The organism is Variovorax sp. 05T418, assembly GCF_056396385.1.
Genome location: NZ_JBFTLJ010000013.1, coordinates 1 through 111625 on the forward strand (window position 1 = coordinate 1; position 111625 = coordinate 111625).

Sequence of the window (111625 nt, forward strand, 5' to 3'; positions counted from 1 at the left end):
GCAGGATGGATCCGTCCGAGCCCTCGCAACGCACGGTGACGGCAGTGCCGACGCTGCGCGCCACCGCAGCCATGGCCTTGATCCGCCCATGCAGGAAGCCGCGATCATGAAAGTGGCCGATGGTGGCCGGCTCGACCTCCTTCAGCAAGGCCAGCAGTTGCAGCATGCAAGGCGGCGGCAACTCTCCTCGTTCGATTGCAGTCATTTCGGATATCGTCGTTGTGAATGACGGCAATCGTAGGCAGCCACTCCCGGCACCGATACTGATCAATTCTCACGATGGTTGATTCGAGTTCCTTATCAACGCGGTTCACCCTCCACCAGCTGGAAGCTTTCGTGTGGACCGCGCGTCTCGGCACGGTGCATGCAGCAGCGCGCCACCTGCATCTGACCCAGCCGGCGATCTCGCACCGCATTCGCGACCTGGAGGAGGAACTGGGTATCCAGCTGTTCGAACGCCAGAGCCAGCGCCTGCTGGTGACAGAGCTGGGCCGCAACGTGCTGGTCTATGCGGAGCGCGTGCTGGCGTCGGCGCAGGACATGGCGAGGCTCGATCTGCGGCGCACCATCACCGGCCTGGTGCGCCTGGGAGTGGACGAGTCCTGCGCGATCATCGGGATGCCGCAGATCCTCAAGGAGATCAAGGACAGCTATCCGGCGCTCCGCGTGGACCTGACGGTGGGCGGAGGCGCCCAACTGCTTCAGAAGATCAACAGCCACGAGTTGGACATAGCGCTGCACACGGGGCAAAGCAGCCAGCCCGACGTGACAAGCCAGTTCATCGGACTGACCGAACACCAGTGGGTGGCGGCCCACGACCTGATGATGCCCGACGGAGACTTTCTGCCGGCCCACGCCCTGAACCACCGCATCGTCTGCAATGCGCCGCCGTCGACCCTGCATGAATCGGCATCGCGCTGGCTGGCCTCGGATGGCTATTCGTTCGAGGAGTACAGCAGTTGCAATTCGCTCTCGCTCATGGTGGCGCTGGTCGCCTCCGGCCATGCGATTGCCATGCTGCCCGCATCGATCACGCGCCGGCAGGTCGCCGAAAAGTCCCTGCAGGTGTTGCGCGCCAAGCCGGCGGTGCCGAACGTGCCCTACTACTTCTCGTACCTGGCGCATCACCGCAGCGACATGACGGCACGCATCCTGGACATCGTGCTGCGCAACTTGCACTACGCCGGGTTCTTCCAAGCTGAAGGATCGTCCTAGACGGACGCAACTGCGGCATCGCTTTTCACCCATCGCGGTCGCGATTGGGTACAGCGATCTGCGAAATTCTGGCCAAAGGCGGCTGCACGCATCAGTTACCGCACTGGTTCGAAAGTGGCAAGTTCTCGCAGCATTCGCGGCCACGCCCTGAGCCCCTTCCCGATCGAGGCGATCCGGGAAAACTCGCCGGGCGCGTGCACCGGTTCGTCCGGCAGGTTGTAGCCGAACATCAGCGTGTCGACGCCCATGGTCTCCTTGAGCACGGCGGTGATCGGCACGGTGGCGCCGAGGCGCACGTGCAGCGGCCTGCGCCCGTGCTCGGCCAGCAGCACCCGTTCGGCCGCCTTGACGAGCGGGCTGCGCGGGCTGAGACCCGAGGCGGGCGAGTCGCCGCCCTGGAACTCGATCTGGAGCCTGACACCGGGCGGCCAGCGCTCGACAAGGTGGCGCTTGACCGCATCGAGCGCCCGCTCGGGCGACTGTCCGGGAACGATGCGCATTGACATCCTCGCGTGCGGAAGTTCTTCGTCTATGGATATGGGGTTTTCCTCGTTGGCTGCGCGGGCGTCCGAAGGCCCTGGCCGGAAGAAGCTCTCACAGGCACACCACAGCGAGCAACACGCCCGCAAGCCCAAACGGCGTCGACAGGTCGAACGAAACCGGCGCCCCCGCCGCCAGCTGCGCCCGCAAACCCGACACCAGCGCACCGAAGAGAGCGCGATGCCAAGGGCGTTGCCAACCTGGATACGACACCGAGGACGGCCGAGGCGGTCGCCGAGCGCGCAGGGTCCACACTCGAAAGCGCCTGCCCGGTTTTGCCGTGAAGAGCTGGCAGGGCTACTTCGCGCCCGCCGGCACGCCCCCGACCAACTCCTCTGCCAGGGATGCTCCGACAGGGAGGTGAAGTTCGAGCGGCAGTGCATTCGCGACAGCGAACGCTCTCGAACTGCATGGAAAAAAGCTCTCGCAGCTTCGCGGAGAGAGAGTCGCGATCGAAAACTGTTTTTATGCAACCGGCGACATAACAATGCATATTTATGCGCCGCTAAGCATTTTCTGGATAGGATTGCGCCATGGAAGCGAAAAATCTCAGGCCTCATGCCTCTGGCAACCCCGGAGATCCCATCGGAGCTGCATGGCTCGTTCGCGCGTTCGGCCTTGAACTCGTCCAGCCCATCTTTGTCCGCAGCGAGATCGGTCCCCGCAGACAGACCGTACACCATCCGGGGTACCGTCGGGAGGTCCACCAAGAGCACATGCGACCTGCTGCCACGCTGCAGGCCCACCTGACTTTCATGCTCAAGCACGAGGGCGTGCACCTCGAACTCCTGGCCCGCCTCTTTGAACGCCTGGACCCGCTCGTCGTTGCCGACTGGGTGCGTGCAGAGCCGAACGGTCAATACGCCCGCCGGGCCGGTTTCTTCTACGAGTGGCTCACTCGGCGAGAGCTGCCGATCGAGAACGGCTTGGTCGGGGGCAACTACGTCGAAGCCCTGGATCCTGAAGAACAGGTGGTCGCGACCACCAGCGTGCCGGTGGGCCGGTGGCGTGTGCGGGACAACATGCCGGGGACCAGCGACTTCTGTCCCACGGTTCGCCTGACGCCCGCGAATCACGAGGGGCTTCAGTTCGACCTGGCCGGCGCGTTGGCTCGAGAGGAAGCTGAGTTTGGAGCGGAGGTCCTGCGCAGAAGCGCAGTGTGGATGACGCTGCGGGAAAGCCGCTCGAGCTTTCAGATCGAAGGCGAGCAGGACCAGATCACACGTGTCCAACGATTCGCCGCCGTGATGGAAACGCGCACCGGCGCGGGCGACGCTCCGCTGACACCCGATGCGCTGGCCACGCTGCAGAAGGACATCCTGGGCGAGGTGACCACGCTCGCCTCGTTCGGCCTTCGGCGATCCCCCGTCTTCGTGGGGCAAATGGTGCACTTAGAGAACGTTGTTCACTACGTCGCGCCCGACTGGCCTGACGTGGCGCCCATGCTGGATGGTCTGAGGACCTTTGTCGAACGAACGAATGGTGCGTCGCCGACTGCGCGAGCCGCGGTCGCCTCGTTCGGGTTCGTGTATATCCATCCATTGGCGGACGGCAATGGCCGCGTGCATCGGTTCCTCGTCAACGATCTCCTCCGCCGAGACGGTGCAATCCATGCGCCATTCATCCTCCCAATCTCGGCCTTGATCACGGAGCACTCCGTGGAGCGCGCACGCTATGACGCCGCGCTCGAGGCGTTTTCGCGCCCGTTGATGAGCAGGTATGCCGACCGGTACCGGTTCACGAGGGAGTCAGAGGTTCAACCTGACGGCGTGATGTCGAACTTTCATTTCGAAGCGTACGCAGATGCGCGGCCGGCCTGGCGATTCCTGGACCTGACAAGCCATGTCGAATACACAGCCGGGCTGCTTCAGCGCACGATCCAGCAGGAGATGCATGCGCAAGCCTCCTTCTTTCGAAGCCTCGGCCAGGCACGTGCCGCAGTGAAGGAACTCGTCGAGGGACCGGACGCCGACGTGGACGCGATCATTCGCTCGGCCCGCGAGAACGATGGGGTGCGATCGGGAAAGCTGGCAAAGCGCTTTCCGGCTCTGCAGAACGATGCGCTGTGGGAGAAGGTCGCTGCCGCGGTTGCGCAATCCTTTGGCCCAGAGCCCCACGAAGCAGAGGGCACGGAGGACGATCCGGCCTCACGGTCGCCGATTGGATGACCCCGCCAGGGTTGCTCCGAGGGGCATCTGTCGATTTCCGCTGGCGACCTGTCGCGGCAGCCTGGTACCTAGGCGTAGGTGACGAGATCGCACCTGGCACCTCGGCCTTCATTCGCAAGCTGGCCGTCCGCCGGGCGTGGGCGAAGAAGGGGGTTTCGACTGAGCTGCTGTCGTTTGCCCGAGCCCATGCACGGGCTTTGGCCCGGCCCTACCTTCGCCTGGACTGCGTCGCGGATCGGCTTGGGCTGCGAGATCTCTATGAGCACTTCGGCTTCGCGGTGCACAGCGTCATTCGGAAGGGCACCGTCTCGTTCGCGCGAGACGAACTCCAGACGACACAATAGCCGCGACACCATCCTTTCGGAGTTTTCGTGTACGTCTCCAAGCACCACGCGCTGCCCGAGCCCGCCGAAGCCCAGGCACTGATCGAGGCCCACCCGCTGGGCGCATGGGTCGTGCCCGGCCGCGAAGGCCTGGTCGCCAACCATGTGCCCTTCCTGCTGGACAGGTCGCGCGGCCCGTTCGGAACACTGATGGGCCATGTGTCGCGTGCCAATCCGGTGTGGAAGCTGCTGCCTGCCGCAGCGCATTCGGCGGTCATGTTCCAGGGCCCGCAGTCCTACATCACGCCCGGCTGGTATCCGGGCAAACAGGCGCACGGAAAGGTCGTGCCGACCTGGAACTACGCGGTCGCCCATGCGCACGGCGCGGCGCGGGCCATCGACGACGAACACTGGCTGCGCGGCATGCTGACGCGCCTCACGGCCGCCCATGAGTCCTCGAAGCAATTGCCCTGGCAGATGACGGACGCGCCGGCGGATTTCATCGACAGGATGCTGCGTGCCGTGGTGGGCATCGAGATTCCGATCGAGCGCTTGGTCGGCAAGCTCAAGGCGAGCCAGGACGAGGACCTGCAGGACCGGTGGGGCACCGTGAGCGGGCTGGCCGCCGAAGGCACCGAGAACGCGGCGGCGATGGCGCGCCTCGTCGAACGTGCCGCCCGGCAACAGCGCTGACGGGATCGCCATGCTGCTGTATGTGCTCGATCTCGCAGGCATCGCGGTCTTCGCAATCAGCGGCGTGCTGGCGGCGGGCCGTGCGGACCTCGACTGGCTGGGCGTGGTGGTGATCGCCTCCGTCACGGCCGTGGGCGGCGGCACATTACGCGACCTGCTGCTGGACCGCCATCCGGTGTTCTGGATCCGCGAAGTGCGCTATGTGTACGCGATCCTGGCGGCGACAGCGGCCGCCATCGCATGGGTTCATTTCTTCCCGCTGCCCGAGCACGCGCTGGCCTTGGCCGATGCGCTGGGCCTCGCGCTCTTTGCGATGACCGGGGCGCAGGTGGCCGAGGAGCGGCGCCTGCCGGCGCTCGTCGTGATCCTGATCGGCACCATGACCGGCGCCGCCGGCGGCCTGTTGCGCGATGTGCTCACCGACCGCATTCCGCTGCTGCTGAGCAGCGGCATCTATGGTTCCGCTGCCATCGCGGGCATTGCGGCCTACCTGCTGCTGCAGGCCGCCGGAATGCCGCGCCACTGGGCCTTTCACGCGGGGCTGCTGCTGGTGGTGGCGCTCCGGCTCGGCGGGATCTACGGCGGCTGGCACCTGCCGGTGCTGCGGCTTTCGGCTTGAGCGCGGGCCGCGCGGCGCGGCCACCCGCCGCGGCGCTCAGCGCTTCGCGTTCTGGCTCTGCTCGCGGAACGCCGCCTCGCCGGCGGTGGAGATCTCGACCCACTTCTTGTCGGGCACGGCCTCCTCGGCGTAGTTGTCGTGCCAGTTCCACCACTTGTAGGTGGGCGTCTGCGGGTAGCCCTCGGGCGAGTCTTCCCACACTTCCTGCCGGCCGAGCGGCGTGATGTCGAGGTAGTTCCAGGTGTTGCCCATCTGCTCGTCGCCGCGGTTGTTGAGGAAGTAGGTGCGGAACACGCGGCCGCCTGCGTCGCGGTAGAACACGTTGGTGCCGTGCCATTCGTGCACGCCGAAGTCGGCGTCGAAGCTGTCAGTGAGCGTGAACCACGGAATCTCCCAGCCCATGCGCGCCTTCAGCCGCGCGATGTCCGCCTGCGGCGCGCGCGAGACGAAGACCAGGGTGGTGTCGCGGGCGTTCAGGTGGGCGACATGGGCGACCTGGTCGGCCACCATGGAGCAGCCGCGGCAGGCGTGGTCGGGCCAGCCGAACACGCCGGGCTCGAAGAAGGCGCGGTAGACGATCAGCTGGCGCCGGCCGTCGAACAGCTCGGGCAGGCCGACCTTGCCCGCGGGTCCTTCGAAGGCATAGGTTTTTTCCACGGCCATCCACGGCATGCGCCGGCGCTCGGCGGCCAGCGCGTCGCGCGCTCGGGTCTGGGCCTTTTCCTTCACGAGCAGCTGCTCGCGGGCCGCTTCCCACGCCTCGGGCGAAACGACCGGTGGGGTGTGCATGGCGGGCGCGGTGCCCTTCTTTCCGTTCTCGGTGGAAGTCGTCATGGCTTGAATCTCCTGGTTGGGCGAGAAGAAAAGTTTGGCACCGCCCACCCCGCCGCGGGAGTAACAAGTTTGGCGGGATTGCGGCTTTCCGCGCCGGGCCCGGTTCCTGCTATCCGGTGGTTTCCCCCCACCGCCCGCAGAGAACAACGCCATGACCACCACCAGCTTTCGCTCCACCCGCCGCACTGCGCTGCACATGCTCGCGGCAGGCGCCGCCTCGCTCGCCCTGCCCGCCTTCGCGCAATGGCCCGACAAGCCGATCAAGATCATCGTGACCTTTCCGCCGGGCGGCTCCAGCGACGTGCTCGCGCGCCTGCTCGCGGAACAGCTGTCGAAGAAGCTGGGGCAGCCGGTGGTCGTGGACAACAAGCCCGGCGCGGGCGGCACCATCGGCGGCGCACAGGTGGCCGCGGCCGCGCCCGACGGCTACACGCTGATGCTCTCGAACACCACGCCGATCGCGCTCGGCCCCTTCACGCTCGACAAGCAGCCCTACGATCCGGTGGCGGGCTTCAGCCACATCGCCTACCTGGGCGCCGCGCCGCTGGTCATCATGGCCAGCAAGCCCTCGGGCTTCAGGAGCTATGCGGACTTCGAGGCGGCCGGACGCAAGGATGGCCGCATGGACTTCGGCTCGGGCGGCCCCGGTTCGATCGGCCACATCCACGGCGAGCTGCTCAAGAAGATCACCGGGATCAACATGGTGCACGTGCCCTACCGCGGCGGCGCGCCGATGACCACCGACCTGATCGCCAACACCATTCCGGTGGGGATCGACGTCATCACCGCCTACGTCCCCTTCTTCAAGAGCGGACAGCTGGTGCCCCTGGCCGTGACCGGCACCCAGCGCTCGCCGCTGATGCCGGACGTGCCGAGCATCGCCGAGCTCAAGCAGCCGAAGCTGGTGCTGGAGAACTTCTTCGGCCTGTCCGGCCCGGCCAGGCTGCCGGAGGACGTGGTGGCGCGGCTCAACGCGGCCTGCAACGAGGTGCTGGTGATGCCCGAGATCCAGAAGAAGCTCACCGATCTGGGCATCGTGGCCAAGCCCGAGACCGTCGCCATGTTCAACGGCTTCGTGAAGGAGCAGGTGAACGTGCTGGGCCCGACAGTCAAGGGCGCGGGCATCAAGCTCTGACGAGACCGCCTCGGCGCCTGCACGGCGGCGCCCAGGAACGCTCTGCCGCAACAGCCCTGCTGGCGCCGTGGCCGCATAAGATGTATGATACGCATCATGCGAAACACAAAGCACAGCGTCAGGGCAGCGGCCAAGGAGGCCTCGCACGAGCGCATCCTGTCCGTGGCTGCCCGTGCGATCCGCCGCAGCGGCTACGACGGCACCGGCGTGGCCGACATCATGAAGGAAGCCGGCCTGACCCATGGCGCCTTCTACGCCCATTTCCCCTCGCGCGAAGCCATGCTGGCCGAAGCCGCGGGCCGGGCCTGTACCGAATCGGCCGCGGCCGCCGCCAAGGCCGCTTCCGACGAGCCCTCCGGGCAGGCCCTGCCCGCCATGCTGCGTGCCTACCTTTCGCCGGAACATGTGGCGCATGCGGAGATGGGGTGCCCGCTGGCCGCGCTGGGCTCGGAAACGCCGCGCCAGGCCGCCGAAGTGCGGCGCGTGACCACCCGCCACCTCAAGGAAATGATCGACCTCGTCGCGCGCCAGTCGCCCGACTGGGGCCAGCCCGCTGCGCATGAACGCGCAGTCGTGACCGTTGCCACCATGGTCGGCACCTTGCTGCTCGCGCGCGCGGTCGACGAGCCGGCGCTGTCGGCCAGCCTGTGCGAGGCTGCGCTGAAGCATTTGACGCCGGCCTGAATCCGCCGCGGCACGAATCCCTTTTTGCTCGCCCATAAATATGATGAACATCATGCGACACAAGCAAAACCCTGCCGGCAAGGCGCGCGCGCTTCCGCTCCTTTTCGCACTCGCGTTCCAGGGCCTCGCCGCGGCCGCTGCGCTCACGGCGCTGCCGGCCCGGGCGGACGAGACATCGCCCGTTGGCCTGTGGAAGAACGTCGACGACGTCAGCGGCAAGCCGCGGGCGCTGATCCGCCTCACCGAATCGAACGGCGTCCTCCAGGGAAAGATCGAGAAGGTGTTCCCGGCGCCGAACGAAGACCCGAACCCGACCTGTGAAAAGTGCGAAGGCGCCAACAGGAACGCACCGGTCGTCGGGCTGGTGATCCTCAGCGGCCTCGCCAAGGAAGGCGGCGAATACGCCGGCGGCCAGATCCTCGACCCCGACAACGGCAAGGTCTACCGCAGCACCGTGCGCCTGACCGACAACGGCAAGAAGCTCAGCGTGCGCGGCTACATCGGTGTGCCGATGCTGGGCCGTTCACAGACCTGGATACGCCAGTAACAAGGAAGACCATGAAAGCATTTGTTCTCGATCGATACGGCAAGAAAGCCGCACTGCGGCCGGCCGACATGCCGACGCCGGAGCTGCGCGACGACGAGGTCCTGGTCGAGGTGCATGCCGCGGGCCTGAACCTGCTGGACGCCAAGATCAGGAACGGCGAGTTCAAGCTCATCCTGCCGTACCGCCTGCCCCTCGTGCTGGGGCATGACGTGGCCGGCGTCGTGGCCAAGGTCGGCGCGCGCGTGCGGCAGTTCAAGCCGGGCGACGAGGTCTATGCGCGGGCCGACGATTTCCGGATCGGCACCTTCGCCGAGTTTGTTGCGGTCAAGGAGGCATCGCTCGCGCCCAAGCCGCAGGGCCTCACGATGGAAGAAGCCGCGTCCATTCCGCTGGTGGCCCTGACGGTGTGGCAGGCACTGGTCGAGAAGGCGGGGCTCAAGAAGGGCCAGAAGGTCTTCATCCAGGCGGGCTCCGGCGGCGTGGGCACCTTGGCCATCCAGCTGGCCAAGCACCTGGGCGCCACCGTCGCCACCACGACGAGCGCGGCCAATGCCGCGCTGGTGAAGAGCCTGGGCGCGGACGTCGTCATCGACTACCGCACGCAGGACTTCGAGGATGTGCTGCGCGACTACGACGTGGTCCTGAACAGCCAGGACGGCAAGACGCTCGAGAAGTCCCTGCGCGTGCTCAAGCGCGGCGGCAAGCTCATCTCCATCTCCGGACCGCCCGACCCGGCATTCGCCAAGCAGAGCGGCGCGCCTGGTTTCGTGAAGCTGGCCATGCGGCTTTTGAGTTCGGGCATCAGGCGCCGGGCCGGAAACCGCGGCGTCGATTACTCGTTCCTCTTCATGAGGGCGAACGGTACCCAGCTGCGCGAGATCACGCGCTTGATCGAGGCCGGTGCCATCCGGCCCGTGATGGACCGCGTGTTCCCGTTCGAATCCACCAACGAAGCCCTGGCCTATGTCGAAGCGGGCCGCGCCAAGGGCAAGGTCGTCGTCAAGCTCAAGTGAGCCTTGTTCATTTCCCGTTCCCTTCTTTTCCCGGAGATTCCTCATGAAGATCGAAAATTCCGTCGCTCTCGTCACGGGCGCCAATCGCGGCATCGGCCTGGCATTCGCGCGTGAGCTGCTGGCCCGCGGCGCCCGCAAGGTTTACGTGGGCGCCCGCAACCCTGAAACCGTGACCCAGGCCGGCGTCCAGGCGCTGCGCCTGGACGTCAACAATCCGCAAGACGTGGCGGCTGCCGCGGCGCTGGCGTCCGATGTGACGCTGGTGGTCAACAACGCCGGCATTGCCCAGGCGGGCGGCTTTCTCGCGGCCGACAGCGAAGAGGTCGCACGGCAAATCTTCGAAACCAATTTCTTTGCCGTGCTGCGCATGAGCAAGGCCTTCGCGCCCATTCTCAAGGCCAATGGCGGCGGCGCGCTGCTCAACGTCCTGTCGATTGCCTCGTGGGTGAACGGCGGCGAGCTGGCGGCCTATTCGGCCAGCAAGTCGGCCGCGTGGTCGCTTACCAATGCCCTGCGCAGCGAACTGTTGGCGCAGAAGACGCAGGTGCTGGCGCTGCACATGGGCTATGTCGATACCGATCTCACGCGCGGCTTCGATGTGCCGAAGACGAGCCCTGAAGACATCGTGAAGCGTGCGCTCGACGGGCTCGAGTCGGGCCTCGACGAGGTGCTGGCCGACGAGCTCACGCAGCAGGTCAAGCAAGGGATGACGGCGCCCAGGCCCAGCTACCTTCCGCAGGTGGCCTGAGTGCACCGCTGGGCGGACGTTCCAACGAAATCCATCTCCGCCGGGGGCGTGGATTTTGCGTACCGGGAGCTGGGCGCGCACCATGGCGGGACACCGGTGGTGTTTCTCGTGCACCTGGCCGCCGTCCTGGACAACTGGGACCCGCGCATCATGGACGGCATCGCGGCAAGGCACCACGTGGTCGCCTTCGACAACCGCGGCGTCGGCGCATCCAGCGGTTCGCCGTCCGATTCGGTGGAGCAGATGGCCAGCGACGCCATCGCCTTCATCGAGGCGATGGGCTTCGCGCAGGTCGATCTCTTCGGCCTTTCGATGGGCGGAATGATCGCCCAGGACATCGTGCTGAAGGCGCCGCAGCTCGTGCGCAAGATGATCCTCGCAGCCACCGGCCCCGCGGGCGGCGAGGGCATCAGCACGGTGGCGAGGGTCGCGCACTGGGACCTGCTGCGCGGCCTCTTCACCGGCCAGGACCCCAAGCAGTTCCTGTTCTTCACGCGCACGCCGGGCGGCATCGAAGCCGGCAAGGCCTTTCTCGCGCGATTGAAGGAACGCACCGAGAACCGCGACAAGGAGATCACGATCGCCGCGTACCTGGCGCAATTGCGGGCGGTGAAGGCCTGGGGCCGCAAACGCCCGGCCGACCTTTCGGTGGTCAAGCAGCCCGTGCTCGTCGTCAACGGCGACGACGACCGGATGGTCCCGACCGCGAACTCGCACGAACTGGCGCGGCGGCTTCCGAACAGCACGCTGATCATCTACCCCGATGCCGGCCACGGCGGCCTGTTCCAGTTCCATGCGGACTTCGTGCCCAAGGCGATCGAGTTCCTGGGCCGGTAGGATTTCGAGGGCGGCCGCGCTCCGGCCGGATACCCATCGCATGGGTATTTGCGAGATTACCCATGTGATGGGTTTTTGACAAATACCCATGACATAGGTAATCTCAGGATACCAACCTCATTGGTATTCACATGCAGCAGGTCCTTTCGGTTCCCTCCCAGCTCGGCGCGCTGCTCAAGGCCGCGCGCAAGGAAGCGGGCATTTCGCAGGTCAAGCTGGCCGAGCGGCTCGGCATCAGCCAGAGCCGGATGTCCCACATGGAACTCAACCCTGGCTCGCTGAGCCTGGAGCAGCTGCTGGCCATCTTCGGCGTGCTGGGCCTCGAGATGGTGGTGGGCTCCAGGAAGCCCGCGCCCACCGGCAGCCAGGCAGCTTCCCAGGAGTGGTGAGCATGGCGCGCACACGGGGCCTGCAGGCCCTTTCCATCTGGGCCAACGGTGAACGGGTCGGCAGCTGGCGCATTCCCGCGCACGGGGCGGACGAACTGCGCTATGACGATGCCTGGGCCGATTCGCCCGCCGGGCGCCCGCTCTCGCTTTCGTTGCCGCTGGTGCGCGGCTTCACCCACAAGGGCGCGGTCGTCAGCAACTACTTCGACAACCTGCTGCCGGACAGCCTGCCCATACGCCAGCGCATCGCGAGCCGCTTCGGCACGCAGACGACGCAGGCCTTCGACCTGCTGCAGGCGATCGGCAGGGATTGCGTGGGCGCCATCCAGCTGCTGGGAGAGAACGCCAGCCCGGCCGATGTGGAACGCATCGAGGGCGAACCGATGAGCGAAGCCGGCGTCGAGCGGCTGCTGCTGCAGACGGTCGATCCGGGCAGGTTCGCCGCGCAGGCCGTGCCTGGCGACGAACTGCGCATCTCGCTGGCCGGCGCCCAGGAGAAAACCGCGCTTCTGTGGCACGAGGGCCAGTGGCTGCGCCCGCAGGGCTCGACCCCCACCACGCATATCCTGAAGCTGCCCTTGGGCCTGGTCGGCCATCGCAAGGCCGACTTCAGCACCTCGGTGGAGAACGAGTGGCTCTGCCTGAACATCCTCCAGGCGTACGGCCTTCCCGTGCCCCGCACCGCGATGCTCCGGTTCGGTTCGCAGAAGGTGCTGGCCGTCGAGCGCTTCGACCGCCGGCTGCACTCCTCCGGAAACTGGTGGCTGCGCCTGCCGCAGGAAGACTTCTGCCAGGCCCTCGGCAAGCCGTCGCACCTGAAATACGAAGCGGACGGCGGACCGGGAATGACCGACCTCGCCGACGTGCTGCGCAACTCAGTCAACGCCCAGGAAGACCTGGCAACGCTCCTCACCGCGCAGCTGCTCTTCTGGATGCTGGGCGCGCCCGACGGGCATGCCAAGAACTTCAGCATCGCCTGGCTCCCGATGGGCCGCTACAGGCTGACGCCCCTCTACGACGTGATGTCCATCTGGCCCCTGGAAGGCAACGGCCCGAACCAGTTTTCCAGGCACGAGGCCAAGCTCGCGATGGCCTTGTCCGGCAAGAGCAGGCACTACCACTTCAAGACCATCCAGCGGCGCCACTTCAACGCCATGGCACAGAAGTGCCACTACGACCCGGATGCCGAGAACATCATCCAGCGCGTGCTGGCGGCAACGCCCGGCGTGATCGATCGGATCGCCGCGCGCCTGCCCGCGCAGTTTCCGGTAGCGGTGTCGGGCCGGATCCTCGAAGGGCTCGCCCGCTCCGCGAGGGCGCTGAAGGGAATGCCGCCCGTCTAGGGAGGCGACGCCTGCGCATGCCGCAATGCCCCGCAAAAAAGTTCATCGGAAATTCGCCGCAGCCTTACCGGCCCTTCACATGGCGCCCTCAGCATGGGAACTCCTGAATACAACGACTCGAAGGAGTTGCAATGAAGAAGTTGTCCCTCGCATTGGCTGCGGCCACCCTGCTCTCTCTGGCCGCCCTGAGTGCTCCTGCGCAAGCGCAGCCGCACCTTGGTGACCACGGCTATCGCCCGCACGTGGTCGTTGTTCCGCCGCCCCCGCCGCGGCACGTGATACGGCACGGCCACGACCGCCATGCCGACTATCGTCATGGCCACCGCGCCGACTACCGCCATGCGCGCCGCGACAGCGACCGCGACGGCGTGCCCGATCGCTACGACCGCCGCCCCCACAATCCGTATCGGCGCTGAGCGCGAGCGCTGGCCTGCGCTTTCGCCGACGACGATGGCTCGGGAGTCGGCGCTCCGGAATGAGCCTTCCGGACTGGCCCGTCAACCAAGCGGCAACTCGATGCACCCGGCGAGCGGAACCTGCGGAACGTGGTCGAGCCGCGCACTGCTCGCAATGACGATCGCGTGACCCGCGCGCCCGGCCCGCGATGCGATGGCCTTCCACAGGCACCCGATCGACCGCGCGTCGAGCGCACCTTCGGGTTCGTCGAGCAGCACCAGCGCGCGGCCCGAAGCCAGCGCGGCCGCCAGACCCACCTTGCGCTTCGATCCGGTGGAGAGCATGTACATCGGCTTGTCGATGTGCGGCGCCAGCGAGAAACCCTCGACCAGCACCTGCCACAGCGCCGCATCGAAGCCCGCATCACCTTCGCTCAGCGTGGCGGTGCATGCACGCGCGGTGAGCTGGTCGAAAGCTTCGGCGGCCGGGTCGCAGAAGAACACGTTGCGCCTGTAGGCCTCGGGCTCTGCATCGAGCCGCGCGCCCGCGAGCGTCAGCCTTCCGGAAGCCGGAGGCAGCGCGCCCGCGATCACGCGCAGCAGGGTCGACTTTCCGCTGCCGGTGTCGCCATGCAGCAGCGTGACGCCCTCGCCCACCGAAGCGCACCAGCCGGATGCAAGTGCGGGCTGGCCCGGGTAGGCAAAGCCCAGGTCGTGGACCTGGAGGATGGCGGGTGATGTCGGGGTGTTCATGTGCGTGCGGAAGTCCTCGCCGGATTCTGCCTCGGCCCCGGCGCCTCCACCCGCCTTCAGCTCAGCTCAGATCAGGAACTTGCGGATGCGCGCCGACGCCAGGTCGATGGCGCTCACGCTCACCACGATGATCAGCATCACCGCGCAGGTCTCGGCGTACTGGAAGCCGCGGATGATTTCCCACAGCACCACGCCGATGCCGCCCGCGCCCACCATGCCCACCACCGAGGCCGAGCGCACGTTCGACTCGAAGCGGTACAGCGCATACGAAATCCACAGCGGCATCACCTGCGGCAGCACGCCGTAGACGATCTCGTGCAGCGCGCTGGCGCCCGTGGAGCGGATGCCTTCCACTGGCTGCGGGTCGATGGCTTCCACGGCTTCGGCGAACAGCTTGGCCAGCACGCCGGTGGTATGCACCCACAGCGCCAGCACGCCGGCGAAGGGGCCCAGGCCCACGGCCACCACGAACAGCATCGCGAACACCATCTCGTTGATGGCGCGGCAGCTGTCCATGAGGCGGCGCATCGGCTGGTAGATCCACCAGGGCACGATATTGGCGGAAGCCAGCAACGCGAGCGGCACGGCGGTGACCACGGCCAGCGCCGTGCCCCACAGCGCGATCTGCAAGGTGACGACCATCTCCTGCAGGTACATGCGCCACTGCGTGAAATTCGGCGGAAAGAACTCGGCCGCGTAGGTGGCAATGTTGCCGGAATCGCGCCAGAGTTCGAACGGACGCATGTCGGCGCCCTTCCAGGACGCGGCCAGCAAGATGAGCAGGCCCGCCCATGAGAGCTGCCAGGCGAGGCTGCGCTTGGGAGCGGCGGACGCCGCAGGCGCCAGGCTCGGGCGGACGATATGGACCGTGGGTTGCATGGCGGACACAGCAGTGCAGCGGCAAAGAAAAGTGGCGGGCGCTCAGTTCAGCGCGGCCAGCTTCTTGTCGATGTCGGCCAGCTTGGCCTTCTTGTCGGCGTCGCCGAGCACGGCGTCGGCCTCGATCTTGGTGCGCTGGCCGAACAGGTCGAGCTGGCGGATCGGCAGCAGCTGCTTGTCGCTCGATTCCTTGAAGCCCGAGAGCTTCGAGATCTTCATGACGATCTCCTTCTCGCGCGGATCGGACTTGGCGTAGTTGTAGAAGAAGTTGCGCAGCTTGGCCTTGGTCGCCTCGGGCAGGTCCTTGCGCATGACGAGCGGGTCGAGCGGAATCAGTGGCGAGGTCCAGACGATCTTGATGTCCTTGAACTTCTCGGGGAAGCGCTCCTTCACCTTCTCGAGGTTCTCGCTGTTGTTGGTGGCCACGTCGACCTGCTTGTTGGCCACGGCCAGCGCGTTGGTCTCGTGGTTGGCGCTGCGCGTGACCTTGAAGATCGACTTGGCATCGAGCTTGTTCTGCGCGAAGACGTAGAAGCCCGGCACCAGGTAGCCCGAGGTCGAGTTGGGATCGCCGTTGCCGAAGCTCAGGTTCTTCGCGTTCTTGAGCACGTCGTCGAGCGTGTTGAGCGGGCTCTCGCGGTTGACGATCAGGTGCGAGTAGTAGCCCTGCGTGCCGTCGGCGTTGACCATTTGCGCGAACACTTCGCCGCCCGCGCGGTCGACCGCTTCCATGGCCGACTTGTTGCCGAACCAGCCGATGTGCACCTTGTTGAAGCGCATGCCTTCGATGATGCCGGCGTAGTCGGGCGCAAAGAAGGCCGTGACCTTGAGGCCCGTCTGGCGGCTCATGTCGTCGATCAGCGGCTGCCAGTCGCCCTTCAAGTTCTGCGTCGCCTCGGTCGAGATGATGCCGAAGTTGATGTCCTGCGCGACGGATGCGCCGGCCAGGCTGAGGCCCAGCACGGTGGCGGCAATGAGTTTCTTGATCATGGATGGCTCCAGGAGAATTGAAAGGGTGGAAAGATGTGTTCGTCGCGGGCTACGCGGCTTGCGCCGCCCACGACACGGGAGCAGCAGGGTTCAGCACGTGCACGTTGGCGCCTTCGGGCACTGCGGCCGGCGCGGCGGGCCGCAGCAGCTCGTCGGCCTGCACGCCATACAGGTCGCGCAGCAGCGCGGGCGTCAGTGCCGAGGAAGGCCCGTCGAACACCACCTGGCCCTGGTTCAGCGCCACCACGCGCGGGCAGTACTTCATCGCGATGTCGACCTGGTGCAGCGACACGATGACGGTGCAGCCGTCCTCGCGGTTGATGCGCGCGAGGATCTCCATCACCTTGCGCGAGGACTCGGGGTCGAGCGATGCAATGGGTTCGTCGGCCAGCACCACCTTGGCGCCCTGCACCAGCGTGCGCGCAATGGCCGCACGCTGCTGCTGGCCGCCCGACAGCGTGGAGGCGCGCTGCGCATGGCAGTCGGCAATGCCCACGCGCCCCAACGCTTCCAGCGCCAGCGCGCGCTCCTGCGCCGTGAACATGCGCAGCCAGCTGCGCCACCACGGCATGCGGTGCAGCGAGCCGACGAGCACGTTCACCAGCACCGGCAGCCGCGCCACCAGGTTGAACTGCTGGAACACGAAGCCGACCTGCGAGCGCACCTTGCGGATGTCGCGGTGGATGCGGCCGCCCTTCTGCACGCAGCAGCCGTCGATCTCGATCAGCGAATCGGTGCCGCCATCGGCGGCCACGAGGCCCGCCACGTGCCGCAGCAAGGTGGACTTGCCGGAGCCCGAGGCGCCGATCAACGCCACCATCTCGCCGCGGTTCACGGCCAGGTTGACGTCGCGCAGCGCATGCCGGCCGTTGGCGAAGTGCTTGTTCAGTTGGTGGATGCGCAGGACACCGGTCATCTTGGATTCCAAAGTCGTCTAGACAAGTGAAGTCTCGCGAGGCGCCGTGACATGCGCGCGACAGCTGCGCGACATTGCGGCGACAGCCACGGCAACGCCCCCCGAAGACGCCCTCAGATCACGCGCCGACCCTGGCGCCACACGCCGCGCACCACCGGGTGCCTGGCACCGTCGGCCATCTGGGTGATGCGCACCTGCACCAGGTCGGCGCGCAGCCCCGGCGCCAGGCTGCCGCGGTCGTCCAGGCCGGCCGCGCGCGCGGGGGCGCGGCTCACCATCGCCACCGCTTCGGGCAGCGTGCAGATGCCCTCGTCCACCAGCCGCATGACTGCGCTCATGAGGCTGCCGGGCACATAGTCGGAAGAAAGGATGTCGAGCAGCCCCTGGCGCGCCAGCTCGGCCGCGGCCACGTTGCCCGAGTGCGAGCCGCCCCGCACCACGTTCGGCCCGCCCATGATGTTGGCGAGGCCGCGTTCGCGGGCCGCTCGCGCGGCCGCCAGCGTGGTCGGGAATTCCGACATGCTGGCGCCCTCCGCATGCGCCTGCTCGACGTGCGCCACGGTGGTGTCGTCGTGGCTCGCCAGGGCAATGCCATGCGCGCGGCAATGTTCGACGAAGTGCCGGCGGTGCGGCTCGGCATAGCGTGTCTGCAGCAGCACGGCCTCGGAGACGCGGCGGTCGAACTTGTCGTCGCTCCAGCCCTTCTTGCCGGTGTAGTAGATGCGCGCAACCTCGATGTTCTCCCACTGGCGCTGGCCCGGCGTGTGGTCCATGAGCGAGATCATCGACAGGCGCGGATGCTTGCGGAACGGCTCGAACAGCTCGATGGTGTTGGGCGCCGGCAGTTCGCAGCGCACGTGCAGGTGGTGGTCGGCGCGCAGCAGGTCGCTCTCGATGCAGCCGTCGAGCACGTCGAGCAGCGTGTCCCAGGTGCTGCCGCGCAGGCTCTCGGGGTCAGCCTCGCCCACGCCCAGCGCATCGAACACCGTGGTGATGCCGGCGGCAGCCACCTCGGCGTCGTGCGCGAGCAGCGCGGGCATCTCGGCCCACTGCACCTTGGGGCGCGGCATCAGGTGCCGCTCCAGGTTGTCGGTGTGCACCTCGACCAGGCCCGGAAACAGGTAGTCGCCCTCGAGGTCGAAGGTGCCCGCAGCGGTGGCGCCGCCGTCCAGCGCCTCGATGCGCCCGCCGGCCACCGAGAGCGCGCCGTGCACCACCTCGCCGGGCAGCACCATGCGCGCATTGGAAAAGACGATGGGTGCTGCGCTCATGGCCGGGTGCTCCTGAAGTCGCCCACGTTGACGCGGCGCGTGGCCACGGCCGCGCCCACCTCGGCGTCGTGGAAGATGCCGACGATGGCCGCGCCGCGTGCCGTGGCCTCGCGGATCAACTCGATCACCGTGGCCGTGTTGGCGGCGTCGAGCGAGGCGGTGGGCTCGTCCAGCAGCAAGAGCGGCTTGGGCTTGATCATGTTGCGCGCGATGTTGATGCGCTGCTGCTCGCCGCCCGAGAAGGTGGCGGGCGGCAGGTGCCACAGGCGCTCCGGAATGCGCAGCCGCGCGAGCCAGAGGCGGGCCTCGGCGCGCGCGGCCTCGATGCCCGCGGGGTCGTCGCCGGCGTCCTCGGCCAGCGGCTCGGCCACCACGTCGAGCGCGGGCACGCGCGGGATCACGCGCAGGAACTGGCTCACGTAGCCGATGGTGTCGCGCCGCAGGCGCACCAGCTCGCGCGGCGCCACCTCGGTCAGGTCCACCGGGCCGGCCGGCGCCTGCACCGTGATGCGGCCCGCGCTCGCGCGGTAGTTGGCATAGATGAGCTTGAGCAGCGTGCTCTTGCCCAGGCCCGAGGCGCCGTCGAGCACCACGCATTCGCCCGCGCTCACGCGGAGGTCGACCGCGTCGAACACCGGCAGCTCCAGCTGGTTCTGGTGGTGCAGCGTGAAGCGCTTGGCCACGCCCTGGAGAAGAAGCAAGGGGGTCGTCATGGTTGGAGCACCGAGGAAACGAGAAGCTGGGTGTAGGCGTGCTGCGGGTCGTCCAGCACCTGGTCGGTGAGGCCGGTCTCGACCACGCGGCCCTGCTGCATCACGACCATGCGGTGCGCGAGCAGCCGCGCCACCGCCAGGTCGTGCGTGACGACGATGGCCGCGAGCTGCATCTGCCGCGTGAGCTGGCGCAGCAGGTCGAGCAGGCGGGCCTGCACCGACACATCGAGGCCCGAGGTCGGCTCGTCCATGAACACCAGCCGCGGCTGCGTGACCAGGTTGCGCGCGATCTGCAGGCGCTGGCGCATGCCGCCCGAGAAGGTGCGCGGCGTGTCGTCGATGCGCGCCGGATCGATCTCCACGCGCTGCAGCCAGTGGGCCGCGGTGGCGCGCACGTGGCCGTAGTGCCGCTCGCCCAGGCCCATGAGCCGCTCGCCCACGTTGGCGCCGGCCGAGACATCCATGCGCAGGCCGTCGGCCGCGTTCTGGTGCACGAAGCCCCAGTCGGTGCGCGAGAGCAGCCGCTGCTGGGCCTCGGTCATCGCGAACACGTCCTGCAGGCCGCCGCCGCGCACGTGGAACTGCACGCTGCCGGCGTCGGGGCGGCTGCGCGCGGCAATGGCGTCGAGCAGAGTCGACTTGCCCGAGCCCGATTCGCCGACCACCGCCAGCACCTCGCCGGGCCAGAGGTCGAAGGAGGCGTCGTGCAGCGCCACGCGCTCGCCGTAGCGCTTGCCGACGCCGCGCACGCGCAGCAGCGGGAGCGAGGAGACTTGCGTCGTGCTCATGCGAGGGCTCCGTCCACGCTGGCCGCCGAATCGGTCACGGGGTCGGACGAAGTGGCAGCATCCGCCTGCTGCCGCGACTGGCAGTAGTCGGAGTCGGAGCACACGTGCATGCGCGCGCCCCGGTCGTCGGTGATCACTTCGTCGAGGAAGCTGTCGGTCGCGCCGCACAGCGCGCAGGGCGTGTCCCAGCGCTGGATCTCGAAGGGGTGGTCCTCGAAGCTCAGGCTTTCGACCGGCGTGTAGGGCGGCACGGCGTAGATGCGCTTCTCGCGGCCGGCGCCGAACAGCTGCAGCGCCGGATTCATGTGCATCTTGGGGTTGTCGAACTTGGGGATCGGCGACGGCGACATCACGTAGCGGCCGTTCACCAGCACCGGGTAGTCGTAGGTGGTGGCGATGTGGCCGTAGCGCGCGATGTCTTCGTAGAGCTTCACGTGCATCAGGCCGTACTCGGCCAGCGCGTGCAGCGTGCGCGTGGTGGTCTCGCGCGGCTCCAGCCGCTGCATCGGCTCGGGCACCGGCACCTGGTAGACCAGCACCTGCCCTTCGGCGAGCCCCGCTTCGGGGATGCGGTGGCGCGTCTGGATCAGCGTGGCGTCGGCCGTGCGCGTGGTGGTGTCCACGCCCGTGGTGCGCTCGAAGAAGCGGCGGATGTTGACGGCGTTGACGGTGTCGTCGGAGCCCTGGTCGATCACCTTGAGCACATCGCGCGGGCCGATCACCGCGGCCGTCACCTGAATGCCGCCGGTGCCCCAGCCGTAGGGCAGCGGCATCTCGCGCGAGCCGAAGGGCACCTGGTAGCCCGGAATGGCCACGGCCTTGAGGATGGCGCGGCGGATCATGCGCTTGGTGCGCTCGTCGAGGTAGGCGAAGTTGTATTCGGTGGTGGTCGTCATTCGTGGTCTCCCGCGCCGGCGGCGGCGCGCATCTTCCGCACGAGCTCGAGCTCGGACTGGAAGTCGACGTAGTGCGGCAGCTTCAGGTGCTGCACGAAACCCGAGGCTTCGAGGCTGTCGCTGTGCGAGAGCACGAACTCCTGCATCTGCGCGGGCGACTCCACGGGTTCGCCGAGCTCGTCGGCGCGCAGCGCGCGGTCGACCAGGCTCATCGCCATGGCCTTGCGCTCGCAGTGGCCGAAGGCCAGGCCGTAGCCGCGCGTGAACTGCGGCGGTTCGCTCTTGCTGCCCGCGAACTGGTTGACCATCTCGCATTCGGTGATCTCCAGGTCGCCGATGGAGATGGTGAAGTCGAGCTCTTCGGGCGCGAGCTCGAGCTCCACGCTGCCGAAGCGGATCTCGCCCACGAACGGGTGGCTGTGCGAGTAGCCGCGCTGCGTGGAATAGGCCATGGCCAGCAGAAAGCCCTCGTCGCCGCGCGCGAGGTTCTGCAGCCGCGTGGCCCGGTCGGCCGGAAAGCGCAGCGGCGCGCGCGTGAGGTCCACCGGTGCCGGGTCGCCGGGCGGCACAGGGCGGGTTTCGATCAGCCCTTCCTGGTTCAGCAGATCGACCACGCGCGGCGTGACTGCGGCGGGCGGCGTGGCCGCATCGGCCGCGGGCGCCGGCGCGGCCTGCTGCCGCCCCTCGGCCAGCAGCGTGAAGTCGATCAGGCGCTGCGTGTAGTCGTGCGTCGCGCCCAGCACCTGGCCACCGGGCAGGTCCTTGAAGGTGGCGGAGATGCGGCGGTCCAGCGCCATGCGCGAGGTGTCGAGCGCCACGCTGTGGCCGAGGCGCGGCAGCGTCGCGCGGTAGGCGCGCAGCAAAAAGATGGCCTCCACCATGTCGCCCGAGGCCTGCTTGATCGCAAGCGCGGCCAGTTCGGGGTCGTAGACCGAGCCCTCGGTCATCACGCGGTCGACTGCGAGCTTCAGCTGCTCGCGGATCTGGCGCACCGACAGCTCCGGCGTGCCGGTGTCGCCGCGGCGCTGGTCGGCCAGCAGCCGGTAGCTCGCGAGAATGGCGGCTTCTCCGCCCTTGACGGCAACGTACATCTCAAGCCTCCTGTTCGATGCGGGTGGTGCGCGGCAGACCGACGATGCGTTGCGGCGCGGCCAGGAACACGTCCACGCCGCGCGGAAACAGCGCGTGGTTCGCGGACCATTGGGCGGTGAAGGCCGGTGCCAGGCCTTCCACGGCGATGGCGCTGCGGTCCTGGATGCCGGGGCCGCGCAGCGTCCAGCGCGCTGCGCTTCCTTCGGCCGGTGCGGACACGTCCATCACGCCGGCCACGTCGATCACGCAGGTGGCCGACTGGTCCGGATAGGCGTCGCTGCCCTGCGCGAAGGCATCGAGCGGCGGGCAGGCATCGCCTTCGCCGATCCACGCGAACTGCGCCTGCGCGGGCGCGTCGACCAGCACGCAGCCGGTGTGGAAGCGCAGCCATGCGGCCGCGTCGCTGCCCGCGAGCGACGGCGACAGCCAGAGGCGGCAGTCGGGGTCGAGCAGCGCCAGCAGCAGCGCGGCCGAGGCGCCGTGCCCCTGCGACGGCACCTGCGCATCGTGCGGCAGCTCGACGATGCGGCCCGGATGCGCGAGCGCCTGCAGCGCCGAGCGGAACACCGCCTGGCTGCCGAGCGCGGCATCGGTGAATCCCGCGCCCAGGGTGGAAAGCATGTTGGCGTTCATTCGGAATCGTCCTCGTCCATGTCGGCGCCGCCGGCTTCGCGCGCCACCGTGAAGAACTCGACCTTGCTGGCCTGGGCGCGTGCATGGCGCTGTGCGCGCAGCGCCGCGAGATGCGCACGCACGGGTGCCAGCAGCCGGGCATCGAGCACGGCCTGCTGCGCCGGGTCCTGCAGCAGCGCGTCGGCCACGGCCGCGAGCTGTGCATGGCGGTGCGAACGGCCGAGCACATAGGCCACGCCCACCGCGGCGCCCGGCTGCGGCGCGGTGCCGCCCAGGCGCAGCGCGCAGCGCGTGACCGTCACCTCGCCCAGGTTGAAGCGCTCGCCGGTGCCGCCGGCGCGGCCCTGCACCATCACCAGGCCGGTCTCGGGCGCACGCAGCCACTGGGGCGGGGTCTCGGCGTGGGGCGCGAGCGCCGGTTCGAGCAGCGAGACGGGCGCGCGCGCCAGCATCGCGAGCCACTGCGCGCGGCGCAGCGGGCGGGCCGCGGGTTCTGTGTCAAAGGCATGAAACATGAGAGTGATACGCTTGAAGTTGTATAGACAAATTCGGCAACTGACGCGAGCTTAGAGAGCGCGCAAGTAGGTTTAATGACAAGCACGACGACGACCCCTGCCTCCGCGCTGGCTCCGCGCTCCTCCTCCACCACCACCGAACGCACCGCACGCGACAGCTTCTGGATCCGCATTGCGGCCGACCTGGCCGAGGCCATTGCGCGCGGCGTGTATTCGCCGGGGCAGCGCCTGCCCTCCGAGCACGCGCTGGCCGAGCAGTTCGGCGTGAACCGCCACACCATCCGCCGCTCGCTCGCCAACCTCTGCAGCCAGGGGCTGCTGCGCGTGACGCAGGGCAGCGGCACCTATGTGGAAGAGTTCGCGGTCGACCTCGCGCTGGCCAAGCGCCCGCGCTTCCAGCGCAGCATGGCGCTGGCGGGGCTGCGCGGCGCGTTGCGCGTGACCGGCGCGAGCACCGTGCGCGCCACCGCGGCGCAGGCGCGTTCGCTCGCGGTGCCGGCGCGCAGTTCGCTGCTGTGCCTGCAGGTGATCGGCGAAGCCGAGGGCCAGCCGCTGCATTGCAGCGAACGCTTCTTTCCGCTGCCGCGCTTCGCGGGACTCGAAGCCGTGGTGCGCGAGACCGGCTCCATCACCGCCGGCTTCGAGGCCCACGGCGTGGCCGACTACACGCGCCACCACAGCCGCATCACGGCGCAGATGCCCGAGGCCGCGATTGCCGCGCAGCTGCGCCAGCCGGTCAGCCGGCCGGTGCTGTTCGTGGAGAGCGTGAACGTCGACACCGCGGGCGTGCCGATCGAATACGCGAGGGCCTGGTTCGCAGGCGACCGCACCTCGCTGACGGTGGCGCACGATGACTGAGGCCGTATTCCGCAGGCACCGCGCGGCGCATCGCTACGCCGCCTATTTCGCGCCGGCCATCGACGGTGCGTGGTGGGAAGCCGGCAGCCACTGGCTCGGACGTTGCGCGGCAAGCGGGCAACTGCTGCCGCAACCCGCCATCGACGGCCTGCCGCCCGCGCGGCAGCAGGAACTGACGGCCGCGCCGCGGCGCTACGGCTGGCATGCCACGCTGAAGGCGCCGTTTGCCCTGCCCTCGCACCTGGACGCGGCGTCGCTGCGCACCGGCATCCGCCACATCTGCAAGGCCTGGGAACCCTTCGACATGCCGGCGCTGCAGGTGGTGCGGCTCGACGACTTCCTGGCGCTCGTGCCCGCGGCGCCCAGCCGCGCGCTGAACGCCATGGCGAGTGCCTGCGTGACCGGCCTGCACGCCTTCGCTGCGCCGCTGCCGCCGGCCGAATTGCAGCGCCGCCGCGCGAGCGGGCTCACGCCCGAGGAAGATGCGCTGCTGCAGCGCTGGGGCTATCCGTTCGTGCTCGACCGTTTCCGCTTCCACCTCTCGCTGACCGGATCGCTGCGCGAGGCCGACGAGGCCGAAGTGCATGCCTTGCACGAGGCGGCGCAACGGCACTTCGGCGCGCTGCCCGCGCAACGCTTCGACGCGATCAGCCTGTTCGCGGAGCCCGAGCCGCGCGCGGACTTCGTGTGCATCGAACAGATGGCGCTGGGTGCATGAGCGCAGCGCCAAGCCATGCACCAGTGAACGCCGCGCGGGCCGGCCGCCTGGTCTACGTGGTCGGCCCCTCGGGCGCAGGCAAGGACAGCGTCATCGACTGGCTGAGGCAGCAGCTGCCGCAGGACGCCCGCGTGCACTTCGCGCGCCGCACCATCACGCGCGCGGTACAGCCGGGCGGCGAGCAGCACGACAGTGTCGACGTGGCCGCCTTCATGCGCCTGCGCGAGGCCGGCGCATTTGCGATGCACTGGGAAGCCAATGCCCTGCACTACGGCGTCGTGCGCGAAGAACTCGCCGCGCGCTGCGACGGCAGGACCGTGATCGTGAACGGCTCGCGCGCCTACCTGACCCAGGCCGCGCGGCTCTTTCCCGAACTGGTGGTCGCCCACATCACGGCCGACGCCCAGACGCTGCGCCGCCGGCTGCTCGCACGCGAGCGGGAAACGCCGCAGATGGTCGATGCGCGCGTGCGGCGGGCGCTCGACTTCCAGCTGCCGCCGGGCATCGCGGCCATCGAGGTCCGCAACGACGCGGCGCTCGCGGACGCGGGCGCGCAATTGCAGCAGGCACTGAAGGCATGGCAGTGCCTCTGAGCGGCTGCGGCAGAACGCGCAGGAAGTAATCCGATCGGCGTAGCTTGCACAGCCCCTTCCTCGTCTTAGAACTTTCCATCTAAGCAGTTCGCGAAAGTAGTGAAAGAACCCGTTCCGCGGCAGGGATGTCCCGCATGGAATCGGTCGACTGTGGCGATCCTTCGAGCGTCTAATGGGACTCACCATGCAAGGAGTCGCCACATGACGGATACGGACTGCATACGCAAAGCCCACTCCTGCGCGGCGGAGCCCCGCAAAGCCGCGCAGGAATTCCATGCGATGGTGGCGCAGCCCGGCATGGCGCTGGTGATCTTCTATTGCTCGAGCGACTACGACCTCGAGGCGCTGGCCGACGAGATGAAGCGCCTGTTCGGCGAGGTGCCGGTGGTGGGCTGCACCACGGCCGGTGAGATCGGCCCCGCGGGCTTGCGCGACCACAGCCTCGCGGGTGCGAGTTTTCCGGCCAGCCACTTCAGAGTGGCGGCAGGCCAGGTCGAGCAGTTGCAGCAGTTCAAGGTGGAGGCCGGCCAGGACTTCGCCCAGGCGCTGCTGCACAAGCTGCTGGCCGAGGGCCCGCCCGGCGATGCGGACCACAGTTTCGCGCTGCTGCTGATCGACGGCCTGTCGCTGCGCGAGGAACCCGTCACGCGCGCCTTCCAGGCTGCGCTGGGCAGGCTTCCGCTGCTCGGCGGTTCGGCCGGCGACGGCATGAAGTTCGACCGGACCCAGGTCTACTGGGACGGCCGGTTCGGCGTCGACTGCGCGGTGCTGGTGCTGGTGGCCTCGCGCATGCCGTTTCGCATCTTCAAGACGCAGCACGTCGTCGCCACCGACGAGCGGCTGGTCGTGACCGAGGCCGACGCCGCCTCGCGCACCGTCAAGGAAATCAACGGCCTGCCGGCCAGCCAGGAGTACGCGAGGATGCTCGGCATCGACGCCTCCGACCTGGACCCTTCGCGCTTCGCGGCCTGGCCGGTCGTGCTGACGATCGGCGGCACCACCTACGTGCGCTCGATCCAGAAGGCCAATGCGGACGGCAGCCTCACTTTCTTCTGCGCGATCGAGAACGGGCTGGTGCTGCGCGTGGCCCGGGGCGTGGACCTGCTGCAGAACCTCGAGCAGGCCTTTGCCGGCATACGCGCCGAGATCGGTCCGCCGCAGCTGGTGCTGGGCTACGACTGCATCCTGCGCAAGCTCGAAATCGCGCAGAGCAGCGCGAAGGACCGCATCGGCGAACTGCTGAAGGAGAACAACACGGTCGGCTTCCATACCTACGGGGAACAGTTCCGCGGCGTGCACGTCAACCAGACGCTGGTCGGCATTGCATTCGGCACTAACGGCGAGGGGGCCAGCCATGCGTGAGTCTGCAACACTGCCGCGCCCCGGCGCGCAAGCGCTTTCCTCGAAGGACGAGATCGCACGGCTCAACAAGATCGTCCAGGCCCTGATGGACCGGGCCGAGCGCAGCGCCAACGCACAGGGCTCGGACTTCAACCTCTTCCAGACCACCATCATGCTGGAGGAGCAGGTGCTCAGCCGCACCGCGGAACTGGAAGCGGCGCTGCGCGAGAACGAAGAGGTCAACCGCGTGCTGCGCAAGACGCAGGCCGACCTGGTGGCCGCAGCGCGCTCGGCCGGCATGGCCGAGATCGCCACCAACGTGCTGCACAACGTGGGCAACGTGCTCAACAGCGTCAACGTGTCCGCGGGGCTGATTCTTTCCAGGGTTCGCGCGTCCAAGGTGGAAGGACTCGCGCGCGCGGTGCAATTGATGAACGCGCATGCGGACGACCTGGGCACCTTCCTCGCGTCCGACGCCAAGGGCAAGCTGCTCCCGGGCTACCTGATGCAGCTGGCGCCGCTCCTGGTGGCGGAGCAGCGCACCGTCGTCGACGAGCTGGTGGCGCTGGGCAAGAGCGTCGACCACATCAAGGAAATCATCGCCGCGCAGCAGGCCCATGCCCGCGCCTCCAGCCTGATCGAGCCGATACGCGTCCACGAACTCGTCGAGGACGCGCTGCGCATGAACGCGTCGGGCGCGGCGCGCTACCAGGTGGTGATCGGGAGCGGCCTCGTCCGCCTTCCCGAACTGCCGCTGGACCGGGGCCGCCTGCTGCAGGTGCTGATGAACCTCGTGCGCAATGCCAGGCAGGCGATGGAAGCGGTGGCGGACGACCGCGCCAAGCTCATGCTCGATGCGGAGATCGTCGGGGACGAGGTGCTGCGCATCCGCGTGGCAGACACGGGCGTCGGCATCGCCCCCGACAACCTCACGCGCGTGTTCATGCACGGGTTCACCACCAGGAAGGACGGCCACGGCTTCGGCCTGCACAGCGCAGCCATCGCGGCGCGCGAGATGGGCGGCACGCTGGCAGTCCACAGCGACGGACCCGGCACCGGCGCCACCTTCACGCTCGAACTTCCGATCAGAAAGGCCGCAGAGACGCCATGAGCAAACCGCAGAACCGCCGCATCCTGCTGGCTGACGACACGCCGGCCATCCACGAGGACTTCCGCAAGATCCTTCTTCCGGCGGCCGCGGACGCGAACCTGGACGACCTGGAGTCCGCGCTGTTCGGAACCTCGGCCAGGAAAAGCGACGTGGACTTCGTGCTGGACAGCGCCTACCAGGGCGAGGAGGCGCTCGCCAAGCTGCGCGAGGCATTGGCGGCCGAGGCGCCCTACGCCATGGCGTTCATCGACATGCGCATGCCCCCCGGGTGGGACGGCGTCAAGACCATCGAGCAGCTGTGGCTCGAAGACCCGCGCCTGCAGATCGTGATCTGCACGGCCTATGCGGACCAGTCGTGGGTCGAGGTGTTCGATCGGCTGGACGCGCGCGACCGCCTGCTGGTGCTCAAGAAGCCCTTCGATCCAATCGAGGTGCGCCAGCTGGCCAGCGCGCTCACCATGAAGTGGCAGATGACGCAAGACGCCGCCTTCAAGATGAACCAGCTCGAGCAGGCCGTGGAGGAACGCACGCGCGAGCTGTCGGACGCCAACATCATCGTGCAGAACAGCCCGACCATTCTCTACCGGCTGCGCGGCGAGCCGGCGTTCCCGCTGATCTACATCTCGCACAACATCACCAAGTTCGGCCACGAACCGGCGGCCCTCCTGGCCAACCCGGACTGGGCGGACGTGCTGATCGACCCGGCCGACCAGCCCGGCGTGGCCGCCGCGATGGCGCGCGTGCTCGAAAAGGACGCCGAAGGCGCCTCCATCGAATACCGCCTGTGCACCGGCGACGGCGCGCGGCGCTGGGTCGAGAACCGTTATGTTCCGGTGCGCGACAAGGACGGCCGGCTCATCGAGGTCGAGGGCATCGTCATCGACGTCACCGAGCGCAAGGCGGCGGAGGAGCAACTGGCAAAGCTGGCGCGCACCGACGGGCTCACGGGCCTGGCCAACCGCGCCACCCTCGTCGAGCGCCTGCACCAGGCCCACGCGGCGGCACGGCGCGGCTCCGTGCCGTTTGCGCTCCATTGCCTCGACCTGGACCACTTCAAGCCGGTCAACGACATGTTCGGCCATCCGGGCGGCGACCTGCTGCTGCGCGAGGTGGCGCTGCGCCTGAAGAACTGCACGCGCGAGACCGACGTGGTGGCGCGCCTGGGCGGCGACGAGTTTGCCGTGCTGCAAAGCGAAATGGCCGACGCGGCCGCCGCGGGCGCCCTGGCCGCGAAGATCCAGCAGGAGCTGGCGCGCCCGTACATGATCGATGGCAACCAGGTGCATGCCTCGGCCAGCATCGGCATCTGCCCCTACACCCCGGGCAGCGAGAGCCCGGAGGAAATGCTCGCGCAGGCCGACCTGGCGCTCTACCGCTCGAAGGAGCAGGGGCGCAACCAGTACCACTTCCATTCCGAGGAACTCGACTTCGAAGTGCGCGACCGCGTGGCGCTCGGCGAAGACCTGAAGCAGGCCATCGAGCGCGAACAGCTGGAGCTTTATTACCAGCCGCAGGTCGAGCTGTCCTCCGGAAAGATCGTGGGCGTGGAGGCGCTGCTGCGCTGGAACCACCCCAGGCGCGGCCTGCTCGAGGCGAACGCGTTCGTGCCGATTGCCGAGCGCACCGGCGGCATCGTCGCGCTCGGCCGCTGGGTGCTGGACCAGGCCTGCAGGCAGATGAGCCTGTGGCGCGAACAGGGGGTGGCGCCGCCGGTGGTGGCCATCAACCTGTCGCTCGGGCAGCTCAGGCAGGGCAGCGAACTGATCCGCGACGTGACCGAGGGCCTCGCGAAATGGCGGCTCGAGCCGTCCGTGCTGGAGTTCGACGTGACGGAGTCGACGCTGGCCCAGATGACATGGACCCACAACGACGTGCTGCCCAGGCTGAGGGCGCTCGGCGTGCGCATTGCAATCGACGACTTCGGCACCGAATACTCGTCGTTCGAATACCTGCGCACCTACCGCGTGAACCATCTGAAGATCGCGCAGTCGATGCTCAAGCGGGCGATCGACGACCCGGACAGCGCGGCCACGGTTCGCGCCATCATGAATCTCGCGCGCGAAGCGCGCATCGGCATCATCGTCGAGGGACTGGAGACGCAGACACAGCTCGCCTTTCTCCAATCGACCGGCGCCACCACGCTGGCGCAGGGCTACTACTTCAGCGAGGCCGTGATGGCCACCGAGGCCGGCGACTTCCTGCGCTCGGGTACCATGGCGCAGAGCGAACGCAGCAAGGGCGGAGAGCACGGGGCCGCAGCATGAAAAAAACAATCCTGATGCTCGCCGCGACATGGGGCTTCGCTGCCCTGCCGCCGGCGGCGCATGCCGATCCCGTGGTGCTGTCGCTGGTGCACGCCGCCACCACCTCGCACCCGGCCCATCTGGCGGCGCTCCAGTTCGCCAAGCGGGTCGAGGAGCGCACCCACGGGCAGGTCCGCACGGAGATCTTTCCCGCGTCCCAGCTCGGCAGCGAGAACGAACTGCTGCAGAAGGTCCGGCTGGGCGCGGTCGACATGGACGTGACCTCGATGAACTACCTCATCAAGTACGAGAAGACGTTCTCCGTCGTCGTCATGCCCTATCTCTTCGACAGCTATGCGCATGCCCACCGCGTGCTCGATGGCCCGGCAATGAACTGGCTCGCGCCGCTGGCCGAGAAGCAGGGCTTCGTCATCCTGTCCAACTGGGAATGGGGATTCCGCAACATCACCAACAACCAGCGCCCGATCAACCTGCCCGAAGACGTGCGGGGCCTCAGGGTGCGCGTTCCGCCCGTCGCCGAACTCGAGGCCACCATGCAGGCGCTGGGCGCCGAGGTCAGCAAGGTCGGCTTCAAGGAGCTTCCCCAGGCGCTGTCGCAGGGCCTGGTCGACGGCCAGGAGAACCCGCTCAACGTCATCTACTACAACAAGCTGTACGAAGTGCAAAAGCACCTCGCCCTGACCCGCCATGTGTACTACAACACGCTCCACCTCATGAGCACCAGGACCTGGGCGAAGCTCACGCCGGCCGAGCAGGCGATCGTGCGCGAAGAGAGCAAGGCGGCAGGCGACGGCATGCGCAAGAAGATCATTGCCGAAGAGGAGGAGCTGATCGCAAAGATGGTTGCCGCCGGCGTGAAGGTCACGCGCCCCGACCCGGCGCCGTTCCGCGCGGCCACCCAGGGCGCCCGCGAGGAGATCAGGCGCTTCGCGGGCGACGAGAACGTGCGCACGTTCCTGAAGATGGTCGACGCAGAGCGAAAGCAGTGACGCATCTCTCCAACAGCGACCTGGGAGCGAGCCGCAATTGATCAAATTCCCGATCGACGTCTCGTGGGGGAGAAGAATGCGCAGCCTGCGGGTGGAGATCGCGCTTGGATTCGGCGTCGTCATTGTGCTGATGCTCGCGTTGGGCGCGTCCTTCTATCTGAGCGAACAGCGTTCCGCGGCCGCCATCGACAAGCTGCTCAGCAGCGACAACCGGATGGCGGACCTGAGCTTGCGCAGCTCGCTGGCGATGTACAAGGCCCGCGACGCCGAGAACGAACTCCTGCTGTCCGCGGACCGGCTCGGGGTGGCGCAGGCGAGCGAGCGCTCGCTGCCGGCCATGCAGAACCATTTGCTGGACATGCGGGAGTACCTTGCCAGCCTTCGAATCCTCTCGACCGATCCGAAATTCAGGGACCAGGTCGACCGGATCGAGACCCAGACCCGGCAGTACGAGGACGGCTTCCTCGCGTTCATTGCGCGGCATGGCAAGGAAGGCCTTCCGGAATCGGCCGATGCGCTGCGCCAAGGCTACCTGGCCACGGCCGTGGCCATCGAATCCTCGGTGGAGGCGCTGCACACCGAGGCGACCAAGCGCGCGCTCCAGACGCGCAGCGATGTCGAACGCGCAGCCAGGTTCTCGCGCTGGGCGGTCATCGCGCTGGTCGCCCTGGCCATCCTGCTGAGCGCGGCGGCCGCGACGGTCGTCTCGCGGCGCATCACGGGCTCCATCGCCCGGCTCGTCGCCTTTTCCGGGCGCGTCGCCGCGGGGGACTTCAGTGCCAGGACGCCGCAGGGCCACGCGGATGAATTCGGCATCCTCGCGAGCGCCATGAACCAGATGGCTGAGTCGATCGAGAATTCCAACGCGCTGCTGGAGAGCAGCGCCGACACCCTGAAGCACCAGGCCACCCACGACCCGCTGACCGGGCTGCCGAACCGCGCATTGCTGGAGGACCGCCTGCGGCAGGCCATCTCGTATGCCGATCGCTACGGCCGGCTGATGACGGTGGTGTTCATCAACCTGGACGGCTTCAAGCGGATCAACGACAGCCTGGGCCGCAAGGGCGGCGACGAATTGCTGAAGGTCATGGCCGAGCGCATGGCCCGGTGCCTGCGCAGCGTGGACACGGTGGTGCGAACGGGCGGCGATGAATTCGTGATCATCCTGTACGACCAGCCCGGCGACGGAACAGACATCGCACCAGCCCTGAGAAAGCTGCTCGAGACCATCGCGCAGCCAGCGCGCATCGGCAGCCAGGCGGTCCAGCTCACGGGCAGCATGGGCGTGGCCACCTATCCCGCGGACGGCGCCGATGCCGACGCCCTGCTCGTGAACGCCGACGCCGCGATGTCCCACGCCAAGGCCTCGGGGCGCAACAACTTCGAGTTCTATGCGGCCGAGATGAGCGGCGCGATCCGCGACGAACTCGCGCTGCGCGAAGGGCTGCGCCATGCCGTCGCGCGCAGCGAGTTCCACCTCGCGTACCAGCCGCAGCTGGACATGGAATCGGGCCGGGTGACGGGCGTGGAGGCATTGATCCGCTGGCAGCATCCGGAGCGCGGCCTGGTCTCGCCGGCGCAGTTCATCCCGCTGGCGGAAGAGACCGGCCTGATCGTTCCGATCGGCGAATGGGTGCTGCGCACCGCCTGCTTCCAGAACAAGGCTTGGCAGGACGCGGGCCTGCCGCCGTTCATCGTGTCGGTCAATGTGTCGGCGCGCCAGTTCCGGGAGCGGACCCTGATCGCGCAGGTGGCCCTGGCGCTTCGGGACAGCGGGCTCGAGCCCCGCCTCCTGGAGCTGGAACTGACCGAAAGCCTGGTCATGGAGGACCTGGACAAGGCGCTGCAGTCGATGAAGGCCCTGCGCGCCATGGGCGTGCAGCTCTCGATCGACGACTTCGGCACCGGCTATTCGAGCCTGAGCGCGCTCAAGCGCTTTCCCATCGCGAGGCTCAAGATCGACCAGTCCTTCGTGCGCGACATTCCGGGCGACGAAGAGGACAAGGCGATTGCCAAGACCATCATCGCGCTGGGGCACGAGCTCAATCTCAAGGTCATTGCCGAAGGGGTCGAGACCGAGCAGCAGCTGGAATTCCTGCGCGCCCATGGGTGCGACGAGATGCAGGGCTATCTCTTCAGCCGGCCCGTGCCGCCCGCCGAACTGGCGGCACTGGTCAGGATGCGCGCTGGCGAGGCAGCGGCGAGCGGCCAGCCCGAGGCGCGTGCGCGCCGCGTGGCGGGACGCTGAGGCCCAGCATCCAGGCAGCGTTCGAAGGTAGTAGCGCCCCTCAACGAAGAGTATGCACTCACCTTCTAGATGCCGGCCACGCCGCGCTGGAGCGCAAAGTCCAGCAGCACGCGGTCGGAGGGCTCCTCGGGCCAAGTGTCCTCCGCCAGCCAGCGGAAGAAGGTGGTCGCGGCCACGCGGCTCGCCGGGCCGTCGCGCCGCCAGGCACGCGCAATGGGGGCGGCCACCTGGTCGAGCCGCTCGGCCTCGAAGCGCGTGCGCACCTCGGCCTGCATGGGCTGCGGCATCTCGGCGAACACGGCGCGCGCCTGTCCCATGCGGTCGTTCTCCCAGAGCTCGCGGATGCGCCGCAGGCGGTCGGCCTCCGACAGCACCGCCACGGGTGGCGCCAGGGCCGGTGCCGGGCCGCTGCTGGGCGCCGGCTCCATCGCGGTCACGCCCGCGTAGCCCTTCTTTAGCGCATCCTTGAAATACGCAGCCGGCGACTTGAGCACCGGCATCGAGGCATTGCGCAGCCGCTGGTCCACATGGTCGAGCGTGGCGCGGATCTGCCCTTCGTCGGTGGTGGCGTAGAGATCCTGCGCCTCGTCCTGTTTCAGGCCCAGCGCGATCAGCCGGCCCACCAACGCCAGGTCGAAGACGTTGCGGTTCGACGCGCTGATGTCGCCCAGGCGCTGCTGCACCTTGGGAACGACCCGGAACTGGATCTCCTCGATCTTGCGGCCGCGCTTGTGCTCGATCAGCTCGAGCCCGAAGTCCTCGCACAGCGCGTCGATCTCGGCCAGCGCCTTGCTGATGACGTCGCGCTTGAGGAAGCGGTAGTCGACCTCCTTGATGTCGCTGCGGCCCGTGAGCACCGCGGCCCACCAGACCACGTCCTCGCGCATCGACAGCCGCCCCGGCGAGGTCAGATAGCGCGCGCCGATCTCATACAGCACCGCGGCGGAATAGCTGCGCATCTGGCTGCTCATCTCGAGCAGCACACGCGTGTACTGGTGCGGCTTGACCAGCCGCTCCTTGATCTCGTCCGGATAGCGCCAGGTCACCATGCAGGGGCGCCCCCTGCCCTGCTCCTCGATCGTGACCGTGCCCAGGAGCTGCGAGGACACCCAGCGCTTCAGGGAGCTGCTGCTGGTCGACCACTCGATGGTCGTGGCCTGCATGTCGCGCAGGTGCGACTTGAGCAGCTCGGTGTTGTTGGAGTTGAAGCGGGCGTCGCCGATCAGTTCGCTCAAGGTCAGCCGGTAGACCGGCTCGTCCACGCCCTGGCGCTGCGAATGGTAGAGCAGCGCGTTGTAGATGCGCCGCGACAGCAGGGTGAGCCGGCCGCGCTTGGGGCGGATGGCGATGGCTTCGTTGGCCTTGGCAACGCTCTGCTCCTCCGCCGTGGGCGGCTGCCGCGGCGGAGACCGGGATTGTGAATTGTCTTCTTCGACCATGGTCCGCTACGGCAATCAGATGGTTTCACATCATGCCTTTGCATTGTGATTCAGTCAATTCACATTACGCCGGCCATGGTGCCTTGGTATGTTTGCAGATAAACACTTGGGGAATTGAAGAATTGGGATTCCACTTTCCTCCGTCGTGACAGTCACTTAGCTCCTCTCATGTGAGATCGGTTGGGATTGAATGTGAGATCGGATGGGATTTGGCGTGAGCCTTGTTGGGAGACAAGCGCCACTTTTGTGAGTCCGGATGGGTTCCAATGTGAGTGGATATGGGTTCCGGCCGTGGGCTGCGCCCCTGTTTGGGGTCCGCGGCGGCAGCCAGGCGCGCAAAAGGCCCGCGCCAGGCGCCCTGCCCCCGGTTTTCGGGTCCTGCGGCGCTTGGCATGCGAGGGGCTGGGGTCTTGGTCCCCAATCTTCCTCACAATACTTCGCGGCGCTGTAGCTGAGTTCTCCGCGAAACTTGTTCATTCGACAGATTCTCATAGAATTGCCGTATTCTGTCGAATAAGGCCAAACAAAATGTCCGTTCCTGTTCCTCTGGTCGGTGGAAACCTGGTTTCCAACGACGTCCAGGTGCCTCCCCGCCAAACCATCAACATGCAGAAGATCGCCGCGCTGGCGACCCGGGCCGGGTCGATGGTGGAGCAGATCCGGGGCATGCTGCTGGCGCCGGAAGCCCGCAAGATCCCGCCCACCTACTCCACCGCCCAATTGGCCGCGCTGTGCGGCGTCGACAAGGCGCATGTGGCCTACCGCATCACCAAGGAAGACCTGCCGGCCGGGCGGCTGACCCCTTCGGGCGGCAAGCGCACCTTCGAGCTGGACGAGCTGCGCCGCTGGACCCGCACCTACCGTGCGGAAAAGATGCGGCCGGCCGGGCGCAAGGCCATCACCATCGCCGTGGGCAATTTCAAGGGCGGCGTGGCCAAGACCACCACGGCCATGGTGCTGGCGCAGGGGCTCAGCCTGCGCGGGCACCGCGTGCTCGCGATCGACACCGATCCACAGGGTTCGCTCACCACGCTGCATGGCCTGCTGCCCGAAGCCGAGGTCACCGAGGACATGACCATCGGTCCGCTGTGCGACGGCTCCGAGAACGACATCCGCTACGCCATCCGCTCGACCTACTGGGACGGCATCGACCTGGTCGCGGCCGCGCCCTTCCTCTTCTCGGCCGAGTTCGCCCTCCCCGCGCGCCAGATGCAGCAGCCCGGCGCCAAGTTCTGGGACGTACTGAACGAAGGCCTGGAGTCGGTTCGCGACCTGTACGACGTGATCGTGATCGACACGCCCCCTTCCCTTTCGTATGTCACGATCAATGCGCTGTGGGCGGCCAACGGCATCGTCGTTCCGGTGCCGCCCTCGGGCCTGGACTTTGCCTCGTCGGCGCAGTTCTGGTCGCTGCTCGCGGACCTGGGCGGCAACCTGGACGGCCAGAGCAAGGACCGCGAGGGCAAGGCCTTCGACTTCCTGCACGTGCTGCTGAGCCGCGTGGACGCGGCCGATCCGGCAATGCCCGCGGTGCGCCAGTGGATCCAGGCCACCTACGGCGAATACACGCTGCCGGTCGAGATCCCGAAGACCAGCGTGACCAGCAACAAGGCCGCGGAATTCGCCACAGTCTACGACGTGCAGAAATACGAAGGCGCCGCCAAGACCTACAAGCGCGCGGTAGACGCCTACGATTCCTTTGTCGAGCTTGTCGAGCAATCGGTGATCGGCGCATGGACGGCACAAGGGAGGGCGCAGCAATGAGAATGCCGGCCATGCTTTCGGGAGCCCCTTGGCGTGGAAACCAGGTTTCCACCGGGCGGTGCGCCCTTGATGTATCCGGCATGACGCACGCCGTGGAAACCTGGTTTCCACGGCCGCGGTTGCCACAAGCCGGATGCGGCGCGGCAATGCCACAGTACCTGCCGAAGGTCGCGGGGCGGATCGGCAGAAGGCTCCGTTTCACGGCATCGAGCGCGGCCCAAGCCGCGCCAAGGAGTGTCCATCATGGCTAGCACCCGCAAGCGGCTGGAGGCGTTGACCGCCGGCCTGATGCTTCCCGAAGCGGCAAAGGATCCGGTCGATGCGCCGGCCCCGGCGGCTGCTCCCGCAGTGCCCCCGTCGGCATCGAACGCCGTGGAAACCAGGTTTCCACCGGCCGTCGGCGGCTCGCTCGCGCCGCGCACCGGCCCTGGCCAGATGATGGCTTTCCGCGGCCAGATCCAGCAGGTCGAAGGCGAGATGGCGGCGCTGCGCGAAAAGCTCAGCCAGTACGAAGGCTCGCTGCCGACGCGCAAGATGGACCCCAAGACCATCCATCCGAGCCGCTGGGCGAACCGCCACGACGCCTCGTTCACGAGCAGCGCCTTCGCGGGCCTGAAGGCGGACATCGAGCATGCCGGCGGCAACGTCCAGCCGATCCTGGTGCGGCCGCTCAAGGACGAGCCCGGCCAGTTCGAGATCGTCTTCGGCCACCGCCGGCACCGGGCCGCGCTGGAGCTTGGCATTCCGGTACTGGCGTCCATCTGGGTCGACGAACTCGGCGACGCGGCGCTCTTCGCGGCCATGGACCGGGAGAATCGCGAGCGCGCGGACCTGTCCAACTACGAACAGGGGCTGATGTACCAGCGCGCGCTCGAAGAACAGCTGTTCCCGACGCAGCGCCAACTGGCCGAAGCGCTCGGCGTGAGCCATACCTGGGTGCGCAAGGCGCTCATGGTGGCGCAGTTGCCGACGGCCGTGGTGGAGTGCTTCCGCAGCCCGCTCGAAATCAGCTTCCGCCATGCCGAGCAGATCAATGCCGCCATGGAAAAGGACCGCCGCGGCGTGCTCAAGCGCGTGGAAAGGCTGCGGGGCCACAGCCTTGCGCCGGCCATGGTCGTCGCAAGGCTGCTCGACGCCAAGCCCGGTTTCGAACGCTCGGAAAAGCTCGACATCCTGTCCGCGGGGCAGAAGATCGGCACGCTGGTGCGCGCCAAGAGCGGGGAGATCACGATCACGATCGTGCCGGACGCAGCCACCGAGGCCAGCCAGGATGCGCTCGAGGCTGGCATCGCCGAGGCTTTGCGCAAGGCCCGCACGCTGTAGATTCGCCTGCCGGGGGGAGGGCGGCAGGGCCAATGTGAGAACCGTTGGGATCTGCTTGCGCCGCTCGTCCCAGGCATTTGGCAGGCGCAGCGGCACCCGGGCCGGCGTCCTGGCGCCGCCCCGGGGGCAGGGCAGGGAATCAAAAAAAACGGCCCGGCTCGCCTCGTGGGATCCGGGCTGGCCTGGTCTTGCGCGCCTAGGGCCGAACCACAATAGCCGGCGGCTGGATCACGATCGCAGGGGGCTGCACGACCATGCCCGGCGGCGGGCCTGCATAGACCGGCGCTTCGTACACGGGGGGGCGCGAGGCGTGGTCCTTGCACTTGCGCTTTTCCTTGTATTCGCCGTTCTTCTCCCACTTGCGCTCGACCTTGCACCGGCCGTCCCAGAACGCTTCCTTGTACTCGCGGCCGCCGTGCCGTCTTTTGCCGTGACCGCTCTCGTCCTTGTACGGGTCCGCGGCGGCGGGTGCCATGGCACCGGTGGCAAGCAAGGCGACCAGGGCCAGGGGGCGCAGAAGGGGATTCATGAAAGACCTCGAATGTGATTTGTTCCCATGGCCGCGCATCGTACTAGAGGCAACGCGGCCAGTGCCTCTATGGGTCGACGGGACAAGCCATCGGTCCTGCGGGACAGGGGGCCTGGAGGGACGGGTTTTCGAAGACCAGCGGCTGTTGCACGGTTCCCACGGGTTCCTGTGGCGCTCGGCAGACGCCGAGCAACCCGGATAAAATTCAATCAAATCAACAACTTAGGTGAAGGTGCTCGTGAAGATGCTTGGTTGCAACACAAAATGTGTATTGATGATTACTTCAGTTATCATCAAGCAATTCATGACAACGACCACCGCACCCCACGGCACGCAGGCCTTCGCCAGCACCCTGTTCGATCCCGCCCTACCGGCGAGATGGACCGCCGCATGAGTGCGACAGACATGCCTGCCGTTCCCACCCCCTCCCAACTGTCCAACATCGATGACGACGAGCTCGCGCGCCTGGCGTCGAACTGGCGGGCCCTTGCGGGCCGCGGCGACCGCGAGGCCTTCGGCATCGCGCATGCGCTCGAGGTCGAGCAGCGCCGGCGCACGCGGGTGAGCCAGCTGCAGCAGCTGCCGGAGCATCCCGGGCCGGCGCCGCGCCCGTGGTGGAAGTTCTGGCAGTCGACGACGGCCGGCGAGCGGAACCCGACATCGGCCTCATGAAGGCACTGATTCCGCGCAAGCTGCACCGCGGACATTTCGCGTTCATGCGGGCGCTGGCCCAGGGGCTCGACGAACGGGCCAGCTGGGACCGCTACCTGCGGCTCGAAGGCGAACACACCGACCTGCGGACCGTGCGCCGCACCATCGCCTGGATCCGCGACGAATTCGCGGCGGCCGCGCGGCGCGAGCACAAGCCAGGCACCGCCCGGCTGATCCTGCTCGACGCCGACCGCTTTTCCGCGGCGCCGGCGCTCCCGAGCCTGGCCGAGTTCGCCGTGGCGAACGGCCTGGAGGATTTCTCCGAGTCCGAACAGGTCGAGGCCTACGAGGCCGCCTACCCGGCCGCGGGCAAGGCAGGGCAGGGCGCGCGGCCCTCGCGGCGGGCGCGCGTGGTCGAGCGCCAGCTCGAAGCGCTGCGCTGGCTCGAGAACCTGGTCGCCCAGGACCCGCGGCCGCTCGACAGCGTGTCGGCATGGCTCAATCCCTCGGTGGCAAGCCGCCTGGAACGCGCCGGCCTGCGCACGCTCCATGCGCTGGTCGAGCACATCAACGGCATCGGCTCGCGCTGGTGGGTGCATGTGCCGGGCGTGGGCGAACTCAAGGCGGCGCGCATCCTCGACTGGCTGCGCGCCAACGAACAGGTGCTGGGGCTGCGCATCGGCGCCCACGCGATGACGCCCCGGGCGCAGCTCGGCCCGCTGGCGCTGGCCGCGGTGGTGCCGGGCGGCACCGCGCTCGTGCCTTATGAAAAGTTCGTGCTCCCCGCCGAGCTCGACGGCAGCGCAGGCAGCAACCGCGCGCCGCGCGGGCAGTGCCTGCTGATGGCCACCAACGACCACGAGGCCGTGGGCGCCTGGCTCAGCGCCAAGCGCGCGGGCGATGCCACCGCCGACCTGTCGGCCACCCAGCGCGCCTACCGCAAGGAGGCCGAGCGCCTGCTGCTCTGGGCCGTGCTGGAGCGCGGGAAGGCGCTGTCGTCGCTCACCGTCGAGGATGCGATCGAGTACCGCGACTTCCTGCTCGATCCGCCCGCCCACTGGTGCGGCGCGCGCCATCACCAGCGCTGGTCGCCGCTGTGGCGGCCGATGGAAGGGCCGCTCGCGCCCTCGGCGCTGCGCCAGGCCATCGCGATCCTGCGCAGCCTGCATGCGTTCCTGGTGAACCAGAACTATCTGGTGGGCAACCCCTTTGCCACGCTGGCGCCGCCCGCGAGCCTGCAGCAGCCGCTGGACTCCAGCCGCGCGCTGAGCTTCGCGCAGTGGGACCACGTCGACGCGCTGCTCCAGGCACATGCCGACACCGAAGCCAGGCGCCGGCTGCGGCGCGGCATGCGCTGGCTCTATGCGACCGGCCTGCGGCTGGCCGAGATCACCAGCGCCAAGTGCGAGGACCTCGAACAGATCGAGTACCGCGCGGCCGATGGCGCGCCGGCCACCGGCTGGCAGCTGGTGGTGGCCGGCAAGGGCGGGCGCTGCCGCCGGGTGCCGGTTCCGTCGGCGCTGGTGGCCGAGCTGGAAGACGAACTCGCCCGCCACGGCTTCGAGCGGCAGGTCGGTGCCGTGAGCAACCGCGGCATCCATGTGCTGGCGCGCTTCGATGCCGAACTGCGCCGTCCGGCCGCCTGGTCGGCCTCGGGCCTGTACCAGGCGATCAAGGCCTTTGTCGCCCAGGCCGCGGCCAGCCTGCGCGGCACCGAGGCGCAGCAGCTCAAAAAAGCGAGCACTCACTGGCTGCGACACTCGCATGGATCCCACGCGCTGCGCGGCAGGGAAGGGCAGGTGCCGGTGCCGATCCAGGTCGTGCAGAACAACCTCGGACACGCCTCAGTGGGGACCACGGCCATGTACCTGGCCACCGCGCAGGTGCAGAGCCATACCGAAATGCGCTAGCTGCTAGCGCGCCTGGGCGCTCGCTCGCGGGCTGCAATCTGCGCAAGATGCGAGCCATGCAAACACCGGTTTCCCGCCTTTCGATCCCTGCCGCCACGGAGGCACGCATGCCAGCTAGCACCGTGGACAAGGACTGGCTGTGCTTTCACCCGAACCCGTCGAAGCCGCGCTTCTCGCCGCCGCCCGGCGCGGTGGACGCCCACTGCCACGTCTTCGGCCCGGCGGCCACGTTTCCCTATGCGCCCGAGCGCAAGTACACGCCCTGCGATGCTTCGAAGGATCAGCTCTTTGCCCTGCGCGACCTGCTGGGCTTCGAGCGCAACGTGATCGTGCAGGCCACCTGCCACGGCAGCGACAACCGCGCGCTGCTCGATGCCATCGCGGATTCGAACGGACGCGCGCGCGGCGTGGCCTCGGTCGCGCCCAACGTGAGCGATGCCGAACTGCACCGGCTGCACGAGGCCGGCATCCGCGGCGTGCGCTTCAACTTCCTCAGGCGCCTGGCGGACTTCACGCCGCGCGAGGTGCTGATGGACATCGCCAAGCGCATCGCGCCGCTCGGCTGGCACGTGGTCGTGTACTTCGAGGCGCAGGACCTGCCCGAGCTCTGGGATTTCTTCACCCGCCTGCCGACGACCGTGGTGGTCGATCACATGGGCCGGCCCGACGTGAGCCAGCCGGTCGACGGGCCGCAGTTCGAGCGCTTCGTGCGGCTGATGCGCGAGCATCCGAACGTGTGGTCGAAGGTGAGCTGCCCCGAGCGCCTGTCGGTCTCCGGATCGCCGGCCTACGATGACGTCGTGCCGTTCGCGCAGCGCCTGGTCGAGACCTTCCCGGACCGTGTGCTGTGGGGCACCGACTGGCCGCATCCCAACCTCAAGACGCACATGCCCGACGACGGCACGCTGGTCGACATGATTCCGCGCATCGCGCGCACCGCGCAGCTGCAGCAGCAGCTGCTCGTGGACAACCCGATGCGGCTCTACTGGGCCTGAGAGGCGGCAAGCGCTTGCTTCGCGTGAGCGGACCCCTAGACTCCAGCTCATGGACCTCAAGCAGCTGGAGTACTTCGTTCGCGTGGCCGAGCTGGGGAGCTTCACGCGCGCGTCGATCGTGATCGACGTGGCGCAGCCCGCGCTCAGCCGGCAGGTGCGCCAGCTCGAAGTGGAGCTGCGGCAGAACCTGCTGACGCGCAACGGCCGCGGCGTCACGCTCACCGATGCGGGCACGCTGCTGCTGGCGCATGCCAGGGGCATCCTGCACCAGATCGAGCGCGCCAAGGAAGACCTCGGCCGCATGCGCGGCGCGCTGGCCGGCCGCGTCACGGTGGGCCTGCCGCCGAGCATCGCCAAGCGCATTGCCGTGCCGCTGACCCGTGCCTTTCGCCAGCAGTTGCCCGATGCGCGCCTTGCCATCACCGAGGCGCTGTCGAGCGCCCTGCAGGAATCGGTGACCGCGGGCCGCATCGACCTGGCGCTGCTCTACAACCCCGCGCCCTCGGCCGACATCGACAGCGTGGTCATCCTCGAAGAAGACCTGTACCTGGTCGGACCGGCCACGCAGCCCGGCGGGGAGATCGCGCTGCGCGAGGTGGCCTCGCAGCCGCTCGTGATTCCGACCCAGCCCAATTCCATCCGCATGCTGGTCGAGGCGGAAATGGCCAACATCGGATGCCGCCCGGCCATCGCGATGGAGATCGACGGCGTGGCCGCCATTCTCGACCTGGTCATCGATGGCGTTGGCTCCGCGGTGCTGTCCGCGAACGCGGTGCTCACCGCGCCTCGGCCGGAGGCTTTCGGCATCCGGCGGATCGTGGATCCTCCGCTGCGCAGCCGGCTGGCGCTGGCCGTCAGTTCGCAGCGTCCGGCCACGCTGACCCAGCAGGCCGTTCTCGCGCTGGTGCGCGAGGTCGTGGATCAGACGATGAATGCTTCGCCGGCACCGGCGCTCACTGCTTCGGAATGCCGGCCAGGCGGATGACTTCCGACCAGCGCTGAATCTCGTCCTTCAGGAGGTCCGCCTGCTGCTGCGGCGTGCTGCCCTGCGCCTCGACGCCAAGCTGGCGCAGCCGTTCCTTGACTTCCGGCGTGGCGAGCGCCGCGTTGGCTTCCTTGCTGAGCCTCGCGATGACCGCGGGCGGCGTCTTCGCGGGCACGGCAAGCGCGTTCCATGACGAGACCTTGAAACCGGGCGCGCCGCTCTCCGCGACCGTCGGCGTGTCGGGCAGCGCGAACGAGCGCTTCGCGCCCATGACCGCGAGGGCGCGCAGCGACTTGCCGCTGATCTGCCCGAGGATCGGCGCGAGGATCTCGACGCCGGCGTCGACCTGCCCGCCGCGCAGCGCCGTGATCAGTGCGGGCGAGCCGTTGAACGGAATCACCTGCGCGTCGATGCCGGTGCTGCGCTTGAAGAGCTCGGCCGCCAGATGCTGCGTGCTGCCCACGTTGATGGTGCCGATGTTGACGGTGCCGGGATGCGCCTTCGCATGTGCCAGCAGCTCCTGCATCGTCCTGAACCGGGCGTCAGCGGCTGTCACCACGGCCATGTCGAAATAGCCGAGCGTCGACACCGGCGCGAAGTCGCGGACCGTGTCGAAAGGCAGGCGCTTGAACAGCCCCGCGCTCACGGCATTGCCGTTGGACATCAGCAGCATGGTGAGCCCGTCCGGCGCCGCCTTGGCCACCGCATCGGAGGCGACCACGCCGCCGGCGCCCGGCTTGTTGTCCACGATGATGCTCTGGCCCATGGATTCCGACATCTTTTGCGCGACGGTGCGCGCCGTGAGGTCGGCCACGCCGCCGGGGCCGAAGGGCACGACCAGGCGAATGGGCTTGGTCGACGACGGTTGCTGTTGCTGCTGCTGCGCGTTCGCGCCTGTGCAGAGCAACGAGAGTGCGGCCAGCGCGAGCGCCGAACGCCGGGTGCGAGTGCGCATATCCATTCCTTTGTCTCCGTCTTCTCTTTTGAAGCGCCGGCGGTGCGTGGGGCCTTGTGCCGGCGTGATGGACTATCGCCATTCCGGCGGCGGTCCGCTATCCGGCCCGGCCACTTTGAGATATGTCGCGGCGGCATATCCGGCGCCTTCCTCGCTAAGATGCGCGCGGAACCGCGTCGCCAATGCCACCGAGGACATTTCTTTGACCATCAACCTGCAAACGCTCAAGTGCGGTGAATGCGGCAGCGGGATGCTCCAGCGCTCGGGGCTCAACCAGTACGCCTGTGCGCATTGCGGCTCGGTGTCGATCGTCGAGGACAACGTCTCCGACCGGCTGGAGCGCGTGCTCGAGCAGGTCAAGGACGAGGCCGGACGAAGGCTGGCGGCCGAGCAGTCGGCGCGCGGCCGCAGCGCGGCCCGGTCGATGGGCATCGCCATTGCGGCGGTCGCGGTGCTGGTCGCCGGGGTCTTCGGCGTCATGGCCTATGTCGTGGACCGCAACCAGCCGGAGCGGGCCTCGATGCCGCGCACGATTCCGGGCGAGGGCCTCCGGCTCGAGGCACGCCAGGTACTGGCGGGCAGCGGCCCTCTGGCGCAGCCCTGGCTGCTGGTGACGGCGCGCAACGAGAGCGGTAGCGCGATCGAGCGGCCGAAGGTCAATGCGATCTTCTACGACCGCGACAGCCGCATCGGCGAACAGAGCGAATCGGTGCCGATCGGTACGCTGATGCCCGGTGAGACAGCGCCGGTGCTGATCAAGCTGCCGAGCGACCAGGCCGTCACGCGCTACGAGCTGCAGGCCGATGCGCTGTCGACGCCCTTCTGGACGACCGAGGGTCCGCCGCTGCAGTTCACGCGCGTGCGCCTGGTGCAGCAGGGGGACGAGGTGTGGCTGTTCGGCCGTCTCGCCAATGCACGCAAGGACGCCCTGGCGCTGACCATCGTCGAAGTGCTGGTCACGCTGTACGACGAGGCCGGAACGGTCATCGGCGTCGGGCGGGGCTTCTCGCAGGCCACCGAACTCCGGCCCGGCGAACGCACCGCCGCGGAAGTGCGCATCGAGCGCCTGGGCAATCGAAAGGTGCCGATCGCGGCATGGGACTACCGCATCGACTACAGCCTGACCGAAGGCGCGCAGCAGGCCAAGAAGCGCGTGCTCGCGAGCAGCAGCCGCGTGATCCGCACGGCCGGCGCGCCCGAGATGCTGCGTGCGTCGCAGCGCCTGAGCAGCGCGGACCTGCTGGCCGATGGCGGCGCCGAGCAGGTCGACAAGGCGCGCTGAGGTCGCCGCGGGCCGGGCTACTTTCTCCTGCGGCCCGATGACGCCGGCGGCGCCGAGGTCTGCGAAGGCGCCGCGCCGCCATCCACGCCGAGCCGGCCGCCGCCGCCCAGGCCCTGGCCGCGCACGGTCTGCGCCTTGTAGCTGCGCAGCGAACGCACCATCTGGTTGAAGGCGTCCATGAAGGCCGCGGCAATCACCTTGCCTTGCGGCGTGCGGGTGTAGCCGCCGATGTTGCCGCCGCCGCGCAGGCCGGTCAGCTCGCCGAGGCCCGCGAAGTCGGTCTTGGAGGCGCTGCCCTCCGATGCCGCGACCTGCACGCCCGAGCGGTTGTCGATGAGCGTCAGCAGCGCCGCGGCTTCCTTGGTCTGGAGGCTGGCACCCAGGCTCGCGATGGCGCGGCCGCGGCCACCGCCGACCAGCCCGCCGATGGTGCCGCCGAGTCCGCCCGCGTCGTTGTTGCTGAACACGATCTCGGGCGACAGGCCGTAGTCGGACGCCACCATCTGGCCGCGGCCGAAGTTGCTGCCGCCGCGCATTTCACCCGACTGCATGAGCGCGCGCTCGCGCGTCATCGCGTTCATGCCGGCCGCGCCGCGCTCGACCACCACGAAGCAATTGGACTGCTGCACCAGAAGGCGCAGCAGGTTGGCCGTGGGCGGCAGGCGGTACTCGCCGGTGAGGATGGTGTACCAGCCGGCATTGACGTTCTCGATCAGCGAGACGGTGCCGAGCGGCGAATCGCAGCGCTCGAGCGCGCTGCTCTCACCGGACGTGGCCGAGCCCGCGGCGCTGCCCGTGGCAACGGTCTTGGCCGACTGGCTGCCCATCTGCATGTCGAGCGCGGGCATGTTCTGGCAGCCGGCAAGCGCCAGCAGCGTTGCCGCTGCTGCCATGGCCATGGCCGGTCTCGAGAGCGCGCGCTGCTGGCGTGGCTTGCCTGTGGACTTCTTCATGCGATCCTCCCCCCAATTGGTTGCGAAAGGGCCGGAATGCGGCCCTGCGCAAATTTAGTGGGAAGGCACGATTGCCCACAGTGTCTAAAGTCACTTCTTGCGCCGCTGCGGGTTGTCCGGCTCGCAGCAGCCGCAGGACTCACTTGATGTCGAAGACGCTGATCTTGGTGGTCTGTACCACTTGATGGATCGTGGGTGCATTCGGGTACTGGCCCACAGCCTCGGTGCGCAGCGCAAACCCCCGATACGGGCCCTCCGCGGCAACCCAGTAGACCAGGTCGAAGGTCTGTGTCATGGGCGTAGGAGTGGTGATAGTGGTCACTCCATGCGAGGTGAACTTGCAGGCCGCGAAGGTTCCCACAGCACTCTGGAGGGTCTCGCGGCCCACGTAGGTGTAGGACTTCGTCGTCGTGTTTTCTTCGACGTGGTCGGCGTATTCGTTCTTGGCGGTGTAGGTGAACTCGTAGGTTTGTCCGGGCTCCATGGCGATCGGCTGCCGACTCGGCGGGCTCATCGTCTGGCGGACGTTGCTGCTGGTCATGCCGTAGAACAGCAGGAAGCCGTCCTGAATGGCGTTGTAGTCCATGTTGGTCCCTGCATGGCTGCCGTCGTCCCCATAGAAATCGTACTTCGTCTCCACGGTCGCCGCGCCATTGAACTCCTTGGGTCCCGTGACGGTCCTCACCGTGCGCCGAGGCGGCGTCGCGCCATCCCCGCTGACGGTGTGTTCGAGATCCATGATCGTTCCCGTCCGGAAGAACCCCTCGTTGAAGCAGGGTGCCGAACTGGTGGCCGATGCCACCGCGACGGTGACCGTGATCGTCGCGGCCGCGGACGTGAGCCCGGTGGCATCGGACACGGTGTAGCTGACCACGGTCGGACTGCCGGTGAAGCCGCTCGCGGGAGTGAAGACCACTGCCCCCTCGTTGCCAGCCTGCCAGCTGCCCTCGTTGGGCACCTGCAGGCTGCGCCCGTCGGCGGACAAGGTGGCGCCGGCCGGCGGCTGCACGAAGCGCACCGAATTGCGGTCGAGATTGCCGTCGGCATCCTGGTCGTTGTCGAGCACGTTGATGGTGACGCTGGCGCCGGCCTGGCCGCTGGCGCTGTCATTGGTTGCCACCGGTGCGGTACCGGTGGGGCTGCTCGTGCCGCCAGCAGGGGTGCCAGCACCAGCACCTGGAGTACCCGCGCCGGGAGTACCCGCACCGACAGGAAGCCCACCTGCAAAGCCGCCGCCACCCGAGCCGCCCCCGCCGCATGCCACCACCACCGCTGCGACGGCCACGGCCACCGCACCCATTGCCCATGGATTCTTCTTCATTCGTTTCTCTCCCTGTTGAGTGTCAAAGGGCCGGGATCCCGGCCCTGTGTCAATCTAGGAGAAGCGAAGAAGACGCCATAGTGCCTAAAGTCACTTGTCGCGCCGATGCCATCGCCCGTGGCCCCGATCGCAGCAGTCCGCAAGATCTCACTTGATGTCGAAAACGCTGACCTTGGTGGGCTGCACCACCTGGCGGATCGTGGGTGCATTCGGGTACTGGGCCACAACCTCCGTGCGCAGTTCAAACCCACGATACGGGCCCTCGGCGGCGACCCAGCTGATCTTGTCGAAGGTCTGCGTCGTGGGCGAGGAGGTGATGGGCGTGTCCACCTGATGGGTGGTGAACTTGCAGGCCGAGAAGGTTCCCGCAGCGCTCTGGAGGGTCTCGCGGCCCACGTAGGTGTAGGACGTGGTCGTCGTACCTTCTTCGACGCGGTCGGCGTATTCGTTCCTGGTCGTGTAGGTGAAATCGAAGGTCTGTCCTGGCTCCATGGCGACCGGTTGCCGACGCGGCGGGCTCATCGTCTGCCGGACGTTGCTCCCGGTCATGCCGTAGCTCACCAGGAAGCCGTCCACGAAGGCGTTGTAGCCCATGTTGGTTCCTGCGTAGCTGCCGTCGTCCCCATAGAAATCCGACTTCGTCTCCATGGTCGCCGCGCCATTGAACTCCTTGGGTCCCGTGACGGTGCTCACGACGCGCCGGGGCGGCGTAGCGCCATCTCCGCTGACGGTGAATTCGAAATCCATGGTTGTTCCGGTGTGGAGGAACCCTTCGTTGAAGCAGGCTGCCGAACTGGTGGCCGACGCCACCGTGACGGTGACCGTGATCGTCGCGGCCGCGGATGTGAGCCCGGTGGCATCGGACACGGTGTAGCTGACCACCGTCGGGCTGCCGGTGAAGCCGCTCGCGGGAGTGAACACCACCGCCCCCTCGCTGCCCACCTGCCAGCTGCCCTCGTTGGGCACCTGCAGGCTGCGCCCGTCGCCGGACAAGGTGGCGTCGGCCGGTGGCTGCACGAAGCGCACCGAGTTGCGGTCGAGGTTGCCGTCGGCATCCTGGTCGTTGTCGAGCACGTTGAGGGTGACGCTGGCACCGGCTTGGCCGCTGGCGCTGTCATTGGCTGCTACCGGGGCGGTGCCGGTCGAGTTGCCTGTGCCGCCAGTGGGAGTGCCTGCGCCAGCGCCAGCACCGGGCGTGCCCGTGCCGGCAGGGAGCCCGCCTGCAAAGCCGCCGCCATTCGAGCCGCCCCCGCCGCATGCCACCACCACCGCTGCGACGGCCACGGCCACCGCACCCATTGCCCATGGATTCTTCTTCATTCGTTTCTCTCCCTGTTGAGTGTCAAAGGGCCGCGATCCGGCCCCGTGTCAATTTAGGAGAAGCGAAGAAGACGCCATAGTGCCTAAAGTCACTTGTCGCGCCGATGCGCGCGCCGGTGGCTTGCAGGCGCGAGCTCGGCCATGGCTTGCAGCAGCGTTGCGGCGCTCACGGGCTTGAACAGCACCGGCACGCCCGAGGCGCGTACGCGCTGCAAACGCTCGGGCGCTGTCTCGCCGGTAATCAGAAGCAGCGGTGCATGGAGTTGAAAGCGTTCGCGCAGGCGTTGCCCGACATCGAGTCCGTCCACGCCGTCGGCCAACCGGTAGTCGCACAGCAGCAGTGCGAAGGGCCTGGCTTGCGCATCGGGATGCGTCAATGCTTCGACCGCGGCGGCCTCGTTGGCCACGGCCACCACATCGAGCGAATAGCCTTGCAGCAGTGCCGTCATGGCTTCGCGGATCTCGGACTCGTCGTCGATCAGCAGGACCGGTCCGCGCAGATCGGGCATCGTGAAGCGATGCCGCACGGGCGATTCGAGGTCCTGCAGCAGAAGGTCCGCAGGCGAATCCAGCGATGCCTTGGCCGCCGGGACCACCAGGCGAAAGCAGGTGCCGCGGCCCGGGCGCGAGCGCACCTGCACCGGATGCGCGAGCAGACGCGACAAGCGCTGCACGATCGACAGCCCGATGCCCAGGCCGCGCGAGCGGTCGCGTCCTGGATTGCCGATCTGGTAGAACTCCTCGAAGATGCGTTCCAGCTGCGCGGGCGCAATGCCGATGCCGGTGTCGCGCACTTCGATCCGCACAAGATCGCCGCGCGCGAGTGCCGTCACGGTCACGCCGCCGTGCAGCGTGTACTTCAATGCGTTGTCGACCAGGTTGGAGAGCATGCGGTACAGGAGCTGCGGGTCGCTCTGTACCCACAGCCCGCTGGCGCGAATGCGCAGCTGCAGGTTCTTCTGGTCGGCCTGCGCCGAGAAGGTGTGGTTGAGCGGGCGGAACAGCGCGTCGAGTTCCAGGGCGCATGGATCGGGAACCACCACCCCCGCGTCGAGGCGCGAGATGTCGAGCATGGTGTTGAGCGAGGCACCCAGCGTGTCGACCGCGCGCATCAGGCGCTCGGCATTCTTCACTTCGGGCCGGCCCTCCAGCGCGTTCTCCAGCGCGGCGCCGAACAATGCGATGGCATGCATCGGCTGGCGCAGGTCGTGGCTGGCGGTAGCCAGGAAGCGGGTCTTCTCGGCGCTGGCGCGCTCGGTGGCGGCGATCTGCTCGCTCAGGCGAGCGGCCAGGGCCTCGTTCTCGAAGCGCAGGAGCAGCGATTCGGTCAGCCGCCGGTTCTCCTGCAAGCCGGCGCGGAAGGTGAGCACCAGGTTGACGGTTCCGAAGGCGGCAAGGAACCAGTTCAGCGCGTTGCCGTGCCAGACCAGCGCGGCAATGAGGCCGGTCATCATGGGAATGCCGTATCCGAACATGGCCGGCTTCAGCGGCCATCGCGCCTGCACCGCGCGTGTCCAGCTGCCGATGATGACCACCGTGAACACGGTGGTCATGACCAGGTCCGTCGTCGATACAAGGAACAAGGGCGCCGGCGCCGTGGCGACGCTGACCATCGTGACCAGGCGCGCGTACTTGCGCGCCCAGTAGGGGCTGTCGGCCATCGGCGTGGCGGGGGTCCAGCGCGGTGCGAGCAAGGCGTACAGGTCCACGGCCGCAAGGACGAGCAGCCAGCACAGCAGCAAAGGATGGTCGAGGCGCGAGTAGCTGAAGATGGCCAGCGCGATGGCAAAGCCGAAATGGGCCAGGATCGCCGTGCTGTGGCCGGCGTAGACCGACGCCACATGCTCGCGCAGTATGCGCAGGCCCAGCGCGGCGTCGACCGCCAGGTGCTTCGACACGAGGTCGCTCATCGAATTGCCTCCCTGCAGGGTGGTCCCCGCGTATGTATGTATGTATGTATTTCGCTCCGTACAGGCGGAGCTCAGCGAAAGCTGCTGATCAGCTGCGCACGGGAGCGCACGCCGAACAGCAGGAGGATGGTCGACACGTAGTTCTTGACGGTGCCTTCGCCAAGGCTCGCGGCCTCCGCAATCTCCTTGTTGGTCTTTCCTTCCAATATCCACTGGAGCACCTGCGCCTGCCGCGGGGCGAGCGCCTGCCAGGCTTGGTCACGAGACGACTTGATGGGGCGAACCGAGGGGCTCGCCGGACGGGGCGAGCCGTCGATGGCGTTGCTTCCGAGCAGCCCGCAGGCGCGGATGAAGCTCACCACCTCCTTGAGGTTGGCAGATTTGGGGAGGAAGGCGCTGGCGCCCAGCCCCAGCGCTCCCTGCGCGATCGTGCTCTGGGCAAGCGAGGTGGTGCCGGACCCGGAGAGCGCCACGATGCGCGCGGCCGGATAGCGGGCGCGAAATTCCATCAGGCCACTGAGGCCCTGGGTGTCGGGCAAGGCCAGGTCCAGCAGCACCAGGTCCACGGCATCGCGGACTCTTTCGTACAGGGTCAGGGCGTCGGCGAGATTGCCGGCCTCGAAGACCTCGAGGGTTTCGCCCGAGGGCGAGGACTGTGCTTCCAGCAGCGCGCGCACACCCAGGCGCACCAGGTCGTGATCGTCCACCACCAGGATGGCCCGCGGCGGCCGACCATCGGCAGGAGCGCCGTGTCTGGGCGGGCGGTTCGTTTCGTCGGTACTCACGCCACCGAATCTAGCGATTCCGGGCGCCGGGGTAAGTGAAGAAAGTCACGTTGTTCGTTCGTGCACCTGTTCAATGCTGCAAAACCGCCGGGCTTCGGCACCCCCGAGGCATTGCGTGTTGATTCGTTGACGCTGCTTGACCGCATTTACTTGTTTCCGGGTATTTCCGTACCGCAGGGCGCTGACTAAGCTCGCCCCTGATCCATGTGCGCTGCACCCGGCGCGATCGGACGGTAGAAATGAACGACCTTCCCAACATCATGTTCGCCGCCTTCCCGGCCTTTGCGCTGCTGATGGTGGTCGAGCTTGTGTACTCCCTCAAGGTGCGCGGCGAGCTCTACGACACCCGCGACACCGCCGCCAACGTGCTGCTGGCGATGGGCAACCTGGCCATCGCGCTGGCCAGCGCGGGCCTGATGCTGGTGTTCCTGAGCTGGCTCTATGCGCACCGCTTCTTCACGATGCCGCCCGCGGCGTGGTGGGCCTGGGTGCTGTGCTTTCTGGCGGACGACTTCAGCTACTACTGGTTCCACCGCTTCAGCCACGAGGTGCGCTGGTTCTGGGCTTCGCATTCGGTGCATCACTCTTCCGAGAAATACAACTTCTCGGTGGCCCTGCGCCAGACCTGGACCGGCACGATCAGCGGCTCTTTCTTGTTCTGGGCCTGGATGCCGCTCCTGGGCTTTCATCCCAAGATGATCCTGTTCATGCAGTCGGCGAGCCTGATCTACCAGTTCTGGATCCACACGCAGGCGATCCGGAAGATGCCCGCCGGCTTCGAGGCCGTGTTCAACACGCCGTCGCACCACCGGGTGCATCACGGCAGCGACTTCGACTACCTCGACAAGAACTACGCCGGCACCTTGATGATCTGGGACCGCCTGTTCGGCTCGTTTGCGCTGGAAACCTTCACGCCGCGGTTCGGCCTGACGAAGAACATCGAAACCTTCAACCCGCTGCGGATCGCCTTCCATGAGTGGGCCGGCATTGCCAGGGACCTGCGCAAGGCCCGCAGCCTGTCCGAGGTGGCCGGCTATCTCCTGCAGCCGCCGGGCTGGAGTCCCGACGGCAGTTCCCAGACCACGCGCCAGGCGCGCAGGGCGATGGAGTGACTGGGGAACTTCGATGACTGCAAGAAATGCGGCCCGCAAGGGATGGATGACCGCGGCGCTGGGGGCCGCCCTGGCACTGGGCGGCTGCGCCGGCGGCAGCGATGGCCCGGCGGTGTTCGTGCCGGTGGCCGCCAGCACCGTGCCGGTCGCGGCTGCGTCGCCCTCGGAAACCTATGCGGTGGCCATACCGCCGGCGCAGATCGATGCTGCCGTGGCCAGGCTCGACCAGCTGGCGGCCGACATCATGCGCCGCTCCAGTATTCCGGGCATGGCCGTGGCCGTGGTGAAGGACGGCCGGACGGTATATGCCAAGGGCTTCGGCGTGCGAACGGTGGGCGCGCCCGAACCGGTCGATGCGGACACCGTGTTCCAGCTCGCATCGCTGTCGAAGTCCGTCGGCGCGACCGTCGTGGCGGGGCTCGTGGGCAGGCAGGTGCTGTCCTGGGACACGCCCGTCGCCACGCACTTGCCCGGCTTCAGACTGTCGGACGAGTGGATCACGCAGCAGGTGACGATGGGCGATTTCTTCGCGCACCGCTCGGGGCTCTCGGCGCACGTCGGCGACCAGCTCGAAGACCTGGGCTACGGACGCCAGGACATGCTGGACCGCCTGCGCTACGTGCCGCTCGATGGCTTCAGAACGCGATACGCCTACACCAACTTCGGCCTCACGGCCGGGGCCGAAGCGGCAGCCAGGGCGGCCGGGCTCGACTGGGCGACGCTGTCCGAGCGCACGCTCTACCAGCCGCTGGGCATGGCGTCGACGAGCTCCCGCTTCGCCGATTTCATGCAACGCGGCAACCGCGCCTCGCCCCATGTGAAGACCGAGGCAGGCTACCAGGCACAGTACCAGCGCGACCCCGATGCGCAGTCGCCGGCCGGTGGCGTGAGCGCCAGCGCCAACGACATGGCGCGCTGGATGTCGATGGTCCTGCAGCAGGGCAGCTTCCAGGGCCGCCCGGTGGTCGAGGCCGAGGCCTTGCTGCCCGCGACCAGCGCGCAGATCGTCTCGTCGCCGTCCCGCAACCCGAACGAGCGCGCGGGCTTCTACGGCTATGGCTTCAATGTCGGGACCTCGCCTTCGGGGCGGGTCAAGCTCTCGCATTCGGGCGCCTTCCTGCTGGGGGCGGGCACGGCCTTCTCGATGATTCCATCGGCGGGTGTCGGCATCGTCACGCTCACCAACGCGGCGCCGGTGGGCGCTGCCGAGGCCATGAATGCCGCCTTCGACGACCTGGTCGAGTTCGGCGCGCTCACGCGGGATTGGTACGAGGCCTATGCACCGCTGATGCAGGGCCTGTACGCGCCCGAGGGCACGCTGGCCGGCCAGCCGCCGCCGGCGCAACCCGTGGCGCCGCTCGGCAGCAATGCCTACACCGGCATCTACGCCAACAGCTACTACGGCAATGCCGTGGTGGAAACCGCCGGCAGCGGCCTGGTCCTGAAGATGGGGCCGGGCGGCGCCAGGCGCTTTGCGCTGCGCCACTGGAGCGGCAACACCTTCGTCATCGACCTGTCGGGCGAGAGCGCCACGCCGGGGTCCATCTCGAGGATCGATTTCAGGCCCGGCGTCTCGGGCCTGTCGGACAGCGTGCAGATGGAGTTCTACGCCGAGGACACGACGCACGGCGTGTTCACGAGGATGCCTGTCCAGTGATGAGCCGGTGCGGCACCGGCGGCTCGAACGCGCGGATCGGCGCATCGCGCCCTACCACCCGATCACCTCATCGCAGCCCCCAAAGGCCGCCGGCATGTCCTTGAAGTGGGGCAGCCCGTCCTTCACTGGCGCCACGGCCCGCTGGCAGTGGATGTGAAAGGCCGGCTTGAAGAGTTCGGGCGGCAGGAGGAAGCCGCTCACACCCCGCACACCCATCCCCGGCGGCTCGCCGAACAACAGCGTGCCGCAATGGGCGCAGCGGGTGCGCGGCGTGGTCCTGTAGGTCCAGGTGGCTGTGTCGTCTCCCGACACGGTCGCGCCGCCCGCCGGGAACAGCGCCAACGGCGCGTACGCGCCACCGGTCACGGCGCGGCAGTCCTCGCAGTGGCAGTGGAACTGCGCCACTGGCGCCTCGCTCAGGTGGAGCCGCACCTTGCCGCAGCGGCAGTCGACGGTGGTGGGTTGCATGGCTGTCTCCTCAGGTTGCCAGGGTTTCGTGCCAGAAGCCGAAATCGGCCTGGCCGTCCAGGAAGGTCTGCGCCGTCTGCATGAAGGCTTGCATGTGCGGCTGCTGCATGTGCGGGCCGGTAAAGGCCGCTTCGCTGGCCCACTGTTCCACGATCAGCCAGCGGTTCGGGGCCCTGGCGTCCTCATGCACGCGGATGCCGAGGCAGGCCGGCTCGAGCGCCATCACCTGCCGGATCACTGCCCGCAGCTCCCGCCGGGCCAGCTCCAGCTTGTCGGGCTGGATGGTGCAGGTGATCACGACAGTGACGGGTTGGGTGCCGGTTTGGCTGCTGTGCATGTGCATTCCTTGATATCTGCTCACGAATGGAGGACATTCTGTGCCGCGCCAACCAATGGCGGCAAACGATGATTTGTCAATTACTTGTGAGCCAAAATCAACCATGCCGGATACACCCGCGAAGCTCCCGCCGCTGACCGCCTTGCCCTGTTTCGACGCTGCGGCCCGGCACCTGAGCTTCACCAAGGCCGCCGAAGAGCTGCATCTCACGCCGGGCGCCATCAGCCGCGCCGTGAAGCACCTCGAGCAGCAACTCGACGTGCAGCTCTTCGAGCGCGGCACGCGCTCCGTGCGCCTCACCGAAGTGGGCGAGCCCTACGCCAAGGCCGTGCGCGATGTGCTGGACCAGCTCGCTGCGGCAACCGCCGCCGCCACGGCCCGCCTGTCCGGCAGCACGCTCAACGTCAGCACCTCGGACGGTTTCGCCGGCCGCTGGCTGGTGCCTCGCCTGTACCGCTTTCGCCAGGCTCACGGCGACATCGACGTGCGCGTTTCCACCACCGGCCGCCTCGCCAGCTTTCACGGTGACGGCATCGACGTCGCCATCCGCTATGGCGCCGGCAACTACCCCGGCCTCACGGCCGAGTGGCTGGCCGACGAAGAGGTCTTCCCCGTGTGCAGCCCCCGGCTGCTGAAAGGCCCGCACGCCCTGCGCAAGCCCGCCGACCTGCGCCACCACACCCTCATCCGCGACGGCTATCCCATCGCTTGGGCGGACTGGCTCGAGCGCGCCGGCGTCAAAGGCATCGATGCCCGAAGCGGCCTCGCCTTCGACTCCTACACCTTCGCCGTGCAAGCGGCGGTGCAAGGCGAAGGGGTGGTCCTGGGGCGCACCATGCTTGTCGCCGACGACCTGGCCGCCGGCCGCCTGGTGCGGCCGTTCAAGCAGGCGCTGAAGGCCTTTTCAAGCTTCTACCTTGTCTATCCGCCGGAGGCCATGCGGCAGCGGAAGGTGAAGGCGTTCAAGGAGTGGCTGTTGGAGGAGATGCGCAACAGCGTCTAGCGGTGCTGGCCTCGCAGATCCGCCCGAAGGCGCCCCGCCGCAGAAGCGCTACATTGCATGCGCCATGGACCGCCTCGAAAACATTGAGACCTTTGTAAGGGTCGCGCAGACCCAGAGCTTCGCCGAGGCCGCGCGCCAGCTGCGGGTCTCCAAGTCGGTCGTGACCAGCCGCGTGAAGCAGCTGGAAGACCATGTCGGCGCGCCGCTGTTCCACCGCAGCACGCGCGTGGTGCGGCTCAGCGATGTCGGGCAGGCCTTCCTGCGCGACTGCGTCGAGCTGGTCGGCCGGGCCAACGACATCATGGACCAGATGCGCGACGCCAAGGACGGACCCACCGGCACCTTGCGCGTGCATGCGCTCACCGGCTTCGTGCTCGGGCATTTCGCGACGCTGCTGCGGGCCTTCCAGTCGAGCTTTCCGGACATCCACCTCGAACTCATCGTGAGCGATGCGGTGGTCGATCCGGTGAAGGCGGGGGTGGACTGCGCGCTTCAGATCTTTCCGGCAGCCTCGACCGAGCTGGTGTCGCGCTCGCTGTTCCCGGTGCGCCGCGTGTTCTGCGCCACGCCCGAGTACCTGCGCGCGCACGGCAGGCCCGCGAGCCCGCGCGAGCTGCACAAGCACACGCTCGGCCTGTACTCGGGCTACCCGACGCGCGACCGCTGGACCTTCCACCACGGCGGCGAGCAGGTGACGATGTACATGAGCGCCGCACTGCTCACCAACAGCGTCCACCTGCTGCGCGAATACGCCATGGAGCATGCCGGCATCGTCTGCCTGCCGACGCTGGTGGCGGGCGAGGCGATCCTGTGCGGCGAGCTGGAGGTGGTGCTGCCGGCGCACCAGCTCTCGTCGTTCTCGCTGAGCGCGGTGTATGCGGGCACCTCGCGCAATGCGTTCAAGCTGCGGCTCTTCATCGAGCACCTGACCCATGCCTTCTCCAAGGTGCCGCCGTGGGACGCGGCCATGATCGAACGGGGCCTGCTGCCGCCCAGCCTGATCTGGGACGCCTGAGGCGGGCGCGGCCCGTTCCGGGGGTAAACCCTGCGCATTGAACGGATTCGCCGAACAATGCGGACCGCGTTTCGGGCCTACCGCCCGTGCCGCGCGTTTCCTACAGTGCGTACATCGCAGCGCCAGGCTGCATCGTCCAGCACTTCAGGAGACATCCATGACCGTTGCCTACCAGACCCGCTTCGGGTCGCTCAAGCACTTCGAGAAGGGGCACGTCGAGCCGATCGACGACGACGTGCGCCACTACGCGTTCTCCAACTGCTTCGAGATCGCCAGCATCAGCCGGCCGTACGAGAAGGTCGTGTTCGGCCAGAACCAGATCTACGTGCTGGAAACGCTGCGCGCCGAAGGCACCTCGCCCTGGTACACCAGCGCGCACGACGAATTCGCGCTGGTGATGGACGGCGAGGTCGAAGTGCACCTCGTGCAGCTCGATGCCGGCCAGGCCGTGGCCGACAAGGACAAGAACGGCGCGGTGCTCGTGCAGGGCGAGCCCAGGGGCAGGAAGATGGGCTGGATGAAGCTCTCGCGCGGCCACCAGGGCCTGCTGCCGAAGAACACGGCCTACCAGTTCCGCGCAGCCGGCGACCCCGGCGTGATCGTGCTGCAGACCTGCAAGGGCGATCTGTCTGTCGAGAAGTGGGCCGACATCTGCCAGACGCAATGAACGCATCCAGGAGCCACACCATGAACGCACCCGCAGAACTCGCCAAGGTCATTGCGTCGCAGCCCGACGCCACGCTCGGCTACAAGGATTTTTCTCTCGGCAGCTTCGGCTTTCGCCGCGACGAGTATTTCGTCCACATCACCTGGAAGACCCGCGACGGCCGTCCCATGAGCCACACCATGGACGCCGGCAGCTACCTGCGCGCGCTGATGCGCGACGTGGCCTGGGGCTTCTTCTACGGCTGGGTCAACTTCGACAACGTGTTCGGCACCATCAACCACTACGACTCGGTCGACCTGTACGCCGGGAGCTTCAACGGCACCATGAAGGACGCGGGCATCGACCTGCTCGAGAACTTTCCCACGGCGCAGATCCGCGCCACCTTCGAGGCCATGCTCGACGACTGGACCAACGAGAGCTTCGACCCGTTTGCCGCGCCGCAGGAAACCGGCTCGCCCTATGGCCGCAAGAGCGGCAACAACACCGCCAAGATCACCCGGGCGCGCGAGCTGGCCAAGCGCTGCGTGGGCCTGAAGGGCGACCTCGACCTGCGCAGCGATGCGCGAGGCGCGCCGGTCAACCGCGCCTTTGCCGACGTGCCGCAGGCCCAGCCCGAGCTGCACCCCGAGCCCGGCTTCGAGAACGAGGTGCACGCCTTCAACCTGTTCGGCTTCCTGAGCCGTTCGCAGGTTACCTGGAACCCGAGCTTCACCTCGGTGGTGAAGCACAGCTACATGTGCCCGACGACCGAGGAGCACATCCTGCCGATCATCCACGGCAACGACCGCGTCGAGTGGTTCTTCCAGATGACCGACGAGATCCACTGGGATTGCGGCGACAAGAACACCGGCCGTCCCATGGCCCGCGTGATCATGAAGGCCGGCGACATGGCCGCCATGCCCGCCTACTGCCGCCACCAGGGCTTCAGCCCCAAGCGCTCGATGCTGCTGGTGTGGGAGAACGGCTCGCCGAGCCTGGTGTACGAGATCCAGAAGGGCGAGAGCCCGGAGATTCCGGTCGAGTTCTGAATGGCCCCCTCTCCCGCGAGCGGGAGAGGGCTGGGGTGAGGGTGGCGTCCGTGCCGCCGCCGCCCCCTCACCCCCACCCTCTCCCCAAGGGGCGAGGGAGAAATGCAAAGACATGAAGCCCAATGACATTGCCGCTGCGGCAGGCCTGCGTACGCCCATCCGCCACCAGCTCTTCATCGACGGCCGCTTCGTCGACGCCGAATCCGGCGAGACCCTGGCCACGCTCAACCCGCACGACAACACGCCCATCGCCCATGTCGCGCTGGCCGGCAAGGCCGATGTCGACAAGGCCGTGGCCGCCGCCAGGCGTGCGGTCCCGAAGTGGAGCCGCATGGCCGCCGCCGACCGCGGCCGCATCCTACTGAAGCTTGCGGACCTGATCGAGGCCCACGGCGAAGAACTCGCGCGGCTCGAGTCGCTCGACACCGGCCATCCGATCCGCGACTCGCGCCGGCTCGACGTGCCGCGCACCGCCGCGTGCTTTCGCTACTTCGGCGGCATGGCCGACAAGTTCCAGGGCGAGACGATTCCGGTGGAAGAGGGCTTTCTCAACTACACGCTGCGCGAGCCGGTCGGCATCGTCGGGCAGGTGGTGCCGTGGAACTTCCCGCTCATGTTCACGAGCTGGAAGATGGCGCCCGCGCTCGCGGCCGGCAACTGCATCGTGATGAAGCCGGCCGAGATCACGCCGCTCAGCTCGCTGCGCATCGCGGAGCTCATGGCCGAGGCGGGCGTTCCGCCCGGCGTGGTCAACATGCTGCCGGGCCTTGGCAGCGTGGCGGGCCAGTACATCGCCGAGCATCCGGAGATCGCCAAGATCGCCTTCACCGGCAGCACCGCCACCGGCCGGCGCATCGTGCAGGCCAGCGCGGGCAACCTCAAGAAGGTGCAGCTCGAGCTCGGCGGCAAGGGGCCCAACATCGTGTTCGAGGATGCGAACCTGCAGGCTGCCGTGAACGGCAGCGCCTGGGCCATCTTCCACAACCAGGGGCAGGCCTGCATCGCGGGCTCGCGGCTGATGCTGCACGAGAAGATCGCCGATGCGTTTCTCGAACAGTTCATCCCGCTCGCGCAGTCGATCCGGCTGGGCAACCCGCTCGACGAGAACACCGAGATGGGCCCGCTCACCAGCGCCCAGCACCGCGACCGCGTGCTGGCCTATGTCGAGGTTGCGCAGGGCCAGGGCGGCGAGGTGCTGGCTGGCGGCACCTCGCCCGGCGGCGATCTTGCACAGGGCTGCTACGTCGCGCCGACCGTGGTGCGTGCGAAGTCCTACCAGGACCGCGTCGCACAGGAAGAAGTGTTCGGCCCCTTCGTCACAGTGCTCACCTTCAAGAGCGACGAGGAGGCGATGCAGATCGCCAACGGCACCGACTACGGCCTGGGCAGCGGCCTGTGGACGAACAACCTGCAGCGCGCCCACAAGGTGGCGCGCGACCTGCACGCCGGCATGGTCTGGATCAACAGCTACAAGCGCGTGAACCCCGGCTCGCCCTTCGGCGGCGTGGGCCAGAGCGGCTATGGCCGCGAGATGGGCTTCGACGCCATGCGCGAGTACACGCAGGTCAAGAGCGTGTGGGTCAACGTCGACGCGCAGATTCCGCCGCACTTCGTGCGCTGAGTTTTTTATCCATCAACCCACCGGCACACACGATGTCTTTTCCGATCCTTTCCCGGGCGCTGGCCGCCTGCATGCTGCTGCTGCTGGGCGCCGCGGCCCAGGCCCAAGCCCAGGCCCAAGCCCAGGCGCCGGCCTGGCCCGCCAAGCCCGTGCGGCTGGTCGTCGGTTTCCCGCCGGGCGGCATCGTCGACACCGTCGCGCGCCAGCTGCAGCCGCGCCTGCAGGCCGCGCTCGGCCAGACCGTGATCGTCGACAACCGCAGCGGCGCCGGCGGCACGCTGGCAGCGGCCGAGGTGGCGCGCGCGGCGCCCGACGGCCACACGCTGCTGATGGTGTTCGACAGCTACGCCACCTATCCGCTGGTCTATCCGAAGCTGAGCTTCGACATCGCCAAGGACCTGCAGCCCGTGACCCAGGTCGCGAGCAATCCGCTGGTGCTGGTGGTCAACCCGAAGGTGCAGGCCAAGGACTTCCAGCGCTTCGTCGGTCTGCTCAAGGCGCAGCCCGGCGGCCTCAACTACGCGAGCGTCGGCCCGGGGTCGAGCAACCATCTCACGGCCGAATATTTCAAGGCCGTGAGCGGCACCTTCGTCACGCACATTCCCTACCGCGGCGGTGGCCCGGCCCAGCAGGACCTGCTGGGCGGACAGGTCGAGATGATGTTCCTTTCGGCCGTGCTGGCGCAGCCGCACGTCAACGCCGGCCGGCTGCGCGCCCTGGCGCAGACCGGCGCCCAGCGCGCCCCCGCCTATGCCGAGGTGCCGACCGTGGCCGAGAGCGGCTATCCGGGCTTCGAGGTGAACTCCTGGGTCGGGCTGCTCGCCCCGGCCGGTACGCCGCGCGCCGTGGTCGACCGGCTGCAGGCCGAAGTGCGCAAGGCCGTGACCGAGCCGGCCTTCCAGCAGCGGCTGCGCGAGCAGGGCCTGACGGGCATCGCCAACACGCCCGAGCAGTTCGCCGCCGTGCTGCGCACAGAGCAGGACAAGTGGACCCGCCTGGTGCGCGAGCGCCGCCTGAGCCTGGAATAGGCAGGCCGGAGGAACGCGCCATGCACGACTTCATCCACACCACCCATCCGCAGCGCGTGGTGTTCGGCGCCGGCTCGCTGCGCCACCTGGCGCGCGAGATCGATGCGCTGGGGGCGAAGCGGGCGCTGGTGCTCTGCACGCCCGAGCAGCGGCCGCAAGCCGAGCGCGTGGCGGCCTCGCTCGGCGCGCAGGCGGCCGGCCTGTTCGACCGCGCCGTGATGCATGTGCCCGTCGAGACCGCACGCGAGGCGCGCGAGCTGGCGCGCCGGCTCGGCGCCGACTGCGCCGTGGCGCTCGGCGGCGGCTCCACCACGGGGCTGGGCAAGGCCATTGCGCTGGAAGCGGGGCTGCCGATCGTCGCCGTTCCCACCACCTACGCAGGCAGCGAGATGACGCCGATCTACGGCCTCACCGAGAACGGCCTGAAGAAGACCGGCAAGGACCCGCGCGTGCTGCCGCGCACCGTGATCTACGACCCCGAGCTGTCGCGCACGCTGCCCGTGGGCCTGAGCGTGACCAGCGGCATCAACGCCATCGCGCATGCGGCCGAAGGCCTCTATGCGCAGGACAGCAATCCGGTGATGGACCTGATGGCGGAGGAGGGCATCGCCGCGCTCGCACGCGCGCTGCCGGCCATCCGTGCGCAGCCCGGCGACCTGGCGGCGCGCTCCGATGCGCTCTACGGCGCGTGGCTGTGCGGCAGCGTGCTCGGCGCGGTGGGCATGGCCTTGCACCACAAGCTCTGCCACACGCTGGGCGGCAGCTTCAACCTGCCGCATGCCGAAGTGCACACGGTGGTGCTGCCGCACGCGCTCGCATTCAATGCGCCGGCCGCGCCGCGCGCCATGGCGCGCATCGCGCGCGCGCTCGGCGGCGTGTCGGCGCCGGCGGCGGTCTACGCATTGGCGCGGGGCAACGGCGCGCCCGTGGCACTCAAGGACATCGGCATGCGCGCCGCCGACCTCGACCGCGCGGCCGACATCGCCGTCGCCAATCCGTACTGGAATCCGCGGCCCTTCGGCCCGGCCGAGCGCGGCGAGATCCGCGCGCTGCTGCAGCGCGCCTTCGACGGCGAGCCGCCGGCATAGGCGCAGCACGCGCACAGAGAAACCCACACGAACAACGAAGGAGACAGCCATGACATTCAACCGCAGACAGTTCACGCAGGCCGCCGCCGCGCTTGCCGCCACGGGCGCCGCGCCGCGGGTGTTCGCCGCCGACACGCTCAAGATCGGCTACGTGTCGCCGCAGACCGGGCCGCTCGCGCCCTTCGGCGAGGCCGACAAGTGGGTGATCGAGCAGATGAAGGCCGCCTTCAAGGACGGCCTCAGCGTAGGCGGCAAGAAGTACGCCGTGCAGATCGTGCTGAAGGACAGCCAGTCGAACCCCAACCGCGCGGGCGAGGTCGCGAACGACCTGATCCTCAAGGACAAGGTCGCGCTCGTGCTCACGGCAGGCACGCCCGAGACCGCCAACCCGGTGAGCGACGCCTGCGAACTCAACGAGGTGCCGTGCATCTCCAGCGTGGTGCCGTGGCAGCCCTGGTTCTTCGGCCGCAAGGGCGACCCGGCCAAGGGCTTCAACTGGACCTACCACCTGTTCTGGGGGCTCGAGGACGTCATCGCCAACTTCACCAACGGCTGGAAGACCGTGGCCACCAACAGGAAGGTCGGCGGCCTGTTTCCCAACGATGGCGACGGCAACGCCTGGGGCGACAAGGAACTGGGCTTTCCGAAGCCGCTCGCGCAGATGGGCTTCACGCTCACCGACCCCGGCCGCTTCCAGAACGGCACGCAGGACTTCAGCGCGCAGATCGCGGCCTTCAAGCGCGACAACGTCGAGATCGTCACCGGCGTGGTGATCCCGCCCGATGCCAAGACCTTTCTCACGCAGGCGCGGCAGCAGGGCTTCAAGCCCAAGGTGATCACACTCGGCAAGGCGCTGCTGTTCCCGGGCGCGATCGAGGCGCTGGGCGACCTGGGCGACGGCCTCTCGACCGAGGTGTGGTGGAGCCCCTCGCATCCGTTCACGTCCAGCCTCACGCAGCAAAGCGCAAAGGCGCTGGCCGAGGCCTACGAGGCCGGTGCGAAGAAGCAGTGGACGCAGCCCATCGGCTTCGCGCATGCGCTGTTCGAGGTGGCGGCGAACGCGCTGTCGCGTGCCAAGTCGCTGAAGGCCGGCGACGTGCGCGATGCGGTCGCATCGACTTCCATCGATTCCGTGGTCGGCCCGGTGAAGTGGGGCGGACCGGGCCCGTTCAAGAACGTCAGCAAGACGCCGCTGGTGCTCGGCCAGTGGGGCAAGGGCAAGAAGTACAAGGTCGAGCTCAGCATCGTGAACAACGAAGCGGCCAAGGGCATTCCGGCCGGCGGCACGCTGCGGCTGCTCTGAAGAACGCCATGGCACTGCTGGCATTGCATGCGGTGAGCAAGTCGTACGGCGCGCTCCGGGTCACCGACGACATCTCGCTCGAAGTGGCCGAGGGCGAGACGCTCGGCATCCTCGGGCCCAACGGGGCGGGGAAGACCACGCTGTTCAACCTGATCTCGGGCGACGCGCGCGTCGATGCGGGGCGCGTGGAGTACGCGGGGCGCGACGTGACGCGGCTCAAGCCGCACCAGCGCTGCCATGCGGGCATCGGGCGCAGCTACCAGGTGCCGCAGCCTTTCGGGAACATGAGCGTGTTCGAGAACCTGGTGACCGCGGCCTGCTTCGGCGGGCAGCAGACCGAGCGCGAGGCATGGCGCACGGCGCACGAAGTGCTCGCGCAGACGGGGCTGATGCCGCACGCGAACAAGCCGGCCGGCGGGCTCACGCTGCTCGACCGCAAGCGGCTGGAACTCGCGCGCGCGCTTGCGACGAAGCCGCGCCTGCTGCTGCTCGACGAGATCGCGGGCGGCCTGACCGAGCCCGAGGCCGCGGTGCTGGTGGCGGAACTGAGGCGCATCAAGGCGCGCGGCGTGACCATGATCTGGATCGAGCATGTGGTGCATGCGCTGCTGTCGCTCGCGGACCGGCTGTTCGTCATCAACTTCGGGCAGAAGCTGGCGGAGGGGGCGCCTCTCGCGGTGATGAACGATTCCGAGGTGCGTCGGGTTTACATGGGGATGGAAGCATGAGCGCGTTTTCTTGTATTGCTCCTTCCCCTTCCGGGGGAAGGCCGGGATGGGGGCACGACGGCGCCACCACTCCAACGCCGCTTGCCCCCACCCCAGCCCTCCCCCGCAAGGGGAGGGAGCAAAGATCATGAACGCCCTGCTCGAAACCCACAGCCTCCAGGCCTTCTATCGCGACGCCCAGGCTCTCTTCGGCATCGACTTCACGCTGGCCGCTGGCGAGCTCGTTGCCATCATCGGTGCCAACGGCGCGGGCAAATCCACCTTCCTCAAGAGCCTCGCCGGCCTCGTCCGCGTCCCGCGAGAAACCATCCGCTTCAAGGGCGAACCCATCGGCGGCCTTCCTCCCGGCGGGATCGTGCGGCGCGGCCTGGCCATGGTGCCCGAGGGCCGGCGCCTCTTCCCGAGCCTGAGCGTCGAGGAGAACCTGCGCATGGGCGCCACCGCGGCCCGCAAGGGCCCGTGGAACCTGCAGCGCCTGTACGCCCTGTTCCCCGTCCTCGCCGAGAAGCGCCACGCGCCCGGCACCTCGCTGTCCGGCGGCCAGCAGCAGATGGTCGCGCTCGGCCGCGCGCTCATGAGCAATCCCGAAGTGCTGCTGTGCGACGAGCTCTCGCTCGGCCTCGCGCCCATCGTCATCCGCGAGATCTATGCGGCCATGCCCACCATCACGGGCGAGGGCATGACCGTCGTCATCGTCGAGCAGGACGTGACGATGGCGCGGCAGGTCTCGCAGCGCATCTACTGCTTCCAGGAAGGCCGCGTGTCGCTCGAAGGAAAGTCGGGCGAACTCACGCGCGAGCAGATCTCGCAGGCCTACTTCGGCATCGAGGCCGCCCATGCTTGAGACCGTCATCCAGGGCGTGCTGCTCGGCGGCCTCTACACGCTGTTCGCGCTCGGCCAGTCGCTGATGTTCGGCGTCATGCGGCTCACCAACACGGCGCAGGGCGACTTCATCATCCTTGGCGCCTTCGCGGTCATCGCGGGCGTGTCGGTGGCGGGCGATGCCACGCCGGGGCTCGTTGCCATGGTCGCGCTCGGGGTGCTGCCGGTGGCCTTCGTGTTCGGCTACGCGCTGCAGCGCTACGTGCTCAACGGCACGCTCGGCAAAGACCCGCTGCCCTCGCTCGTCGTCACCTTCGGCTTGTCGATCGTCATCCAGAACCTGCTGCTCGAACTGTTCTCGGCCGACCCGCGCGCCATCGAGACCGGCGGGCTCAGCACGCAGGGCGTGGCGCTGGGCGACACGCTCTCGCTCGGCGTGCTGCCGCTCGTCGTGCTGGCCGTCGCGCTGGTTGCAACCGCCGCGCTGCAATGGCTCTTCGCGCGCACGGCGCTGGGCCGCTCGTTCCGCGCCGTGTCCGACGACCGCGAGATCGCCGAACTCATGGGCCTGGACGCGAAGAAGGTCTATGCCTTCGCGACCGCCATCGCCTTCGTGCTGATCGCCATCGCCGGTGCGCTGCAGGGAATGCGCACCACGGTGTCGCCGTCGGACGGCCCGCTGCTGCTGCTGTTCGCCTTCGAGGCCGTGATCATCGGCGGCATGGGCTCGTTCTGGGGCACGCTGGCCGGCGCGATGATCCTGGGCATCACGCAGCAGATCGGCTTCCGGCTCGATCCGGGCTGGGGCATCTGGGCCGGGCACATCGTGTTCCTGGTCGTGCTGGTGCTGCGGCCGCAGGGCCTTTTTCCGAAGACACGTGGATGAAGCCGATGACGAACATGCCCCCACCCCTCATCGCCGTCGAGCGCGCCACCGCCGCGAGCCGCATCGCGCTCGCCGCCGGCACCGCGCTCGTGCTGATCGCCGCCAGCCTGCCTTTGTGGGGCGAGCCGAGCTGGATGCGCGAGTTCGTCGAGATCGCCTGCTACTTCATCTTCGCGATGATGTGGAACCTGCTCGCCGGCTACGGCGGCATGGTGAGCATCGGGCAGCAGGCCTTCTTCGGCTTCGGCGGCTACGTCATGCTGATGCTCGGCAACTTCGCGGACGTCAACCCCTTCGTGGCGGTGCCGCTGGGCGCGCTCGCGGCAGGGCTCATCGCCGTGCCCGTGTCCTTCGTCGCGTTCCGTCTGTCGGGCGGCTACTTCGCCATCGGCACCTGGGTGATCGCCGAGGTGTTCCGCCTGAGCTTCGCCAACGTGTCGGCGGTGGGCGGCGGCTCGGGCACCACGCTCACGGCGCTGCGCGGCATCGAACGCACCACGCGCGAAAGAACCACCTACTGGATGGCGCTGGCCTGCGTGGTCGCGGCCGTTGCGCTGGTCTACCTGTTCCTGCGCAGCAAGCGCGGGCTCGCGCTGCTGGCCATCCGCGACAACGAGGTGGCCGCGGAGTCGCAGGGCGTTCCGGTGGCGCGCATGAAACTGGCGGTGTATGTGGTGGCGGCCTTCGGTGCGGGGCTCGCGGGCGCGCTCTACTTCGTCGGCAACCTGCGCATCAGCCCCGACGCGGCCTTCAGCGTCAACTGGACGGCGTTCGCGATCTTCATGGTGGTGATCGGCGGCATCGGCCGCATCGAGGGGCCGCTGGTGGGCGCGCTGGTCTTCTGGGCCTTGAACAAGTTCCTCAGCGACTACGGCACCTGGTACCTGCTCGGGCTCGGGCTGCTGGCCATCTGTGTGACGCTCTTCTTCAAGCAGGGGCTGTGGGGCTGGGCGCATCAGCGCTGGGCCTGGTCCCTGTTCCCGACGCAGCGGCGGCTCCTGCCGCCCGCGCCTTCTTTTTCTTCTTCCGACCTGGAGCGGGGCTTCCATGCGAAACATCGATGAACACACCATCACCGCCGCCGTGCTCGAACGCATGGCCGGCTGCGAGGACGCGCGCCTGAAGGAAGTGATGTCGGCGCTCGTGCGCCACCTGCACGACTTCGCGCGCGAAGTGAAGCTGACCGAGGCCGAATGGAGCGCCGGCATCGAGTTCCTGACCGCCACGGGCCAGAAGTGCGACGCGCAGCGGCAGGAGTTCATCCTGCTGTCGGACACGCTGGGCCTGTCGATGCTGACCGTGGCGATGAACCACGCGAAGAGCCCGCAGGCCACCGAGGCCACCGTGTTCGGCCCCTTCCACGTGGCGGGCGCGCCGCAGCTGCCGCTGGGCAGCGACATCTCGGGTGGCGCGGTGGGCGAGCCGCTGTTCGTGCAGGCCACCGTGCGCGGACCCGGCGGCGAGCCGGTTGCCGACGCGGTGGTCGATGTCTGGGAGGCCGACGCCGAAGGCTTCTACGACGTGCAGCGGCCCGGCGCGCAGCCGCAGGGGCGGGCGGTCCTGCGCACCAACGCCGAGGGCCGGCTGTGGTTTCGCGGCGTGGCGCCGGTGGCCTACCCGATTCCCACCGATGGACCGGTCGGCGCGATGCTGCGCGCAACCCGGCGGCATCCATGGCGCCCCGCGCATGTGCACTTCATGATCCAGGCGCCGGGCTACGAGACGCTGATCACGCACGTCTTCCGCGAGGGCGATCCCTACCTCGACAGCGATGCGGTGTTCGGCGTGCGCAGTTCGCTGATCGGCGATTTCGCGCAGCACGCCGCAGGGCGCGCGCCCGACGGGAGCGTGCAGGAAGCGCCGTTCCACACGCTGGAGTTCGCGTTCGTGCTCGAGCCTGCGGGGGTGTGACGACCCGAGGCGCATCCTTCAGCGCGGTCGCGGGCGACTGCACTCAGCTTACTGATCAGTCGGTGCCTCATCTTCGTCGCGCGGACCAGGCTCATCGACCGAAAGCACGGCCCGCACCTTCTCTTCGATGGCCAGGTAGGCTGCTTCAGATACCTCCTCCGCGTAGCGCCTGCGCTTGTTCTTCGAGATCGTTCCGCCGTTGGTCAGCGCGATCGATACCAGCGTCGCGAGCGTTGAACCGCGTAGATCGAAGCGCTCATCGATCTCTCTGCGCACTGCATCGAAGTGCAGGATGAAGTTGCTCTCGTTGCGCAGTTCAACCTCCAGCGCCATGGATTTCTTTAATCGTTACAGGATTTGTTTCATTTTAGGCGTCTTGGCTGGTTTTTTATTCAGATCATGCAATCCATGGTCCACCCGAGGGCCGGGCAAGGCGGGTCAAGGCAAGGCGTGAGCCTGGAGTGCTCGCCGTTGGCGACGGGCGTTCCCCATCGCCTCAGCTGCTCTCCCGCACCACCAACTCGAACCCCAGGTCCACCGTGCGCTCCGCCACGGTCTCGGCGCGCATCAGCGCGAGCAGCATGCCGGCCGCGCGCTCGCCCATTTCCTTTCGCGGCGTGCGCACGGTGGTCAGCGGCGGCAGCATCTGGTCGCTGCCGCCCAAGTCGTTGAAGCCGGCGATCGCCACGCGCTGCGGCACGGGCACGCCGCTGCGCAGCGCGGCGAGCAGCGCGCCCTGGGCGAGGTCGTCATTGCAGTAGAAGATGGCATCCACGTCCGGATGGCGCGCGAGCAGGTCCTCGAACTGGCGGCCGCCCAGCGCCATGGAGGTCGGGCCCGGCACCAGCAGTTCGAGCGCCGGATCGTGGCAGCCGGCCTCGCGCAGCGCCTCGCGGTAGCCCTCCAGGCGCAGCAGCACGCGCGGGTCGAGCTGGCCGGCGGCATAGGCAATGCGCCGGCGGCCGCGCTGCAGCAGGTGCCGGGTGATGGCGCGGCCCGCGTCCCGCTGCGAAAACCCCACGCTGTGGATGCCGGGCGCGGCCGAGGTTTCCATCATGTACACGCAGGGCGCGTGGCTGCGCTCGAGCATCTGGGCGGCCGCGGCGCTGCGGTCGAAGCCCGTCAGCAGCAGGCCCGCCGGGCGCTGCGAGAGGTGGCTGCGCAGCAGCGCCTCTTCCTGCGCGGGGTCGTAGTGGGTCACGCCGATGAGCGACTGGTAGCCGTGCGGCGCGAGCGCGTCCTGCACCGCCTCGAGCAGTTCCACGAAGAGCTGGTTGGTCAGCGAGGGGATCAGCACCGCCACGTGGGAGCTGCGCGCCGAAGCCAGCGCGCGCGCCGCCACGTTGGGCACGTAGCCCAGCTGGTCGACCGCCGCCTGCACGCGGGCCTTCAGCTCGGGCGCCACGTTGCGCGCGCCGCGCAGCGCGCGCGACACGGTGATCGGGCTCACGCCCGAGACGCGGGCCACGTCGTCCAGCGTGACGTGGCTCGAGGAACGGGGTCGGGGGCGGTCGGGGGCGTCGGCCATGGATCGAAGTTCTAAGGGTTAATACCAAGCTGGAATTGGACAGCGCTGTCCTAGGATAGCGCTGTCCAGGCCGTGGGTGCTCCGTAAAAACCCGAGACACCCCAGCGCTGGCTTTTTTTGGATTGTGCGGGATAGCGCTATCCCTGGCACCACCGGCCGCCCGTGGCGCGGCCGGATTCAGGAGACATACACATGTTCGGAATGAGCAAAGAGGTATTCCTGCTCGTCGACGCCCTGGTGGCGATCCTCGGGCTGATCCTTCTGATCACGCGCTGGCGCGTGCACCCCTTCATCGCGCTGACGCTGGCCGCGGGCTTCCTGGGCCTGACCTCGGGCATGCCGGTGGACCTGGTGATGAAGTCCTTCCAGGAGGGCTTCGGCGGCGTGCTCGGCTTCGTGGGCATCGTTCTGGGCCTGGGCACCATGCTGGGCAAGATGATGGCCGAATCGGGCGGCGCCGACCGCATTGCGCGCACGCTGATCGACGCCTTCGGCCGCGAACGCGTGCACTGGGCGATGATGTTCGCGGCCTTCCTGGTGGGCATTCCGCTGTTCTTCGAGATCGGCTTCGTGCTGCTGATCCCGCTGGTGTTCATCGTGGCGCGGCGCACCGGCGTCTCGCTGATCCGCATCGGCATTCCGCTGCTGGCCGGCCTGTCGGTGGTGCACGGCCTGGTGCCGCCGCATCCGGGGCCGCTCTTGGCCATCGGCGTGTTCGGCGCCGACATCGGCAAGACCATCTTCTACGGCCTCCTCGTCGGCCTGCCCACCGCGATGATCGCGGGGCCGATCTTCGGCAAGTTCATCTCGAAGTACGTGCCGGGCGAAGCCTCGCCCGAGCTGATGGAGCAGCTGGCGCACGAACCCGAAGCGCGCGAGCTGCCCGGCTTCGGCATCACGCTGCTCACGGTGCTGCTGCCGGTGGGGCTGATGCTGCTGAAGACCTTCGCCGACGTGGCGCTCGACGACAAGAACGCGGTGCGCCACTGGATGGACTTCATCGGCCACCCGATCACCGCGCTGCTGGCAGCGCTGCTGCTGTCGCTCTACACCTTCGGCACTGCGCGCGGCTTCACTGCCAGGCAGATCATGAAGTTCGTCGACGACAGCCTGGCGCCCACCGCGGCCATCGTGCTGATCATCGGCGCGGGCGGCGGCTTCAAGCAGATGCTGGTGGCGAGCGGCGTGGGCAACGCGATCGGGCAGATGGCGCTGCATGCGCAGGTCTCGCCGATCCTGCTCGCGTGGCTGGTGGCGGGGCTGATCCGCATCGCCACCGGCTCGGCAACGGTTGCCACCATCACGGGCGCGGGCATCGTCGCGCCGCTTGCCACCATGGTGCCGGGCGTGAACCGCGAGCTGCTGGTGCTGGCCACGGGCGCGGGTTCGCTGATCCTCTCGCACGTCAACGACGCGGGCTTCTGGCTGGTCAAGCAATACTTCAACATGACGGTGGCCGAGACCTTCAAGACCTGGACCGTGATGGAAACGCTGATCTCGGTCGTGGCCATCGTGTTCATCATGCTGCTCGGCATGGTCGTGTAAGCCAAGGAGACAAGCATGGGCCGCATCGTCATCGGGGTCGACATCGGAACCACCAGCACCAAGGCGGTGGCCTTCACGCCGGCCGGGCGCGTGCTGGCGCACGACGCGGTCGAATACCCGCTGCTGCAGCCTGAGGCCGCGGCCGCCGAGCAGGACCCGGAGCAGATCTTCCAGGCCGTGCTCGCGGCCATCGCCGGCTGCGTGAAGCAGAGCAGGGCCGCGCCCGCCGACGTGCTCGCGGTGTCTTTCAGCGCGGCGATGCACAGCCTGATCCTGGTCGATGCCGCGGGCGCGCCGCTCACGCGCAGCATCACCTGGGCCGACCACCGTGCCTCGGCCTGGGCCGTGCGCATCCGCGACGAGTGGGATGGCCTGGCCATCTACCGCCGCACCGGCACGCCGATCCATCCGATGTCGCCGCTGGCCAAGCTGGTGTGGCTGCGCCACGAGCGCGCCGAGCTCTTCGCACGGGCCGCGCGCTTTGTCGGCATCAAGGAGTACGTGTTCTTCCGGCTCTTCGGCCAGTGGCAGGTCGACCATTCGATCGCCTCGGCCACGGGCCTGTTCGACATCGAGCGGCTCGACTGGGACGAAGGTGCGCTTGCGCTCGCCGGCGTGCGCGCCGAGCAGCTGCCGCGCCCGGTGCCGACCACCTGGCACATCGAGGGCCTGGCGGCGGACACCGCGGCGCAGCTGGGCCTGGCGCGCGACACGCCGTTCGTGATCGGCGCCAACGACGGCGTGCTCTCCAATCTTGGCGTGAACGCGATGGCGCCCGGCGAAGTGGCCGTGACCATCGGCACCAGCGGCGCGATGCGCACCGTGGTCGACCATCCGATGACCGATCCAGAGGGCCGCACCTTCTGCTATGCACTGGCCGAGCGGCGCTGGGTGGTGGGCGGGCCGGTGAACAACGGCGGCATCATCCTGCGCTGGGTGCGCGACGAGTTCGCCTCGGCCGAGGCCGAGACCGCCAAGCGCCTGGGCATCGACACCTACGAGGTGCTCACGCGCATCGCCGAGCGCGTCTCCGCGGGCTCCGAAGGGCTGGTGTTCCACCCCTTCCTCACCGGCGAACGCGCGCCCTACTGGAACGCCGACCTGCGCGGCTCCTTCTTCGGGCTGGGCATCCACCACCGCAAGGAGCACATGATCCGCGCGGTGCTCGAGGGCGTGATCTTCAACCTGCACAGCATCCTGCCGGCGGTCGAGTCGATCGCGGGCCCGAGCGCCCGCATCAAGGCCACCGGCGGCTTCGCGCGCTCGGGCATGTGGCGCCAGATGATGGCCGACGTGTTCGACCGCGAAGTGGTGGTGCCCGAAAGCTTCGAGAGCTCCTGCCTCGGCGCCGCAGTGCTCGGGCTCTATGCGCTGGGCCATGTCGATTCGCTGGACGTGGTCGCGGGCATGGTGGGCGCGACCCACCGCCACACGCCCAACGCCAAGAACGTTGCGCTCTATCGGCAGCTGCTGCCGGTGTTCCTCTCGCTGCCGCACAAGCTTGGCGAGGAATACCGGCTGCTTGCCGCGTTCCAGCAGCAGACGGCGGTGCCGCCGCCGGTGCGCAAAAGCTGACGGCGCGCTTCGCTGCGGCCCCTTTTTGGAGACCTGGCTTTGCTGAACACCACGCCGCAGGCCTTTGCTTCCCGGCAGGCCTTTGCCTCCCAGCAGGCCCTTGCCTCCCAGCAGGCCCTTGCCTCCCCGCAGGTGTTCGATGCCTGCGCCACGGTCCACTGCGAAGGCGCCTCTGCACCTTCGCCGCGAGAGAGCCATCCGCGCTGCCTGCATGAACACGAGCTGCACCTGATCGGCGCGAGGCCCGCGCGCCTGCGCATCGGCGCGGGCGCGGACCAGGAGACGCACAGCTTCGCACCCGGCACCGTCGTGCTGCTCGGTCCGCGGCTGCCGCACAGCCTCGCGTTCGAGCACCGCGCTTCGCCCGGCGGCGGCAGCGCAGGCGAACTGGTGCTGCGCTTCAGCGACGAGCTGCTGCGCCGCGGCATGGCGCTTTTTCCGGAGCTAGGCGATGCCGGTCCGCTGCTGGCGCGCGCGCGCCAGGGCGTGCAGTTCGTCGGCCTGGGCGCGGACACGCTCGCGCGCTTGCGCCGCATCGAGACGCTGCGCGGGCTTGCGCGTTTTTCCGAATTCATCGCACTGCTGAACGAGCTCGCGCAATGGCGTGACTACCGCCTGCTTGCCGATGTCTTCCTGGCCGATGCAGGCTTCGACGAGGACGGCCGCGCGCTGCGCATCCACAAGGCGATCGACTACATCCGCGACAACTACGCCGAGGCGCTGTCGCTGGCCGAGGTCGGCGCGATCGCGGGCATGCGCGAGAACGCGTTCTCGCGCAGCTTCCGCCGCGCCACCGGCCAGACCTTCACCGACTTCGTCAACGGCCTGCGCGTGGCCAGGGCCTGCCGCCTGCTGGCCTCGACGCGCCAGCAGGTGAGCAGCATCTGCTACGAGGTGGGGTTCAACAACATCTCGAACTTCAACCGGCACTTCCGCCGGATCCAGGGCATGACGCCGGGCGAATTCCGCGGCCGCCGGATGTGAATGCTGGCCGGGCTGGCGCCGGCAGAGTTATCTCGAATTCCACGCAATGGAAATGTGGGGATGCGCGGCAGAGCCCGCATCCCTAAGCTTGAACCCGTCGATGAGAAGAGCCGCAGCGCCGCCCTCGATGCCTGCTTTCTCACATTCCCTTTCGACGGAGACAAACGATGCTGAACCCCATGACGCTGGCACGCGCCAGGCATGCCATCCTTCTTACGCTGGCCTGCGCGGTTGGCGGCCTGGCCGCGGTGCCGGCGCGCGCGGCCTTTCCCGACAAGCCGATCAAGCTCGTGGTGCCGTTCGCACCCGGCGGCGGCACCGACCTCGTGGCCCGCACCATGGCCATCGCGATGGGGCAGGAACTGGGGCAGCCCGTGATCATCGACAACAAGCCCGGCGCGGGCACGATCATCGGCACGGACGCCGTGGCCAAGAGCGCCCCCGATGGCTACACGATGGTGATGGCCACGGTGGCGCACGTCGTGAACCCGAGCCTGCAGCCCAAGCTCCCGTACAACCATGACAAGGCCTTTGCGCCGGTCATGCTGGTGGGCATTTCGCCGAACGTGCTGGTGGTTCGCGCCGACAGCCCGCTCAAGTCGGTGAAGGACCTGGTCGATGCGGCCAGGGCCCAGCCGGGCAAGCTGTCCTTCGCGTCGCAGGGCGCGGGCACCTCGGCCCACCTGGCCGGCGAGCTCTTCAAGAACCTGACCAAGACCGACATCACCCACATCCCCTACCGCGGTGCCGGCCCCGCCATCACCGACCTGCTGGGCGGACAGGTCGACGTGATGTTCGCGACGGCCGCGGCGGTGGGCAGCTTCGTCGAAAGCGGCAAGCTGCGCGCGCTGGCCGTGACCACCGCCACGCGCTCCACGGCCCACGCGCTCGCGAAGGTGCCGACGATCGCGGAGAGCGGCGTGCCGGGCTACGTTGCCGACAGCTGGTATGGCCTGTACGCGCCCGCCGGCACCCCGGCCGACGTGATTGCGCGCCTGAATGCCGCAGCGAAGAAGGCCGTGCAGACGGAGGCCTTCCGCAAGCGGGTGGAGTCCGAGGGCCTCGTCATCAACGGCGGCTCGCCGCAGGACTTCGACAGGTACGCCAAGGGCGAGGAAGCGCGCTGGCGCAAGGTGGTCAAGGAAAACAACATCACGGCCGAATGAACGGAGAAATCGAATGAGCAGCAGCAGCCTGATCGAACTGGAAACCGCGGACGGCATCGCCACCCTGTGGCTGAACCGCCCCGAAAAGCGCAACGCGATGAGCGACGACATGCGCACCGAATTCATCGCCGCGCTGGAGCATGTGGCCAACGACAAGGCGATCCGCGCCCTGGTGCTCACCGGCCGCGGCAAGGGCTTCTGCGCCGGCGGCGACGTCGCCGGCATGGAACGGCGGATGCAGGCGCCCGCGGGCGAGGTCGGCTTCAACGGCTGGAGCCGCCAGCAGCGCGTGCACCACACCCAGTCGCTGCTGCACACCATGCCCAAGCCGACGATCGCTGCCGTCAACGGCGCCGCCTCGGGCCTGGGCGCCGACACGGCGCTGGCCTGCGACTTCATCATCGCGTCGGATGCGGCGAGCTTCACCTGGTCCTACATCCATCGCGGCATCGTGCCCGATGGCGGCGGCATGTACTTCCTGCCGCGCCGGGTCGGGCTCTCCAAAGCCAAGGAGCTGATCTTCAGCGGCCGCAAGGTCGAGCTCGAAGAGGCGCTGCGCCTCGGCATCGCCGATCGGCAGTCGGATGCCCAGAGCCTGGTGGCCGATGCGCAGCGCTGGGCGGCCGAGATGAGCCAGGGTTCGGCCACCGCATTGGCGCTTGGCAAGACGATCCTCAACCAGAGCTTCGAGCTGTCCGCGCACCAGGTGTTCGCCCAGGGCAGCCAGGCGCAGGGCATCTGCTACACCAGCACCGAGCATCGCGAGTCGGTGATGGCCTTCCTGGCCAAGAGCAGCGCGAAGAACGGGACGACGAAATGACCGAACTGAACGCCATCGCCAGGCTGCTCAAGCCGCGCAGCGTCGCCGTGATCGGCGCCTCGGCCGATGCGGCCAAGACGGCCGGCCGGCCCGTGGCCTACTTGCGCAAGCACGGATTCACGGGCGAGATCTATCCGGTCAATCCGCGTGTCGATGCCATCGGCGGCCTGGCCTGCTATCCGGACATCGCTTCGATCCCCGGCACGCCCGATGTGGGCATCGTGCTGCTGGGCGCCGAGCGCGCGCACCAGGCCGTGCGCGAACTCGCGGCCAAGGGAACCGCCGCGGCGATCGTGCTCGCCAGCGGCTACACGGAGACCGGCGAGGAAGGCGCGCGCCGCCAGCAGCAGCTCATCGAGGCGGCCGGTGGCATGCGCATCCTCGGCCCCAACACGATCGGGCTCGTCAACCTGAGCGACAACATCGTGCTCTCCGCCAGCGGCGCACTCGAGATGGAGCATTTTCCGGTCGGCGGGACCGGCGTGGTCTCGCAGAGCGGGGGCATCCTCGGCGCGCTGCTCTCGCGCGCGGCGGCGCGCGGCATCGGCCTGTCGAAGCTGATCTCGACCAGCAACGAAGTGGACCTGGACCTGGCGGATTTCGTCGACCACCTGGCCGACGATGCCGACACCAAGGTCATCGCCCTCTATGTGGAGAGCGTGCGCAACCCGGAGAAGTTTCGTGCCGCTGCGCTGAAGGCCGCGCGCGCCGGAAAGCCGGTTGTCGCGTTCAAGATCGGCCGCTCCGAAGCGGGCGCGAAGGCCGCCGTGTCGCACACCGGTGCACTCGCGGGCGCCGACCGCATGTACGACGCGCTGTTCAGGCAGGTCGGCGTGATCCGCGCGCAGACCTTCGGCGACCTGCTCGACATTCCCGTCGCGTTGGCCACGGGCCGCAAGCTGCGCGGCAGGCGCGTGGCCATCCTGACCTCGACCGGCGGCGCGGGAACGCTGGTGTCGGACGACCTGGGCATGCAGGGCTTCGAGACGCCGGCGCCGGATGCTGCAACGGCGCAGGCCTTGCGCGCGCTGCAAAGCGGCGATCACGCGGTGCTCGACCGCAACCCCATCGACGTGACGCTGGCCGGCCTGCAGCCGGACCTGCTGCGCGGCGCCATCGACATCCTGCTCCAGAGCCCCAGCTACGACGCGCTGGCGATCATCGTCGGCTCGTCCAGCCTGGCCATGCCGGAGCTCATGGCCGGCGCCATCCAGGATTGCCTGCCCCGCTCGGACAAGCCCGTGATCGCCTACGTGAGCCCGCATGCGCCCGAAGTCGCGGCGCTGCTCACGCAGCGCGGTGTGCCGGCCTTTGCCGCGGCCGAGAGCTGCACCAGTGCGCTGGGCGCCATGCTGAATGCCGGCCGCTGGCAGGAGCCCAAGCCGTCCAGCGCGCCTGCCGCCGCCGTGCCCATCGACGACCTGCCGGCCGGCTCCCTCGATGAAGCCCAGGCCAAGCAGCTGTTCACCCGCTTCGGCGTACCGTGCGCGCGCGAGATGGTGGTGGCCACGCCGGCCGAGGCCGAAGCCGCGGCGCGCGAACTGGGCGGCCGCGTCGTGCTCAAGATCCTGTCGGCCGAGATCACGCACAAGAGCGATGTCGGCGGCGTCGCGGTGAACCTGTCGGCCGAGACGGTGGGCGCGCGCCTGCAGGCGATGGCCGCCGAAGTCGAGAGCAAGGCCGGCGTGCGGCCCCTGCGCTTCCTGGTGCAGGAAATGGTGGGCGGCGGCACCGAGCTGATCCTGGGCATGCACCGCGACCCGCTGGGCACCGCCATCCTGCTGGGCATGGGCGGCATCACCGCCGAGCTGTTCAAGGACACCACGATGCGGCTGCTGCCGCTCCGGGGCGGCCTGAGCCGCGAGGATGCGCTCTCCATGGCGCGCGAGCTCAAGACCTGGCCCTTGCTCGACGGCTTCCGCGGCCGGCCCAAGGCCGATGTGAAGGCGCTGGTCGATGCCATCGTCGCCTTCTCGGACATGGCGGCGCGGCTCGGCGAGCGTTTGCTCGCAGCCGAGATCAACCCGGTCTTCGTGCTGCCGGAAGGGCAGGGCGTGCGCGCGGCCGATGGCGTGGTCGTGCTGGCCGGTTGAACGAGGCCAGGCAAGCCACCCCCCGGAGTCATCCAGATGCACGTCACACAAACATTCGCGCGCTACGCGGCCGACTTCCGGCGGCAGGATCTGCCGGCCGAGGTCCTCCATCACGCCAAGCGGGCCGTGATCGACTGGTACGCCTCGCTGTTCCCCGGCCTCGGCGCGGCGCCGGTGCGCCAGCTCGAGGCCGCCCTGAACGAGGACCTGGACCGCGGACGCGCCTTTCTCGTCGGCGGTCGCCCGGCCACCGCGCGCGCCGCTGCGCTGATCAACGGCACGGCGGCCCATGCAGCGGAGGTGGACGACAGCTTTCGCGAAGCCATGTACCACCCGGGCGCAGCCACCATTGCCGCCGCGCTGGCCGCAAGCCATGACGCCGGCGCAAGCGGGCTGCAGTTCCTGCGCGGCGTGGTGCTGGGCTATGAAGTGTCGACGCGCATCGGCGTCGTGATGGGCCGCGCGCACTACCGGTTCTGGCACAGCACGGGCACGGTGGGCAGCTTCGGCGCCGCGGCCGCTGCAGGCGTTCTCATGGACCTGGACGAAACCGCCTTCGCGCATGCGCTGGCCACGGCCGCCACCTTCACGGCCGGCCTGCAGCAGGCCTTCCGCATGGACTCCATGTCCAAGCCGCTGCATGCGGGCCGCGCGGCCGAGGCCGGCGTGCTCGCGGCCCAGCTCGCGCGCAACGGTGTCACGGGCTCGCTCGACGTGCTCGAAGGAGAGGCCGGGCTGGGCCGGGCCATGAGCGACGGGCCGGACTGGTCGCAGATCGGCGCGACACTGGGGCGGGACTTCCACATCGCCCGCCTGACGTTCAAGAACCACATCGGTTGTGGACATGCCTTCGCGGCCATCGACGGCGCGCTGGCGTTGAAGCGGCGGCATGGCATCGAGGCCGGCGAGATCGCGCATGTGCATGTGGCGACCTACCGCCCGGCGCTCGACATCGCCTGCTACACGCAGCCGGCCACCGCCAACGAAGCGCGCTTCAGCCTCGGCTACGTGGTGGCGACCGCGCTGGCGCATGGCAGCGTGCGGCTGGCGGCGTACGAACCGGCGCGGCTGCGGGACGCGGCCACGCGTTCATTGATGGAGCGCATCAGCGTTGCGGTGGACCCCGAGCTCGATGCCGCCTTTCCAGGCCAGCGCGCCGCGCGCGTGCTGATCACGATGCGCGATGGCCGCCGCTTCGAACACCTGCAGCCCAACCGCAAAGGCGATCCGGAAGAGCCGCTGAGCGATGCCGAGCTCGAGGACAAGTTCATGGAACTGTCCTCGCCCGTGATCGGCAGCGCACCTGCGCGGGCGCTCTTGCATCGGCTCTGGACGCTGGAGCGCAGCGCGGCGGCGCCGAGCTGAACTCCGACGCTCGACCCACGGGCAGCCACCGAGGCCGCCACTCAGGAACTGCAGCTGTAGTTGGCCGCCAGCTTCGCCGCCGCCGCATCGTTGGCCGGGCCCGTGTAGCGCGGATATTGCGGGTACTGGCACAGCGGCCGGCTCAGCAGCACCGCCCCTTGCGCATCGCGCTTCTCCGCAAGCAGCGTGGCAGGCGCCGCGCTCTTGGTCACCCACTGGTCCAGGGCCGTCAGCAGGTCCGAGGTGTCGGCACCCGGTCCGCCGGCGCAGTGGTTCACGCCCGGCGCGACATAGAAGCGCGTCGATGCGTCCGCGGTTGCGGCGCCGATGACGTTTCGCACATTCCCGTAGTACTCGGTGGTCGACCGCACGCTGAGCGCGGAATCATTGCCGCCGTGCCACAGGATCAGCTTGCCGCCGCTGTTGATGAACGGGCGGATGTCGGCGTTGGTCGCGTCGTTGAGCGCGGCCATGGCATAGAGGGCATTCTGGTTCTGGTCCCAGGGCGTGTAGGCCAGCGAGTCCACGGTCCGGTCGCGGGCCAGGTAGTTCTTGACCGTCGTGTCCTGGAACAGGAACTGCAGCGCCGACGTGACGCTGCCGTCGCCCGTGAGCCAGGTCCGCCAGGCGCCGGGATCGTCCTCGTTGCCGGTCAGGTTCCAACCTGCGTTGCGGAAGGTGGGGCTGCCGGTGAACGAGGCCTGCGTGGTCCAGGACGTGACCACGTCGAGCTGCGCGTCCGACAGGCAGGTGTCGCCCGTGTCGGTTCCGCCGGCGCAGCGCAGCGCAGCCACATTGGCAAGCGCCGGCGTGCAGGCGGCCTGGTTCGACACCACGCCATCGACAAGCCCGTCGAGCCCGTCGCAGGCATCCCGCACATGCTTGCTCAGGAGGGCCGTCTTCGCGGCGCTGAATGCACCGCCGGGCGCGGCCAGCGCCCTGGAGTTGCGGTTGAAGGCGCCCATGAACCCGACCCAGTTGTAGGCCGGTGCGCGCGCGATCACGCCATCGAAGAGGTTGGGTGCGCGCTGCACCGCCATCAAGGCTTCGCGGCCGCCGTTCGAGCAGCCTTCGAAGTACGACTTGGCCGGCAGGGCGCCATAGGCCGCCGCGAGGGTCTCGGTGGCGGTCGACATCACGGTGGGCACCGAGAGGCTGCCGAACAGCTGCGCGGCAAAGGTGTCGGTCAATGCGAAGTCCGCGCTCAGGACATTGCCCTGGTGCCCCGAGTCGCTTGCGACCACGGCATAGCCCAGGCCCAGCGCCGGCACCGAGGGCGGCGTGATCGCGCCGTTGTAGCCGCCGCCGCCCTGGTAGTAGAGCTTGCCGTTCCATGCCTCGGGCAGGGAGATCTGGAAGTTCAGCGCCGGCGCGATCGTGCCGGTGACCTTGCAGTAGACGGGCGCGCCCGCGGCCGCGTCCTGCATGGCGGCCGTGAGCGCGGCGCCGGCCACGGTTTTTCCGTTCAGTTCGCCGCAGGCCTTCTGGGCCGTGACGGCCGGTGCGGGCGGCGGGCTGGCGGGCTGCGCCGCAGGCGGGACCGGAAACAGCACGGGGACCGCGCCGCGGTGATCGGAGCCGCCGCCGCAAGCGGCCAGCATTGCTGCGCCCGCCGCCGCCGCGGCAACGGCGTGGAGCCTGGTGCGGGCCCGTGATTCCCTGGAGGAGGAGAAGAAGTGCATGTCTCGATTCCTTTGTCGGTTGTCAGCCTCTGCACCGCAACGACATGGAGCGATGCCTGCGTGATTCTGAAAGGCGAGACCTCGGGCAACTGTTTCGGGACGGACATTCGGGCCACTGATTTCTAAGGAGAAACCCTTCGGCTTCCCACGCTGCACCGCAGGCGGCTCAGGGATACCTGGCAAGCGCCTGCCGGTCCATCACCGTGATGTAGCCGTAGCCCCGCCGGATGAGGCCGGCGGTTTCCAGTTCGGTCAGCGCGGCGTTGACGCGCTGGCGCGAGATGCCGACGAGCGAACCGATCTCTTCCTGGTTGATCCGCAGCGTGGAGTCGGTGTTCGGATAGAGCACCGGATGGAAGAGGCTGGAGATTCCCCGCGCCACGCGCGACGTCGGTTCGAGCAGCCGGTCGAACTTGACCATGGCGATGAACTGCCCGAGCCGCTCGTTCAGATGGGAGAGCATGAAGTGGTTGAACGGAATGCTTCGATCCAGCAGCCATGAGAACGTGGCCCTCGGCAGATGCACGGTGACGGTCGGCCGCGTCGCCATGACCTCGTACTTGCGCTGCTCCGGCTTCAGCAGCGAGCCCTCGCCGATCCATCCGCTCGATGCAACCCCGGTGAACATGATCAGGCGGCCGTCCACCGTGGTGTCCTGCACGCGCAAGAAACCTTCGAGCACGCCGATCCAGCTGTCGGCGGTCTCGTCGCGCCGGCACACATAGGAGTGCGCTTCATGGTGGCGGATGTACAAGGCCTCGAAGGCCTTGGTTCGCTCGGCCTGCGTCAATGCGCGCGGCCAGATGCAGCGCTCGAAGAAGGCGTGGAGATCCTTGAGGGGCAGCATGCGTCACCACCGGGCGGGGCGGGGGCGCTCGGCGCGGGCGAAGAACAAACCGGATCGAACGCGCATCACGAGCATTGCGAATTTCCTTGGGCTGGCGAATCCTATGGCACACCGGCCCGTGGAGTTTGTAGTGCGGACGACATTTGCGTTCCTGCATCGTCGGGACAAACCCGGGGGCGCGGAGCCGGAACGCTGGGGCTCGCTGCCAAGGCGGTGGGCGCCAGGCTCGATTGAGCCGGGGTGCTTCGCCCCGGCGGGATCAGGCGCGCGCCGGTGCCGCGCGCTTGGCCAGTTCCAGCTTGGCAATCGCGTTGCGGTGCACTTCGTCGGGCCCGTCGACGATGCGCACCGTGCGCTGGTGCGCATAGGCCTCGGCCAGCCAGAAGTCCTGGCTCACGCCGGCGGCGCCGTGCGCCTGGATCGCCCAGTCGACCACCTTGCACGACATGTTGGGCGCCACCACCTTGATCATCGCGATCTCGGCGCGCGCTTCCTTGTTGCCCACGGTGTCCATCTTGTGGGCCGCATTGAGCGTGAGCAGGCGGGCCTGGTCGATCAGGCAGCGCGACTCCGCGATGCGTTCGTGCCAGATCGACTGCTCCGCGAGCGGACGGCCGAAGGCCACGCGGCTGCGGAGGCGATTGCACATCAGTTCGAGCGCACGCTCGGCGGCGCCGATGGAGCGCATGCAATGGTGGATGCGCCCCGGGCCGAGCCGCCCCTGCGCAATCTCGAAGCCGCGCCCTTCGCCCAGCAGGATGTTCGATGCGGGAACGCGCACGTTCTCCAGCAGCACTTCCATGTGGCCGTGCGGTGCATCGTCGTAGCCGAACACCGAAAGATGGCGCAGCACCGTGATGCCTTTGGTGTCGCGCGGCACCAGCACCATCGACTGCTGCGCATGGCGCGGCGCATCGGGGTCGGTCTTGCCCATCACGATGAAGATCTTGCAGCGCGGGCTGCCCGCGCCCGAAGAGAACCACTTGCGGCCGTTGATCACGTACTCGTCGCCCTCGCGGCGGATCGTGCACTGGATGTTGGTGGCGTCCGAGGAGGCAACGGCCGGCTCGGTCATCAGGAAGCCCGAGCGGATCTCGCCCGCGAGCAGCGGCGCGAGCCATTCGTCCTTCTGCGCCTCGGTGCCGTAGCGCTCGATGGTTTCCATGTTGCCGGTGTCGGGCGCCGAGCAGTTGAACACCTCGCCCGACCAAGACACGCGGCCCATCACCTCGCACAGCGGCGCGTAGTCGAGATTGGAGATGGCCGGCACGTCGCGGTGCGGATGCGGCAGGAACATGTTCCACAGGCCGGCCGCGCGCGCCACGGGCTTCAGCTCTTCAATCAGCGGCGACACCTGCCAGGCGTTGCCCTGGCGGCGGAAGGCGTCCATCTCGTGGTGGTAGCGCGCTTCGTTGGGATAGATGTGCTGGTCGAAGAACTTGTTGAGGCGTTCGAGCAGCTCGCGGGTTTTCGCGGAGGGTTCGGCAAACATGGGGAGCGTCCTTTCTTGGGTGGCGAGCAACCCGGCCAGACCGCTCGCATGCGGAAGATTTGAACATTGCAGGATGCGGGAGACCGTCCCGCAAGCGACGCGCCGGCCGCGTGCACGTCAGCTGTTCCGCAGGGGACACAGCGCAGCCCGTTGCTATCATCGGAAAACGCAGTCCCGAACGACCGGGACGTCGTGCCCAGCGAAGGAAACCCAGTGCGGCTCAAGCTGAGAACGAAGACAGCCTTGCTCATCACCTTGCTCGTGCTCGCCCTGGTGGGTGCAACGGGCTGGTGGCAGTACCGAAGCCTCTCCAGCGAATACGTCGGCCTGATGCGCGAGCAGCAACAGGCGCTCACCGACAGCGCCGCGGCGGACCTCGACTACAAGCTGGGCGTTCACCTGGCCGCGCTGTCGCGTGCGGCGCGCGAACTCGGCGCGGAAGGCTTTGCGGACCCGGCGGCGCAGCAGCGCTTTCTTGCGGACAAGGACCTGCGCGCGATGTTCGACAACGCCGCGCTGGCCACGCCGGACGGCGCCATCGTCGCGATCCATCCCGCCGCGGCCCAGCCGCCGAACGTGGCCGACCGCGACTACTTCAAGCAGGTGCGCGACCGGCGCGAGCCCGCCATCTCGGCGCCGCTGCTCACCAAGGGCGGCCGGCAGCCCGCGGTGGTCATGGCCGTGCCTGTCGAGGCACCGGATGGGCGCCTGGCCGGCGTGCTGGGCGCGGCGCTGGACCTGCAGCGCGCCAACGTGCTCGGCGACCTGAGCCGCGCCACCATCGGCCGCGGCGGCCACTACGAGATCGTGACGCGCGGCGAGTCGCCGCGGATCGTCATGCATCCCGATGCGAAGCGGCTGCTCGAGCCTGCCGCGGCCAGCACGGCGGCCGTTGCCGGCGGTCCCGAGAACGACCTCGCCACGCACGCCACCGTGCGCAGCGCCAACTGGGATCTTCGCCTCGTGGTGCCGGCCCGCGCCGCCTACGCGCCGCTGGAGCAGGCACGGCGCAACCTGCTGCTGCAGCTGCTGTGGCTCGGCCTGGGCTGCGCGCTGCTGGTGTGGCTGGGCACGGCCTGGGTCATGCGTCCGCTGGAGGCACTGAGCAACGCGATCCGCACGCTGCGCCAATCGCCGGACAGCCAGGTCAGGCTCGACGTCGTCGCCAACGACGAGCGCGGCGACCTGGCGCGCGAGTTCGACGCGCTGATGGGCGAGCTGCGCGAGCAGCGGCTCGAGGTGGCCGCGGTGACCGATGCATCGCCCGTGGGACTGTTCCGCTGCGACAGCGAAGGACGCATGACCTACGTGAACGACGAATACCTGGCGATCCACGGACTGGCGCGCGAAGAGGCGCAGGAGGGCTGGCTCACGCTGGTGCGCGAGGAGATCCGCGAGAAGGTCCGCCAGGACTGGGTCCGCATCGTGAGCGCCGCCGAGCCGCTGAACGCCACGCGCCGGCTGCACCGCAGGGACGGCACGCAGGTGCTGGTGGCCTTGCGGAGCCGGCCCGTGCTGGCTGCGGGCCGCGTCATGGGCCATGTCGGAACGGTGACCGACATCACCGAGCGCACGCGCGCCGAGCGGGCCCTTCGCACGCTGACGGCCATCTTCGACATGACGACCGACTTCATCATCCAGAACGATGCGAAGGGGCGGCTCATCTACATGAACCCCGCCGCGCGCCGCCGCACCGGCGTGGACCTCGATGCCCCGATCGAGACGCTGAAGGTGTCCGACTTCAATCCGCCGCAGACGCTGGAGCGGTTCAGGTCGGAGGTGGTGCCCACCGCGGTCGCCACCGGCGTCTGGGTGGGCGAGTCGGTGGTGTGGGATGCGCAGAAGCAGCCGTTCCCGGTCAGCCACATGGTGATCGCGCATCGCGACAAGCACGGCAAGCTCGAATATTTCTCGGGGCTGATGCGCGACATCTCTGCGGCCAAGGCCGCGGAGCAGGCGCTGCGCGAGAGCGAGCAGCGCCTTCGCATGGTGACGGACCACCTGCCGGCGCTGATCTCCTACCTGGACCGCGAGCTGCGCTTCCGTTTCGTCAACAAGGCCTACCAGGACTGGTTCGGCATCGAGCCGCAGCAGCTGCTCGGCCGCAGCCTGCGCGAGTTCTACGGCGAGGAGGCATGGGCGCAGATGGAGCCGTACATCCGAGCGGCCCTGGGCGGACGCCAGGTCACCTACGAGCGGCGCGTGACAGGGGCCGGCGGGCGCCGCGACATCCAGGCCACGCTGGTGCCGGAGCGCAACGAAGCGGGCGAGGTGGTGGGCCTCTACACGCTGGACAGCGACATCACCGCGCATCACGAGGCCGAGGAAGCGCTGCAGGAAAGCGAAGCCCGCCTGCGCACCGTGGCCGATGCGCTGCCGATGCGCGTGGCCTACATCGATGCCGACGAGCGCTACCGCTTCAACAACCTGGCCTACGAACGCGAGTTCGGCCTCTCGCGCGACCAGATCCAGGGCCATACCGTGCAGGAGCTGCTGGGCGAGCCGGCCTACGAATCCGTGAAGCCGCACATCCGCGCCGCGCTGGCCGGCGAGGTCGTCACCTTCCAGAGCGAAGTCAGCCAGAGCGACAGCTACAACTGCTACGAGGCCCAGTACATCCCGCAGCCCGCGGCCAATGCCGACACCATCGTCGGCTTCCACGCCGTGATCACCGACATCACGCGGCAGAAGCTCGAGGAGAAGCGCCTGGTGGGCCTGGCGCAGATCGACCCGCTCACCGGCCTGGCCAACCGCGCGGGCTTCGAGGCGCGGCTGGGCGAAGCCATGGACCGCAGCCGCAGCGCGGGAGCCCTGATGGCGCTGATGTACCTGGACATCGACGGCTTCAAGCAGATCAACGACCAGTTCGGGCACCAGACGGGCGACGAGCTGCTGAAGGCCTTCTCGGGCCGGCTGTCGCAGGGGCTGCGTTCCAGCGACGTGCGCGCGCGCCTGGGCGGCGACGAGTTCACGGTGATCATGGAGGGGCTGCCCCATGCCGACATTGCGGTCGCCGCCGCCACGAAGCTCGTGCTGGCCATGCAGACGCCGTTCACCGTCGAGCCGCAGCGCACGATCAACGTGACCGCGAGCATCGGCCTGGCGTTCTACCAGGGCGGCGCCGCAACCTCGGCCGCACTGGTGAAGCAAGCGGACGAGATGCTCTACCGCGCCAAGCGGGCCGGCCGCAACAACGTGCAGACGGCGCCGCTGCCGGTCGAGGGCGGCCAGACCTAGCAGCGGGGTTCGGTGCCGTCGCGCAACGAGCGCGCTCAGGCGGGCTGGCGCAGCGGCCGGAACGCCGCGCGCAGTTCCTCGCTGAACAGCTGCGGCTGTTCCCAGGCGGCAAAGTGGCCGCCCTTGCCGGCTTCGTTGAAGTAGTAGAGCGTTCGATAGGCGCGCTCGGCCCAGCTCCTGGGCGCGCGGTAGATCTCGCCCGGGAACACGGTGATGGCCACCGGAATCGAGATGTCCTGCGTCTTCTGCGCCGCCGCGCTGAAATTGTTGTTGTTGTTCTCCCAATAGAACCTCGAGGAGGAAGCGGCCGTGTCGGTGAGCCAGTAGAGAGTGATGTCGTCGAGCATCTCGTCCCGGCCGAGCACGCGCTCGGGTTCGCCGCCGCTGTCGGTCCACTGCGCGAACTTCTCGTAGATCCACCCGGCCAGGCCAGCCGGCGAGTCGGCCAGCGGGTAGCCGATCGTCTGTGGGCGCGTCACCATCATGGCGCCGTAGGCGGCGCCGGTCTTGAAGAAGGCGCTGAGCGTGTTGAACGCCGCGCGCTCGGGCGCCGACAGCCCGGCCGGCGCGGGATCCCCGTTGTTGATGGGCTTGACCAGTTCCGCGGGCACGGTGGCGGGCATGTTCAGGTGGATGCCCCGCAGGCCTTGCGGTGCCTGGCGTGCCATTGCATCCGAAATGACCGAGCCGTGGTCTCCACCCTGGGACACGTAGTGCGTGTAGCCCAGCCGCTTCATCAGCGTGTCCCACGCGCGGCCCACGCGCTCGGGGCCCCAGCCGGTCTCCCTGGGCTTGCCGGAGAAGCCGTGGCCGGGGATGGACGGGATCACGACATGGAACGCGTCGGCGGCACTGCCTGCGAAGGCGGTCGGGTCGGTCAGGGGCCCGATTGTTTTCAGGAACTCCAGCATCGAGCCCGGCCAGCCATGCGTCAGCACCAGCGGCAACGCGTCCGGATGGCGGGAGCGCACGTGGATGAACTGGATGTCGACGCCGTCGATCGTGGTGATGAACTGCGGCAGTGCATTGAGCCTGGCCTCGAGCTTGCGCCAGTCATAGCCGGTTTCCCAGTAGCGGACCAGCGCCTGCAGCCTGGCCAGCTGAACGCCTTGCGATGTATCGCCGACCGTCTCGCGGTCGGGCCAGCGCGTGGCCCTGAGGCGCCGCCGCAGATCGGCGATTGCATTCTCGGGAACATCGATGCGGAAGGGCCGTATCGCGTCGCCTTGCGCTGCGGCGCTTTTGTCGGCAGGCGTCGCCGCAAAGGTCGCGGCCGCAAAGGTCGTGGCCGCCGAACCTGCAAGAAGGCCCGCCGTTGCCACCAGCGCACCGCGGCGCGTGAGGGTGGGGTGGAACGCCGCGCGGCGGCTGGATGCATCGGAATCTGTCATGGTCGTTTGCCTTGTGCTGGTGAATGGGAATCTGTGCGACGCGGCGCCTGGCCGCGTGCTGCCGAAGGACCGTGCGCGGAAGCAAGTCCTCTATCGGCTGGCGGCTTCGACGATGAGCTTCGCGACCACGTCGGGCCTGGACGTCATCACCACGTGCGAGGCGCCCTTGACGACCACCGTCTTCACCGACTTGGCACGCGCTGCCATGAAGGCCTGCGCCGCGGGCGGAATGTTCTTGTCGGCGTCGCCGTAGACGAACCACGAAGGCACCGTCTTCCACGCGGGAGCGCCCGCCGGCTCGCCGAGCGCCGACTCGGCGATGGGGCGCTGGGTCGCGGCCATCAGGCGCGCGGCCGCGGCCGGAACGTCGGCCGCGAACTGGTCGTGGAACCTGTTCTTCAGGATGTACAGGTCCTTGCCGCCATCGGCCAGTGCGACCGGCGGTGCCAGCGCGGGCCCGAGCGTGCTGCCGGGAAACTTGCCCGCAAGATCGGCCGCCGACTCTCCGGCTTCAGGCGCAAAGGCGGCGACGAAGACAAGCGCCTTCACGTTGCTCTTGCCGGTGGCGGCGCTGGAGATCACGGAGCCGCCATAGGAATGGCCCACCAGCACCACCGGTCCCTTGACCGCATCGACGATGCTCGCGACTTCGGCCGCATCGGACTTGACGCCGCGCAGCGGGTTGGCGGCGGCGATCACCGGATAGTGCTTTGCCTCGAGCTTGCGGATGACGCCATCCCAGCTCGACGATTCCGCGAAGGCACCGTGCACGAGCACGATGGTGGGCTTGGCTTGCTGTGCAGTGCTTGGGGTCTGTGCCGAAGCATTGAACGTGAAGGCGCCAGCCAATGCCATGAGGCCCACGGCGGCCAGGGTGCGGGCGAAGCGGCGGCTGAGATTTTTCATTTGGTTTTTCCTGCGGTTGAAGTGAAGGGCAATGAAGAGTGATCGCCTTTTGCAACCCGTGACGAGCGCGGCGGGGCAAAGCACGGCCGCGTTTATAGGGCCCGCCTCCACGTGCACTGCAGATGTCTGTATGCCACTGTGTCGGCCCGGCAGGGCGACATGAACAAATACACGGATGCCTCGCAGATGAAACGTAGTGTGGGCGTCCGGCCGTGCAGATACACAGGCATACGGAACCCCGTTTGCAAGCGGCAGGGGCGCTGAAATCCACGCGTTCAGGCGCCGCGGAGCCTTCACGCCCGGCGGCAATTTCCAACGCACAAGGTCCACTACCTCATGAATCGAAACCACACAACGCGCCATGCGCGCCCGTCTTCATGCCAAGGCACGCTGGCAAAGCTCACCGGCTTCGGCCTGCTTGCGCTCGCGGCAGCGGCCGGCGTCTTCGCCGCAACCTCCAGCGCTGCGGAGGAGGACGCGAAGACTTCGGATGCCTCGCCCTTGTACGGCGTCACCCTTCCCAAGGGCTACCGTCAGTGGCAGCTGATTGCGCCGGCAATCGAGGCGGAGCCATTGAACGAACTGCGCGTGGTGCTCGGCAATGCCAAGGCAATCCAGGCCTACGACCAGGGCACGCTGCCCTTCCCCGACGGAACCATCCTCACCAAGCTGGCATGGAAGCATGTGCAGTCGCCGGAATTCGCGCCTGCGTCGATCCCAGGCGCAGCGACCACCGTGCAGGTGATGGTGAAGGACTCGAAAAAATTCGCGGCCACGGGCGGATGGGGATTCGGCCGCTTCGTCGACGGCAAGCCCGCGGACCTGGCGCAGCACCAGACCTGCTTCGCCTGCCACCAGGCGCTGGTGAAGAACCACGACTACGTGTTCACGCGGCTTGCGCGCTGATGCTACGGACGACTCGAGTGCGCAGCCCGCGCCGTGCTGGCCGACCCTCCAACGGAAAAAGGGGCGCCCCTTGCGGAAGCGCCCCTTCGTCTTTCAGTTGAGCCTGGAGCCTTTCGGAAGCCGACTCGCCAGCCACTCGTGCACGTCGGCTCGCACATTCCGTCCCTCCAGGAGGAAGTCTTCCCACCTGCTGGGAACATACGGAAGATAGACCAGCTTCATGCCGGCTTCCTCCGGCGTCCGGTCCGCTTTTTCGGAGTTGCACGCGCGGCAAGCGGCCACCAGATTCATCCAGTCCCAGGTACCGCCGCGGCTCTCGGGAACGATGTGCTCGCACGTCAGGTCCTGCTCGCGGAATCGCTGGGCGCAGTACGCGCAGATGAAGCGATCTCGGACAAAGAGCTTGCGCCGGTTGAAGGCGGGCGTGTGCTCGAACAAGTTGACCTTTGCACAGCCTTTGAGAGCGATGATCGGTGAAATCTCGAGCCGGGACTGCACGCCGCGCGCCACATTGAAGCCGCCACGCATCGTGGCCAATGGGCCTGCGCCGTCTTCCCAGACGACAGCACCAGTGGCGTAGTGGGATGCTGCCTGCTCGAGCGAAATCCATGCTTGAGGCGTGCCCTGGACATCCAGCTGAAGTACTTGGGGTTTCATGGTGAAGGCCTCCTTTCATGGCCGAGCGATTGTTGGACTCGCCTGTGGTGCGGGCAGAGAATTTCGAAATCTCGGCCTACCGGTTAAAAGCCGGTTGCTCTGCCTCTGAGCTATACCCGCGACGCGCGTGTGACCTGAGGTCTGGCGGCAGTTTGTGAAGAGATGGGGTGCACGAACGGGATCGAACCGTCGTCAGCTGGACCACAACCAGCGGCTCTGCCATTGAGCTACGCGCACCATTGAACTGGTAGCCGCAGATGGGAACGATCCATCGGCCCCCGCCTTATCGAGACGGTGCTCTGCCACTGAGCTATGCGGCTGAAGGCAAGTGGCTCCTCGACCTGGGCTCGAACCAGGGACATCCGCATTAACAGTGCGGTGCATCTACCAACTGAGCTACCGAGGAAAAAAAGAAAAGAACCGCGTGTGAGATGTTTGGCCCCGCGCACACGATTCGAACGTGCAACCCCCGGCTTCGTAGGCCGGTGCTCTGATCCAGTTGAGCTAACGCGGGAGGGAAATGACTTGGAGAAATTGGCGAATGCGGAGCGAGTCGAACGCTCGTGCGTGGTGGGTGGGTGGCGATCCGTAAGGGAGTTGAACCCTTGGCTTCCTCCTGGACAGGGAGGCACTCTGGCCGCTGAGTTAACGGATCACTGTATGTGGTGAAGAAACTGGCGGAGCATGTTCGATTCGAACGAACGAGCCGCTTGCGCGGCCACGGCTTAGCAAGCCGCTGCCTTGGACCTCTCGGCCAATGCTCCAATGGTGTCCGGTTACGAGTTCCGGCGACGCCCAATTTTTGCGTCCGGTTTCCACGAGAGGACGATCTGCATCGCCCTGTCTCGCTCTTGTGTTGGTCCGTGTTGCAGGGTTCGAACCTGCGACCCTCTGGTCCCAAACCAGATGCGCTACCAGACTGCGCCAAACACGGATTTTCTTTCGATCAATTTACTGGCAGACCGTGCACGATTCGAACGTGCGATTGCCTGAGTCAAAGTCAGGTGCCTTAGTCCAGCTTGGCGAACGGTCTGTATGCATTTGCGCCAACCTTGAGTTGACAGAAAGCGATGGTTGCGCGAGCAAGATTTGAACTTGCGATCTCGAGCGTATGAAACTCGCGGGGACGGCCAGGCTCCCCTACCGCGCTGTGTGTGATGCTGATGAATGTCGATGTGGAGTCGTATGCGGGATTCGAACCCGCGTCTACAAGGATGAAAACCTTGCGTCCTAAGCCACTAGACGAATACGACATGAATCTGCGAATGGAGCCCGCAGTCCGAATCGAACGGACGACCTCTCGCTTACAAGGCGAGCGCTGCTACCAGCTGAGCTATGCGGACGAAACTTTGTCCGTGCTACGAGAAATGGCGAGCACCGAAGGAGTCGAACCTTCAACCGCCGGTTTTGGAGACCGGTGTTCTGCCAGTTGAACTAGGCACTCAAGAAGCTGGTGGTCCCCCAAGCAAGCCTCGAACTTGCATGACTTTCGTCGCCGGATTCTGAGTCCGGTGCGTCTACCTGTTCCGCCATCGGGGGTGGTTCCATTTCGGTTGTGTCTTCACGCGATTCGAGCGCTTGCGCGCCCACGTCGACATCGCTGCACATGGCTGGGTCCAGACCGTGCACATCCCTCCAGGCCGCCGACGCGGTTGGCCTCTGGAGGTGCTGCAAAGGCACACCCGAAATGGAGCAGCAGGAGGGCTTCGATCCCTCGGCCTCAACGTTGGCGACGTTGCGCTCTACCTGGCTGAGCTACGGCTGCAAGTTTTTTGCGAGTCGGTGGCCCCACCAGTGAGGGGCGCGACTCGCGGCAAATTTTTAAGGATCACCCACCGGCGCCACTCGCCGGGTGAGTTCACGGCAGCGCGATCACTGCTGTGGCGGCCGGCACCAGGTGCCGTTCGCAGTTGTGTGCGGTTCGATCCGCACGGAAAAAACAAAAAGGCCCGGAATCCACTTGGGAATCCGGGCCTCTGGCGAGAGAGCTTGGAAGGTGCGCGCCTACGCACTACCTCCACCCGGGTGCGGCTGATCCTCGTACTGCTGTCCGAGCCACAAGCTGGCCGGAATCGCGGGAAAGGAGTTCAGCTGCGAATGCATCTTGAATGTCGTCAGGTTGCTGCCACCACAAAACAAGACGCGCACGAACGTCCGGCCCGATGCGGGTCGATGGTTCAGTGAGCTCAGGTTTGCGTTCACGATGGTTCCAGTGGTTGGCGAGTTCTCGATGAATCGAAGGTGGTTGCGGAAGAAACTGGACGAATCAATTTCGTCGATGGATGTAATGTAAACTGGGTTTACTGCGCGACGCAATACTTTTTTTGGGTGTTGTGTCTTTTTCTCACTCCACGTCCGTTCACACGGACGCTTTGCTCCGCCGCTCCCAGCATGTCCCTGCCTGCCATTCGTCGCAATAATGTCCTGATCCTCTTCGGCGACTTCGTTGCGGAGCGTGCGTCCAATGGGGCGGAACCGCTCGGCCTGGCGGCGAAGTTCGCGGAGAAGCTGCAGATCTCCGCGAGCATGTGGAGCCAGATCAAGAAGGGCCGCGTCATTTCCGACAAGCTCGCACGGCAGATCGAGAGCCGTTGTGGCAAGGAGCCACTTTGGCTCGATGCGCCTCAAAGCGCGGAGCCGTTGCAGGACCCGGGGGAGGAGCGCTTCGTCGAGCTGGCCCGCCGAGCCTATAGAGCTCAGAACGCGCGCGGCAAGCGTGCGCTGAGGACCATCTTGCTGGAGCATGGGGCGCCTCAGAAGGAGTGAGTGGGGCGGTCTTCTTCTGCCGTCTGGGATGCCTGACTGGAACGCCACGCAAGCTGGGCGTGAAGCGCAGGAGGTGCAGGGGCGCCAAGAAGTGGCTGCGGGACGCGCGGCCAAGTTCCAGGAAAAGCCAAGGCCGCAACCAGGACCATGGTCAGCCGCGCCGGAGTGCGCGGCCGATCCAGGCCTGCAGCTCGCGCGCGTCGATCGGCTTCTCGATCAGGCACAGCGCGGTGCTCGCCTGCACGCGCTCGCGCACACGGGCCGATGCGAGCGCGGTGATGAACAGCGTGGGAACGTCGATGCCCTGGCCCAGGAGCCGGTCCAGCAACTCGATGCCGTCCATCGCCGGCATTTGCACGTCGCAGACCAGGCATTGCGTATGGGTCGCCATGCCGGAGGCAAGGAAGGCCGGGCCCGACGCGAACTCGCGCGCTTCCCAGCCGAGCGAGCGCACGAGGCTGCTGGTCGCGGCGCGCACGAAAGGATCGTCGTCGACGATGGACACGAGTTCGATGCTGAGGGGTTGCAAGGGAAAAATCCGGGCTCTTTGACCTGGCAAGCGGCCGGGACGATCCCGCCGCCGCTGCCCGGTGCCCCAGATTAGCGCCGCCAGCGGGCGGCGCCATCATATGTAGGTATGGATGGCCGGCGCGCGCCCGTTGCCGGCCGGCCAGGGAGCACGGTCAGACGGCCGCGCCTTTTGCCTTGCCGAAGAGCTGCTGCGCCTGTTGAAGGTCCGTGGTGTCGAAGCCTTCGGTGTAGTGGGCAAGGATGCCTTCCAGCAGGGCTCGCGCCTCGCGCTCGCGTCCGGCTGCCTGCCACATCCGCGCAAGGTCGGTCGCCGTTCGCAGCTCCCACGCGCGGGCGCCTTGCTGCCTGCTGCTGGCGAGCGACTGGACGAGGCACTCCTCGGCTTGCGCCGCGTGCGAAGGCGGCAGGCACGACAACGCGCGGGCCTTGGCCCGAAGGAGTTCCGGAAGGTTGTACAGGTCGCCTTTTGCATGCACCAGCGCCAGGGTGTCGTCCAGCAGTTCCAGCGCGTCGGCTGTCTGCCCCAGGGCGGTCAGGCCCTCGGCCAGCGTCAGGTTGAATGCCGTGGTGAGCAGCTCGTAGCGGGATTCGCGAAGCTCCACCAGGCAGTCCTGGATCGCCTGGACGCCGCGCCCGGCATCGCCGCGCCTGACGGCCAGTTCGCCCTTGACCCCCCGGCCCACGGCCAGGTACGGCGTGAGCGAATGGGCCTCCGCATAGGCGATGAATCGGTCGATGTCCCGTTCGGCGCGTTCCAGGTCGCCGACCCACATGTACACCGACACCGCCCAGATCAGCGCGATGCACAGCGTGACGGGATGGTCCAGTTGCCGCGCTTCGTCGACGGCGCGCTGCGCGAGCACGACGGCCTGCGACGGGTAGCCCTGGAGCCACAAGGTCCTGGCCAGCGCGATGCGGGCGCGGTTGCGCAGATCGAATCCAGAGTAGATGCTGCTGTCCTGCAGCGAATCGGGCGACCCGGCGAGCGCGGCTTCGAGCAGGCGCCTGGCCTCGGGCTGATCGCCCAGCAGATGGTTGCAGAGCCCGACCAGCGAATTCGCCGCGGCCACCGCGGTCGCGTCGCCGATGGTGCTGGCCACGCGGGCGCAGCGATGCGCGTATTTCAATGATTCGACGAAGTCGCCGATACGCTCGTGAAAGATCTGGAGCCGGCCAAGCAGCTGGACCTGGCTGGCGGCATCTTCCAGTGCCTCGGCCACCTCGAGGCTGCGCTCCAGAGCCGCCCGCACCTCGTCGCTGTTGCCGCGGGTGAACATCTGCGAGACACCGATGGCTGCCTGCAGGTGCATTTCGGTCGAGCTGCCGCGCAGTGCGGGCGTGAGCTGCGCAAGCGCTCGCCTCGACCAGCCGTGGCACTCGGCCAGCAATGACTTCGCCAGGAACGCAGGCACTGCGGCCGATGCGAGCGAAACGCCCAGCTCCGTCGCGCGGCCCCGGCCGAAACACCACGTGAGGGCGGCGCGGATGTTGCCCAGGTCGGCTGTCTCCGAGGCGCCATCGGGCGCATGCCCGGCGCCGCGGGACGCCGCCATCTGTTGCAGCCGGTCCCTAAAGTAGCGCGCGTGATGCAGCGACGCGTCGTCCACGGTCGCTTCGTCGGCCTTCGAGAGTGCGTAGGTGCGCGTGCTTTCCAGAAGGCGGTACTGGGTGAAGGCGCCCGACGGCCGGATGGCAAGCAAGGACTTCTCCGCCAGGCTCGCGATCGCGGCGACGATCTGTTCCTTCGACAGGTTGTCCGCATCGGCCACATGGCGCGCGGCATCGAGCGAAAAGTACCCGACAAAGACGCACAGGCGGCACAGCACCCGCCGTTCGTGGATGTCGAGAAGCTCGTAGCTCCAGTCCAGCGTGGCTTGCAGCGTGGCGTGCCGCGGCTGCGCGCCGCGCTGGCCGAGCCATGAAAGCGCGAGCCGCTCGTCCAGCAGCGTGGCGGTCTGGTGCAGCCCATAGGTCGACACGCGGCGCGCCGCGAGTTCGATGGCCAGCGCCACGCCATCGAGCTTTCTGCAGATGTTCGCGATGATCGGCGCGTCGGTGCCGTCGAGGTCGAGCGTGCTTCCGCTGGCCTCGGCCCTGTCCACGAACAGGCGCGTGGCGGGATACGCGAGGATCTCGCGCGCGCCGAGGCCGGGAAGGTCCGGCGGACTGGCAAATGGATTCAGCGGGTGGACATACTCTCCCCGGACCCGCAGCGCCTCCCGGCTCGTGGCCAGGATATGGATGCTGGGCGCGGCCTGGAAGATTCTCTCGGCCAGCGAAGCTGCCGCCGCGATCACGTGTTCGCAGTTGTCCAGGACAAGGAGCATCCGGCGCTCGCGCAAGTACGAGATCAGGCTGGGAACCGGATCGGCGGAACGCACCGAGAGCCGCAGCATCGAGGCGATGGCGGTCGGGACCAAGGAAGGATCGGTGAGTGTCGCCAGGTCCACGAAGACGACCGCGCCGGCGAAATCGGCCAGCAGATCGTGCCCGGTCCGGACCGCGACCGTCGTCTTGCCGACGCCCCCGGTACCCACCAGCGTGACGAAGCGTCCCTTGGCAAGCTGCGCCGCAATGGCGGCCAGATCCCCGCTGCGCCCGACCAGCAGGCCCGGCGGCGCAGGCAAGCCAGGCTCGACCGGCGACTCGTCCCGCTGCGCCTGCACCTCCGGCTCGGCAAAGGTCCTGGAAATCTTGGCGACGAAGCAGTAGCCGCGGCCGACGATGTTCGACACATAGCGGGCGCCATCCTGCCCATCGCCGAGCGCCTGCCGCAGCATCGTGATCTGGTAGCGCAGGCTTCCGTCTGAAATGACCACGCCGGGCCAAGCCTCTGCCAGCAGTTCCTCCTTGCTCACCACGGCGTTGGCCCTGGCGATCAGCGCGAGGAGCACATCCATGGCGCGGCCACCCAGATCCAGCGGCACGCCGTTGCGCGCCAGCAGCCGCTCGTTGACTCGCAGGGTGAAAGGGCCGAATGAAACGATCTCGCCTGGCTGGGCGAGCGGTTCTTTCCTGATGGCCGGTGGCGGGCTCAATGGAATGCGGGACGAAATTGGATTTGAAAGTTCCTGGATGCTCCGCTCACGAATGGCAGCAGATTCGCGCGTCGCCGAGGCCGCCGGAGTTTACAGCCAGAGGCTCATCGGCCTCGGTGCGAAGACGCGACGGCATTTCTGGTATTCATCAGCGCACCGCAAAAATGCAGCGGGCGGCGCCTTGCCCCTCCGGCGCCTGCATCCGCGCCTGCGTCACGCAACCACGAGCGGCAGCGTCAACCGTGCCTCGAACCCGCCGCTGCGGCGGTTCTCCAGATGGAGCTCGCCCTGCATCGCCTGCACCAGGCGCCGGGAGATCGCCAGGCCGAGGCCGGACCCGGGCTTGCCCTCTTGCAGCTGCTGCCCCCGCACCCAGGGGGAGAGGACGGCGTCGATCTGCGCCGGCCGGATGCCCGGGCCGGAGTCGACCACGGCCAGCACGAGGCTCGTCGTATCGACGCGGGCGCAAACGCGCACGTCCGTGCCGTAGCGCAAGGCGTTGTCGATCAGGTTGGCCAGCACGCGCCGCAGCGCGAGGGGACAGGCAACCACCGGCTGGCCGATGCATCCGTCGAGCGCAATCGCACGGCCCGAGTCGCGGTAGTTGCGCACCAGGTTGCCGATCAGGCCATCGGCGTCGACCCGCTGCAGCGGCTCGGCCAGGCTGTGCTGCATCCGCGCGCAGGCGATGCTGCCCTCGACCAGCTCGCGCATCTCGGCGAGGTCCCGCTCCATGGCCTTGCGCGCCTCGGCGTCCCCGAGCATTTCGCAGCGCAGTCCCATGCGGGTGAGCGGCGTGCGCAGGTCGTGCGCATAGCCGGCCTGCACGTCCAGGTGCTGCGCCTGGCGCTCGGCCTGCCGGCGGCCGAGCGTATTGACCGCGCGCGCCACCCGGCCGATGTCGGCCGGACCGCTTTCTTCCAGCGCAGGTATGCGGGCGTCGCTTGCCGCGCGTTCCAGCATGACGGCCAGGCGCGCCGCACTCGCACGGTGGGCCCGGAGCTTGAATCCGAGGAACGCCGCCACCAGCGCGAGGCCGGCGAGCAGCGGCATGCCCAGGAGCCACGGCGTGCTGCCGCCGATCGTGCAGGCCGTTGGTGCAAGCGCCGACGCATGCGCGTTCTGCCCGAACGCGAGGACGGCGAGCGCGCGGGCCGCGGCCAGCGCCATGCCGCTGGCGGTATTGGGATGGATGGTGCCGATGGACTTCAAGGGGCTGCAGGTCATCTCTTTCTCCGTTCGCCGGCGCAACGGCCGGCACAAAGGAGATGACATCACGGGGGAGGGCGCGCGCACCATTGCACCAGCGTTCGGCCAACCCCTACGAAGGTTTGCCCTCACCATGCGTCCGTGTGGACCGGTGAGGGCGTGCCGAGCGGCGCGTTCAGTGCGCGGCCTGCAGGAGGCCGAGCGCTTCCATCTTGCGCACCAGCTCCGCGACCGAGCGCGAGTTCATCTTGCGCATCGCCTGGCCCCGATGGATCTTGGCGGTGATCTCTGCAATGCCCATGCGGGCGGCGATCTGCTTGTTCATCAGGCCCGCGGCCACATGCTGCACCACCTCGCGCTCGCGCGGCGTGAGCGAGTCCCAGCACACGCGCAAGGCATGCAGCGAGTGCCCGAGCGCCAGGCGCCTGGCGTCCTTGTCCAGCGCGGCGGTGACCGCATCGATCATGTCCTGCTCGCGAAAGGGCTTGCTCAGGAAGTCCATGGCGCCGGCCTTCATCGCCCGCACGGTCATGGCGATGTCGCCGTGGCCGGTCATGAAGATGATGGGGATCGGCGCGCGGCCGGGCTGCAGCAGGGTTTGCTGCAAGGCCAGGCCGCTCTGGCCGCGCAGTCGCACGTCCAGCACCAGGCAGGAAGCGCCGCCGGCACGCGGCGCGGCAAGGAATTCCTCGGTGTCGGCGAAGGTGCGGACCTCCAGGTCGATCGAACGCAGCAGGCTGCCCAGCGCATTGCGCACGAGTTCGTCGTCATCGACGATGTAGACGACGCGCGTATCGCGGTCCGCCTGCAAGGGTGGGGAGAGATCGGTGGCAGGATGCATGGGTGGTCGGCTCAGGTCGGTTGCACCGGATCGGGGCGCGGCAGCGTGAATACGGCACGCGTGCCCACCGTCTCGCGCGGCAGCAGGGCCAGCGTCCCGTCGTGCGCATCGAGGATCGACTTGCAGATCGCCAGGCCCATGCCCATGCCGTTGGCCTTGGTGCTGAAGAGGGGCTGCAGCAGCCGGTCGGCGTCCTCGGCGCCGATGCCGGTGCCGACGTCGTCCACCGCGACGCGCACGCGGCCTTCCTGGTCGCTCGCGCATGCCAGCAGCAGCCGCCGCGGTGTGCCGTGCTCGAGCCCCGTCATCGATTCGGCGCCGTTCATCAGCAGGTTCACGGCAACCTGCTGCAGCTGGACGCGGTCGCCGTAGACCGGCTCCGGCGCGTCCAGGCCCTGCAGCTCGAGCACGATGCCCAGCGATTCGAGCGGGCCGGCAACCAGCGTCACCGCTTCGCGCAGTGCTTCGTTGAGGTCGAACACCGCAAACTGCGGCTCGGCCTTGCGCGCCTTGGCCCGCAGGCCCTGGATGATGGTGCGGGCCCGCAGCGCGCTCTTGCTGATGTGGATGAGCATCTCGCGCGCTTCCGAAATATCCGGCGTGCTGCGATCGAGCCAGCGCAGCGCGGCGCTGGCGGAGGTGTCGACGGCCGCGATCGGCTGGCCGATCTCGTGGACGATGGACGCCACCAGTTCGCCCATGGCCTTCAGGCGGCTCGCGCGCTCGAGTTCGGCAAGCGCCCCGCGCAGTTCTTCTTCGGCAAGGGCGCGCTGGTGGTTCTGTTCGAGCAGCTCTTCGTAGAGGCGGGCGTTCTCCAGCGCGAAGGCCGCATGCGAGGCGATCACTTCCAGCACCTCGGCCTTGGATTGCGTGAAGACGTGGGCCGCAAGGTTGTTCTCGAGGTACAGCACGCCGATGAGCGTCGCATGGCGCATCAACGGCACGCACAGGACCGAGCGCGGCCGCCGGCGGCGCACGTAGTCGTCCTGGGCCAGGGACGGCTCCTCGCGCGCATCGCCCACCACGATGCGCTGCTGGGTGCGCGCGACGGACTGCACGATCGATACCGGGCAGGTGCCGCTGCCGAGCGCGACCGGCTCCTGCGTCACCGAGATGGCGCCATCCAGCACCTGGGCCTGCGCGCGCACCTGCCAGGCGCCCTGGCGCAGCAGCGTCAGCGTGCCGTAGCCGGCGCCGGCACTCTCTAGCGCGGTGCGCAGCAGCGTTTCCACCAGCCGCGCGGGAACGATGTCGCTCGCGAGCGCTGTCGAGATGCGCAGCACGGCCTGCGCGTCGAGCGCCTGGAGGCGGCTCGCGGCGGGCGCCCATGCGTCTTGCTCGAACACCGCGGGATGGGCGGCCTGCAGCTGCCGCACCTTGGCCGTGGCGCCCCAGCGCTGCCATGCGCCGCGTGCGTAGCGCAGGTGGCCGTGCGCGGACAGTTCATCCCCGCGGCCGGCGTGGAAGGCGGCGGCCAGTTCGGCGGCCAGCGCCTCGACCTGCGTGAAGCCGTTGCGGCGGGCCTTCGACACCGCGTGCGCATAGGCCTCGCTCGCTTCGAGCGGCCTGCCGTCGACGCGGGCCAGCTCGGCGCGCACCAGCTCGAAGCGGGCCGAGAAGTTGTCGGGGCAGGCCAGGGCCCAGGCGGCAAGCTGGTCCACGTCGCGCTGCAGCGCCGCCTGCTGCGCGGCGTTGCGCGCGGGCAGCGCGAGCAGCGCCAGCGCGCCGTAGTACGGCAGTTCGCCGCTCTCGGCAAAGGTGCGTCCCGCCGACGCACAGGCCTCGGCGCGGCCACGGGCCTCGAGCGCCTCCGCGAGCTCGCCGCACAGCAGCGCGCCCTCCAGCCGGTACACCCAGTATTCGAAGTCCACCAGCGTGGGCGGCGCGCCTTCCGGGGGCAGGCGCGGCGCTTCGCCGGGGTCGCCGCGGGTGCCGTCCTGCAGCCGTGCCAGCAGCAGTTTCTGGGACAGCAGCGCATCGACCACGAACTGGAAATTCGCGTCGCGCGCGATGGCCAGGCCGCGCTCGACCGTGTCGCGCACCTCGCCCAGGAATTCGCCCGCGAACAACATGCCGGAGGCCTCGTTGGGGGCGCAGTAGATCGCGAAGGTATGGTCCGCGGTCTCCACCAAAACCTTGTAGGCGCGGCGGATGTAGTCGCGCGCCGCGCGGGCGGGTTGCGTCCAGGGCACGATCATGGTGCCGAAGGCCATGTGGACGCGGCCGCGGTAGCGGACGAGGCCGCGCTCGTCGACCAGGTGCAGTGCCAGCGCGCCGAACTCGCGCGCCGCGGCGTAGTTGCCATAGCGCACGCCGAAGACCTGCGTCATGCACACGTACCCGTCCGCCGAGGCATCCGTGTGGCCGTGCACGATCCCGAGGTTGGCCATGCGCAGCAGGATCAGGTCGACCAGGTTCTGGTCGGTATACAGCGCCGGCGGAATGAGGTCGGCAAAGATGTTGGTGATGGCGCGGCGCAGCGGATCGGTCGCGACCGGCAGCTGCCGCAGCGCGTCCATGCCATGGCGCTCGAGCCACGCCTGGAGCTGCGCGTATTCGCGGTCGACGGCGGCGTCGTCGGGCTGCATCGGCACGTGGATGCCCGACTTGCGCAGGAACGCCAGCCCGACGCCCAGCGCCAGGTCGAAGCGGCCGAGCGTGGTGTAGAGCGCGGCCCGCAGGCGCGCCAGGTCCGCGCCGAAGATGCCGTCGCCCGCCACCTGCTCCAGTGCCGCCAGGCGCGCCTCGGCGACTTCGAGCGCACCGGTCATGAATTCGGCCTCGCCGCACGAGGCGCGCGCGGCAAGGCCGTCCTCGCTGACATCGTCCTCGCCGAGGAAGTCGAGCGCGGCGCGGAAGAAGCCCAGGGCCGAATGGTGTGCCGTTGCGGCCTTGGCCTGGCGTCCGGCCTCGAGGTTGAGCCTGGCGAAGCGGCGCCGCTCGTGGGGCGCATCGACCGCCGGCCGCGCGAGCCCGGCCTGCGCGGCAATCGCGAACACCTGCGCCGACATGGCCGGGTGCGCAAGCTGGCGGCGCGCGACCTGCAGGTGCAGCGGTGCGCGCTCCTCCGGCGGGATCGAGGCGTAGGCCGCTTCGCGGAAGCGATCGTGGCAGAACACCCAGTCACCGTCCTCGCGGCAGACGCTGCCGGCCTGCAGCGCCGGTTCGAGCGCCGCTTCGAGGCTGCGCAGCGCGTCGGCGCCGGAGGCCAGGCCCGCGGCGACGGCGAGCGCTTCGCCCGAGGCACGGTGGCCAAGGCAGGAAAGCAGCTGCAGCACGGATTGCGTGGGGCCCGGCAGCTGTTCGAAGCGGCGCGCCAGCAGGTCGACGACATTGTCGATGCCCGGATGGGCCGCGATGCGCTCCAGGCTCCAGCGCCAGGCCGCGGCCTGCGCATCGTAGGCAAGCAGGCCGTCGTCGGCGAGGAGCCCGAGCAGGTGCTGGGCAAAGAACGGGTTGCGCCGGGTCTTGCGGCCGATCACCTCGGCCAGCGGACCGAGCGCATCGGCATCCTGCTGCAGTGCCTGCGCGATCAGTTCGCGCAGGGCGCCCTCGTCGAGCGGGCCGAGTTCCATGGTTGCCGCGTCGGGCACTTCGGCAAGCCGGCCCGTGCGCAGCGGATGGTTCGCGTCCACCTCCTTGGCGCGGAACGCGCCGACCAGCAGCAGCGCCTTGCCGGGATACTGGTGAAGCAGGCGCTCGAGCACCTGCAGGGTTCCCGCATCCGCCCATTGCAGGTCGTCCAGCCACAGCAGCAGGGGCCGCGCGGCCGTTGCAAAGCAGGCCAGCAGGCGTGCCATGCCGTGGAGCACGCGCTCCCGTTCGATCGCGGGTGCGGTGTCTGGTGATTCGGGCGTCTCGGCCTGCGGGCCGAGCACCAGGGCCAGGGAGGGCAGGAAGCCGGCGAGGGTGCGATCGACCGCGTTCGTGGCGGCGCGGATCCGGTCCTGCCAAATCGCGAACTCGTCCTCGGGGCAGCCGAGCACGAACTGCAGCAGCTGCTCGAGCGCCTGCACCAGCACCGCGTAGGGCCTGCCGAGGCTGCCTTCCTCGCTCTTGACCGCCGCCAGCAGCGGCGTGCCCGATTGCTGGATGCGCGCCACCGCCTCGCGCAGCAGTATCGATTTGCCGATGCCCGATGGGCCCGAGACCCAGGCGACGCGCGATCGCGCACTGCCCGCGACTTCGCGGTAGAGCGCGTCCAGCATCTGCAGCTCGGCATCGCGGCCCAGCACCTGCTGCGTGCGCAGCATCCTGTGCAGCGTGGCGTGGGCGTCGAGCGCGAAGGGCGGAATGCATCCCCGCTGGCGCTGCAGCGTCTCGCAGTGGCGCAGGTCCGCGAGCACGCTCGCAGCGCTGCCATAGCGGTGATCGGGCGCTTTCTCGAGAAGCTTCAGGACCAGCAGCGACAGTTGCGCGGGGACGCCCTCTCGCAGTTCGCCGGGCGGGCGGGGCTTTTGCGTCGCATGCGCGTGGATCCGTTCCGCAACGTCTTCGCCCTGGAAGGGAGGCCTGCCGGCCAGCAGTTCGTAGAGGATGCAGCCGAGGGAGTAAAGATCGGCGCGCGCATCGACGCGAATGTTCATGCGCCCGCCGAGTTCGGGCGCCATGTAGTCGAAGCTGTCCTCGTCCCATGCCAGGCTGCCTTCGGCCGGCACGCCGTTGTCCGCATCGAGCCGCGCTGCGTAGCCGAAACCCGTCAGGTAGGCGCTTGCGCCGGGCGTGCACAGCAGGCGATCGGGCGTCAGCGCACGGTGCATCACGCCTGCCGCGTGCATGGCCTGCACGGCGGCGGTGAGCTGGAGTGCCAGCGCAACGAATGCTTCCATGTTGCGGACCGGCCGGGCGGTCCGGCGCAGCAGTTCGCCGCCCGGGTCTTTGAGAACCAGCAGCGCCCCTTCGCCGTGCGGCACCAGCGCCATCGGCACCGCGGCCCAGTTCTCGTGCAAGGCGCTGCGGAACGCATATTCGCGCTGGAGCGTGGCCAGTGTGGCCGGGGCGACCTGGCCGCGCCCTGCAACAAGCCAGGATGCGCAGCCGGCGGCGCTGGCGCGTTCCAGGCGCGGCGTGCCTGTGCCCAGGTCGTAAAAATCCCGCGAAAGCAGGCCTGCACCGGAGAACTGCTGTTCGACGGTCTCCTGTACCGCAGCAAAAATATGCAGACGGCCGTGTGCGGGCTCGGTTTCCGCGCGATCGAGGTAAAGGGTGCTGTCCGGGATCTCTGCCTGGCGGCGCTCGCTGAGTTCTTCTTGTCGCATGGGGGTAGCTTCCGAAGGAGGTTCGGTTCTGGACATGCCTCTGTGCGATCCGGACGCCCCGGTCCGCTGCTGCTCGGCATGGTCTTGAGACGGGTGTCCTTTCGCTGCGTATCTATTGGAGCGCAAATGCCCGCGTGGAGGCAGTCGGGAGCGTTGGCGTGTGTTAGGCGTTGTTAGGCCTGGCCTTCAGGGTGCTTCACGTCGCGCCGCAAGGCCGACGACTTGGAAACGTAGTGTGTGCAATTCCAGCGCTGACACATAGGCATACGCGATCTGTGCCGGAAGGGGAGGGCGCGACAAACAATTCATTCGCTCTCTCTACCCAAGCTCACTTCACTACCAAGGAAATCACCATGAAGCTCTCTCGAATCGCCAGTGCTGCCTCGTTCTCCATCCTTGCCGCTCTCGTTGGAGTGCAGGCCCATGCCGAGGAATATCAAGGCGTGTTGCAGACGCACTCGACGCTCGCCCGCAGCGACGTTCGCGCCCAGGCTGTCGCGGCTGCGCACGCCGCAGATCCCTATGCCGATGGCGCCTCTTCGGGTGTGGTTGCGGCGCTGCCCTCCACGCTCGACCGTTCCGCAGTGCAGGCCGAAGCCCGCGCCCTCGCTCACGCGCCGGCCCAGAACCTCTATGTCGAGGCCTTCGTCAACAGCCGGGTGCCTGCCCAATACGGCATCCACGGGGTACTCCCGACGCGCCAGGCGGGCATCGCCGATGGCGTGACCTTGCGCTGAACGCCGGAGCCCCAGCATGACCACGAGATCCAACGTGCTGATCGGCATCGCGGCCGTTGCAGCCTCGGTCGGCATATTCACCGCGGCGGCAGCGCCGTCCGGAGGCGACATACCCGCTAGCGCCGCGCAGACCGCGCCCGAGTTCCAGAACATCGACCAGTGGCTCAACTCCCCGCCGCTGAAGCTGCAGGACCTGCGCGGCAAGGTCGTGCTCGTCGACTTCTGGACCTACACCTGCATCAACTGCCTCAACCACTTGCCCTACGTCCAGGCGTGGAACGAGAAGTACAAGGACAAGGGCCTCGTCGTCGTGGGCGTGCACACGCCGGAGTTCGCGTACGAGAAGTCCACCCGGAACGTGCAGGACGCGATCAGCCGGCTGCAGATCAAGCACGCCGTTGCGCAAGACAACCACTACGCCACCTGGAAGGCCTTCAACAATCAGTACTGGCCGGCGGTCTACCTGATCGACAAGCAGGGAAAGATCGTCTACTCGCACTTTGGCGAAGGCAGCTACGCCACCACCGAGAAAAAGATTCAGTCGCTGCTGGCCGAACCGGCGTCCGCGGCGGGAAGCTAGGATGAAACGCTTCCTATCCAGCGGGTGTCACTTGCACCGTGTAGCCGATTTGCTGAAGTCGTCGGATGAGGCGGTTCGCGGTTTTGTGAGCGTCGGCGCGGTCGAAGTGGACGGCGCCCAGGTCCAGCCATTCGGTGCCGTCGCGCAGCATGTGCCAGGCGGCGGTGAGCATCGAGGCGGCCACGGCGATGATGGCCTTCTTGGCGCCGCGTCGGGCGCGCAGCCGGTGGAACTGCGCCTGCAGATAGCCGCCCTTGACCCTCACGGCGGACCAGGCGGCCTGCACCAGCGTGGTCTTGAGCCATTGGCCACCGCGGCGCAGCCGGGTGGAGCGGCGCTTTCCGGCGCTCTCGTCGTTGCGCGGGCACAGGCAGGCCCAGGACAGCAGGTGGCCGGGCGTGGCAAAGCGCGACATGTCGATGCCGATCTCGGCCACGATCACATGGGCGCTGACGGCGCTCAGGCCCGGCATGGTGCTCAGGAGCTTGGCGGCTTGTCGAAACGGCTCGAGCCCCAGGCCCACCTCCTTCTCGATGGCGGCGATGGCCTGGTCCAGCGCGTCGATATGGCTCAGGTGCAGCTTGAGCATGAAGCGGTGGTGCGTACTGACGCGCCCGCGCAGCGCCTCCAGCAACTCGGCGCGACTGGCCTTGACGCGCCCGATGCAGGAGATCAGGTGCTGCGGGTCGTCCTGGCCGTCGATGATGGCCTGCAGCACCGCGCGCGCGCTCTTGCCCAGGATGTCGCTGAGCACGACGCTGAGCTTGAGGTTGGCGTCTTCGAGCACCTTCTCGATGCGTTGCGCATGCGCGCTCCTCTCGCGCACGAACTGCTTGCGGGTGCGCGTGAGCGTGCGCAGCTCCTGCACGGCCACCGGCGGCACGAAGCTGGCGCGGATCAGGCCGTGGGCCAACAGGTCGGCCAGCCACATCGAGTCGCTGACGTCGGTCTTGCGCCCGGGCACGTTCTTCACGTGCGCAGCGTTGGCCAGCACCAGCTCGAAGTGGCTTTCGAGCACATGCCACACCGGCTTCCAGTACACCCCGGTGGCCTCCATGGCGACCACCTCGACCTGGAAGGAGTCCAGCCAGTCGCACAAGCTCAGCAGAGCCGAGGTGGTGGTGGCAAAGGTGCGCACTTCCTGCAACGGGGGGCCGTCGCCAGCGATGCGCACGCACGCCACCACGGTTTGTTTGTGAACGTCCAGGCCCGCGCAGCGGGAATGAATGACTTCCATGATCGCCTCCAATGTGCGGCGACATCGGCGTGCGGCCCACGTCATCGAACTCTAGGATGCGTGCTCAAGGGCGCCAAGCCCCAGGCGACAGTACGGGGTGCTCGTGGAGCCGCGGGTCCCACTGAGATACGGGCTAAACGCACCAAGTTTGAACCGACCTCTGTGCCGGACGCCGCAGCAGCAATTAAAGCCGCGTTTCATGCGGCGCGGAAGGCGCATGGCGCCATGGACCACTGAGATGAAGAAGCTCTGGTTCGCGCTGCTTTTCCTTGCGGGCGGTTTCGCGCATGAAGTGCGCAATCCGGTGAGCTGCCAATGCATCACCGCCCGCGAATTCGCGGGTGCCCGAAAACGCGATCGAACATGAAGCGGGCGGGGCGTTCGGCCGTCCTTTGCTTCGACGGGACGCCACCAGCTTCGTCGGTGCGGATCAGTCCCACGCCTGGTTGCCCATGAAGTCCACGAAGACGCGCAGCGGTGCCGGCAGATCGAGGCGATCTGCGAAGTACAAGCGGCCATCGTGCGCATTCTCGGGTTGCTCTCCATCGAGCAGCCGCAGACGAATGCATGGGACCTACGAGGCCGCGACGGCAAGCAGTTCTGAACTGCCGAATCGCGCAGACGCCAAGGACGGCGATCACCGGATGAAGGCCTCGATGGCTATGCCCTTCCACTCATCAGCTCGGCGCGCAAGTTGGCGAATGTCTTCTCGATGCGCCGGGTGAATGGCTCCTTTCCTCCGCCGTCGGCCCATTCATCGACGGCAACACGGAAAGCGCCCATGCCGACCATTGCCACCATTCGCAGGCCTTCGCGGCGGGTGCGCTGTGGCCAGAGGCGACAGAGCGCTTCGAACACCGCCTGCTCCATCTGCAGGTACTTGGCCTGGTTGGCTGCGCGCAGCTGGTCGCTCGATCGAAGAAGATGCGCGATGACGAGCGTGGTGGACGTGTCGTAGTGCGAGGCCTGCTTCAGCAACGCACCGCACAAGGCATCCAGAGGCGATTGATCGGTCGATACCTCGAGCACGGAGGCACGAACCGACTCGACCAGTCCTCCCTGCCAAGCCAGCAGGATCTCGTCCTTCGACTTGAAGTAGTGGAAGAAAGTCCGCCTCGATATGCCGGCGGCGGCCGCGATGTCGTCCAGCGTGGTCTGTTCATAGCCCTTGACGACGAACAACTCGAGGCCCGTCTGCGCAACGCGTTGAAGCGTCTCGCGGCGTTTCCTTTCGCGCAATCCGTTCTGAGGCAGTTCTGCTTGCACCATGGTCGAATCGTAGCAGGCGATTGCACTGGTTGCATATTTGCACTGAGTGCATTAATATCTGCACTCGGTGCAACTATCGGAGAATCCATGAATCGGGTCCAGTTCGATCACTACGGCGGTGCTGCCACGATGCGCATGGCGGACTGCGAGGCGCCGCAGCCGGCGCCGGGACAGGTGCGGGTCAGGGTCAGGGCAGCAGCCATCAACCCGCTGGACTGGAAACAGCGACAAGGCGCCATGAAGCTCTTCATGGGCAGGGAATTTCCCAAGGGCATGGGGTCCGACTTCGCCGGCGTGGTCGAGGCAGTGGGCGAGGGCGTGCGCGAGTTCCAGGTGGGCGACGAGGTCTTCGGCACTATGGATTTCAAGAAGCCAGGAGCCTTTGCGGAGGTCCTGGTGACCGATTCCCGCCATGTGGCTAAGAAGCCGCCGCAACTCTCGTTCGCCGAAGCCGCCTGTCTTCCGATTTCCGCTGCCACGGCCTGGGCGGCGATTCTCGACAAGGCGCAGGTGTCGAAAGGCGCGCGCGTGCTGATCAACGGTTGCACGGGCGCTGTGGGCTCGATGGCGGTCCAGCTGGCCGTTGCCAACGGTGCTCAGGTTGCCGGGACATGCAGCCGGGCATCCATGGATGCCGCGAAGGCGGCGGGTGTGTATCCAGTCTTCGATTACGCAGTCGAGGGTTGGTGGCATGGTGTCGAGCCATTCGATGCGATCTTCGACACGGCCGGCACGCTGGACTTGCGTCGCGGAATGTCGATGCTCAAGCCCAAGGGCCTTTTCATCGACATCAACCCGACACCGCGCAGGATTGTCCATGGACTGCTGTCGCGCCGCTACAAGATCGCGTTCGCGACGATGGGGTTCAAACATCTGGCCGCCATCGCCGAGCTCGCAGCCCAGGGCACTCTGAAGCCTGCGATCGGCCTGGAGAAGCCGTTCTCCGAAGCCGTTGCCACAATCGCCGCGGTCGAGGGCGGCCTGCGCGTATCTGGCAGGGTCGTGCTGACCTTCTGACTGAGCCCGCGTGTGCAGAGTCGCGCCGCGGCCCGGCTGCCGGCAGCGGCGTGGCCGCGACGGGCAAGAAGGGCGACTTCAAGCGACCTTCAGTCCGACAAAGGCGCCTTCTTTACCTCGCGCAGGAGACGAGCCTCGTAGATCCGGGCCTCCCAGGACTCCAGCATCGGCATGCGCCTGTCGGCAAACGCGACGTAGTGGGGCATGCGGATGTGTTCATCCAGATTCTTCATGTCTTCCCACATCTCGAAGACGAACATCTCCTGCTCGTCCTCGAGAGACGGGTAGTGAGTGTATTCCAGGTTGCCCGGCTCGCACCGGGTATTGATGACGTTTTCCGAGACGAAGGTCAGCAGCTCGTCCCGCTTGCCGGGCTGCAGCCTGTACTTGACCGCGACGATGATCGCCATGATGGATGCCTCGCTTCTTGTCAGTGTCCTCGGAGGAGAGCTTCGCGCCTGGCGCGTTCAGCCCAGGGCCTTGCGGATCTCGGCCACGCGTTCGGGCGTGAATACGCCGCTGCCCAACAGGTCCAGGATCGACAGCACGCTGCCGCGCGAACCCCAGCTGCCTTCGTCGATGGTGCGGAACGTGGTCCACCAGGCCGGCGATGGCTGCTCCATGGCGCACGCCTTGGCCATTGCGCCCAGCACGTTCTCGGTCACCTGCTTGCGCACCGGCGTCGGCCAGGCCGCATCCATCACGCAGATGTCGAAGGTGGCGACGTCGGGCGCAGGCGACTGGTCGCAAAGCAGCCGGCCGCCGATCGCCATGCGATCGGGCGTGCGTTCGACGAAGTGCACCTGGAAGCCGATGCGGGCTGGCGGCGCGAACTGGCCGACCTCGGGGACGAGCACCGCGTCGGTCAGCGACTGGGCGAGTTCTCGCCGCTGTTCGAGAGAAAGACGGCCTTCGGGAGTGGTTACGGTAACGATGGTCATGACGGGATCAGTGGACGAGATTGAACGAGGCGGTGGCCGGAGCTTCAGCGGCCCTGGAAGCGGGCCTCGCGCCGTTCCATGAACGACTGAAGGCCTTCCTTGAAGTCGGCGCTGGCGAAGACCTGCTTGCGGATCTCGGGAATGGCGGCGATCGCAGCGGCCTCGCCCTGCTGCACGTACGTCAGCGCCGCCGCCTTGGTGGCGCGCAGGCCGATGGGCGCACAGGCGCAGATGCGGCGAGCGATGTCGAGCGCGCGCTCGCGGTGGGCGCCGTAGGAATGAACCTCCTGCACCAGGCCGACCTCCAGCGCGCGCTGCGCCGAGAACTCCTCGCACAGGAACAGCAGGTGCATCGCATTGCCCCAGCCCATGCGCTGCAGGTAGCGGAAGTGCGCCCCGCCCAGCGGCGCAATGCCGCGTTTGGCCTCCAGCTGGTGAAAGCGCGCCGTGTCGGCCGCAATGACGATGTCGGCCGCGAGCATCATCTCGATGCCCACTGTGTAGGTGATGCCGTGCACGACGGAGATCACCGGCTTGCGGCAGCGCCGGCCCAGCCCGAGCGGATCCACCTGCTGCGGCGGGATCGGCTTCGCGGTTGCGCCCGGGCCGAAGAACTTCGGCATGTCCAGCCCCGCGGTGGTGTGCTCGCCCGCCGGGTCCAGCACGGCCACCCAGAGCTCGTCGTCATCGTCGAAAGCCGTGAGGTGCTGCGACAGCTGCTGCATCATTTCCGGCGTGATGGCGTTCTTCTTCGCCGGGTTGTCCAGCGAGATCACGCATACGTGGTCCTGGACCGACATTTGCACCTGCGGCGCGATGGTTTCATCTGCCATGGCGGGTTCTCCTTGGGCTGGGCGTCGTCATTTCTATGTCAAGTGTCATAATAATTTTCATCATACACTCCCTATGACATTCGACATAGAGAAGAACCCGCATGTCCTCCACCACCAGAGACAAGATGATCGCCGGCGCCGCCGACCTGCTGAGCCGGCGCGGCGTGCACGCCACGAGCCTGCGAACCGTGGTGCAGCACACCGGCACGCCGCGCGGCTCGCTGGGCCATCATTTCCCCGGCGGCAAGCAGCAGCTGCTGGAAGAGGCGGTGCGCCACGCCGCCGAGAGCGTGGCGGTGCCGCTGGAAACGCTGATGAAGGAGCGCGGCGCGGTGGAAGGCCTGCAGGCCTTCGTCGGCTGGTGGCGGCGCATCCTCGAGAGCTCCGGTTTCGAGGCCGGCTGCCCTGTGCTGGCGGTGGCGGTGGAACCCATGGCGGACGAAGAGGACGCCGCATCGGGGGAGCACCTTCGCGAACTCGCTCGCGAGGCCTTCGAGCGCTGGGAAGCCATCCTCGCCGCCGCGCTGCGACGCGAGGGCGTGGCCGCAGGCCGCGCGCAGCGGCTGGGGGCGCTCACCGTGGCTGCCATCGAAGGCACGGTGGCGATGTGCCGAGCCTCGCGCAGCACGCGGGCGCTCGATGATGTGCAGCTGGAGCTGAAAGCCATGCTGATGGCGGCGACCGCGCGCTGAACCTCTTCCGTGCGGCAGGGCGAGACCTTGGGCGTTGTCACGAATGACCTATTCGTTTCGAGCGCCCGAGATCTTCACGAGCTTCTCGATGAGAGGCCCCGTGGCATCGAAGTTGCGACGAAAGTCGGCTGCACTGCCGCCAACAGCGTCCATCCCCAGCTCCTCCAGCCTTGCCTTCATCGCGGGGGTATGCGCTATTTCGCGTGCGTGTTTCTCGAGCAGTTCGAGGACCGGCTTTGGCGTTCCTGCGGGAGCCGCCAGCACGAACCAAGACATGGTCACAAGCTCGGGATCAGGGAAGCCTTCCTCTTTCATGGTCGGCACGTTGGGCAACCCCTGCAGGCGCTTCTCGGAAAGAACCGCAATCGGCCGCACCCTGCCGCTTTGGATCAGTGGAAGCATGGGCGCGAGCGTTCCCATTCCCCAGGGCACCATTCCCGCCGCAAGATCCTGGGCAAAAGGCGCCTCGCTCTTGTAGGGCACGTGGACCATATCAAGGTCTTGAGTCTTGCTCAGGTACGCTGCCGTGAGATGCCCACCCGAGCCTGTGCCAAGGGATCCGTAGCTGAGATGTCCCTTCTCCTTTCTTGCCCATGCAATGAACTCCTTCATGTTCCTTGCGGGCACATCCTTG

100 protein-coding genes, 15 tRNA genes and 1 pseudogene (1 of these 116 cut by a window edge) are annotated in these 111625 nt (G+C 67.9%); 58 read left to right on the forward strand and 58 right to left on the reverse strand.

The features are described 5' to 3' along the window. Positions 1–205 (reverse strand): annotated as a pseudogene (locus tag AC1DMS_RS23255) (hypothetical protein); the annotation flags it as partial. Between the two features lie 74 nt (positions 206–279). On the opposite strand from AC1DMS_RS23255, the gene AC1DMS_RS23260 reads away from it, so the two are divergent. After that, the gene (locus tag AC1DMS_RS23260; RefSeq protein ID WP_015866097.1) at positions 280–1215 is read left to right on the forward strand and encodes a LysR family transcriptional regulator; all 936 of its coding nucleotides are present in this window, start codon (positions 280–282) and stop codon (positions 1213–1215) included. 95 nt (positions 1216–1310) lie between these two features. Here AC1DMS_RS23260 and AC1DMS_RS23265 read toward each other — a convergent pair whose 3' ends face one another. Next, positions 1311–1715 carry a hypothetical protein gene (locus tag AC1DMS_RS23265; RefSeq protein ID WP_041945816.1) on the reverse strand — a complete coding sequence of 135 codons (405 nt, stop codon included), beginning with the start codon at positions 1713–1715 and terminating at the stop codon, positions 1311–1313. Positions 1716–2288: 573 nt separating this feature from the next. Here AC1DMS_RS23265 and AC1DMS_RS23270 point away from each other — a divergent pair. From AC1DMS_RS23270 to AC1DMS_RS23285, 4 genes are read left to right on the forward strand one after another with little or no spacing between them, the layout of a single operon-like run. Continuing rightward, a complete protein-coding gene (locus tag AC1DMS_RS23270; RefSeq protein ID WP_015866098.1) occupies positions 2289–3923 on the forward strand; it encodes a Fic family protein in 1635 nt (544 codons plus the stop codon). Next, entirely contained in the window at positions 3920–4267 is a 348-nt protein-coding gene (locus tag AC1DMS_RS23275) for a GNAT family N-acetyltransferase (protein WP_478080150.1), read from the forward strand. The genes AC1DMS_RS23270 and AC1DMS_RS23275 overlap by 4 nt, the downstream gene beginning before the upstream one ends. A gap of 27 nt (positions 4268–4294) precedes the next feature. Beyond that, entirely contained in the window at positions 4295–4939 is a 645-nt protein-coding gene (locus AC1DMS_RS23280) for an FMN-binding negative transcriptional regulator (RefSeq protein WP_015866100.1), read from the forward strand. Positions 4940–4949: 10 nt separating this feature from the next. Continuing rightward, on the forward strand, positions 4950–5558 hold the full coding sequence (locus tag AC1DMS_RS23285) for a TRIC cation channel family protein (RefSeq protein ID WP_015866101.1): 609 nt from the start codon (positions 4950–4952) through the stop codon (positions 5556–5558). A 36-nt stretch (positions 5559–5594) separates the two neighbouring features. On the opposite strand, the gene AC1DMS_RS23290 is transcribed toward AC1DMS_RS23285, so the two are convergent. Then, complete coding sequence (locus AC1DMS_RS23290) at positions 5595–6392, reverse strand: DUF899 domain-containing protein (protein ID WP_015866102.1); 798 nt, start codon at positions 6390–6392, stop codon at positions 5595–5597. Positions 6393–6543: 151 nt separating this feature from the next. On the opposite strand from AC1DMS_RS23290, the gene AC1DMS_RS23295 reads away from it, so the two are divergent. The 9 genes from AC1DMS_RS23295 (at position 6544) to AC1DMS_RS23335 (ending at position 13504) form a co-directional block, all read left to right on the forward strand. Beyond that, positions 6544–7527 (forward strand): Bug family tripartite tricarboxylate transporter substrate binding protein, encoded by a 984-nt coding sequence (locus AC1DMS_RS23295; RefSeq protein ID WP_015866103.1) that lies wholly within the window; start codon positions 6544–6546, stop codon positions 7525–7527. Positions 7528–7611: 84 nt separating this feature from the next. Next, entirely contained in the window at positions 7612–8211 is a 600-nt protein-coding gene (locus tag AC1DMS_RS23300) for a TetR/AcrR family transcriptional regulator (RefSeq protein ID WP_015866104.1), read from the forward strand. 40 nt (positions 8212–8251) lie between these two features. Further along, the gene (locus AC1DMS_RS23305; protein ID WP_015866105.1) at positions 8252–8758 is read left to right on the forward strand and encodes a DUF2147 domain-containing protein; all 507 of its coding nucleotides are present in this window, start codon (positions 8252–8254) and stop codon (positions 8756–8758) included. A gap of 11 nt (positions 8759–8769) precedes the next feature. Beyond that, on the forward strand, positions 8770–9771 hold the full coding sequence (locus AC1DMS_RS23310) for an NADP-dependent oxidoreductase (protein ID WP_015866106.1): 1002 nt from the start codon (positions 8770–8772) through the stop codon (positions 9769–9771). Between the two features lie 43 nt (positions 9772–9814). Further along, complete coding sequence (locus AC1DMS_RS23315) at positions 9815–10519, forward strand: SDR family oxidoreductase (protein ID WP_015866107.1); 705 nt, start codon at positions 9815–9817, stop codon at positions 10517–10519. Next, on the forward strand, positions 10520–11356 hold the full coding sequence (locus AC1DMS_RS23320) for an alpha/beta fold hydrolase (protein ID WP_478080149.1): 837 nt from the start codon (positions 10520–10522) through the stop codon (positions 11354–11356). 131 nt (positions 11357–11487) lie between these two features. Next, entirely contained in the window at positions 11488–11745 is a 258-nt protein-coding gene (locus AC1DMS_RS23325; protein WP_015866109.1) for a helix-turn-helix domain-containing protein, read from the forward strand. Between the two features lie 2 nt (positions 11746–11747). After that, positions 11748–13088 (forward strand): type II toxin-antitoxin system HipA family toxin, encoded by a 1341-nt coding sequence (locus AC1DMS_RS23330; RefSeq protein ID WP_015866110.1) that lies wholly within the window; start codon positions 11748–11750, stop codon positions 13086–13088. Positions 13089–13219: 131 nt separating this feature from the next. Beyond that, entirely contained in the window at positions 13220–13504 is a 285-nt protein-coding gene (locus tag AC1DMS_RS23335) for a hypothetical protein (RefSeq protein WP_015866111.1), read from the forward strand. An 81-nt stretch (positions 13505–13585) separates the two neighbouring features. On the opposite strand, the gene AC1DMS_RS23340 is transcribed toward AC1DMS_RS23335, so the two are convergent. From AC1DMS_RS23340 to phnG, 11 genes are all read right to left on the reverse strand, one after another. Continuing rightward, on the reverse strand, positions 13586–14236 hold the full coding sequence (locus AC1DMS_RS23340; RefSeq protein WP_015866112.1) for an ATP-binding cassette domain-containing protein: 651 nt from the start codon (positions 14234–14236) through the stop codon (positions 13586–13588). A gap of 66 nt (positions 14237–14302) precedes the next feature. Beyond that, positions 14303–15115: a phosphonate ABC transporter, permease protein PhnE gene (phnE, locus tag AC1DMS_RS23345; RefSeq protein ID WP_015866113.1), complete on the reverse strand. Its 813-nt coding sequence runs from the start codon at positions 15113–15115 to the stop codon at positions 14303–14305. Positions 15116–15157: 42 nt separating this feature from the next. After that, positions 15158–16105, reverse strand: coding sequence for a phosphonate ABC transporter substrate-binding protein (gene phnD, locus AC1DMS_RS23350; protein WP_015866114.1), 948 nt, complete (start codon positions 16103–16105; stop codon positions 15158–15160). 49 nt (positions 16106–16154) lie between these two features. After that, entirely contained in the window at positions 16155–17021 is an 867-nt protein-coding gene (phnC, locus tag AC1DMS_RS23355) for a phosphonate ABC transporter ATP-binding protein (protein WP_015866115.1), read from the reverse strand. Between the two features lie 113 nt (positions 17022–17134). Beyond that, a complete protein-coding gene (locus tag AC1DMS_RS23360; RefSeq protein WP_015866116.1) occupies positions 17135–18292 on the reverse strand; it encodes an alpha-D-ribose 1-methylphosphonate 5-triphosphate diphosphatase in 1158 nt (385 codons plus the stop codon). Beyond that, positions 18289–19005, reverse strand: coding sequence for a phosphonate C-P lyase system protein PhnL (phnL, locus tag AC1DMS_RS23365; protein WP_015866117.1), 717 nt, complete (start codon positions 19003–19005; stop codon positions 18289–18291). Before phnL ends, AC1DMS_RS23360 begins: the two co-directional genes overlap by 4 nt. After that, positions 19002–19793 (reverse strand): phosphonate C-P lyase system protein PhnK, encoded by a 792-nt coding sequence (gene phnK / locus AC1DMS_RS23370; protein ID WP_015866118.1) that lies wholly within the window; start codon positions 19791–19793, stop codon positions 19002–19004. The genes phnL and phnK overlap by 4 nt, the downstream gene beginning before the upstream one ends. Beyond that, positions 19790–20689 (reverse strand): alpha-D-ribose 1-methylphosphonate 5-phosphate C-P-lyase PhnJ, encoded by a 900-nt coding sequence (locus AC1DMS_RS23375; RefSeq protein ID WP_015866119.1) that lies wholly within the window; start codon positions 20687–20689, stop codon positions 19790–19792. The genes phnK and AC1DMS_RS23375 overlap by 4 nt, the downstream gene beginning before the upstream one ends. Then, a complete protein-coding gene (locus AC1DMS_RS23380; RefSeq protein ID WP_015866120.1) occupies positions 20686–21780 on the reverse strand; it encodes a carbon-phosphorus lyase complex subunit PhnI in 1095 nt (364 codons plus the stop codon). The genes AC1DMS_RS23375 and AC1DMS_RS23380 overlap by 4 nt, the downstream gene beginning before the upstream one ends. A gap of 1 nt (position 21781) precedes the next feature. Next, positions 21782–22414: a phosphonate C-P lyase system protein PhnH gene (phnH, locus tag AC1DMS_RS23385; protein WP_015866121.1), complete on the reverse strand. Its 633-nt coding sequence runs from the start codon at positions 22412–22414 to the stop codon at positions 21782–21784. Beyond that, complete coding sequence (phnG, locus tag AC1DMS_RS23390; protein ID WP_015866122.1) at positions 22411–22929, reverse strand: phosphonate C-P lyase system protein PhnG; 519 nt, start codon at positions 22927–22929, stop codon at positions 22411–22413. Before phnG ends, phnH begins: the two co-directional genes overlap by 4 nt. A 75-nt stretch (positions 22930–23004) precedes the next feature. On the opposite strand from phnG, the gene phnF reads away from it, so the two are divergent. The 8 genes from phnF (at position 23005) to AC1DMS_RS23430 (ending at position 33051) form a co-directional block, all read left to right on the forward strand. Further along, positions 23005–23787 (forward strand): phosphonate metabolism transcriptional regulator PhnF, encoded by a 783-nt coding sequence (phnF, locus tag AC1DMS_RS23395; protein WP_015866123.1) that lies wholly within the window; start codon positions 23005–23007, stop codon positions 23785–23787. Further along, positions 23780–24505 carry a DUF1045 domain-containing protein gene (locus tag AC1DMS_RS23400; protein WP_015866124.1) on the forward strand — a complete coding sequence of 242 codons (726 nt, stop codon included), beginning with the start codon at positions 23780–23782 and terminating at the stop codon, positions 24503–24505. Before phnF ends, AC1DMS_RS23400 begins: the two co-directional genes overlap by 8 nt. Beyond that, positions 24502–25098, forward strand: coding sequence for a phosphonate metabolism protein/1,5-bisphosphokinase (PRPP-forming) PhnN (gene phnN / locus AC1DMS_RS23405; protein ID WP_015866125.1), 597 nt, complete (start codon positions 24502–24504; stop codon positions 25096–25098). The genes AC1DMS_RS23400 and phnN overlap by 4 nt, the downstream gene beginning before the upstream one ends. A 201-nt stretch (positions 25099–25299) precedes the next feature. Continuing rightward, positions 25300–26460, forward strand: coding sequence for a nitric oxide-sensing protein NosP (gene nosP / locus AC1DMS_RS23410; protein ID WP_015866126.1), 1161 nt, complete (start codon positions 25300–25302; stop codon positions 26458–26460). After that, on the forward strand, positions 26453–27550 hold the full coding sequence (locus AC1DMS_RS23415) for an ATP-binding protein (protein WP_015866127.1): 1098 nt from the start codon (positions 26453–26455) through the stop codon (positions 27548–27550). Before nosP ends, AC1DMS_RS23415 begins: the two co-directional genes overlap by 8 nt. Next, complete coding sequence (locus tag AC1DMS_RS23420) at positions 27547–29814, forward strand: EAL domain-containing protein (protein WP_015866128.1); 2268 nt, start codon at positions 27547–27549, stop codon at positions 29812–29814. The genes AC1DMS_RS23415 and AC1DMS_RS23420 overlap by 4 nt, the downstream gene beginning before the upstream one ends. Beyond that, positions 29811–30803, forward strand: coding sequence for a TRAP transporter substrate-binding protein (locus tag AC1DMS_RS23425; RefSeq protein ID WP_015866129.1), 993 nt, complete (start codon positions 29811–29813; stop codon positions 30801–30803). The genes AC1DMS_RS23420 and AC1DMS_RS23425 overlap by 4 nt, the downstream gene beginning before the upstream one ends. A gap of 37 nt (positions 30804–30840) precedes the next feature. Beyond that, the gene (locus tag AC1DMS_RS23430; RefSeq protein ID WP_478181869.1) at positions 30841–33051 is read left to right on the forward strand and encodes a putative bifunctional diguanylate cyclase/phosphodiesterase; all 2211 of its coding nucleotides are present in this window, start codon (positions 30841–30843) and stop codon (positions 33049–33051) included. 65 nt (positions 33052–33116) lie between these two features. Here AC1DMS_RS23430 and AC1DMS_RS23435 read toward each other — a convergent pair whose 3' ends face one another. Continuing rightward, positions 33117–34490, reverse strand: coding sequence for a replication initiation protein (locus AC1DMS_RS23435; RefSeq protein WP_015866131.1), 1374 nt, complete (start codon positions 34488–34490; stop codon positions 33117–33119). A 582-nt stretch (positions 34491–35072) separates the two neighbouring features. Between AC1DMS_RS23435 and AC1DMS_RS23440 the strand changes: the two genes are divergently transcribed. Then, positions 35073–36254: an AAA family ATPase gene (locus AC1DMS_RS23440; protein WP_230537868.1), complete on the forward strand. Its 1182-nt coding sequence runs from the start codon at positions 35073–35075 to the stop codon at positions 36252–36254. 243 nt (positions 36255–36497) lie between these two features. Next, complete coding sequence (locus AC1DMS_RS23445; RefSeq protein ID WP_015866133.1) at positions 36498–37577, forward strand: ParB/RepB/Spo0J family partition protein; 1080 nt, start codon at positions 36498–36500, stop codon at positions 37575–37577. Between the two features lie 196 nt (positions 37578–37773). Here the strand turns inward: AC1DMS_RS23445 and AC1DMS_RS23450 are convergent, their stop codons facing one another. Then, positions 37774–38106: a hypothetical protein gene (locus AC1DMS_RS23450; protein ID WP_015866134.1), complete on the reverse strand. Its 333-nt coding sequence runs from the start codon at positions 38104–38106 to the stop codon at positions 37774–37776. Between the two features lie 390 nt (positions 38107–38496). Here AC1DMS_RS23450 and AC1DMS_RS23455 point away from each other — a divergent pair, with 390 nt between their 5' ends. The 4 genes from AC1DMS_RS23455 (at position 38497) to AC1DMS_RS23470 (ending at position 42647) form a co-directional block, all read left to right on the forward strand. After that, positions 38497–38778 carry a hypothetical protein gene (locus AC1DMS_RS23455; protein ID WP_015866135.1) on the forward strand — a complete coding sequence of 94 codons (282 nt, stop codon included), beginning with the start codon at positions 38497–38499 and terminating at the stop codon, positions 38776–38778. Next, positions 38775–40667 (forward strand): phage integrase family protein, encoded by a 1893-nt coding sequence (locus AC1DMS_RS23460; protein WP_015866136.1) that lies wholly within the window; start codon positions 38775–38777, stop codon positions 40665–40667. The genes AC1DMS_RS23455 and AC1DMS_RS23460 overlap by 4 nt, the downstream gene beginning before the upstream one ends. A 107-nt stretch (positions 40668–40774) precedes the next feature. Further along, on the forward strand, positions 40775–41662 hold the full coding sequence (locus AC1DMS_RS23465; protein WP_015866137.1) for an amidohydrolase family protein: 888 nt from the start codon (positions 40775–40777) through the stop codon (positions 41660–41662). A 49-nt stretch (positions 41663–41711) separates the two neighbouring features. Next, the gene (locus AC1DMS_RS23470; RefSeq protein ID WP_015866138.1) at positions 41712–42647 is read left to right on the forward strand and encodes a LysR substrate-binding domain-containing protein; all 936 of its coding nucleotides are present in this window, start codon (positions 41712–41714) and stop codon (positions 42645–42647) included. Here the strand turns inward: AC1DMS_RS23470 and AC1DMS_RS23475 are convergent. After that, positions 42616–43602 (reverse strand): tripartite tricarboxylate transporter substrate binding protein, encoded by a 987-nt coding sequence (locus AC1DMS_RS23475; RefSeq protein ID WP_015866139.1) that lies wholly within the window; start codon positions 43600–43602, stop codon positions 42616–42618. The genes AC1DMS_RS23470 and AC1DMS_RS23475 overlap by 32 nt on opposite strands. Positions 43603–43804: 202 nt before the next feature. On the opposite strand from AC1DMS_RS23475, the gene AC1DMS_RS23480 reads away from it, so the two are divergent. After that, positions 43805–44884 carry a hypothetical protein gene (locus tag AC1DMS_RS23480; protein WP_062365203.1) on the forward strand — a complete coding sequence of 360 codons (1080 nt, stop codon included), beginning with the start codon at positions 43805–43807 and terminating at the stop codon, positions 44882–44884. A gap of 17 nt (positions 44885–44901) precedes the next feature. On the opposite strand, the gene AC1DMS_RS23485 is transcribed toward AC1DMS_RS23480, so the two are convergent. From AC1DMS_RS23485 to AC1DMS_RS23505, 5 genes are all read right to left on the reverse strand, one after another. After that, the gene (locus tag AC1DMS_RS23485; protein WP_015866141.1) at positions 44902–45837 is read right to left on the reverse strand and encodes a peptidoglycan-binding protein; all 936 of its coding nucleotides are present in this window, start codon (positions 45835–45837) and stop codon (positions 44902–44904) included. Positions 45838–45976: 139 nt separating this feature from the next. Then, a complete protein-coding gene (locus AC1DMS_RS23490; protein ID WP_015866142.1) occupies positions 45977–47158 on the reverse strand; it encodes an Ig-like domain-containing protein in 1182 nt (393 codons plus the stop codon). A gap of 147 nt (positions 47159–47305) precedes the next feature. Next, positions 47306–48478, reverse strand: coding sequence for an Ig-like domain-containing protein (locus tag AC1DMS_RS23495; RefSeq protein ID WP_015866143.1), 1173 nt, complete (start codon positions 48476–48478; stop codon positions 47306–47308). An 89-nt stretch (positions 48479–48567) separates the two neighbouring features. Next, the gene (locus AC1DMS_RS23500) at positions 48568–50388 is read right to left on the reverse strand and encodes an ATP-binding response regulator (RefSeq protein WP_015866144.1); all 1821 of its coding nucleotides are present in this window, start codon (positions 50386–50388) and stop codon (positions 48568–48570) included. A 71-nt stretch (positions 50389–50459) separates the two neighbouring features. Continuing rightward, on the reverse strand, positions 50460–51173 hold the full coding sequence (locus tag AC1DMS_RS23505) for a response regulator transcription factor (protein ID WP_049826218.1): 714 nt from the start codon (positions 51171–51173) through the stop codon (positions 50460–50462). A 239-nt stretch (positions 51174–51412) separates the two neighbouring features. Between AC1DMS_RS23505 and AC1DMS_RS23510 the strand changes: the two genes are divergently transcribed. Both AC1DMS_RS23510 and AC1DMS_RS23515 read left to right on the forward strand, forming a co-directional pair. Then, complete coding sequence (locus AC1DMS_RS23510; RefSeq protein ID WP_015866146.1) at positions 51413–52285, forward strand: sterol desaturase family protein; 873 nt, start codon at positions 51413–51415, stop codon at positions 52283–52285. A gap of 13 nt (positions 52286–52298) precedes the next feature. Next, positions 52299–53942 carry a serine hydrolase gene (locus AC1DMS_RS23515; protein ID WP_478181870.1) on the forward strand — a complete coding sequence of 548 codons (1644 nt, stop codon included), beginning with the start codon at positions 52299–52301 and terminating at the stop codon, positions 53940–53942. Between the two features lie 51 nt (positions 53943–53993). Here AC1DMS_RS23515 and AC1DMS_RS23520 read toward each other — a convergent pair whose 3' ends face one another. Further along, positions 53994–54410 carry a GFA family protein gene (locus tag AC1DMS_RS23520; RefSeq protein ID WP_015866148.1) on the reverse strand — a complete coding sequence of 139 codons (417 nt, stop codon included), beginning with the start codon at positions 54408–54410 and terminating at the stop codon, positions 53994–53996. 10 nt (positions 54411–54420) lie between these two features. Continuing rightward, positions 54421–54747 carry a putative quinol monooxygenase gene (locus tag AC1DMS_RS23525; protein WP_015866149.1) on the reverse strand — a complete coding sequence of 109 codons (327 nt, stop codon included), beginning with the start codon at positions 54745–54747 and terminating at the stop codon, positions 54421–54423. 103 nt (positions 54748–54850) lie between these two features. On the opposite strand from AC1DMS_RS23525, the gene gcvA reads away from it, so the two are divergent. The 13 genes from gcvA (at position 54851) to AC1DMS_RS23590 (ending at position 67848) form a co-directional block, all read left to right on the forward strand. Next, entirely contained in the window at positions 54851–55750 is a 900-nt protein-coding gene (gcvA, locus tag AC1DMS_RS23530; protein ID WP_478181871.1) for a transcriptional regulator GcvA, read from the forward strand. A gap of 64 nt (positions 55751–55814) precedes the next feature. Next, positions 55815–56765, forward strand: a complete 951-nt coding sequence (locus AC1DMS_RS23535; RefSeq protein WP_478181872.1) for a LysR family transcriptional regulator — start codon at positions 55815–55817, stop codon at positions 56763–56765. A 157-nt stretch (positions 56766–56922) separates the two neighbouring features. Then, positions 56923–57432, forward strand: coding sequence for a cupin domain-containing protein (locus AC1DMS_RS23540; RefSeq protein ID WP_278879520.1), 510 nt, complete (start codon positions 56923–56925; stop codon positions 57430–57432). Between the two features lie 20 nt (positions 57433–57452). Further along, positions 57453–58460 carry a hypothetical protein gene (locus tag AC1DMS_RS23545; protein WP_015866153.1) on the forward strand — a complete coding sequence of 336 codons (1008 nt, stop codon included), beginning with the start codon at positions 57453–57455 and terminating at the stop codon, positions 58458–58460. A gap of 157 nt (positions 58461–58617) precedes the next feature. Further along, positions 58618–60081, forward strand: coding sequence for an aldehyde dehydrogenase family protein (locus AC1DMS_RS23550; protein WP_478181886.1), 1464 nt, complete (start codon positions 58618–58620; stop codon positions 60079–60081). A gap of 32 nt (positions 60082–60113) precedes the next feature. After that, positions 60114–61109 carry a tripartite tricarboxylate transporter substrate binding protein gene (locus AC1DMS_RS23555; RefSeq protein ID WP_478181873.1) on the forward strand — a complete coding sequence of 332 codons (996 nt, stop codon included), beginning with the start codon at positions 60114–60116 and terminating at the stop codon, positions 61107–61109. Positions 61110–61129: 20 nt separating this feature from the next. Beyond that, complete coding sequence (locus tag AC1DMS_RS23560) at positions 61130–62197, forward strand: maleylacetate reductase (protein WP_062365215.1); 1068 nt, start codon at positions 61130–61132, stop codon at positions 62195–62197. Between the two features lie 49 nt (positions 62198–62246). After that, positions 62247–63500: an ABC transporter substrate-binding protein gene (locus AC1DMS_RS23565; RefSeq protein ID WP_478181874.1), complete on the forward strand. Its 1254-nt coding sequence runs from the start codon at positions 62247–62249 to the stop codon at positions 63498–63500. Positions 63501–63508: 8 nt separating this feature from the next. Then, entirely contained in the window at positions 63509–64228 is a 720-nt protein-coding gene (locus AC1DMS_RS23570) for an ABC transporter ATP-binding protein (protein WP_062365217.1), read from the forward strand. A gap of 127 nt (positions 64229–64355) precedes the next feature. Further along, positions 64356–65072 carry an ABC transporter ATP-binding protein gene (locus AC1DMS_RS23575; RefSeq protein WP_478181875.1) on the forward strand — a complete coding sequence of 239 codons (717 nt, stop codon included), beginning with the start codon at positions 64356–64358 and terminating at the stop codon, positions 65070–65072. After that, positions 65065–65937 (forward strand): branched-chain amino acid ABC transporter permease, encoded by an 873-nt coding sequence (locus tag AC1DMS_RS23580; RefSeq protein WP_062365219.1) that lies wholly within the window; start codon positions 65065–65067, stop codon positions 65935–65937. Before AC1DMS_RS23575 ends, AC1DMS_RS23580 begins: the two co-directional genes overlap by 8 nt. Positions 65938–65951: 14 nt before the next feature. Further along, positions 65952–67001 (forward strand): branched-chain amino acid ABC transporter permease, encoded by a 1050-nt coding sequence (locus tag AC1DMS_RS23585; RefSeq protein ID WP_478181876.1) that lies wholly within the window; start codon positions 65952–65954, stop codon positions 66999–67001. After that, positions 66985–67848 (forward strand): intradiol ring-cleavage dioxygenase, encoded by an 864-nt coding sequence (locus AC1DMS_RS23590; RefSeq protein WP_015866162.1) that lies wholly within the window; start codon positions 66985–66987, stop codon positions 67846–67848. Before AC1DMS_RS23585 ends, AC1DMS_RS23590 begins: the two co-directional genes overlap by 17 nt. Positions 67849–67896: 48 nt before the next feature. Here AC1DMS_RS23590 and AC1DMS_RS23595 read toward each other — a convergent pair whose 3' ends face one another. Continuing rightward, a complete protein-coding gene (locus tag AC1DMS_RS23595; RefSeq protein WP_478181877.1) occupies positions 67897–68181 on the reverse strand; it encodes a hypothetical protein in 285 nt (94 codons plus the stop codon). A gap of 163 nt (positions 68182–68344) precedes the next feature. After that, complete coding sequence (gntR, locus tag AC1DMS_RS23600) at positions 68345–69376, reverse strand: HTH-type transcriptional regulator GntR (RefSeq protein WP_478181878.1); 1032 nt, start codon at positions 69374–69376, stop codon at positions 68345–68347. A 192-nt stretch (positions 69377–69568) separates the two neighbouring features. On the opposite strand from gntR, the gene AC1DMS_RS23605 reads away from it, so the two are divergent. From AC1DMS_RS23605 to AC1DMS_RS23635, 7 genes are all read left to right on the forward strand, one after another. Next, positions 69569–70921: a GntP family permease gene (locus AC1DMS_RS23605; RefSeq protein WP_478181879.1), complete on the forward strand. Its 1353-nt coding sequence runs from the start codon at positions 69569–69571 to the stop codon at positions 70919–70921. Positions 70922–70936: 15 nt separating this feature from the next. Beyond that, positions 70937–72496 (forward strand): gluconokinase, encoded by a 1560-nt coding sequence (gntK, locus tag AC1DMS_RS23610; protein ID WP_307596781.1) that lies wholly within the window; start codon positions 70937–70939, stop codon positions 72494–72496. 39 nt (positions 72497–72535) lie between these two features. After that, positions 72536–73480: a helix-turn-helix domain-containing protein gene (locus AC1DMS_RS23615; RefSeq protein WP_478181880.1), complete on the forward strand. Its 945-nt coding sequence runs from the start codon at positions 72536–72538 to the stop codon at positions 73478–73480. A gap of 167 nt (positions 73481–73647) precedes the next feature. Continuing rightward, complete coding sequence (locus AC1DMS_RS23620) at positions 73648–74646, forward strand: Bug family tripartite tricarboxylate transporter substrate binding protein (protein ID WP_369664749.1); 999 nt, start codon at positions 73648–73650, stop codon at positions 74644–74646. Between the two features lie 13 nt (positions 74647–74659). Further along, the gene (locus tag AC1DMS_RS23625) at positions 74660–75466 is read left to right on the forward strand and encodes an enoyl-CoA hydratase/isomerase family protein (protein ID WP_478181881.1); all 807 of its coding nucleotides are present in this window, start codon (positions 74660–74662) and stop codon (positions 75464–75466) included. Next, positions 75463–77559: an acetate--CoA ligase family protein gene (locus tag AC1DMS_RS23630; RefSeq protein WP_478181882.1), complete on the forward strand. Its 2097-nt coding sequence runs from the start codon at positions 75463–75465 to the stop codon at positions 77557–77559. The genes AC1DMS_RS23625 and AC1DMS_RS23630 overlap by 4 nt, the downstream gene beginning before the upstream one ends. Positions 77560–77595: 36 nt before the next feature. Further along, entirely contained in the window at positions 77596–78924 is a 1329-nt protein-coding gene (locus AC1DMS_RS23635; protein ID WP_478181883.1) for an MmgE/PrpD family protein, read from the forward strand. A 41-nt stretch (positions 78925–78965) separates the two neighbouring features. On the opposite strand, the gene AC1DMS_RS23640 is transcribed toward AC1DMS_RS23635, so the two are convergent. From AC1DMS_RS23640 to AC1DMS_RS23650, 3 genes are all read right to left on the reverse strand, one after another. Continuing rightward, on the reverse strand, positions 78966–80606 hold the full coding sequence (locus AC1DMS_RS23640; RefSeq protein WP_369664745.1) for a tannase/feruloyl esterase family alpha/beta hydrolase: 1641 nt from the start codon (positions 80604–80606) through the stop codon (positions 78966–78968). A gap of 166 nt (positions 80607–80772) precedes the next feature. Next, positions 80773–81453, reverse strand: coding sequence for a Crp/Fnr family transcriptional regulator (locus tag AC1DMS_RS23645; protein WP_369664744.1), 681 nt, complete (start codon positions 81451–81453; stop codon positions 80773–80775). 259 nt (positions 81454–81712) lie between these two features. Next, complete coding sequence (locus tag AC1DMS_RS23650) at positions 81713–82945, reverse strand: acyl-CoA dehydrogenase family protein (protein ID WP_369664743.1); 1233 nt, start codon at positions 82943–82945, stop codon at positions 81713–81715. 243 nt (positions 82946–83188) lie between these two features. On the opposite strand from AC1DMS_RS23650, the gene AC1DMS_RS23655 reads away from it, so the two are divergent. Beyond that, on the forward strand, positions 83189–86182 hold the full coding sequence (locus tag AC1DMS_RS23655; RefSeq protein WP_369664742.1) for a PAS domain S-box protein: 2994 nt from the start codon (positions 83189–83191) through the stop codon (positions 86180–86182). A gap of 35 nt (positions 86183–86217) precedes the next feature. On the opposite strand, the gene AC1DMS_RS23660 is transcribed toward AC1DMS_RS23655, so the two are convergent. Then, the gene (locus AC1DMS_RS23660; RefSeq protein ID WP_369664741.1) at positions 86218–87573 is read right to left on the reverse strand and encodes an epoxide hydrolase family protein; all 1356 of its coding nucleotides are present in this window, start codon (positions 87571–87573) and stop codon (positions 86218–86220) included. A 90-nt stretch (positions 87574–87663) separates the two neighbouring features. Then, positions 87664–88479, reverse strand: coding sequence for an alpha/beta fold hydrolase (locus AC1DMS_RS23665; RefSeq protein WP_412512365.1), 816 nt, complete (start codon positions 88477–88479; stop codon positions 87664–87666). 336 nt (positions 88480–88815) lie between these two features. Here AC1DMS_RS23665 and AC1DMS_RS23670 point away from each other — a divergent pair, with 336 nt between their 5' ends. Beyond that, positions 88816–89385 (forward strand): cytochrome P460 family protein, encoded by a 570-nt coding sequence (locus AC1DMS_RS23670; protein WP_369664739.1) that lies wholly within the window; start codon positions 88816–88818, stop codon positions 89383–89385. A 93-nt stretch (positions 89386–89478) separates the two neighbouring features. Here the strand turns inward: AC1DMS_RS23670 and AC1DMS_RS23675 are convergent, their stop codons facing one another. The 16 genes from AC1DMS_RS23675 to AC1DMS_RS23750 all read right to left on the reverse strand — a co-directional run bounded on the left by AC1DMS_RS23675 (position 89479) and on the right by AC1DMS_RS23750 (position 91807). Next, complete coding sequence (locus AC1DMS_RS23675; RefSeq protein ID WP_062365228.1) at positions 89479–90042, reverse strand: HNH endonuclease; 564 nt, start codon at positions 90040–90042, stop codon at positions 89479–89481. Between the two features lie 45 nt (positions 90043–90087). Continuing rightward, positions 90088–90162, reverse strand: a tRNA-Lys gene (locus AC1DMS_RS23680). 43 nt (positions 90163–90205) lie between these two features. Continuing rightward, positions 90206–90279, reverse strand: a tRNA-His gene (locus AC1DMS_RS23685). A gap of 8 nt (positions 90280–90287) precedes the next feature. Next, a tRNA-Ile gene (locus AC1DMS_RS23690) sits at positions 90288–90362 on the reverse strand. 9 nt (positions 90363–90371) lie between these two features. Continuing rightward, positions 90372–90448 (reverse strand) — tRNA-Asn (locus tag AC1DMS_RS23695). A 30-nt stretch (positions 90449–90478) separates the two neighbouring features. After that, positions 90479–90556, reverse strand: a tRNA-Arg gene (locus AC1DMS_RS23700). 65 nt (positions 90557–90621) lie between these two features. Next, positions 90622–90697: transfer RNA gene (locus tag AC1DMS_RS23705), tRNA-Asp, on the reverse strand. Between the two features lie 20 nt (positions 90698–90717). Beyond that, positions 90718–90806 (reverse strand) — tRNA-Ser (locus AC1DMS_RS23710). A 93-nt stretch (positions 90807–90899) separates the two neighbouring features. After that, positions 90900–90976 (reverse strand) — tRNA-Pro (locus AC1DMS_RS23715). Positions 90977–90997: 21 nt separating this feature from the next. Further along, positions 90998–91075: transfer RNA gene (locus AC1DMS_RS23720), tRNA-Gln, on the reverse strand. Between the two features lie 38 nt (positions 91076–91113). Further along, positions 91114–91192 (reverse strand) — tRNA-Met (locus tag AC1DMS_RS23725). Between the two features lie 26 nt (positions 91193–91218). Beyond that, positions 91219–91295, reverse strand: a tRNA-Glu gene (locus tag AC1DMS_RS23730). Positions 91296–91308: 13 nt separating this feature from the next. After that, a tRNA-Thr gene (locus AC1DMS_RS23735) sits at positions 91309–91385 on the reverse strand. A gap of 25 nt (positions 91386–91410) precedes the next feature. After that, positions 91411–91486: transfer RNA gene (locus AC1DMS_RS23740), tRNA-Trp, on the reverse strand. A gap of 10 nt (positions 91487–91496) precedes the next feature. After that, positions 91497–91581, reverse strand: a tRNA-Leu gene (locus tag AC1DMS_RS23745). A 149-nt stretch (positions 91582–91730) separates the two neighbouring features. Next, a tRNA-Gly gene (locus AC1DMS_RS23750) sits at positions 91731–91807 on the reverse strand. Positions 91808–92433: 626 nt separating this feature from the next. Between AC1DMS_RS23750 and AC1DMS_RS23755 the strand changes: the two genes are divergently transcribed. Next, entirely contained in the window at positions 92434–92808 is a 375-nt protein-coding gene (locus AC1DMS_RS23755) for a hypothetical protein (RefSeq protein WP_015866188.1), read from the forward strand. A gap of 151 nt (positions 92809–92959) precedes the next feature. Here the strand turns inward: AC1DMS_RS23755 and AC1DMS_RS23760 are convergent, their stop codons facing one another. From AC1DMS_RS23760 to AC1DMS_RS23780, 5 genes are all read right to left on the reverse strand, one after another. Next, a complete protein-coding gene (locus AC1DMS_RS23760) occupies positions 92960–93337 on the reverse strand; it encodes a response regulator transcription factor (RefSeq protein WP_015866189.1) in 378 nt (125 codons plus the stop codon). A 154-nt stretch (positions 93338–93491) separates the two neighbouring features. Continuing rightward, positions 93492–96377, reverse strand: a complete 2886-nt coding sequence (locus AC1DMS_RS23765; RefSeq protein WP_015866190.1) for a winged helix-turn-helix domain-containing protein — start codon at positions 96375–96377, stop codon at positions 93492–93494. A gap of 213 nt (positions 96378–96590) precedes the next feature. Beyond that, entirely contained in the window at positions 96591–97604 is a 1014-nt protein-coding gene (locus AC1DMS_RS23770; protein ID WP_015866191.1) for an ATP-binding protein, read from the reverse strand. Positions 97605–97761: 157 nt separating this feature from the next. After that, positions 97762–98427 carry a response regulator transcription factor gene (locus tag AC1DMS_RS23775; protein ID WP_015866192.1) on the reverse strand — a complete coding sequence of 222 codons (666 nt, stop codon included), beginning with the start codon at positions 98425–98427 and terminating at the stop codon, positions 97762–97764. Between the two features lie 11 nt (positions 98428–98438). Beyond that, entirely contained in the window at positions 98439–103685 is a 5247-nt protein-coding gene (locus tag AC1DMS_RS23780; protein ID WP_015866193.1) for a trifunctional serine/threonine-protein kinase/ATP-binding protein/sensor histidine kinase, read from the reverse strand. Positions 103686–104038: 353 nt separating this feature from the next. Here AC1DMS_RS23780 and AC1DMS_RS23785 point away from each other — a divergent pair, with 353 nt between their 5' ends. Both AC1DMS_RS23785 and AC1DMS_RS23790 read left to right on the forward strand, forming a co-directional pair. After that, on the forward strand, positions 104039–104422 hold the full coding sequence (locus AC1DMS_RS23785; protein WP_015866194.1) for a hypothetical protein: 384 nt from the start codon (positions 104039–104041) through the stop codon (positions 104420–104422). A gap of 16 nt (positions 104423–104438) precedes the next feature. Further along, positions 104439–105002 (forward strand): thioredoxin family protein, encoded by a 564-nt coding sequence (locus tag AC1DMS_RS23790; protein ID WP_015866195.1) that lies wholly within the window; start codon positions 104439–104441, stop codon positions 105000–105002. A gap of 13 nt (positions 105003–105015) precedes the next feature. Here AC1DMS_RS23790 and AC1DMS_RS23795 read toward each other — a convergent pair whose 3' ends face one another. Next, positions 105016–106239, reverse strand: coding sequence for an IS110 family RNA-guided transposase (locus AC1DMS_RS23795; RefSeq protein ID WP_436288372.1), 1224 nt, complete (start codon positions 106237–106239; stop codon positions 105016–105018). Positions 106240–106899: 660 nt separating this feature from the next. Continuing rightward, positions 106900–107508, reverse strand: coding sequence for a TetR/AcrR family transcriptional regulator (locus AC1DMS_RS23800; protein ID WP_015866196.1), 609 nt, complete (start codon positions 107506–107508; stop codon positions 106900–106902). A gap of 87 nt (positions 107509–107595) precedes the next feature. Here AC1DMS_RS23800 and AC1DMS_RS23805 point away from each other — a divergent pair, with 87 nt between their 5' ends. After that, positions 107596–108525 (forward strand): NAD(P)-dependent alcohol dehydrogenase, encoded by a 930-nt coding sequence (locus AC1DMS_RS23805; protein WP_436288371.1) that lies wholly within the window; start codon positions 107596–107598, stop codon positions 108523–108525. A gap of 89 nt (positions 108526–108614) precedes the next feature. Here AC1DMS_RS23805 and AC1DMS_RS23810 read toward each other — a convergent pair whose 3' ends face one another. Genes AC1DMS_RS23810 through AC1DMS_RS23820 form a run of 3 tightly spaced genes read right to left on the reverse strand, consistent with a single transcriptional unit; the run spans position 108615 to position 110299 of the window. Beyond that, positions 108615–108935: a putative quinol monooxygenase gene (locus AC1DMS_RS23810; protein WP_015866198.1), complete on the reverse strand. Its 321-nt coding sequence runs from the start codon at positions 108933–108935 to the stop codon at positions 108615–108617. Between the two features lie 57 nt (positions 108936–108992). Continuing rightward, positions 108993–109466: a tautomerase family protein gene (locus AC1DMS_RS23815; RefSeq protein WP_015866199.1), complete on the reverse strand. Its 474-nt coding sequence runs from the start codon at positions 109464–109466 to the stop codon at positions 108993–108995. Between the two features lie 44 nt (positions 109467–109510). Beyond that, positions 109511–110299 carry a crotonase/enoyl-CoA hydratase family protein gene (locus AC1DMS_RS23820; protein WP_015866200.1) on the reverse strand — a complete coding sequence of 263 codons (789 nt, stop codon included), beginning with the start codon at positions 110297–110299 and terminating at the stop codon, positions 109511–109513. 101 nt (positions 110300–110400) lie between these two features. Here AC1DMS_RS23820 and AC1DMS_RS23825 point away from each other — a divergent pair, with 101 nt between their 5' ends. After that, positions 110401–110991 (forward strand): TetR/AcrR family transcriptional regulator, encoded by a 591-nt coding sequence (locus AC1DMS_RS23825; RefSeq protein WP_015866201.1) that lies wholly within the window; start codon positions 110401–110403, stop codon positions 110989–110991. Positions 110992–111039: 48 nt separating this feature from the next. Here the strand turns inward: AC1DMS_RS23825 and AC1DMS_RS23830 are convergent, their stop codons facing one another. After that, positions 111040–111625, reverse strand: the 3' portion of a protein-coding gene (locus tag AC1DMS_RS23830; RefSeq protein WP_015866202.1) for a Bug family tripartite tricarboxylate transporter substrate binding protein. The gene runs 386 nt beyond the window's last position; only the last 586 of its 972 coding nucleotides appear in the window; its start codon lies off the right edge, out of view; the stop codon is at positions 111040–111042.

Bases quoted from the DNA above. Each gene is read 5' to 3' on its own strand.
- AC1DMS_RS23340 (WP_015866112.1), bottom strand. From the start codon at position 14,236: ATGAACACCCCGACATCACCCGCCATCCTCCAGGTCCACGACCTGGGC.
- AC1DMS_RS23295 (WP_015866103.1), top strand. From the start codon at position 6,544: ATGACCACCACCAGCTTTCGCTCCACCCGCCGCACTGCGCTGCACATG.
- AC1DMS_RS23520 (WP_015866148.1), bottom strand. From the start codon at position 54,410: ATGCAACCCACCACCGTCGACTGCCGCTGCGGCAAGGTGCGGCTCCAC.
- AC1DMS_RS23585 (WP_478181876.1), top strand. From the start codon at position 65,952: ATGCCCCCACCCCTCATCGCCGTCGAGCGCGCCACCGCCGCGAGCCGC.
- AC1DMS_RS23565 (WP_478181874.1), top strand. From the start codon at position 62,247: ATGACATTCAACCGCAGACAGTTCACGCAGGCCGCCGCCGCGCTTGCC.
- phnF (WP_015866123.1), top strand. From the start codon at position 23,005: ATGACAAGCACGACGACGACCCCTGCCTCCGCGCTGGCTCCGCGCTCC.
- AC1DMS_RS23635 (WP_478181883.1), top strand. From the start codon at position 77,596: ATGCACGTCACACAAACATTCGCGCGCTACGCGGCCGACTTCCGGCGG.
- AC1DMS_RS23645 (WP_369664744.1), bottom strand. From the start codon at position 81,453: ATGCTGCCCCTCAAGGATCTCCACGCCTTCTTCGAGCGCTGCATCTGG.
- AC1DMS_RS23800 (WP_015866196.1), bottom strand. From the start codon at position 107,508: ATGGTGCAAGCAGAACTGCCTCAGAACGGATTGCGCGAAAGGAAACGC.
- phnG (WP_015866122.1), bottom strand. From the start codon at position 22,929: ATGTTTCATGCCTTTGACACAGAACCCGCGGCCCGCCCGCTGCGCCGC.
- AC1DMS_RS23560 (WP_062365215.1), top strand. From the start codon at position 61,130: ATGCACGACTTCATCCACACCACCCATCCGCAGCGCGTGGTGTTCGGC.
- AC1DMS_RS23605 (WP_478181879.1), top strand. From the start codon at position 69,569: ATGTTCGGAATGAGCAAAGAGGTATTCCTGCTCGTCGACGCCCTGGTG.
- AC1DMS_RS23470 (WP_015866138.1), top strand. From the start codon at position 41,712: ATGGACCTCAAGCAGCTGGAGTACTTCGTTCGCGTGGCCGAGCTGGGG.
- AC1DMS_RS23575 (WP_478181875.1), top strand. From the start codon at position 64,356: ATGAACGCCCTGCTCGAAACCCACAGCCTCCAGGCCTTCTATCGCGAC.
- AC1DMS_RS23820 (WP_015866200.1), bottom strand. From the start codon at position 110,299: ATGGCAGATGAAACCATCGCGCCGCAGGTGCAAATGTCGGTCCAGGAC.
- AC1DMS_RS23335 (WP_015866111.1), top strand. From the start codon at position 13,220: ATGAAGAAGTTGTCCCTCGCATTGGCTGCGGCCACCCTGCTCTCTCTG.
- AC1DMS_RS23415 (WP_015866127.1), top strand. From the start codon at position 26,453: ATGCGTGAGTCTGCAACACTGCCGCGCCCCGGCGCGCAAGCGCTTTCC.
- AC1DMS_RS23790 (WP_015866195.1), top strand. From the start codon at position 104,439: ATGACCACGAGATCCAACGTGCTGATCGGCATCGCGGCCGTTGCAGCC.
- AC1DMS_RS23310 (WP_015866106.1), top strand. From the start codon at position 8,770: ATGAAAGCATTTGTTCTCGATCGATACGGCAAGAAAGCCGCACTGCGG.
- AC1DMS_RS23630 (WP_478181882.1), top strand. From the start codon at position 75,463: ATGACCGAACTGAACGCCATCGCCAGGCTGCTCAAGCCGCGCAGCGTC.
- AC1DMS_RS23325 (WP_015866109.1), top strand. From the start codon at position 11,488: ATGCAGCAGGTCCTTTCGGTTCCCTCCCAGCTCGGCGCGCTGCTCAAG.
- AC1DMS_RS23775 (WP_015866192.1), bottom strand. From the start codon at position 98,427: ATGCATCCTGCCACCGATCTCTCCCCACCCTTGCAGGCGGACCGCGAT.
- AC1DMS_RS23270 (WP_015866098.1), top strand. From the start codon at position 2,289: ATGGAAGCGAAAAATCTCAGGCCTCATGCCTCTGGCAACCCCGGAGAT.
- AC1DMS_RS23300 (WP_015866104.1), top strand. From the start codon at position 7,612: ATGATACGCATCATGCGAAACACAAAGCACAGCGTCAGGGCAGCGGCC.
- phnC (WP_015866115.1), bottom strand. From the start codon at position 17,021: ATGACCGGTGTCCTGCGCATCCACCAACTGAACAAGCACTTCGCCAAC.
- AC1DMS_RS23260 (WP_015866097.1), top strand. From the start codon at position 280: ATGGTTGATTCGAGTTCCTTATCAACGCGGTTCACCCTCCACCAGCTG.
- phnE (WP_015866113.1), bottom strand. From the start codon at position 15,115: ATGCAACCCACGGTCCATATCGTCCGCCCGAGCCTGGCGCCTGCGGCG.
- phnK (WP_015866118.1), bottom strand. From the start codon at position 19,793: ATGAGCACGACGCAAGTCTCCTCGCTCCCGCTGCTGCGCGTGCGCGGC.
- AC1DMS_RS23485 (WP_015866141.1), bottom strand. From the start codon at position 45,837: ATGAAGAAGTCCACAGGCAAGCCACGCCAGCAGCGCGCGCTCTCGAGA.
- AC1DMS_RS23400 (WP_015866124.1), top strand. From the start codon at position 23,780: ATGACTGAGGCCGTATTCCGCAGGCACCGCGCGGCGCATCGCTACGCC.
- AC1DMS_RS23375 (WP_015866119.1), bottom strand. From the start codon at position 20,689: ATGACGACCACCACCGAATACAACTTCGCCTACCTCGACGAGCGCACC.
- phnD (WP_015866114.1), bottom strand. From the start codon at position 16,105: ATGATCAAGAAACTCATTGCCGCCACCGTGCTGGGCCTCAGCCTGGCC.
- AC1DMS_RS23590 (WP_015866162.1), top strand. From the start codon at position 66,985: ATGCGAAACATCGATGAACACACCATCACCGCCGCCGTGCTCGAACGC.
- AC1DMS_RS23420 (WP_015866128.1), top strand. From the start codon at position 27,547: ATGAGCAAACCGCAGAACCGCCGCATCCTGCTGGCTGACGACACGCCG.
- AC1DMS_RS23595 (WP_478181877.1), bottom strand. From the start codon at position 68,181: ATGGCGCTGGAGGTTGAACTGCGCAACGAGAGCAACTTCATCCTGCAC.
- AC1DMS_RS23380 (WP_015866120.1), bottom strand. From the start codon at position 21,780: ATGTACGTTGCCGTCAAGGGCGGAGAAGCCGCCATTCTCGCGAGCTAC.
- AC1DMS_RS23315 (WP_015866107.1), top strand. From the start codon at position 9,815: ATGAAGATCGAAAATTCCGTCGCTCTCGTCACGGGCGCCAATCGCGGC.
- gcvA (WP_478181871.1), top strand. From the start codon at position 54,851: ATGCCGGATACACCCGCGAAGCTCCCGCCGCTGACCGCCTTGCCCTGT.
- AC1DMS_RS23620 (WP_369664749.1), top strand. From the start codon at position 73,648: ATGCTGAACCCCATGACGCTGGCACGCGCCAGGCATGCCATCCTTCTT.
- phnN (WP_015866125.1), top strand. From the start codon at position 24,502: ATGAGCGCAGCGCCAAGCCATGCACCAGTGAACGCCGCGCGGGCCGGC.
- AC1DMS_RS23425 (WP_015866129.1), top strand. From the start codon at position 29,811: ATGAAAAAAACAATCCTGATGCTCGCCGCGACATGGGGCTTCGCTGCC.
- AC1DMS_RS23515 (WP_478181870.1), top strand. From the start codon at position 52,299: ATGACTGCAAGAAATGCGGCCCGCAAGGGATGGATGACCGCGGCGCTG.
- AC1DMS_RS23305 (WP_015866105.1), top strand. From the start codon at position 8,252: ATGATGAACATCATGCGACACAAGCAAAACCCTGCCGGCAAGGCGCGC.
- AC1DMS_RS23670 (WP_369664739.1), top strand. From the start codon at position 88,816: ATGAATCGAAACCACACAACGCGCCATGCGCGCCCGTCTTCATGCCAA.
- AC1DMS_RS23785 (WP_015866194.1), top strand. From the start codon at position 104,039: ATGAAGCTCTCTCGAATCGCCAGTGCTGCCTCGTTCTCCATCCTTGCC.
- AC1DMS_RS23650 (WP_369664743.1), bottom strand. From the start codon at position 82,945: ATGTTTGCCGAACCCTCCGCGAAAACCCGCGAGCTGCTCGAACGCCTC.
- AC1DMS_RS23435 (WP_015866131.1), bottom strand. From the start codon at position 34,490: ATGGTCGAAGAAGACAATTCACAATCCCGGTCTCCGCCGCGGCAGCCG.
- AC1DMS_RS23285 (WP_015866101.1), top strand. From the start codon at position 4,950: ATGCTGCTGTATGTGCTCGATCTCGCAGGCATCGCGGTCTTCGCAATC.
- AC1DMS_RS23275 (WP_478080150.1), top strand. From the start codon at position 3,920: ATGACCCCGCCAGGGTTGCTCCGAGGGGCATCTGTCGATTTCCGCTGG.
- AC1DMS_RS23665 (WP_412512365.1), bottom strand. From the start codon at position 88,479: ATGAAAAATCTCAGCCGCCGCTTCGCCCGCACCCTGGCCGCCGTGGGC.
- AC1DMS_RS23360 (WP_015866116.1), bottom strand. From the start codon at position 18,292: ATGAGCGCAGCACCCATCGTCTTTTCCAATGCGCGCATGGTGCTGCCC.
- AC1DMS_RS23445 (WP_015866133.1), top strand. From the start codon at position 36,498: ATGGCTAGCACCCGCAAGCGGCTGGAGGCGTTGACCGCCGGCCTGATG.
- AC1DMS_RS23660 (WP_369664741.1), bottom strand. From the start codon at position 87,573: ATGACAGATTCCGATGCATCCAGCCGCCGCGCGGCGTTCCACCCCACC.
- AC1DMS_RS23510 (WP_015866146.1), top strand. From the start codon at position 51,413: ATGAACGACCTTCCCAACATCATGTTCGCCGCCTTCCCGGCCTTTGCG.
- AC1DMS_RS23815 (WP_015866199.1), bottom strand. From the start codon at position 109,466: ATGACCATCGTTACCGTAACCACTCCCGAAGGCCGTCTTTCTCTCGAA.
- AC1DMS_RS23540 (WP_278879520.1), top strand. From the start codon at position 56,923: ATGACCGTTGCCTACCAGACCCGCTTCGGGTCGCTCAAGCACTTCGAG.
- AC1DMS_RS23495 (WP_015866143.1), bottom strand. From the start codon at position 48,478: ATGAAGAAGAATCCATGGGCAATGGGTGCGGTGGCCGTGGCCGTCGCA.
- AC1DMS_RS23640 (WP_369664745.1), bottom strand. From the start codon at position 80,606: ATGCACTTCTTCTCCTCCTCCAGGGAATCACGGGCCCGCACCAGGCTC.
- AC1DMS_RS23545 (WP_015866153.1), top strand. From the start codon at position 57,453: ATGAACGCACCCGCAGAACTCGCCAAGGTCATTGCGTCGCAGCCCGAC.
- AC1DMS_RS23770 (WP_015866191.1), bottom strand. From the start codon at position 97,604: ATGACCTGCAGCCCCTTGAAGTCCATCGGCACCATCCATCCCAATACC.
- gntR (WP_478181878.1), bottom strand. From the start codon at position 69,376: ATGGCCGACGCCCCCGACCGCCCCCGACCCCGTTCCTCGAGCCACGTC.
- AC1DMS_RS23795 (WP_436288372.1), bottom strand. From the start codon at position 106,239: ATGGAAGTCATTCATTCCCGCTGCGCGGGCCTGGACGTTCACAAACAA.
- AC1DMS_RS23455 (WP_015866135.1), top strand. From the start codon at position 38,497: ATGAGTGCGACAGACATGCCTGCCGTTCCCACCCCCTCCCAACTGTCC.
- AC1DMS_RS23780 (WP_015866193.1), bottom strand. From the start codon at position 103,685: ATGCGACAAGAAGAACTCAGCGAGCGCCGCCAGGCAGAGATCCCGGAC.
- AC1DMS_RS23805 (WP_436288371.1), top strand. From the start codon at position 107,596: ATGAATCGGGTCCAGTTCGATCACTACGGCGGTGCTGCCACGATGCGC.
- AC1DMS_RS23330 (WP_015866110.1), top strand. From the start codon at position 11,748: ATGGCGCGCACACGGGGCCTGCAGGCCCTTTCCATCTGGGCCAACGGT.
- AC1DMS_RS23460 (WP_015866136.1), top strand. From the start codon at position 38,775: ATGAAGGCACTGATTCCGCGCAAGCTGCACCGCGGACATTTCGCGTTC.
- AC1DMS_RS23625 (WP_478181881.1), top strand. From the start codon at position 74,660: ATGAGCAGCAGCAGCCTGATCGAACTGGAAACCGCGGACGGCATCGCC.
- AC1DMS_RS23580 (WP_062365219.1), top strand. From the start codon at position 65,065: ATGCTTGAGACCGTCATCCAGGGCGTGCTGCTCGGCGGCCTCTACACG.
- AC1DMS_RS23290 (WP_015866102.1), bottom strand. From the start codon at position 6,392: ATGACGACTTCCACCGAGAACGGAAAGAAGGGCACCGCGCCCGCCATG.
- phnL (WP_015866117.1), bottom strand. From the start codon at position 19,005: ATGACGACCCCCTTGCTTCTTCTCCAGGGCGTGGCCAAGCGCTTCACG.
- AC1DMS_RS23475 (WP_015866139.1), bottom strand. From the start codon at position 43,602: ATGCGCACTCGCACCCGGCGTTCGGCGCTCGCGCTGGCCGCACTCTCG.
- AC1DMS_RS23465 (WP_015866137.1), top strand. From the start codon at position 40,775: ATGCCAGCTAGCACCGTGGACAAGGACTGGCTGTGCTTTCACCCGAAC.
- AC1DMS_RS23265 (WP_041945816.1), bottom strand. From the start codon at position 1,715: ATGCGCATCGTTCCCGGACAGTCGCCCGAGCGGGCGCTCGATGCGGTC.
- AC1DMS_RS23555 (WP_478181873.1), top strand. From the start codon at position 60,114: ATGTCTTTTCCGATCCTTTCCCGGGCGCTGGCCGCCTGCATGCTGCTG.
- AC1DMS_RS23675 (WP_062365228.1), bottom strand. From the start codon at position 90,042: ATGAAACCCCAAGTACTTCAGCTGGATGTCCAGGGCACGCCTCAAGCA.
- AC1DMS_RS23570 (WP_062365217.1), top strand. From the start codon at position 63,509: ATGGCACTGCTGGCATTGCATGCGGTGAGCAAGTCGTACGGCGCGCTC.
- AC1DMS_RS23525 (WP_015866149.1), bottom strand. From the start codon at position 54,747: ATGCACAGCAGCCAAACCGGCACCCAACCCGTCACTGTCGTGATCACC.
- AC1DMS_RS23500 (WP_015866144.1), bottom strand. From the start codon at position 50,388: ATGAGCGACCTCGTGTCGAAGCACCTGGCGGTCGACGCCGCGCTGGGC.
- AC1DMS_RS23490 (WP_015866142.1), bottom strand. From the start codon at position 47,158: ATGAAGAAGAATCCATGGGCAATGGGTGCGGTGGCCGTGGCCGTCGCA.
- AC1DMS_RS23450 (WP_015866134.1), bottom strand. From the start codon at position 38,106: ATGAATCCCCTTCTGCGCCCCCTGGCCCTGGTCGCCTTGCTTGCCACC.
- gntK (WP_307596781.1), top strand. From the start codon at position 70,937: ATGGGCCGCATCGTCATCGGGGTCGACATCGGAACCACCAGCACCAAG.
- nosP (WP_015866126.1), top strand. From the start codon at position 25,300: ATGACGGATACGGACTGCATACGCAAAGCCCACTCCTGCGCGGCGGAG.
- AC1DMS_RS23825 (WP_015866201.1), top strand. From the start codon at position 110,401: ATGTCCTCCACCACCAGAGACAAGATGATCGCCGGCGCCGCCGACCTG.
- phnH (WP_015866121.1), bottom strand. From the start codon at position 22,414: ATGAACGCCAACATGCTTTCCACCCTGGGCGCGGGATTCACCGATGCC.
- AC1DMS_RS23810 (WP_015866198.1), bottom strand. From the start codon at position 108,935: ATGGCGATCATCGTCGCGGTCAAGTACAGGCTGCAGCCCGGCAAGCGG.
- AC1DMS_RS23535 (WP_478181872.1), top strand. From the start codon at position 55,815: ATGGACCGCCTCGAAAACATTGAGACCTTTGTAAGGGTCGCGCAGACC.
- AC1DMS_RS23755 (WP_015866188.1), top strand. From the start codon at position 92,434: ATGTCCCTGCCTGCCATTCGTCGCAATAATGTCCTGATCCTCTTCGGC.